This window comes from Bradyrhizobium sp. SZCCHNGR1005, assembly GCF_032489995.1.
Classification (GTDB): Bacteria; Pseudomonadota; Alphaproteobacteria; order Rhizobiales; family Xanthobacteraceae; genus Bradyrhizobium.
The window spans coordinates 1-115343 of sequence record NZ_JAUEZC010000002.1; the positions used below are offsets into that span (position 1 = coordinate 1).

The 115343-nt window shown below is 63.3% G+C and carries 99 protein-coding genes and 2 pseudogenes; 59 read left to right on the top strand and 42 right to left on the bottom strand.

Annotated elements, in window-relative coordinates:
- Positions 1 to 202: 202 nt before the first annotated feature.
- Both QXZ85_RS06230 and ugpB read right to left on the bottom strand, forming a co-directional pair.
- Positions 203 to 1834: an ABC transporter substrate-binding protein gene (locus QXZ85_RS06230; RefSeq protein ID WP_316173778.1), complete on the bottom strand. Its 1632-nt coding sequence runs from the start codon at positions 1832 to 1834 to the stop codon at positions 203 to 205.
- A gap of 490 nt (positions 1835 to 2324) precedes the next feature.
- Positions 2325 to 3638: a sn-glycerol-3-phosphate ABC transporter substrate-binding protein UgpB gene (gene ugpB, locus QXZ85_RS06235; RefSeq protein WP_409977477.1), complete on the bottom strand. Its 1314-nt coding sequence runs from the start codon at positions 3636 to 3638 to the stop codon at positions 2325 to 2327.
- A 544-nt stretch (positions 3639 to 4182) separates the two neighbouring features.
- On the opposite strand from ugpB, the gene QXZ85_RS06240 reads away from it, so the two are divergent.
- The 10 genes from QXZ85_RS06240 (at position 4183) to QXZ85_RS06285 (ending at position 16626) form a co-directional block, all read left to right on the top strand.
- Complete coding sequence (locus QXZ85_RS06240; protein ID WP_315703170.1) at positions 4183 to 6183, top strand: ATP-binding protein; 2001 nt, start codon at positions 4183 to 4185, stop codon at positions 6181 to 6183.
- A complete protein-coding gene (locus QXZ85_RS06245) occupies positions 6153 to 7898 on the top strand; it encodes a DUF3369 domain-containing protein (RefSeq protein WP_315702711.1) in 1746 nt (581 codons plus the stop codon). Before QXZ85_RS06240 ends, QXZ85_RS06245 begins: the two co-directional genes overlap by 31 nt.
- Positions 7895 to 8632 carry a response regulator gene (locus tag QXZ85_RS06250; RefSeq protein ID WP_315702710.1) on the top strand — a complete coding sequence of 246 codons (738 nt, stop codon included), beginning with the start codon at positions 7895 to 7897 and terminating at the stop codon, positions 8630 to 8632. The genes QXZ85_RS06245 and QXZ85_RS06250 overlap by 4 nt, the downstream gene beginning before the upstream one ends.
- A gap of 222 nt (positions 8633 to 8854) precedes the next feature.
- Positions 8855 to 9466, top strand: coding sequence for a sigma-70 family RNA polymerase sigma factor (locus QXZ85_RS06255; protein WP_315702709.1), 612 nt, complete (start codon positions 8855 to 8857; stop codon positions 9464 to 9466).
- A 462-nt stretch (positions 9467 to 9928) separates the two neighbouring features.
- Positions 9929 to 11335, top strand: a complete 1407-nt coding sequence (locus QXZ85_RS06260; protein ID WP_315768926.1) for a cytochrome ubiquinol oxidase subunit I — start codon at positions 9929 to 9931, stop codon at positions 11333 to 11335.
- Positions 11332 to 12342 (top strand): cytochrome d ubiquinol oxidase subunit II, encoded by a 1011-nt coding sequence (gene cydB / locus QXZ85_RS06265; RefSeq protein ID WP_315702707.1) that lies wholly within the window; start codon positions 11332 to 11334, stop codon positions 12340 to 12342. The genes QXZ85_RS06260 and cydB overlap by 4 nt, the downstream gene beginning before the upstream one ends.
- Positions 12342 to 12470: a DUF2474 domain-containing protein gene (locus QXZ85_RS06270; protein ID WP_315702706.1), complete on the top strand. Its 129-nt coding sequence runs from the start codon at positions 12342 to 12344 to the stop codon at positions 12468 to 12470. Before cydB ends, QXZ85_RS06270 begins: the two co-directional genes overlap by 1 nt.
- A 103-nt stretch (positions 12471 to 12573) precedes the next feature.
- Positions 12574 to 13170, top strand: coding sequence for a L,D-transpeptidase (locus tag QXZ85_RS06275; RefSeq protein ID WP_315702705.1), 597 nt, complete (start codon positions 12574 to 12576; stop codon positions 13168 to 13170).
- Positions 13171 to 13233: 63 nt separating this feature from the next.
- Positions 13234 to 14271, top strand: coding sequence for an amino acid ABC transporter substrate-binding protein (locus QXZ85_RS06280; RefSeq protein ID WP_315703169.1), 1038 nt, complete (start codon positions 13234 to 13236; stop codon positions 14269 to 14271).
- An 870-nt stretch (positions 14272 to 15141) separates the two neighbouring features.
- Entirely contained in the window at positions 15142 to 16626 is a 1485-nt protein-coding gene (locus tag QXZ85_RS06285) for an AMP nucleosidase (RefSeq protein WP_315744225.1), read from the top strand.
- Between the two features lie 230 nt (positions 16627 to 16856).
- Here the strand turns inward: QXZ85_RS06285 and QXZ85_RS06290 are convergent, their stop codons facing one another.
- Together QXZ85_RS06290 and QXZ85_RS06295 are read right to left on the bottom strand one after the other, a co-directional pair.
- Positions 16857 to 17996, bottom strand: coding sequence for an acyl-CoA dehydrogenase family protein (locus QXZ85_RS06290; protein WP_315762498.1), 1140 nt, complete (start codon positions 17994 to 17996; stop codon positions 16857 to 16859).
- 126 nt (positions 17997 to 18122) lie between these two features.
- Positions 18123 to 19307 (bottom strand): acyl-CoA dehydrogenase family protein, encoded by a 1185-nt coding sequence (locus QXZ85_RS06295; RefSeq protein ID WP_315702702.1) that lies wholly within the window; start codon positions 19305 to 19307, stop codon positions 18123 to 18125.
- A 139-nt stretch (positions 19308 to 19446) separates the two neighbouring features.
- Here QXZ85_RS06295 and QXZ85_RS06300 point away from each other — a divergent pair, with 139 nt between their 5' ends.
- Positions 19447 to 19992, top strand: coding sequence for a carboxymuconolactone decarboxylase family protein (locus QXZ85_RS06300; RefSeq protein ID WP_315768972.1), 546 nt, complete (start codon positions 19447 to 19449; stop codon positions 19990 to 19992).
- 92 nt (positions 19993 to 20084) lie between these two features.
- Here QXZ85_RS06300 and QXZ85_RS06305 read toward each other — a convergent pair whose 3' ends face one another.
- On the bottom strand, positions 20085 to 21332 hold the full coding sequence (locus tag QXZ85_RS06305; protein WP_315807190.1) for an MFS transporter: 1248 nt from the start codon (positions 21330 to 21332) through the stop codon (positions 20085 to 20087).
- 173 nt (positions 21333 to 21505) lie between these two features.
- Positions 21506 to 22201, bottom strand: a complete 696-nt coding sequence (locus QXZ85_RS06310) for a DUF938 domain-containing protein (protein ID WP_315703167.1) — start codon at positions 22199 to 22201, stop codon at positions 21506 to 21508.
- A gap of 140 nt (positions 22202 to 22341) precedes the next feature.
- On the opposite strand from QXZ85_RS06310, the gene soxX reads away from it, so the two are divergent.
- From soxX to QXZ85_RS06350, 8 genes are all read left to right on the top strand, one after another.
- A complete protein-coding gene (gene soxX / locus QXZ85_RS06315; protein WP_315702700.1) occupies positions 22342 to 22689 on the top strand; it encodes a sulfur oxidation c-type cytochrome SoxX in 348 nt (115 codons plus the stop codon).
- A 25-nt stretch (positions 22690 to 22714) separates the two neighbouring features.
- Positions 22715 to 23230, top strand: coding sequence for a thiosulfate oxidation carrier protein SoxY (soxY, locus tag QXZ85_RS06320; protein ID WP_315702699.1), 516 nt, complete (start codon positions 22715 to 22717; stop codon positions 23228 to 23230).
- Positions 23231 to 23245: 15 nt separating this feature from the next.
- A complete protein-coding gene (gene soxZ, locus QXZ85_RS06325; protein ID WP_315702698.1) occupies positions 23246 to 23557 on the top strand; it encodes a thiosulfate oxidation carrier complex protein SoxZ in 312 nt (103 codons plus the stop codon).
- A gap of 15 nt (positions 23558 to 23572) precedes the next feature.
- Positions 23573 to 24427, top strand: a complete 855-nt coding sequence (soxA, locus tag QXZ85_RS06330; RefSeq protein ID WP_315702697.1) for a sulfur oxidation c-type cytochrome SoxA — start codon at positions 23573 to 23575, stop codon at positions 24425 to 24427.
- The gene (locus tag QXZ85_RS06335) at positions 24424 to 24738 is read left to right on the top strand and encodes a hypothetical protein (RefSeq protein WP_409977460.1); all 315 of its coding nucleotides are present in this window, start codon (positions 24424 to 24426) and stop codon (positions 24736 to 24738) included. Before soxA ends, QXZ85_RS06335 begins: the two co-directional genes overlap by 4 nt.
- Before the next feature lie 17 nt (positions 24739 to 24755).
- On the top strand, positions 24756 to 26504 hold the full coding sequence (soxB, locus tag QXZ85_RS06340) for a thiosulfohydrolase SoxB (RefSeq protein ID WP_315744217.1): 1749 nt from the start codon (positions 24756 to 24758) through the stop codon (positions 26502 to 26504).
- Positions 26505 to 26659: 155 nt separating this feature from the next.
- Positions 26660 to 27889 (top strand): MFS transporter, encoded by a 1230-nt coding sequence (locus tag QXZ85_RS06345; protein WP_315744216.1) that lies wholly within the window; start codon positions 26660 to 26662, stop codon positions 27887 to 27889.
- A 249-nt stretch (positions 27890 to 28138) separates the two neighbouring features.
- Entirely contained in the window at positions 28139 to 29857 is a 1719-nt protein-coding gene (locus QXZ85_RS06350; protein WP_316173781.1) for an N-acyl-D-amino-acid deacylase family protein, read from the top strand.
- A gap of 59 nt (positions 29858 to 29916) precedes the next feature.
- Here QXZ85_RS06350 and QXZ85_RS06355 read toward each other — a convergent pair whose 3' ends face one another.
- Entirely contained in the window at positions 29917 to 31230 is a 1314-nt protein-coding gene (locus QXZ85_RS06355; RefSeq protein ID WP_409977771.1) for an MFS transporter, read from the bottom strand.
- A gap of 185 nt (positions 31231 to 31415) precedes the next feature.
- On the opposite strand from QXZ85_RS06355, the gene QXZ85_RS06360 reads away from it, so the two are divergent.
- The 4 genes from QXZ85_RS06360 to QXZ85_RS06375 are packed head-to-tail and all read left to right on the top strand — an operon-like array spanning position 31416 to position 36020.
- Entirely contained in the window at positions 31416 to 32069 is a 654-nt protein-coding gene (locus QXZ85_RS06360; RefSeq protein WP_315702692.1) for an ABC transporter ATP-binding protein, read from the top strand.
- Positions 32066 to 34528, top strand: a complete 2463-nt coding sequence (locus QXZ85_RS06365; RefSeq protein ID WP_315807194.1) for an ABC transporter permease — start codon at positions 32066 to 32068, stop codon at positions 34526 to 34528. The genes QXZ85_RS06360 and QXZ85_RS06365 overlap by 4 nt, the downstream gene beginning before the upstream one ends.
- Positions 34518 to 35600 (top strand): lipocalin-like domain-containing protein, encoded by a 1083-nt coding sequence (locus QXZ85_RS06370; RefSeq protein ID WP_316173785.1) that lies wholly within the window; start codon positions 34518 to 34520, stop codon positions 35598 to 35600. The genes QXZ85_RS06365 and QXZ85_RS06370 overlap by 11 nt, the downstream gene beginning before the upstream one ends.
- A 27-nt stretch (positions 35601 to 35627) precedes the next feature.
- Positions 35628 to 36020: an MAPEG family protein gene (locus QXZ85_RS06375; RefSeq protein WP_315703165.1), complete on the top strand. Its 393-nt coding sequence runs from the start codon at positions 35628 to 35630 to the stop codon at positions 36018 to 36020.
- A 60-nt stretch (positions 36021 to 36080) separates the two neighbouring features.
- On the opposite strand, the gene QXZ85_RS06380 is transcribed toward QXZ85_RS06375, so the two are convergent.
- Positions 36081 to 37268, bottom strand: a complete 1188-nt coding sequence (locus tag QXZ85_RS06380) for an ABC transporter substrate-binding protein (protein ID WP_315762489.1) — start codon at positions 37266 to 37268, stop codon at positions 36081 to 36083.
- Between the two features lie 178 nt (positions 37269 to 37446).
- On the opposite strand from QXZ85_RS06380, the gene QXZ85_RS06385 reads away from it, so the two are divergent.
- From QXZ85_RS06385 to QXZ85_RS06400, 4 genes are all read left to right on the top strand, one after another.
- On the top strand, positions 37447 to 38196 hold the full coding sequence (locus QXZ85_RS06385) for a CBS domain-containing protein (protein WP_315728195.1): 750 nt from the start codon (positions 37447 to 37449) through the stop codon (positions 38194 to 38196).
- 10 nt (positions 38197 to 38206) lie between these two features.
- Entirely contained in the window at positions 38207 to 38509 is a 303-nt protein-coding gene (locus tag QXZ85_RS06390) for a cytochrome c (RefSeq protein ID WP_315702687.1), read from the top strand.
- 464 nt (positions 38510 to 38973) lie between these two features.
- Positions 38974 to 40356: a PAS domain S-box protein gene (locus QXZ85_RS06395; RefSeq protein WP_315702686.1), complete on the top strand. Its 1383-nt coding sequence runs from the start codon at positions 38974 to 38976 to the stop codon at positions 40354 to 40356.
- A complete protein-coding gene (locus QXZ85_RS06400) occupies positions 40343 to 40711 on the top strand; it encodes a response regulator (RefSeq protein ID WP_315702685.1) in 369 nt (122 codons plus the stop codon). The genes QXZ85_RS06395 and QXZ85_RS06400 overlap by 14 nt, the downstream gene beginning before the upstream one ends.
- 7 nt (positions 40712 to 40718) lie before the next feature.
- On the opposite strand, the gene QXZ85_RS06405 is transcribed toward QXZ85_RS06400, so the two are convergent.
- The 7 genes from QXZ85_RS06405 to QXZ85_RS06435 form a co-directional block, all read right to left on the bottom strand.
- Positions 40719 to 42680, bottom strand: a complete 1962-nt coding sequence (locus QXZ85_RS06405) for an acetyl-CoA carboxylase biotin carboxylase subunit (protein WP_315768970.1) — start codon at positions 42678 to 42680, stop codon at positions 40719 to 40721.
- A 14-nt stretch (positions 42681 to 42694) separates the two neighbouring features.
- Positions 42695 to 44311 (bottom strand): acyl-CoA carboxylase subunit beta, encoded by a 1617-nt coding sequence (locus QXZ85_RS06410; protein WP_316173787.1) that lies wholly within the window; start codon positions 44309 to 44311, stop codon positions 42695 to 42697.
- A 156-nt stretch (positions 44312 to 44467) separates the two neighbouring features.
- Entirely contained in the window at positions 44468 to 45334 is an 867-nt protein-coding gene (locus tag QXZ85_RS06415) for a 3-keto-5-aminohexanoate cleavage protein (RefSeq protein WP_315744211.1), read from the bottom strand.
- Between the two features lie 113 nt (positions 45335 to 45447).
- Positions 45448 to 46251 carry a helix-turn-helix domain-containing protein gene (locus tag QXZ85_RS06420; protein WP_315702682.1) on the bottom strand — a complete coding sequence of 268 codons (804 nt, stop codon included), beginning with the start codon at positions 46249 to 46251 and terminating at the stop codon, positions 45448 to 45450.
- Between the two features lie 163 nt (positions 46252 to 46414).
- Positions 46415 to 47071, bottom strand: a complete 657-nt coding sequence (locus QXZ85_RS06425) for a glutathione S-transferase family protein (RefSeq protein WP_316173789.1) — start codon at positions 47069 to 47071, stop codon at positions 46415 to 46417.
- Positions 47071 to 48240 carry an acyl-CoA dehydrogenase family protein gene (locus QXZ85_RS06430; protein WP_316173791.1) on the bottom strand — a complete coding sequence of 390 codons (1170 nt, stop codon included), beginning with the start codon at positions 48238 to 48240 and terminating at the stop codon, positions 47071 to 47073. The genes QXZ85_RS06425 and QXZ85_RS06430 overlap by 1 nt, the downstream gene beginning before the upstream one ends.
- 123 nt (positions 48241 to 48363) lie before the next feature.
- Positions 48364 to 49500, bottom strand: a complete 1137-nt coding sequence (locus QXZ85_RS06435) for an acyl-CoA dehydrogenase family protein (RefSeq protein WP_315702679.1) — start codon at positions 49498 to 49500, stop codon at positions 48364 to 48366.
- A 297-nt stretch (positions 49501 to 49797) separates the two neighbouring features.
- On the opposite strand from QXZ85_RS06435, the gene QXZ85_RS06440 reads away from it, so the two are divergent.
- Both QXZ85_RS06440 and QXZ85_RS06445 read left to right on the top strand, forming a co-directional pair.
- The gene (locus tag QXZ85_RS06440) at positions 49798 to 51348 is read left to right on the top strand and encodes a long-chain fatty acid--CoA ligase (RefSeq protein WP_315744207.1); all 1551 of its coding nucleotides are present in this window, start codon (positions 49798 to 49800) and stop codon (positions 51346 to 51348) included.
- 69 nt (positions 51349 to 51417) lie between these two features.
- A complete protein-coding gene (locus QXZ85_RS06445) occupies positions 51418 to 52644 on the top strand; it encodes an ABC transporter substrate-binding protein (RefSeq protein WP_316173793.1) in 1227 nt (408 codons plus the stop codon).
- Positions 52645 to 52722: 78 nt separating this feature from the next.
- On the opposite strand, the gene QXZ85_RS06450 is transcribed toward QXZ85_RS06445, so the two are convergent.
- Positions 52723 to 53490 carry a helix-turn-helix transcriptional regulator gene (locus tag QXZ85_RS06450; protein ID WP_315702676.1) on the bottom strand — a complete coding sequence of 256 codons (768 nt, stop codon included), beginning with the start codon at positions 53488 to 53490 and terminating at the stop codon, positions 52723 to 52725.
- Positions 53491 to 53691: 201 nt separating this feature from the next.
- Here QXZ85_RS06450 and QXZ85_RS06455 point away from each other — a divergent pair, with 201 nt between their 5' ends.
- From QXZ85_RS06455 to QXZ85_RS06470, 4 genes are all read left to right on the top strand, one after another.
- Positions 53692 to 55971, top strand: a complete 2280-nt coding sequence (locus QXZ85_RS06455; protein WP_316173795.1) for a marine proteobacterial sortase target protein — start codon at positions 53692 to 53694, stop codon at positions 55969 to 55971.
- Between the two features lie 127 nt (positions 55972 to 56098).
- Positions 56099 to 56665, top strand: a complete 567-nt coding sequence (locus QXZ85_RS06460; RefSeq protein ID WP_315762483.1) for a class GN sortase — start codon at positions 56099 to 56101, stop codon at positions 56663 to 56665.
- A gap of 117 nt (positions 56666 to 56782) precedes the next feature.
- Positions 56783 to 57499, top strand: a complete 717-nt coding sequence (locus QXZ85_RS06465; RefSeq protein ID WP_315762482.1) for a DUF1614 domain-containing protein — start codon at positions 56783 to 56785, stop codon at positions 57497 to 57499.
- Positions 57500 to 57590: 91 nt separating this feature from the next.
- A complete protein-coding gene (locus QXZ85_RS06470) occupies positions 57591 to 58427 on the top strand; it encodes an MlaD family protein (protein ID WP_315702672.1) in 837 nt (278 codons plus the stop codon).
- A 241-nt stretch (positions 58428 to 58668) separates the two neighbouring features.
- On the opposite strand, the gene QXZ85_RS06475 is transcribed toward QXZ85_RS06470, so the two are convergent.
- The 7 genes from QXZ85_RS06475 to urtA form a co-directional block, all read right to left on the bottom strand.
- Positions 58669 to 59010 (bottom strand): zinc ribbon domain-containing protein, encoded by a 342-nt coding sequence (locus QXZ85_RS06475; protein ID WP_315702671.1) that lies wholly within the window; start codon positions 59008 to 59010, stop codon positions 58669 to 58671.
- A gap of 104 nt (positions 59011 to 59114) precedes the next feature.
- Positions 59115 to 60344 (bottom strand): formamidase, encoded by a 1230-nt coding sequence (gene fmdA, locus QXZ85_RS06480; protein ID WP_315744203.1) that lies wholly within the window; start codon positions 60342 to 60344, stop codon positions 59115 to 59117.
- Positions 60345 to 60393: 49 nt separating this feature from the next.
- Positions 60394 to 61083, bottom strand: a complete 690-nt coding sequence (gene urtE / locus QXZ85_RS06485) for an urea ABC transporter ATP-binding subunit UrtE (protein ID WP_315702669.1) — start codon at positions 61081 to 61083, stop codon at positions 60394 to 60396.
- A 190-nt stretch (positions 61084 to 61273) separates the two neighbouring features.
- The gene (urtD, locus tag QXZ85_RS06490; protein ID WP_315702668.1) at positions 61274 to 62029 is read right to left on the bottom strand and encodes an urea ABC transporter ATP-binding protein UrtD; all 756 of its coding nucleotides are present in this window, start codon (positions 62027 to 62029) and stop codon (positions 61274 to 61276) included.
- Positions 62030 to 62040: 11 nt separating this feature from the next.
- Positions 62041 to 63177 (bottom strand): urea ABC transporter permease subunit UrtC, encoded by a 1137-nt coding sequence (gene urtC, locus QXZ85_RS06495; RefSeq protein WP_315702667.1) that lies wholly within the window; start codon positions 63175 to 63177, stop codon positions 62041 to 62043.
- A 37-nt stretch (positions 63178 to 63214) separates the two neighbouring features.
- A complete protein-coding gene (gene urtB, locus QXZ85_RS06500; protein ID WP_315728192.1) occupies positions 63215 to 64141 on the bottom strand; it encodes an urea ABC transporter permease subunit UrtB in 927 nt (308 codons plus the stop codon).
- A 218-nt stretch (positions 64142 to 64359) separates the two neighbouring features.
- Entirely contained in the window at positions 64360 to 65622 is a 1263-nt protein-coding gene (gene urtA / locus QXZ85_RS06505; RefSeq protein WP_315702665.1) for an urea ABC transporter substrate-binding protein, read from the bottom strand.
- Between the two features lie 183 nt (positions 65623 to 65805).
- Between urtA and QXZ85_RS06510 the strand changes: the two genes are divergently transcribed.
- Both QXZ85_RS06510 and QXZ85_RS06515 read left to right on the top strand, forming a co-directional pair.
- Positions 65806 to 69177: an ATP-binding protein gene (locus QXZ85_RS06510; protein WP_315702664.1), complete on the top strand. Its 3372-nt coding sequence runs from the start codon at positions 65806 to 65808 to the stop codon at positions 69175 to 69177.
- Positions 69167 to 70081 (top strand): response regulator transcription factor, encoded by a 915-nt coding sequence (locus QXZ85_RS06515; protein WP_315702663.1) that lies wholly within the window; start codon positions 69167 to 69169, stop codon positions 70079 to 70081. Before QXZ85_RS06510 ends, QXZ85_RS06515 begins: the two co-directional genes overlap by 11 nt.
- Positions 70082 to 70290: 209 nt before the next feature.
- Here QXZ85_RS06515 and QXZ85_RS06520 read toward each other — a convergent pair whose 3' ends face one another.
- Complete coding sequence (locus tag QXZ85_RS06520; RefSeq protein ID WP_315702662.1) at positions 70291 to 71793, bottom strand: NAD(P)/FAD-dependent oxidoreductase; 1503 nt, start codon at positions 71791 to 71793, stop codon at positions 70291 to 70293.
- Positions 71794 to 71905: 112 nt separating this feature from the next.
- On the bottom strand, positions 71906 to 72673 hold the full coding sequence (locus QXZ85_RS06525; protein ID WP_315702661.1) for a S1 family peptidase: 768 nt from the start codon (positions 72671 to 72673) through the stop codon (positions 71906 to 71908).
- An 86-nt stretch (positions 72674 to 72759) separates the two neighbouring features.
- Here QXZ85_RS06525 and QXZ85_RS06530 point away from each other — a divergent pair, with 86 nt between their 5' ends.
- A complete protein-coding gene (locus tag QXZ85_RS06530; protein WP_315702660.1) occupies positions 72760 to 73398 on the top strand; it encodes an HAD-IA family hydrolase in 639 nt (212 codons plus the stop codon).
- Between the two features lie 92 nt (positions 73399 to 73490).
- Here the strand turns inward: QXZ85_RS06530 and mtnA are convergent, their stop codons facing one another.
- From mtnA to QXZ85_RS06545, 3 genes are all read right to left on the bottom strand, one after another.
- Positions 73491 to 74597, bottom strand: coding sequence for an S-methyl-5-thioribose-1-phosphate isomerase (gene mtnA / locus QXZ85_RS06535; protein ID WP_315702659.1), 1107 nt, complete (start codon positions 74595 to 74597; stop codon positions 73491 to 73493).
- Positions 74598 to 74612: 15 nt separating this feature from the next.
- Positions 74613 to 75494, bottom strand: coding sequence for an S-methyl-5'-thioadenosine phosphorylase (locus tag QXZ85_RS06540; RefSeq protein ID WP_315702658.1), 882 nt, complete (start codon positions 75492 to 75494; stop codon positions 74613 to 74615).
- Positions 75495 to 75596: 102 nt separating this feature from the next.
- Complete coding sequence (locus QXZ85_RS06545) at positions 75597 to 75869, bottom strand: phosphopantetheine-binding protein (RefSeq protein WP_315769370.1); 273 nt, start codon at positions 75867 to 75869, stop codon at positions 75597 to 75599.
- Positions 75870 to 76204: 335 nt separating this feature from the next.
- On the opposite strand from QXZ85_RS06545, the gene QXZ85_RS06550 reads away from it, so the two are divergent.
- The 3 genes from QXZ85_RS06550 to QXZ85_RS06560 are packed head-to-tail and all read left to right on the top strand — an operon-like array spanning position 76205 to position 79368.
- Complete coding sequence (locus QXZ85_RS06550) at positions 76205 to 77431, top strand: acyl-CoA dehydrogenase family protein (RefSeq protein WP_409998245.1); 1227 nt, start codon at positions 76205 to 76207, stop codon at positions 77429 to 77431.
- Between the two features lie 44 nt (positions 77432 to 77475).
- Positions 77476 to 78438: an amino acid--[acyl-carrier-protein] ligase gene (locus tag QXZ85_RS06555; RefSeq protein WP_315744201.1), complete on the top strand. Its 963-nt coding sequence runs from the start codon at positions 77476 to 77478 to the stop codon at positions 78436 to 78438.
- Positions 78439 to 78486: 48 nt separating this feature from the next.
- Complete coding sequence (locus tag QXZ85_RS06560; RefSeq protein WP_315744200.1) at positions 78487 to 79368, top strand: acyl-CoA acyltransferase; 882 nt, start codon at positions 78487 to 78489, stop codon at positions 79366 to 79368.
- A 2-nt stretch (positions 79369 to 79370) separates the two neighbouring features.
- Here QXZ85_RS06560 and QXZ85_RS06565 read toward each other — a convergent pair whose 3' ends face one another.
- The gene (locus QXZ85_RS06565; RefSeq protein WP_315769371.1) at positions 79371 to 80258 is read right to left on the bottom strand and encodes a branched-chain amino acid aminotransferase; all 888 of its coding nucleotides are present in this window, start codon (positions 80256 to 80258) and stop codon (positions 79371 to 79373) included.
- A gap of 147 nt (positions 80259 to 80405) precedes the next feature.
- On the opposite strand from QXZ85_RS06565, the gene QXZ85_RS06570 reads away from it, so the two are divergent.
- The 3 genes from QXZ85_RS06570 to QXZ85_RS06580 all read left to right on the top strand — a co-directional run bounded on the left by QXZ85_RS06570 (position 80406) and on the right by QXZ85_RS06580 (position 83844).
- A complete protein-coding gene (locus QXZ85_RS06570) occupies positions 80406 to 81356 on the top strand; it encodes an alpha/beta hydrolase (protein ID WP_315769372.1) in 951 nt (316 codons plus the stop codon).
- 172 nt (positions 81357 to 81528) lie between these two features.
- Complete coding sequence (locus QXZ85_RS06575; RefSeq protein ID WP_315744196.1) at positions 81529 to 82833, top strand: O-acetylhomoserine aminocarboxypropyltransferase/cysteine synthase family protein; 1305 nt, start codon at positions 81529 to 81531, stop codon at positions 82831 to 82833.
- Between the two features lie 9 nt (positions 82834 to 82842).
- Positions 82843 to 83844 (top strand): homoserine O-succinyltransferase, encoded by a 1002-nt coding sequence (locus QXZ85_RS06580; RefSeq protein ID WP_315702651.1) that lies wholly within the window; start codon positions 82843 to 82845, stop codon positions 83842 to 83844.
- A gap of 47 nt (positions 83845 to 83891) precedes the next feature.
- Here the strand turns inward: QXZ85_RS06580 and putA are convergent, their stop codons facing one another.
- Positions 83892 to 86984, bottom strand: coding sequence for a bifunctional proline dehydrogenase/L-glutamate gamma-semialdehyde dehydrogenase PutA (gene putA / locus QXZ85_RS06585; RefSeq protein WP_316165106.1), 3093 nt, complete (start codon positions 86982 to 86984; stop codon positions 83892 to 83894).
- A gap of 80 nt (positions 86985 to 87064) precedes the next feature.
- Here putA and QXZ85_RS06590 point away from each other — a divergent pair, with 80 nt between their 5' ends.
- The 3 genes from QXZ85_RS06590 (at position 87065) to QXZ85_RS06600 (ending at position 89499) form a co-directional block, all read left to right on the top strand.
- Complete coding sequence (locus QXZ85_RS06590; RefSeq protein ID WP_316173798.1) at positions 87065 to 88312, top strand: DUF763 domain-containing protein; 1248 nt, start codon at positions 87065 to 87067, stop codon at positions 88310 to 88312.
- Positions 88313 to 88315: 3 nt separating this feature from the next.
- Entirely contained in the window at positions 88316 to 88777 is a 462-nt protein-coding gene (locus QXZ85_RS06595) for an NUDIX domain-containing protein (RefSeq protein WP_315702648.1), read from the top strand.
- A 245-nt stretch (positions 88778 to 89022) separates the two neighbouring features.
- A complete protein-coding gene (locus tag QXZ85_RS06600) occupies positions 89023 to 89499 on the top strand; it encodes a hypothetical protein (RefSeq protein ID WP_315769376.1) in 477 nt (158 codons plus the stop codon).
- Between the two features lie 51 nt (positions 89500 to 89550).
- On the opposite strand, the gene QXZ85_RS06605 is transcribed toward QXZ85_RS06600, so the two are convergent.
- The 4 genes from QXZ85_RS06605 to QXZ85_RS06620 all read right to left on the bottom strand — a co-directional run bounded on the left by QXZ85_RS06605 (position 89551) and on the right by QXZ85_RS06620 (position 95154).
- Entirely contained in the window at positions 89551 to 91248 is a 1698-nt protein-coding gene (locus QXZ85_RS06605) for a methyl-accepting chemotaxis protein (RefSeq protein ID WP_315702646.1), read from the bottom strand.
- Positions 91249 to 92173: 925 nt separating this feature from the next.
- Positions 92174 to 92992, bottom strand: coding sequence for a CPBP family intramembrane glutamic endopeptidase (locus QXZ85_RS06610; protein WP_315744189.1), 819 nt, complete (start codon positions 92990 to 92992; stop codon positions 92174 to 92176).
- 138 nt (positions 92993 to 93130) lie between these two features.
- Entirely contained in the window at positions 93131 to 93778 is a 648-nt protein-coding gene (locus tag QXZ85_RS06615; protein ID WP_315744187.1) for a flavin reductase family protein, read from the bottom strand.
- A 173-nt stretch (positions 93779 to 93951) separates the two neighbouring features.
- Positions 93952 to 95154 (bottom strand): MFS transporter, encoded by a 1203-nt coding sequence (locus tag QXZ85_RS06620; protein WP_315702643.1) that lies wholly within the window; start codon positions 95152 to 95154, stop codon positions 93952 to 93954.
- A gap of 218 nt (positions 95155 to 95372) precedes the next feature.
- Between QXZ85_RS06620 and QXZ85_RS06625 the strand changes: the two genes are divergently transcribed.
- On the top strand, positions 95373 to 96416 hold the full coding sequence (locus tag QXZ85_RS06625) for an SDR family NAD(P)-dependent oxidoreductase (RefSeq protein WP_316173800.1): 1044 nt from the start codon (positions 95373 to 95375) through the stop codon (positions 96414 to 96416).
- A 409-nt stretch (positions 96417 to 96825) separates the two neighbouring features.
- Entirely contained in the window at positions 96826 to 97140 is a 315-nt protein-coding gene (locus QXZ85_RS06630) for a hypothetical protein (RefSeq protein WP_315702641.1), read from the top strand.
- 284 nt (positions 97141 to 97424) lie between these two features.
- Here the strand turns inward: QXZ85_RS06630 and QXZ85_RS06635 are convergent, their stop codons facing one another.
- Positions 97425 to 97685, bottom strand: coding sequence for a DUF1488 domain-containing protein (locus QXZ85_RS06635; RefSeq protein WP_315702640.1), 261 nt, complete (start codon positions 97683 to 97685; stop codon positions 97425 to 97427).
- A gap of 378 nt (positions 97686 to 98063) precedes the next feature.
- On the opposite strand from QXZ85_RS06635, the gene QXZ85_RS06640 reads away from it, so the two are divergent.
- The 6 genes from QXZ85_RS06640 to QXZ85_RS06665 all read left to right on the top strand — a co-directional run bounded on the left by QXZ85_RS06640 (position 98064) and on the right by QXZ85_RS06665 (position 103150).
- On the top strand, positions 98064 to 98264 hold the full coding sequence (locus QXZ85_RS06640) for a hypothetical protein (RefSeq protein ID WP_315702639.1): 201 nt from the start codon (positions 98064 to 98066) through the stop codon (positions 98262 to 98264).
- 160 nt (positions 98265 to 98424) lie between these two features.
- Entirely contained in the window at positions 98425 to 98808 is a 384-nt protein-coding gene (locus QXZ85_RS06645; protein ID WP_315703162.1) for a response regulator, read from the top strand.
- Between the two features lie 98 nt (positions 98809 to 98906).
- Positions 98907 to 99683: a sensor histidine kinase gene (locus tag QXZ85_RS06650; RefSeq protein WP_315703161.1), complete on the top strand. Its 777-nt coding sequence runs from the start codon at positions 98907 to 98909 to the stop codon at positions 99681 to 99683.
- A gap of 372 nt (positions 99684 to 100055) precedes the next feature.
- Entirely contained in the window at positions 100056 to 101093 is a 1038-nt protein-coding gene (locus QXZ85_RS06655) for a fatty acid desaturase (RefSeq protein ID WP_316173802.1), read from the top strand.
- A 246-nt stretch (positions 101094 to 101339) separates the two neighbouring features.
- Positions 101340 to 101858, top strand: a complete 519-nt coding sequence (locus QXZ85_RS06660; protein ID WP_315702637.1) for a hypothetical protein — start codon at positions 101340 to 101342, stop codon at positions 101856 to 101858.
- A gap of 1043 nt (positions 101859 to 102901) precedes the next feature.
- Complete coding sequence (locus QXZ85_RS06665; protein WP_315702636.1) at positions 102902 to 103150, top strand: hypothetical protein; 249 nt, start codon at positions 102902 to 102904, stop codon at positions 103148 to 103150.
- Between the two features lie 195 nt (positions 103151 to 103345).
- Here the strand turns inward: QXZ85_RS06665 and QXZ85_RS06670 are convergent, their stop codons facing one another.
- Both QXZ85_RS06670 and QXZ85_RS06675 read right to left on the bottom strand, forming a co-directional pair.
- On the bottom strand, positions 103346 to 104122 hold the full coding sequence (locus tag QXZ85_RS06670) for a sensor histidine kinase (protein WP_316165110.1): 777 nt from the start codon (positions 104120 to 104122) through the stop codon (positions 103346 to 103348).
- 922 nt (positions 104123 to 105044) lie between these two features.
- Entirely contained in the window at positions 105045 to 105908 is an 864-nt protein-coding gene (locus tag QXZ85_RS06675) for a transglutaminase family protein (protein ID WP_315769379.1), read from the bottom strand.
- Positions 105909 to 106245: 337 nt separating this feature from the next.
- On the opposite strand from QXZ85_RS06675, the gene ppk2 reads away from it, so the two are divergent.
- Positions 106246 to 107034: a polyphosphate kinase 2 gene (gene ppk2 / locus QXZ85_RS06680; protein WP_315744176.1), complete on the top strand. Its 789-nt coding sequence runs from the start codon at positions 106246 to 106248 to the stop codon at positions 107032 to 107034.
- Positions 107035 to 107175: 141 nt separating this feature from the next.
- On the opposite strand, the gene QXZ85_RS06685 is transcribed toward ppk2, so the two are convergent.
- The 3 genes and pseudogenes from QXZ85_RS06685 to QXZ85_RS06695 all read right to left on the bottom strand — a co-directional run.
- Positions 107176 to 108177, bottom strand: coding sequence for a sensor histidine kinase (locus tag QXZ85_RS06685; protein ID WP_315702631.1), 1002 nt, complete (start codon positions 108175 to 108177; stop codon positions 107176 to 107178).
- Positions 108178 to 109368: 1191 nt separating this feature from the next.
- Positions 109369 to 109662 (bottom strand): hypothetical protein, encoded by a 294-nt coding sequence (locus QXZ85_RS06690; RefSeq protein WP_315769380.1) that lies wholly within the window; start codon positions 109660 to 109662, stop codon positions 109369 to 109371.
- A gap of 298 nt (positions 109663 to 109960) precedes the next feature.
- Positions 109961 to 110065, bottom strand: a pseudogene (locus QXZ85_RS06695) (Crp/Fnr family transcriptional regulator); the annotation flags it as partial.
- A gap of 540 nt (positions 110066 to 110605) precedes the next feature.
- On the opposite strand from QXZ85_RS06695, the pseudogene QXZ85_RS06700 reads away from it, so the two are divergent.
- Positions 110606 to 110812: pseudogene (locus QXZ85_RS06700) on the top strand (AI-2E family transporter); the annotation flags it as partial.
- Between the two features lie 92 nt (positions 110813 to 110904).
- Here QXZ85_RS06700 and QXZ85_RS06705 read toward each other — a convergent pair.
- On the bottom strand, positions 110905 to 111270 hold the full coding sequence (locus QXZ85_RS06705) for a response regulator (protein ID WP_315702628.1): 366 nt from the start codon (positions 111268 to 111270) through the stop codon (positions 110905 to 110907).
- A 727-nt stretch (positions 111271 to 111997) separates the two neighbouring features.
- On the opposite strand from QXZ85_RS06705, the gene QXZ85_RS06710 reads away from it, so the two are divergent.
- Entirely contained in the window at positions 111998 to 112675 is a 678-nt protein-coding gene (locus tag QXZ85_RS06710) for a Crp/Fnr family transcriptional regulator (RefSeq protein ID WP_315769382.1), read from the top strand.
- 219 nt (positions 112676 to 112894) lie between these two features.
- Here the strand turns inward: QXZ85_RS06710 and QXZ85_RS06715 are convergent, their stop codons facing one another.
- Positions 112895 to 113704 carry a transglutaminase family protein gene (locus QXZ85_RS06715; protein WP_315744171.1) on the bottom strand — a complete coding sequence of 270 codons (810 nt, stop codon included), beginning with the start codon at positions 113702 to 113704 and terminating at the stop codon, positions 112895 to 112897.
- A gap of 674 nt (positions 113705 to 114378) precedes the next feature.
- Between QXZ85_RS06715 and QXZ85_RS06720 the strand changes: the two genes are divergently transcribed.
- From QXZ85_RS06720 to QXZ85_RS06730, 3 genes are all read left to right on the top strand, one after another.
- Positions 114379 to 114639 carry a hypothetical protein gene (locus QXZ85_RS06720; protein ID WP_315769383.1) on the top strand — a complete coding sequence of 87 codons (261 nt, stop codon included), beginning with the start codon at positions 114379 to 114381 and terminating at the stop codon, positions 114637 to 114639.
- A 170-nt stretch (positions 114640 to 114809) separates the two neighbouring features.
- The gene (locus QXZ85_RS06725; RefSeq protein ID WP_315702624.1) at positions 114810 to 114974 is read left to right on the top strand and encodes a DUF3309 family protein; all 165 of its coding nucleotides are present in this window, start codon (positions 114810 to 114812) and stop codon (positions 114972 to 114974) included.
- Between the two features lie 201 nt (positions 114975 to 115175).
- A complete protein-coding gene (locus QXZ85_RS06730; protein WP_316173805.1) occupies positions 115176 to 115322 on the top strand; it encodes a hypothetical protein in 147 nt (48 codons plus the stop codon).
- The last annotated feature ends 21 nt before the right edge of the window (positions 115323 to 115343 follow it).

Consider the following 115343-nt stretch of genomic DNA (forward strand, 5'->3'; position numbering starts at 1 on the left):
TAAAGACCTATGTCCACTAAGGAATCAGTCCTCAACGAGCCGCGCAACCCAAAAAAGATGTGTGCATTCAATAGCCCCCTGTGGGGGAGGGCTGGGGTGGGGGGTGAGCCGCGACGGCGGTGCGTGTGGCTACCCCCCTCCCTGCCCCGCCCCCACAAGGGGGAAGGGAATGAGAGAACCCGACTCTGAGCCTCAAGGCAGCTCACATCACTCCCCCCTTCACCAGGGCGCGATAGTCGAGCCGGCGGTGGAACCAATACTGATAACCCGACACGTTCTTCTGCATCGCGACGTTGACATAGGGCTGATAGAGCGGGATGCGCGGAATGTCGGCGAAGGCGAGATCGACAAAGCCTTTCACGTCGGCATCGTACTTGGCCTTGTCGCCGATCGCGGCGGCGGCGCGGGCGCCGTCGATCAGGCCATCCATTGCCGCCGACTTGTAGCTCATCGTGTTGAACACGGAATTGTTGCCGTGATAGCACCAATAGAAGAAGTATTCAGGGTAATCGAGCCAGCCCGAGAAGATATTGGTGAAGAGCGGCATCTCCTTCTTGTTCAATTCGGTGCGCCAATTGGCACCGGGCACCTTGTTGATCGTGGTCTTGATGCCGAGCTGAGCAAGGCTCTCCTGCACCAGCACACAGAGCGGCTCATTGACCTGGGCAAAGTTGAGATCGAACGACAGCGTGGTCTCGAAGCCGTTGGCATATCCAGCCTCCGCGAGCAGCGCCTTGGCCTTTTCCATGTCGGTGACGTATTTGGTGGCCTGCGGCCAGGCGACCTCGGTCGGCTTGTCGGCTGCCGCGCCGAACATCGGATTGGCGAGACCGAACATCACGGCGTCCATGATCTTCTGATACGGCATCGCATAGGCGAGCGCCTGCCGCACCTTCGGATTGTCGAACGGCGGCTTGGTCACGTTCATGCCGATATATTGGATGCCGTTGGAGATCGGCAGCGACACCACGTTGAGCTTGCCGTTCGCCTTCATCTCCTGGAAGTCCTTGTTGGGCAGCTCATAGGAGATGTCCGCGTCGCCGCGTTCCAGCAGCGCGCGGCGGTTGCCCGCCTGCGGCACCATGCGCCAGATCACGCGCTTGATCTTCGGCAGCGGCCCTGAGGCCCATTCGTCGTTCCGCTCCATGACGACTTCGGTGCCCGCAGTCCATTTGGTCACCTTGTAGGCGCCGGAGCCTGCAGTCTGCTGCTTGGTAAATTCGAGGCCCCAGGGGTCCTTTTCGGAGGCGTTCTTCTTCACGAGCTCCGAATTGACGATGCAGGGCACGATCACGGCGAGATCGGGAATCGTCAGCCGATCCTTCTTGAGGAAATCGATGCGCACCGTGTGGTCGTCGACGACGACAAACTGCTCCGGCTTGGTCAGCGAGCCCGCGCTCATCTGGAAGGTCGGAAAGCCGCCAACGCTCACCGCCCGGTCGAGCGACCATTTGACGTCCTTGGCCGTCACCGGTGCGCCGTCGTGAAACTTGGCATTCTTGCGCAGCTTGAACGTCACCGACATGTCGCCGAGGTTCATGTCCTCCGCGAGCTCGGGCTTGAACTTGTCGCGGTCATAGTAAGGCACACCGCCCGGACCGCTTTTCATCTCGTGGCTGAGCAGTCGGTCGTAGCAATTCCATGACACCTCATAGCCTGGGACGTTGGTCCCGACTCCGTGGATGTCGAGATTGTTCGGCCCGCCCTCGGACACGATCAGAAGCGTCTCGGACCGGGCATCGGCCTTCGCCGATGAGATCACACTGGGTGCAACGGGCAGCACCGCCCCTGCGGCCAGTCCGGAAACCGATTTCAAGAAATCGCGACGCTTCATGCAAATGATCCGTCAGAAACGAGTCTTGAGGGAACGTTCGCAAGCTTCGTGCCAGCGGCGCTCACCGGCACAACCATTTGGAATTATTAGATAATGGGCGAATTGTCGCAGCCGTCGAGTCGGCGATTGCATACAATCATGCTATTTTGCTCATTCCTTGAGCGAAGATGTTGGGCGATCGCAATTGAGCACCCGGATCCGGCCAGAGCTCCTGAACCTCGTCCAGACTGCTCACCCCTAAAGGCCAGCCGTCGATACGCGACGCATCGATGGGAAGAGTTTCAGGATCAGCTGGTCCCTATCCGGACCAGCCGATTGGTTTCACCCACAAACGGCGCCGGCTCGAAGCTTGAACAGCCATGGTTGCTCGCGGTGTCCCGCGCCAAACGCAGCCAGAACTGCAGAAACGCGCGAAAGCTGCGAAATGACTTCGCGCTCGTCAGTTCGGATGTCGGGATCATCTTGCCGCCATTCTGCGGCGGCGAATTAGCTAGCGGTCTGGGCTTGCGCGCTCGAACTGCCGGAGCAGCTTATTGCCCCGCTCCACTGCGGCATCAAGGGCCGCCTCAGGTGATTTCCGTCCGCTCACGGCCTGTTCCAGCTCGTCCTCGATCGCATCGCGGATCAGCACGAAAGAGCCGAGCCGCAAGCCGCGTGAGTTTTCCGTTGGCGGATGCAGAGTGACCTGCTCGATCGAAATCGCGGTGCCCGGGTTGCGGTCGTAGAATCCTTGCGCCCTGGTGAGGTCGAAGGCGGCCTGGGTGATCGGAAGATAACCGGTGTTCTGATGCCAGGACGCCTGGACCTCGGGCTTTGACAGGAAGCTGAAGAATTTGGCTACCCCCTTGTACTCGGCGCTTGGGCGACCGCGGAGCACCCAGAGCGTCGCACCTCCGATAATCGAATTCTGCGGCGCCCCGGCAACATCCGGCCAGTACGGCATCATGCCGTAGCCGACCTCGAATTTGGAGTTGGCCCTGATGTCGGCCCGCGTCGCCGACGATCCGATGAAGATGCCGCACTCCCCCTTCTGAAAGCGCGGCTCGGCGGCCTGGCCGCGACCGCTATAATCGAACACTTTCATGGACTGCCACTTCGCCATTTGAGCGACGTGGCGGATCAAGACCGGATTGTTGAAGGTCAGGACGGCGTCGAGTCCGCCGAAACCGTTGCGGCGCGTCGCAAGCGGCAGGTTGTGAAAGGCGGAGAGATTCTCAACATGGATCCAGGAGGGCCACGACGTCGTGAAGCCGCAGAGGGCTCCATTGTCGCGCAGGCGCTTCGCGGCCAGGCCGAGCTCAGGCCAAGTCCTAGGCGCAGCATCCGGATTGAGCCCAGCGCGGCGGAACATGTCCTTGTTGTAGTACAAGATCGGGGTCGATGCGTTGAACGGAAACGACAGCAGATTGCCGTCGATATCGGCGTAATAGCCGGTCACCGCAGGCAGGTAGGCCGAGGACGAGAAACTCTCCTGTTCATCGCGCATCAGTTCGAAGACGGGGTAGATTGCGCCTTTGGCTGCCGTCATGGTCGCGGTGGCGATCTCGTTGACCTGCACGATCGCAGGCTGGCTGCGCGAGCGGAATGCGAAAATCGCCGCCGTCACCGTCTCCGTGTAGTTGCCCTTATAGCTCGGCACGATGCGGTAGTCGGTTTGCGAGGCATTGAACTCCGCGGCGAGCTTCTCGACCTGCTTACCGAGTTGGCCCGACATCGCGTGCCACCACATGATATCGGTTGCGGCAAAAGCGGGGGCACCCCAGCAACTCGCAGCGGCGACGAGGCCGATCCAGAAAGGACGCAAACTGAGGGGCACGATACGCTTCCCAATTCAAACTGATGAAATATTGCTCGGCGGAAATGGCGCCCTCACGAAGAGGGAGAGAAGCAACTTCAGGATGAGACAACCATCGAACAAAACGTTGACGGACATCGCGATCTCGGCAGAATCGTCTTATAGCACCCGTCAATAAAATACATTGAACCTTTTCGCGCCGGGCTCGACCTCATCTTCAAGGGGACCATGTTGGCTGTGTACCGCGCCTATCATTCGCGGACTTCGACTGTGGGTGCCGCGCCGATACGAGACGGACTCTCGGCCTTGCCACGGCCGGTCCGCGTCCGTCATCTTGACGGACACCTCAGCATAGTTGCGATGCACAATGTCGGCGATTGCATATCGCGGCGTGAGGTGCCGCTGGGCCAAAATACAACTAGAGCGAGTTATTCGCTCAGGTACGAGGCTAGGTAGCCCCCTCGTGACGAGCACCGACCAGCGAGGTGCCCCGGCCCGGCAAGTCAGCCTGGCAGCCCTCGGTCGCGCCCGGACGGTGCGCCTGCTGCGCGCGGTGCCGATCCGCTGGCGGATCTTGTCCATCGCAGCATTGAATTCTGCTGTCGTCATCGTGCTCGCGGCCCTGATCTGGAACGGCGCATCGGTGCTGGGCTCGGCCTGGGAAGATGTGCGGCAGGTACGGGAATCCGACAAGATCCTCGCGCTTCTTGAGAGCGAAACCAGCCGGCTGCAGAACCTGATTCACCGCTATATCAATCAGCCGAGCCCGGAACTGTTTGCCGAGATCCTGCTGTTGCGCGAGGCCGTTCTCGGCACCCTGACCACGCGCGCATCCACCGATCCGATGCTGTCCGGATCGGTCGAGGAACTGGAACACGTCACGGTCCGCTTCCTTGACGGATTCGGCGAGTTGCGCAGCCTGCAGGCGACCATCTCGAAGACCTATGAAGACGAGGTGCTCGGACCCGCCCGCGAAATGGCCGGGCTCTATTCTGTGATCGAGGGCGCCACCGGCCACCGCGATGCGCAGATCTGGCCGGCGCTCGGCCGGTCGCGCGAAGCCTTTACCGGGATGCTGGTCGCGGCCAACTCCTATTACTTGTCGCTCGCGCCGGCCTCGGCCGAGGACGCCCGCCGCAACACCGAGACGATCGAGAAGACGATCCCGGTGATGTCGAGCCTTGCCGACAACGACCTGCAGCGGATGGCGCTGGAGCGGCTTGCGGCGCGCACCGCCGCACTGCGCGCCGGCTTCTCGAAGCTCTCCGAGCAGCTCACCAACCGGACCGACCTGTTACGCAACACGATCGATGCGAGCCAGGCCGAGACCATCGGCGCCATCGACGATCTGTCGGTGAAGATGCGCCAACGCGAGCAAAAGGCGCAGACCACCTTCGACCACACGCTGGCCGACATTTCGCGCCGGGTGCTCTCGATCGCCGTGATCTTCCTTGGAATCATCCTGTCCGCAGGGGTGCTGATCGCGCTCTCGATCCGGCTTCCGCTGCAGCAGATCATGACCGCCATGCGAGCGATCGCCTCCGGCGATTATGGCCGCGAGGTCCAGGGCACCGAGGCGCGGGACGAGATCGGCGCCATGGCGCGGGCGGTCGAGATCTTCCGCGAAAACGCGATCGCCAAACGCAAGACCGAGGACGAGCTGCGCACATCCAAGGAAAAGGCGGAGAGCGCCCTGCTCGAGCTCAATGCCGCGCAGCGCAACCTGATCGACGCCGAGCGGCTCGCGGCCTTAGGCGGTCTGGTGGCCGGTGTCGCGCACGAGGTGAACAATCCGATCGGCATCAGCCTCACGGTCGCATCGAGCTTTGCGCGCCGCGCCGAGATCTTCGAAGCGGAGCTGAAATCGTCCAATGGGCTGCGTCGCTCGCAGCTGGAGGAGTTCGTGCGCTCCTCGCGCGATGCTTCGCAGCAGCTGGTCGCGAATCTGCTGCGCGCCGGCGAATTGATCCAGTCCTTCAAACAGGTCGCAGTCGACCGCTCGCATGCGGAGCGACGACAGTTCATCCTCGGCGAGGCGACGGACCAGATCATCACCAGCCTGCGGCCAGTGCTGAAACGGGCGCCGATCGAGCTGACCGCGGACGTGCCCGAAGGACTCCTGGTCGACGGCTATCCGGGCTCCTATGGGCAGATTTTGACCAATCTGTTCCTCAATGCGGTCAATCATGCGTTTGCCGACGGCCGCGCTGGCACGATCTCGATCACGGCGCGGCCGCGCGGGCCCGACGACATCGAGATCATCTTCTCCGATAGCGGTGCCGGCATGACACCCGAAGTGCAGCGCCAAGCCTTCGATCCGTTCTTCACGACCCGCCGCAATGAAGGTGGTACCGGACTCGGATTGCATATCGTCTATAATCTTGTAACCCAGCAGCTCGGCGGCCGCATGATGCTGGAGTCGAGGCTGGGACAAGGCACCACTTTTCGCATTATCATGCCACGGGTCGCCCGAGGTTCTAAAGAATTGGGCGGCTCTGAAACCGCAGGGGACGGAACGACGCAATGGCCGAACAGGACGATGTCCTCCACCTGATCGACGACACCGGCATCGTCGAACACGATCATTCGGCGCGAAAATGGAAGATCGCGGTCATCGACGACGACCGTGCGGTGCATGAGGGCACGCGCTTTGCGCTCTCCGACTACAGTCTCAACGGCCAAGGCCTTGAGATCCTGTCGGCCTATTCGGCGGCCGAAGGCCGCGCCCTGATGCGCGAGCACCCCGACGTCGCAGCGGTCCTGCTCGACGTCATCATGGAGACGGATGTCGCCGGCCTCGAGCTCGTGGAGTATATCCGCAACGAGATCAAGAACGAGACCGTGCGCATCATCCTGCGCACCGGACAGCCTGGCCAAGCGCCGGAGCGGCGGGTCATCGTTCAGTACGATATCAACGACTACAAGGCGAAGACCGAGCTCACCGCCGACAAATTGTTCACCTCGCTGACCGCCGCGCTGCGCAGCTATCAGCAGCTCGAGCGCATGGTGCAGACCCGGCGCGGCCTCGAGATCATCATCGATGCCGCCTCGACGCTCTACGATTTCAAGTCGATGCAGCGGCTCGCCGAAGGCGTGCTGACCCAGATCGCCTCGCTGCTCAATGTCGACTGCGCCGGAATTCTGGTGTTGCGGGACGACGGCAGCCAAACGGAAGATTTTTCCGTGCTGGCGGGCTCCGGATGTTACAGCCGCTTCACGGGCACGCCCAGCTCGAAATCGCTCGACCCGGACCTGCGCGACATGGTGGAGGCCGCCTTCAAGCAGCGCGTGAACGAATTCGCTGACCAGCGCACCGTGCTCTATGTTCGCACCGGAAGCGGCCGCGAGGTGGTCGTGCTGCTGCAGGCCGAACGGCCGCTCTCCGAGACCGACCGCTCGCTGGTCGAGATCTTCTCCAGCCGATTGTCCATCGCCTTCGACAACGTGATCCTGTACCAGCAGCTGCAAGAGGCCAACACCCAGCTCGAAGACCGCGTGGCGCAGCGGACCCGCGCGCTGATGCAGGCGAACCGCAGGCTGTCGGCGCAATGGCTTCGCCTGCAGCGCGCCAACGGATTCAAGAACGAGATTCTCGGCACCGTCGCTCACGATTTGAAGAATCCGCTCAGCGTGATCCTGGGCCGCACCGAAATGCTCACGGAGTTGATCGCGACCGGTGCATCCAGGGACGGCATCACCTCGCAGGTCGAGCACATCCGCGACGCCGCCAGGCGACTGACTTCGATGGTCGATCATCTGATTTCCGATGCCATGGCGGACGCCTTCGACATCACGATCCGTCGCGAGCCGGTCGATATCGCCGCCCTTGTCCACGAGGTCGTCGAGGCAAACCAGCCGCTGGCGCACAACAAGCAGCAGATCATCTCGGTATCGGCGCCGCCGCATCTGGTGACGATGTGCGACGCGGATCGCATCCGCGAGGCGATCGACAATCTGCTCAGCAACGCCATCAAATACAGCCCGATCGGCGGCCGGATTGCGGTCGAGGTCGCCGGCGACGAGGACAATGTGACGCTCGGCGTGAGCGACCAAGGCGCGGGTCTGTCGCCTGAGGACCTCGGGCGACTATTCGGCCGGTTCCAGCGGCTGTCGGCCAAGCCCACCGCCGGAGAGAGCTCGACCGGGCTCGGCCTCTCGATTGTCAAGCGTATCATCGATATGCATGGCGGCGAGGTGACTGCTAAAAGCGATGGTCCCGGCCAGGGATCGACCTTCACCATCAGCCTCCCGACCACCGAACCGTCATGAGCCAGAACCAGCACATCATCATCGTCGACGACGAGGCACCGGCCCGCGAAATGGTCGGCGATTATCTCAAGATGCACGGCTTCACCGTGACCTTGTGCGACGGCGGCAAAAGCCTGCGCAGCGCGATCGATTCCGGCCCTGCCGACCTCGTCGTGCTCGACCTCAATATGCCCGAGGAGGATGGGCTTTCGATCATCCGCGACCTCAAGAACCGGACCAACATCCCGGTCATCATGCTGACGGCGACTGCAAGCCCGATCGATCGCGTCGTCGGTCTCGAGCTCGGCGCGGATGACTATGTCGCCAAGCCCTGCGAGCTGCGCGAACTGATGGCCCGGATCCGCTCCGTGCTGCGGCGGAGCACGCCGGCGAAAGCGGCGCCGGCCGCACCCGCCCCCGTGGCCGCAAAGCAGGACCAATTGATCCGTTTCGGCACGAAATGGCTCGATCTCGACGCGCAGGCGTTGCGCGACGACGAAGGCAACGAGCATCCGCTGACCGCGTCCGAGTTCGGTCTCCTCAAGGTGTTTGCGGCCAATCCGAAACGGGTGCTGTCGCGGGAACGGCTGCTGGAGCTTGCCAACGCCCGCGATGCCGAGGCGTTCGATCGCGCGGTCGATCTGCGCATCATGCGAATCCGCCGTAAGATCGAGCCGGATCCGGCCAAACCGGCCGTCATCCGCACCGTCCGTGGGGGCGGGTACCTGTTCTCCCCCGCCGGAGAGAAGGCCTGACATCTGCCCTCCCAGCGGTACCGCGGGGTAACGGAATATTCCTTCCTGCGGAAATATCCACAATTTCGCCACAAGTATTTCGCTGCGTTTCTTCCGACGAAACAATTCCGCTGACCCACGAAACCATTTTCCCGGTTCCGTGCAGACGTCCCGAAACCGGAGTTCATTAACAATCCGCTCCGACGAAACGCCGCAAAGGGGGCGGCGGAACGGGAGAGCGTCATGCAAAACGTCGTTGCCATCAATTCCGCAGCCAGTCAGGGCATCATCGCCGCCCAGACGACCTCGGACGAAATGCTCCTGCAGAGCATTGCCGATGGCGGCCGCACCGCGATGCAGATTCTGTATTCGCGGCATAATGTGCGGGTCTATCGCTTCATCCTGCGGATCGTGCGCGACACCACGATTGCGGAAGACCTTGTCAGCCAGGTGTTCCTGGACGTTTGGCGGACCGCCAAGCAGTTCGAAGGCCGCTCGCAGGTCTCGACCTGGCTGTTGTCGATCGCACGCTTCAAGGCGCTGACCGCGCTGCGCCAGCGCCGTTTCGAGGATATCGATCAGGAAGAGGTGCTGGAGATCGCCGACGGATCCGACACGCCGGAAACGTCGTTGGATCGCGCCACAACCAACGCCATCTTGCGCGCCTGTGTCGCAAAATTGTCGCCCGCTCACCGCGAGATCATCAATCTCGTCTACTATCATGAGAAGTCGGTTGAGGAGGTCGGACAGATCATCGGCATTCCGCAAAGCACGGTGAAGACCCGGATGTTCTATGCGCGCAAGCAGCTCGCCGGTTTGTTGCGAGGCGCGGGCGTGAACAGCCTCGCGGCTTGACTGACGGACAAATAGTAAAAAGTCTTCGTATCCAAGAGTTTGTCGGGACGATGCCCCGGCGAGGTTTGCCGGAATGGCGCCGAATGAAACAATTGAAACGATCGGCGAAATCACCCGGAAAAGGTCTGTTGCTAGACATTCGATCGCCGACCGGAGCTCAGTCCCCCAGCTGGCTTCGGTCCTGAGACGAGCAAGTTCTTCATCTGACGAACTGAAGCTTCCAAGTTGCCCGACGGCCCGGAGGATGCCCCCCTCCGGGCCGTAGTCTTTTGCAAGGCCGGCGCGGACACAGCGCCATTTGGGGGCGAAATGCCACCGCGCTCCAGGCTTTTGATCGGGCGCGGTCTTTCCCGGACCACGCCGTGAGGCAATTTGGCATTTGATCTTTCCGAGTAACCAGTGCGATTTCTCCGTCACGTGGCGCGTGCTAAAGCAGCTGCGCAGGGCTGACGGACGGTGCGCATGTTCGGTTTGGACGCAGTTGATCTGGCACGGGCGCAATTCGCATTCACGATGACCTTCCACATCGTGTTTCCGGCGTTCTCGATAGGCTTGGCCTCCTACCTCGCCGTGCTCGAAGCGCTGTGGCTCTGGACCGGGCGCGAGGTCTTCATCAACCTCTTCCATTATTGGCTGAAGATCTTCGCGGTCGCCTTCGGCATGGGCGTGGTGTCGGGCATCGTGATGTCCTACCAATTCGGCACCAACTGGTCGGTGTTCTCCGACAAGGTCGGTCCGGTGATCGGCCCCTTGATGGCCTATGAGGTGCTGACCGCCTTCTTCCTCGAGGCCGGCTTCCTCGGCGTCATGCTGTTCGGCCTGAAGCGCGTCGGTCCCCGCCTGCATTTCTTTGCGACGTTGATGGTCGCGGTCGGCACCCTGATCTCCGCATTCTGGATTCTCTCGGCCAATTCCTGGATGCAGACGCCCGCCGGCTACGCCGTCAATGCCGAGGGCCAATTCGTCTCCGTTGATTGGCCGAAGGTGATCTTCAATCCCTCGTTCCCCTATCGCCTGGTCCATATGGTGCTGGCGGCCTATCTGACTACGGCCCTCCTGGTCGGCGCGGTCGGCGCCTTCCATCTGCTGCGCAACGCGCACCTTCCCGGACCGCGCGTGATGTTCTCGATGGCGATGTGGATGGCGACCCTGGTCGCACCCATCCAGATCCTCGCCGGCGACCAGCACGGCCTCAACACGCTTGAGCACCAGCCGGCAAAGATCATGGCGATGGAAGGTCATTTCGAGAGCCACAAGGACGGCGCGCCTCTGTATCTGTTCGGCTGGCCGGATGAAACCGCCGGGAAGCTGGAATACGCCGTCGGCATCCCGAAACTGGGCTCGCTGATCCTGAAACACGCCCCGGACGCGCCCCTCGCCGGCCTGGATACCGTGCCGCGAGAGAATTGGCCGCCGGTCGCGATTCCGTTCTGGACCTTCCGCATCATGGTCGGGCTCGGACTGCTGATGTTCGCGCTCGGCCTCTTCAGCCTGTGGGAGCGCTGGCGCGGCCGGCTGTACCAATCGCCGCTGCTGCATCGCTTCGCGATCGCGATGGGGCCGGCCGGATTCATCGCTGTCATCGCGGGCTGGATGACGACCGAGACCGGCCGCCAGCCCTTCACCGTGTACGGGCTGCTCCGCACCGTCGATGCAGCTTCACCGCTTGCGGCACCTGCGGTGGGCTCGTCCTTGCTCGCCTTCGTCATCGTCTATTTCATCGTCTATGCCGCCGGCATTCTCTATCTGCTGCGCCTGATGGCCGAACCGCCGCATCCCGGCGAGCAAGGACCAAGCAGCGAGAGCCCGATCCGCACCGCGGGCATCACGCCGGCGCCCAGCGTGCCGACAGGAGCTGGCGCAAGATGACTGCATCGATCGATCTCGCCACGCTCTGGGCCTTCATCATCGCCTTCGCCGTTTTCGTCTATGTCGTGATGGACGGTTTCGATCTCGGGCTCGGCATCCTGTTTCCGCTGTTTCCGGCGAAACAGGATCGCGATGTCATCACCAACAGCGTCGCACCCGTTTGGGATGGCAACGAGACCTGGCTCGTGCTCGGCGGCGGCGGGCTGATGGCGGCGTTTCCGCTCGCCTACGCCATCCTGCTGCCGGCGCTCTACACGCCCCTGATCGCGATGCTGGTCGGCCTGATCTTCCGCGGGGTCGCCTTCGAATTCCGCTGGCGCACCCGCAACAGCCGCCATCTCTGGGATCTCGCCTTCGCGGGGGGCTCCTGGATCGCGGCCCTGGCGCAGGGCATCGCGCTTGGCGCGATCCTGCAAGGCGTGCATGTCGAACACAGGCAATATGCCGGCGGCTGGTGGGATTGGCTCAGCCCCTTCAGCATCCTGACCGGCGTCTCCCTGGTGATCGGCTATGCGCTGCTCGGTGCCACCTGGCTGATCCTGAAGACCGAGGGCGAGTTGCGCGACAGGGCCTACCGGCTGAGCTGGTATCTGTTGTTTGCGATGCTGATCGCCATCGGTGTGGTCAGCCTCGCCACGCCGCTGCTCACCATTCAATATGCGCAGCGCTGGTTCTCCTGGCCCGCGATCGTGCTCACCGCGCCGGTGCCGCTCGCCGTGATCGCAGTGACAGTGCTGCTGATGAAGAACCTCGCCGAAAAGCGCGATGGCTGGCCGTTCGCGTTGTCGCTGCTGCTCTTCCTGCTGTCCTATGCCGGGCTCGGCATCAGCATGTATCCCTACATCGTGCCGCAAAGCGTCACGATCTGGCAGGCGGCGGCGCCCGAGCGCAGCCAATTGTTCATGCTCGTCGGCGTCGCCGTGCTGATCCCGCTGATTCTCGCCTATACCGGCTGGGCCTATTGGGTGTTTCGCGGCAAGGTCAGGCCCGAGAGCGGCTATCACTGATGCGCTCCTTAAACGGAGAGCCGCCGCTTGCGAAGCGCCTGCTGTGGTTCGCGGCGTTGTGGCTCGCCGGCGTCGGCACTGTCGCAGCCGTCGCATTCGTGCTGCGGCTCTGGCTGAAGCACGCCTGACACGCAGTTCCCCTGGCTTGACTTCCCACCGAATTCGCCGCTTTGATCTGGCGGGTGGTATGGACGGGGCAAGCTTGGCAGGAGCCGTTAGGGAGAGCTTGGAATGGCGGGGTTGCGTCACCTCATCTGCATCACTACGACCGCGATCGCTTTGGCGTTGTCCGCCGCGCAGGCTTGCGCGCAGCAGCCCGAGGATCCCGGCGATCAGCCCGGCCTCGTCGCCGATGACGGCTACGAGCTCGATCCGGAATGGCGCAAGCAGATCGTCTATTACCGCACCACCGAGCCGCCCGGCACCATCATCATCTCCACCACCGAACGTCACCTCTATCTGGTGCAGCCCGGCGGCCGTGCGATCCGCTATGGCATCGGCGTCGGCCGCGACGGCTTTCAGTGGCAAGGCCTTCTGAACGTCACCAAGAAGGCCGAGTGGCCGGACTGGACGCCGCCGCCGGAGATGATCGCGCGCCAACCCTATCTGCCGCGCTTCATGGCCGGCGGCCCCGGCAACCCGCTCGGGGCACGGGCCATGTATCTCGGCACCACGGTCTATCGCATCCACGGCACCAACCAGCCCTGGACCATCGGCACCAAGATTTCCTCCGGCTGCTTCCGCCTCGTCAATACCGACGTCGCCGATCTCTATGATCGCGTGCCGGTCGGCACCAAGGTCGTCGTGCGACAGAAGCCGGAATTGTGACGGCACTGTCGCGCTCTTCATTTCGATCCATCGGTTTCTTCTGACTTTTGCGAGACACGCATGATGCGCACTTTCTGGGGCGGCCTCTTGATCGGGCTCGCTGTCGCTGTTCTCGTCGCGATCTCCGGCATCATTTATGAGTTCTACGACACCCGCACCTTGAAGCGGACCGTGCGTCGCGGCGAGGTGCTGTGCGGCGTCAACGCCGGCCTGCCGGGCTTCTCGATCCCCGACGACAAGGGCAATTGGACCGGGTTCGACGTCGACTTCTGCCGCGCGGTCGCGGCTGCGATCTTCGACGATCCGAACAAGGCGACGTTCGTGCCGCTCGACGCCAATGAGCGCTTCAAGGAGCTGCAGAGCCGCAAGGTCGACATCCTTTCGCGCAACTCGACCTGGAGCATGTCGCGCGAGCAGAACTACGACCTCTATTTCCCTGCGGTCGCCTATTACGACGGCCAGGGCTTCATGGTGCCGCGCTCGCGCAAGATCGAGAATGCGCTGGACCTCTCCGGCAGCAAGGTCTGCGTCCAGGACGCGACCAGCAATGCGCTCAACCTCGCCGACTACTTCCGGACCAACAACATGAAGTACGAGGAGGTAAAGCTCGCCAAGCTCGACGACGTGGTCCAGGCCTATGACAGCGGCAAGTGCGACACCTTCACCGCCGATGTCTCGCAGCTTTATGCGCTGCGGCTGAAACTGTCGAAGCCGAACGACCACGACATCCTGCCGGACGTGATCTCCAAGGAGCCGCTCGCACCCGTGGTGCGCCAGCGCGACGACGACTGGATGATGATCGTCAAGTGGACGCTCTATGCGATGATCAACGCCGAGGAGCTCGGCGTCACTTCCAAGAACATCGACGAGGCCTTGAAGTCGAAGAAGCCGGACGTGATGCGGCTGGTCGGCAACGAAGGCTCGTTCGGCGAGGATCTCGGCCTCACCAAGGACTGGGCGGTGCGCATCATCCGGCATGTCGGCAATTATGGCGAGGTCTATGAGCGCAACATCGGCAGCCGATCCAGCCTGAAGATTCCGCGTGGCATGAACGAGCTCTGGAACGCCGGCGGCATTCAATATGCGCCGCCGATCCGGTGAGGCGAAGGACGGCGCGGACACAATCCCTCCACCGTCATTCCGGGGCGCCCGAAGGGCGAGCCCGGAATCCATACTCCGGATCGTGGTTATGGATTCCGGGTTCGCGACTTCGTCGCGCCCCGGAATGACAAGCTGAGGGTTCGTAGCCTCTCTCACGACTTCAACGCTGGAACAACGAGATATGCGTCCGCGTTCTCGCGGCGCATAGCGTCCGAGCTGTGCAAATTCATCGCCCTTTCGAGATAGAGAGGGCGCAGGGAAGGCCGGACCTCGACTGAGGCCCGTGGCCCGCCTGCTCAAAAAAATGCAGGCGGCAGGTACCACAGGATCAGCCGGACGACCCGGCCTTCCCTGCGCAATGGTTTTAACGGCTGCTTCGCGATCTCCCCGGTGCGCCGGGCTTTCTGGCCACCGTTTGCGCATGATGCTGTCGCATCAGCGCGACCTCAGCGTCGGGAGGTCAGGACCACGCGACTTGACCGTCCGCATCGAAGTCGTTCGTCAGCTTCGCAAACGCAAAGCCCGACACCGATGCGTCCACCGCTCCCCGCTGCTACGCTTCGTGACGATCGGCCGAAACGCCCCTCTTCATCGCGAACGGGATGGCCGAGATCATCCTTGTGATTTGCCCGACACGGCAAGGCCGCATGCCTGCGGCAGATTGGCACGACAGGCAATTTGCGCATGACGGCGCTGCGCGAAATGCCCGTCGGACATCTGACGAGCACGTCATTCCGTGGCGCTCGGAGGGCGACCAGATCCTTGAAGCTGCGGTTCGGGCCGAGCAAATGCTTCGTAGATGTGCTATGCTGTCTCGATGACCAGGCAGATCGCTTCAGGCGATCCGCGTTCCACAAGCGTGTTTCCGCGATGACCATACAGACACCGCAGCCGATCGCGACCGAAGCGTTCACCGACGCCGATGCGGCCGTTGCCCGGCTCGAAGAGATCTACGCGCGCCACACCGAGTTCCTGCGCGACCGTTTCGAAGCCTATGCCAACGGCCAGGTGTTCGCCACGCGCGTCCGCGCCCATTATCCGTTCGTGCGCATCACCACCACTACGCATGCACGGCTGGATTCGCGGCTGTCCTACGGGTTCGTCGCCCGCCCGGGCGTGCACGAAACCAGCATCACCCGCCCCGACGTCTTCCGGCTGTATCTCACAGAGCAGATCCGGCTATTGATCGAGAATCACGGACTGCCGGTCGAGGTCGGCGTCTCCAACGAGCCGATCCCGCTTCACTTCGCCTACCGGCGCGACATCAATGTCGAGGGGACGCTGGCGAGCGCCGACAGTCCTCTGCTGATGCGGTCGCTACGCGACGTGTTCGATACGCCCAATCTCGCCGCGATGGACGATGCCATCGCCGACGGCACGCTGGAGCTGAGGCCCGGCGACCCCGAGCCGCTGTCGCTGTTCCGGGCGGCGCGCGTCGATTACTCGCTGCGGCGGCTTTATCACTACACCGGGACCGATCCGGAGCACTTCCAGAATTTCGTGATCTTCACCAACTACCAGTTCTATGTCGATGCGTTCGCGCAGGCCTGCCAGCAGCGTCTTGCCGCGGGCGAAGCTGGCCCCGACAGCTTCGTCGCACCGGGCAATGTGATCACGCGCAACCAGCGCCTGGGCGGCGGCACGACCGGCACGGCGCCCGAGCGCATGCCGCAGATGCCGGCCTACCATCTGGTCGAGCCGGGCTATCGAGGCATCACCCTGATCAATATCGGCACCGGTCCGTCGAACGCGCGCAACGTGACCGACCATGTCGCCGTGCTGCGACCGCATGCCTGGCTGATGCTCGGGCATTGCGCCGGCCTGCGCAACTCGCAGCGGCTCGGCGACTATGTGCTCGCGCACGGCTACGTTCGCGAGGACCATGTGCTCGATCACGAACTGCCGACATCCGTGCCGATCCCCGCGCTCGCCGAGATGCAGGTCGCGCTGGAGGCGGCCGTCGCCGACATCACGGGACTGTCGGGTTTCGAGCTCAAGCGGGTGATGCGCACCGGCACCGTTGCCTCTGTCGACAACCGGAACTGGGAGATCAGTGGCCCCGAGGTGATTCGCCGGCTGTCGCAATCGCGCGCCGTCGCGCTCGACATGGAATCAGCGGCGATCGCGGCCAATGGCTATCGCTTCCGCGTGCCCTATGGCACGCTGCTATGCGTGTCCGACAAGCCGCTGCATGGCGAGATCAAGCTCGCCGGCATGGCCAATGAGTTCTATCGCCAGCGCGTCGGCCAGCATCTGCAGATCGGGCTGAAGGCGCTCGACACGCTCAAGCAGGAGGAATCCGAGCGGCTGCATTCGCGCAAATTGCGCAGCTTCGCGGAAGTGGCGTTTCAATAGGTTGATGTTGGAACAAGATTCGTGGCCGACGGTGGCACAGGGTGCCGCTGTGATGATCCGTCTGGCTCCGCAAACTCGCGGTCGTCCCTGCGAACGCAGGGATAACCACCGTAATCAGCGGTAGGACGAGATGTGGCCCCAGCCCTGCACAATACCGGTAACGGTGGATATGGGTCCCGGGTCTGCGCTTCGCTTGCCCGGGACGACAGCTGTGGGTCGAATTCTATGGCCTAATACCCGCGCAGGCACGCCAGCTGGTCGGCGTGGTAGTTCGAATCCCCGAACAGCTCCTCGCAGACGCGGGCGCGCTTCATGAAGAAGCCGATGTCGAACTGGTCGGTCATGCCCATGCCGCCATGCATCTGCACGCCTTCCTGCACCGCACGGGTTGCGGTGGCTCCTGCCCGCGCCTTGGCGACTGCCACCAGCGCAGCGGCATCGGCCGGGTCGGAATCGAGCGTCTGCAGCGCCTTCAGCACCGCGGCGCGGGTGATCTCGATCTCGATGTAGAGCTGGGCGGCGCGGTGCTGCAGCGCCTGGAATTCGCCGATCAGCTTGCCGAACTGCTTGCGCTCCTTGAGGTAGGCCACGGTGCGGCCGAACACCTCTTCGCTGAGGCCGACCATCTCGGAGGCGACCGCGCCGCGCCCGAGACCGAGCACGCCATCGAGAATTGCAGAGGCGCCATCGATCTCGCCGAGCACATGGTCGGCATCCACCTCGACATGATCGAATGTGATCCGCGCCGCATTGTGCGCGTCCACCATCACCGTGCGCTCGATCGCGACGCCCTTGGCCTTGGGATCGACCAGGAACAGGCTCAGCCCATCGCGCTCGCCGGGCGCGCCGGCGCTGCGCGCCGCGACGATCAGGAGGTCGGCGACGTGACCATCGACCACCATCGCCTTGGCGCCAGTGAGCCTGAAGCCGTTGCCGGATCGCGCGGCCTGCATCGCGGTATGCAGCGGCCGATGCTTGGCGCCTTCGTCGAGCGCTAGCGCTGCGAGCAAAGAGCCGTCCGCGATCTTCGGCAGATACTCCGCCTTCTGCGCAGCGCTGCCGGCACGCGTCAGCGCGGAGGCCGCGAGCACCGCTGTCGACAAGAAGGGCGAGGGCATCAAGGTGCGGCCGATCTCTTCCATGACAACGCCGGCCTCGACCGCATTCAGGCCGCTGCCACCGTGCTCCTCCGGCACCAGCAGGCCGGCAAAGCCCATTTCGGCGAAGCTCGCCCAGAGCTCGCGCGAGAAGCCGGTCTCGTCGCGGCTGTCGCGCAAGTGCCGCAGATGCGCCACCGGCGCCTTGTCGCTGATCAGCCCGCGCGCACTGTCGCGCAGCATGGATTGTTCTTCGGTGAGGAGGAGGGGCATGGGTAATCCGTTCGAAAAATCGCTGTCAGTGTTAGAGGCGTCATTCCGGGGCGTCTCGCAGAGACGAACCCGGAATCTCGAGGTTCCGGGTTCAGGCTTCGCCTGCCCCGGAACGACGGTGCGGCGCTACGCCCCCGGCAGATCCAGGATGCGCTTGGCGACGATGCCGAGCATGACTTCGGACGTGCCGCCTTCGATCGAATTGGCCTTGGTGCGCAGCCAGGCGCGCGGGCGGGCGCCCTCGCGCGAGCGGTCGCTTTCCCATTCCAGCGCATCGATGCCGCCGGCCGACATCAAAAGCTCGTAGCGGCGCTTGTTGAGCTCGGTGCCGTAATATTTCATTGCCGACGAGAAAGCCGGATGGCCCTGCCCCGCTTTGGCGAGATCGGTCATCCGTTCGGCCGCCGCCGCAAGCGCGGCCTCATCGACCTCGAAGGTCGCGATTTGCCCGCGCAGCACCGCATCATCGAGCCTGCCCTGGCCATCGCTGCCGATCGAGTCGGCGGCGATCTGGCCGAGCGGCCGGCCGGCGCTGCGCTCGCCCATGCCTGATATCATCGCGCGCTCGTGCTGCAGCAGATATTTGGCGACGTCCCAACCGCGGTTGATCTGGCCGACCACATTGGCCTTGGGCACGCGGACATTGTCGAAGAAGGTTTCGCAGAATGGCGAGCGGCCGGAGATCAACAGGATCGGCTTGGTGGAGACGCCCTTCGACGTCATGTCGAACAGGATGAAGCTGATGCCGTCGTGCTTCTTGGCCGCAGGATCGGTGCGCACCAGGCAGAAGATCCAGTCGGCGTAGTTGGCGTAGGACGTCCAGATCTTCTGGCCGTTGATGATGAAGTCCTCGCCATCGCTTGTCGCGCGGGTCTGCAGCGAAGCGAGATCGGAGCCGGCGTTCGGCTCCGAATAGCCCTGGCACCAGCGGATCAGGCCGGCCGTGATCTTTGGCAGATGTTCGCGCTTCTGCGCCTCGGTGCCGTATTTCAACAGCGCCGGGCCGAGCATCGAGATGCCGAACGACGTCAGCGGCGGCCGCGCGCCGATCTCAGTCATCTCCTGGCGCAGGATCTTGGCCTCCTCGCCGTCGAGCCCGCCACCGCCATATTCCTTGGGCCAGTGCGGCACGGTCCACCCTTTGTCGCGCATGCGCTCGAACCAGATGCGCTGCGGCTCGGAGGTGAATTTCGCGTTGCGGCCGCCCCAGAACGTGTCCTCTTCCGAGGTCATCGGCGTGCGCATCTCCGGCGGGCAATTGGCCTCCAGCCAGGCGCGCGTTTCGCGGCGGAATGTTTCGAGATCGGCCATCGGGCGTCCTCACGCGTTTCCATTGTCAAGATCGTTGGCCGAGACCTAAGCCCAAGGACCGGTTAAATTCAATATCGATGTTGCAGCGCGTGCGATGCTATCTGCAATGCTGACGATCGACATGATGGAGGAAACGGACGTGCGGCTGAAACTTCTTTCGCCAGGCGAAATGAGCGCGGAGCAACGGGCTATCTACGACGAGTCGATCGCGAGCAAGCGCGGCGCGCCACCGCCGCCGATGATGGCCTGGCTCAACAGTCCGGACATGGCGCGGCATGCGACCCGGCTCGGCGCCTTCCTGCGCTACGACACGGTATTTCCCGCAGCGCTCTCGGAGATCGCGATCCTGGTCACCGCACGGCATTGGACCGCGCATTACGAATGGTACGCGCATAAGCGGCTCGCGCTGCAGGGCGGGCTGGACATCAAGATCATCGACGATATCCGCGATCGCCGCACGCCTGCGTTCAGCGATCCCAAGGCGAAGATGATCTACGACGTCGCGAAATCACTGCACGAGGGTCACGGCCTGACGGATGCGCTCTACGCTGAGGCGAGCGCGCTGCTCGGCGAGCGCGGGCTGGTCGAGATCATCGGGCTGTGCGGCTACTATACGATGGTGTCGATGACGCTCAATGCGTTCGAGTTCGATCTGCCAGAGGGAGAAGTGTCGGAATTGAAGTGAAGTGCGGATAGCACCTCACCGAGGCGAAGGTGAACTCCCCTCCCCCCTTGCGGGGAGGAGAGCACGGCGGCACTGCTATGAGAGGTCGAACTTCACGGCCGAAAATCTGTGGAGACATCCACCGCCGCGAGCCGCGTGCGGCGTTTCGACGACCAGACCAGCGCCAGCACGCACAGCCCGAGCAGCACCGGCGGAAACACCACGAGGTTCACCGCCGACCAGCCGAAATTGGCGAGCAACTGACCGGAGGAAAACGAGCCCAGCGCCATCAACCCGAAGATCAGGAAATCGTTGAAGGCCTGCACCTTGTTGCGCTCGGACGGCGTATGCGTTTCCAGCACCAGCGCGGAGGCGCCGACGAAGCCGAAATTCCAGCCCACCCCGAGCATCACCAGCGTCGCCCAGAAATGCATGGCGGTGAGGCCCGACAACCCGATCATGGCGGCGACCGCCTCGCAGGCCAGGCCGACCGCGACGATGACAGGGGCGCCGAAGCGCGCGATCAGCGAGCCCGTAAAGAAGCTCGGGCCGTACATCGCCACAATGTGCCACTGCAGGCCGAAATTGGAATCGGACACGGTGAGCCCGCACATCTGCATGGCGAGCGGCGCCGAGGTCATCACCAGGTTCATCACGGGATAAGCGATGGTGCCACACAGCGCGGCGGCGATGAAGCGTGGCTGGCGCACGATCTCGAGCAGCGGCCGTCCGCCATGCAGATCGGCCGGCGCAGGCTTGGGCATATCGACCCCGGCGACGATGGCCATCGCGACCAGCGCGATCGCGGCCTGCGCCAGATAGCTGAAGGCGAACAGATAAGGCTGCCAGACGTCCATGGTCCATTGCACGAGCTGTGGACCGAGCAGGCCCGCGAAGATGCCGCCCGCCATCACCCACGACACCGCCTTGGGCCGAAACGCCTCGCTGGCGCCATCGGCGGCGGCGAAGCGATAGGACTGCGCCACCGCGCCGTAGAGGCCGCCGAGAAAAGTCGCAACGCAGAACAGCGCGAACGAGCCGCGCAGGATCGCAAGCGAGCCGAGGACGCCGGTGATGGCGCCGAATCCGGTGCCGATGACGAACGCGGCCCGGCGGCCGAAGCGCCGCGCAATCGCGCCGGTCGGGAGCGTGCCGACGGCGAGGCCGACCACATACATCGAGATCGGCACCGTGGCGAAGGCGACGCTAGGCGCGATGGTGGCACCGACGATGGCGCCGGTTGCGAAGATCACCGCCGAATTGGCGCCGGTCAGCGCTTGTGCCGCGGCGAGCCGCGCCACATTGCGCCGCGCGCGTGCGTCATCCGTGATCTCGTCGCCGTCTGCGATCAACTCGGTCATTCATCAGTCCACGCCAGGGGCCATTCGCCCGGTTTGCTTCCTTCCAGTAGCAGAAGGCTGGGTCCGAGCAACCGACCCGGACGGGCGCGGGCCATGCCGCGGCCTGCGAGCTCATCCGGCTATCGGTATTTCACCCGAAGGCGCCGCCGCGTTTGAGCCATGTCAATCGGATGTCAATCGGGGGTCGCAGCACCATCGCTTCGCCCGAACACCAGGATCATGTTGTTGGCGGGCATGTCGACCGTCTCGCGCAGGGCAAGGCCACAGCGCGAGGCAAGCGCCTCGAGATCGACGATGTCGCGCACGCCCCATTCCGGATTGCCCTCGCGCAACGACGTATCGAACACTGCATTGCTGAGCGCGCTGTGCTTACCGGCGCGCTTGAACGGACCATAGAGAAACAACAGGCCGTCCGGCTGCAGCGCCTGCGCGCTGCCGGCGAACAGCCCTTCGGCCACCGACCATGGCGCGATGTGGATCACGTTGGCACAGAACACGGCGCGTAGCCCGGACGGGCCGCCATCGGCCTGCAGCCTGGCCCACCAGACGGGATCGGACAGATCGATCTGGCGCGGCGGCCGGATGTTCGGCAGGCCCGCATGCGCGCGCCAGGCCGCGATGCTCTTCAGGTGCTGCTCTTTGTAGTCGCTCGGCCACCAGATGATACCGGGGCTCTGCCCGGCGAAATAGACCACGTGCTGGCCGGTGCCGCTGCCGGCCTCGAGCACGTCGCCGGTCTGCTGGCCGAGGAAACGCGCCAGCACCGCCCAGATCGGCTGATGATTGCGGTGGAACGCCGCCGCATCCAGACGCCCGTCCGGTTCCACCCGCCGCCCGTCCTTGCCGAACTCGACCACATACTCCGCCACGGCCATCTCCTTTGGCGATCTCCTTTGTCCTTCAGCTTAACCGAACCGGCGGCGCAGGACAGGCAGCATTGCCAGCCGGTGGCCTTTATGCTTGTCAATCCCTATAGTATTGCGGTTCACCGAACGGGCTGGAACACACCTTGCTTTCACACGCGATCTCGACCACCGCCCTGGCGCTGGGCCTCTCCGTGCTTGCCGCCTCGGTCGCACAGGCCCAATCGGCGGTCAGCGAAGGCCAGAAGCTCGCCTTCGATCGCGGCAAAGGCAATTGCCTGACCTGTCACGAGATCAAGGGCGGCGATCTGCCCGGCTCGATCGGACCGAAGCTCGAGAACCTGAAGCTACGCTACGACCACAACGAGCTGGTTGCGATCCTCAAAGACGAGACCGCACGCAATCCGCAGACGGTAATGCCGCCGTTCGGCCGCAATCGCATCCTGACCGAGCAGGAGATCAACGCGATCGTCGATTTCCTGCAGACCCTCTGATCCCGAGAATTTGGAGAGATTTGAAATGACCGCCAGTTTGGGCTGCTCCGCCGAGCCGTTGGCGACGCGCCGCCTGATCCTCAAGGGCGCCGGCGCAGTGGCGCTGCTCGGCGTGGGCCAAACCCTGGGCCAAACCGCGTTCGGCTTTGCGCCCGCGTTTGCCGCGGCCAACGACGCCTATCCGGAAGACGCCTTCAAGCAGAAGAGCGCGAGCGAGGCCATCAAGCTGCTTTACGGCCGGGACCACGAGCCCTCCGACAAGATCAAGCTGGACGCGCCCGAAATCGCCGAGAATGGCGGCGTGGTGCCGATCGCGGTGACCACGACGCTTCCCGACGTCAGCTCGATCGCCTTCGTCGTCAGCGAGAACCCGTTTGCGCTGGCGGCCTCGTACAAGATCCCGGAAGGCACCATTCCGGCGGTATCGAACCGGCTGAAGATGGCCAAGACGAGCAATGTGATCGCGCTGGTCGAATCCGGCGGCAAGCTCTACAGCGTGACCAAAGAGGTCAAGGTCACCGTCGGCGGCTGCGGCGGATAGCTCAGGAGTTCAACGATGGCATCGAGCATCCGCGTGCGCGCGATCCAGAACGGCGAGGTCACGGACGTGCAGACCCTGATCCAGCACCCTATGGATACGGGCCTGGTCAAGGACCCCAAGGGCGAGCTGATCCCGGCGCATTTCATCCAGCGGCTCACCTTCGAGCACAATGGCAAGACGGTGTTCCTCGCCGACTGGGGCACTGCGGTCTCCAAAGACCCTTACGTGAAATTCGCCTTCAAGGGCGGCGCCAAGGGCGACGAGATCAAGGTGAGCTGGGTCGACAACAAAGGCGCAACCGACAGCCTGACCGCGAAGATCCAGTAGAGAAAACGGGTAGACATGCGTAGCCGCCTCGCTCTTCTCCTCCTGGCTGCCGCCTCGGCGCTCGTTGCGCTCGGCGCCAATGCGCCCGCCGCCGACCAGGTCGATCCCGCGGCGGATGCGAAGGCGTTCCAGGATTTCTTCCGCAAGAAATTTCCGAAGGTGAAGTTCGAGGACTTCGTCAACGGCCCGTACTCGATGAACGAGGACATGCGGAAGCAGTGGGAGGAGAAGGAGGAGTTCCCGCCCTACGAGTTCGCGCTGGAGGCCGGCAGGGAGAGGTTCGAAAAGCCGTTCAAGAACGGCAAGACCTACGCTGACTGCTTCCCGAACGGCGGCATCGGCATCCGCCAGAATTATCCCTATTTCGACGCCAACGAAGGCCAGGTCGTCACGCTCGAGCTCGCGCTCAACCGCTGCCGCGAGGCCAATGGCGAGGCGCCCTATTCCTACGTCAAGGACGAGATGGCCTCGCTCGCCGCCTACATGGCGTTCACCTCGCGCGGCAAGCCGTTCGACATCAAGATCCCCGACGATCCGCGCGCGCTCGAGGCTTATGAGAAGGGCAAGGAATATTTCTACACCCGACGCGGTCAGCTCAATTTCTCCTGTGCGAGCTGCCATGTGCAGAATCCCGGCGAGCGCATCCGCGCCGAGATCCTGGCACCAGCGCTGGGCATCCTGAATGCGATGCCGATCTACCGCTCGGAATGGAGCGGCATGGGCACGATCAGCCGCCGCTTCACCACCTGCAACAGCCAGGTCCGCGGTGTGCCGCTGGAGCCGCAATCCGAGGAATATCGCGACCTCGAATATTATCTCTCCTACGTGTCGAACGGCCTGCCGATCTCGGGACCGGGAGCAAGACCATGAGCCGGGCCATGAAGTGCATCGCCTTCGCCGCGATCATGCTGACGGCCGCTGTCATGCCGGCCCGCGCGGCGACGGAAGCTGATTTCAAGGCGGCGCTAGCCGCGGCCGATGCCGCCGAGCAGGAAGCGGGCCGCTTGCGCAATCAATGGACCACGACGGAAGCCGCGCTTGCCGCCGCAAAAAAGGCAGCCGAGACTGGCAATTTCGATCAGGCCGTGAAATCGGCCGCGGAGGCCGAAGCGCTGGCCAGGGCCTCGATCTTCCAGGCGACCTCCGAAAAGCAGCGCTGGAAGGCGATGGAGATCCGCTAGGCGGCGGATGCAAGGCGATGACAGTTCGGCGCCGGGATGTTCTGAAACTTACTGCTGCCGCAGCCCTGGCCGGGCCAGCGCTGCTGCGCAGTGCGCGGAGCGGCGAGACGGTCAGCCTCTACGACCTCGAACGCTTCGGCAATGCGCGCATCCTGCACCTCACCGATACCCATGCGCAGCTGAGGCCGGTCTATTTCCGCGAGCCCAGCGTCAATATCGGGATCGGCGCGATGTGGGGCCAGCCGCCGCATCTGGTCGAGCGCGCCTTCCTCGAGCGCTACGGCATCCGGCCTGACAGCGCCGAAGCCTACGCCTTCACCTCGTTCGAGTTCGAGAAGTCCGCGCCGCGCTTCGGCCGGCTCGGCGGCTTTGCGCATCTGAAAACGCTGGTCGACAAATTGCGCGGCGATGTCGGCGACCATCGCTCGTTGCTCGTCGACGGCGGCGACCTCTGGCAAGGCAGCGGGCTCGCCAACAGCATGCGCGGCGCCGACATGGTCGATGCCGCCAACCTGCTCGGCATCGAGGCGATGACCGGGCATTGGGAGTTCACTTATGGCGAGGCCAGCTTGCGCGCCAATCTCGCCCGCTTCAAGGGCGAGTTCCTGGCGCAGAACGTATTCCTGACCGAAGAGGCGGCCTTCAACGACGCCAAGGCATTCGATCCGGCGACGCATCGCGTGTTCAAGCCCGCCATCGTCAAAGAGATCGGCGGTGCCCGCATCGCGGTGATCGGCCAGGCCTTTCCCTATGTTCCGGTCGCGCACCCGCGGCGCTTCACGCCGGACTGGACGTTCGGCATCCGCGAGGCGGAGCTGCAGACGCTGGTCGACGATCTCCGCGCCAAGGAAAAGGCCGACGTCGTGATCCTGCTGTCGCACAACGGCATGGATGTCGATCTCAAGCTCGCAAGCCGCGTCACCGGCATCGACGTCATCCTCGGCGGCCACACCCATGATGCGGTCCCGCAGCCGGTCGAGGTGAAGAATGCCGGCGGCGCGACGCTGGTGACCAATGCGGGCTCGAACGGCAAATTTCTGGGCGTGCTCGATCTCGAGATTGCCAAGGGCCATATCACCGACGTGCGCTACAGGCTGCTGCCGGTCTATTCGGAACTATTGAAGCCGGATGCGGCGATGCAGGCGCTGATCGATCAGCTGCAGCAGCCGCAGGTGGCAGCCTGGTCCGACCGGCTCACCACCACCGACCGCCTGTTGTATCGCCGCGGCAATTTCGAAGGCTCGATGGACGAATTGATCTGCGATGCGCTGCGCAGCGAACTCGACGCCGAGATCGCGTTCTCGCCGGGGTTCCGCTGGGGCCCCACGCTCCTGGCCGGCCAGCCCGTGACGACGGAGGATGTGCTGGCGCAGACCGCGATCACCTATGCCGAGACCTATCTCCAGGAGATGACGGGCGCTCAGATCAAGGACGTGATGGAAGACGTCTGCGACAACCTGTTCAATGCCGATCCCTATCTGCAGCAGGGCGGCGACATGGTGCGGGTCGGCGGGCTCACCTATCGCTGCACCCCGACCGAGGCGATCGGCCGGCGCATCTCCGATCTCAAACGGAGCAATGGCCATGCGCTCCAACCGAACCGTCACTACAAGGTTGCAGGCTGGGCCTCGATGAACGAGCAAACCGGGAAACCGGTTTGGGACGTCGTCACGAGCTATCTCCGGTCCGGCGCGGTGTCGATCAGCGCACCTCAGGTCATGCTGAGCGGCGTTGACGGCAATCCAGGGCTGGCGAACGCCCAATAGGCAACCTCGCGCACGTGCCATGCACCCGCGTTCGTGGACAATGGGCCGCGATCGCCGATAGTGTGACGCATTGTCGCGCATGGCATGCAGGACCTGCCCGCTTGGACTTGCTGGCTCGCGTTCCGTGATGCGCCGGGAAGGAAACGGAAGAGTTCATGGCTGACGTTCTCGCCGCATCGCAACAGACCGAGGGCCTGCCGAAGGCAGCATCCTCGCTGCGGACGCTGGTGCTGGTCTCGCTCGCTCACTGGGTCAGCCACCTGCATATGCTCGTCCTGCCGATGCTGTTTCCGTTCCTGAAAGAGCGGCTCGGCGTCGGCTATGTCGAGCTCGGCTTTCCCTTGACGTTGTTCGCGGTGGTGTCAGCGCTGACGCAAGCGCCGGTCGGCTACCTGGTCGACCGTGCCGGGGCGCGGCGGATCCTGCTGCTCGGCCTCACCGTCGGCGGCCTGTCGCTCGCCATGCTCGGCGTCCATCTGAGCTATGCGAGCCTGATCGTCTCCGCCGTGCTGCTCGGGCTCGCCAACGCCGTCTATCACCCGTCCGACTACGCGCTGCTCGCGGCCCATATCGAAGAAAAGCGGATGGGCCGCGCCTTCGGCGTCCACACCTTCGCCGGCTATCTCGGCGGCGCGGTCGCGCCGGCGATCATGGCGGCGCTGGTGACTACGGTCGGCGGGTTCGGCGCCCTGATCGTGGCTGGCCTCGTCGGTCCCGTTGCGGCGCTGTTGCTCCTCCTCGGCAACGTGCCCGAAGTTCCGCCGCATCCGCATCATGTCGACGGAGTGAAGGTCGCGCAGCCGAACCTGCTGACGCCGCTGCTGATGCTCCTGACGATCTTCTTCATGCTGCTCAGCCTGTCCAATTCCGGCATCGCCAGCTTCGGCGTGGTGGCGCTGATGAACGGCTATGGCATCTCGTTCTCCAGCGCCAACATCGCGCTCACCGCCTTCCTCGGCGCCAGCGCCGTCGGCGTGCTCGCGGGTGGACATCTTGCCGACCGCATCCGTCATCACAATCTGGTCGCAGCCGTCGCCTACGCGATCAATACGGTGCTGGTGCTCGCGATCACCTTCCTGACCTTGCCGACAGTCCTGCTCACCGCTGTCATGCTGGTCGCCGGTTTCCTCAGCGGCGTGATCGCGCCTTCGCGCGACATGCTGGTGCGCAACGCGGCGCCCGCCGGCGCGGCGGGCCGCGCCTTCGGCATCGTCTCCACCGGCTTCAATTTCGCCGGCGTCGTCAGCCCGCTGCTGTTCGGCTGGATCATGGACATGAATGCGCCGCGCTGGGTGTTCGGCGCCTCCGTCGTCTTCATGCTGCTGACGATCGTGCTGGCGTTCTTCACCGAGCGCCCGGCGAAGGCGAAGACCGTCGAGGCGTAGCCCATCATTGCGCCCCCGGTTCCGCGCGAACGGGTGGCAGGCTCCCCCAAGCAATTCAGACGTAGGGTGGGCAAAGGCGCAAAGCGCCGTGCCCACCGCTCGACGCATCCCAGACTCAGCGGTGGGCACGCTTCGCTTTGCCCACCCTACGCACTGCGTGACACCGCAGCTCATCATTTCCCGCGTGTTGACATCCCCGGCAGTCGATCGATGATGTCAGACCAAGAACAACAACCGGGGAAGAACGCCATGACTCAGCAGCCGGATCTCGTCATTCGTGGCGGCACGATCGCGGATGGAACGGGCGGCGCGCTCTACGAGGCGGACGTCGCCATTGCCGCCGGCCGCATCAGCGAAGTCGGCAAGGTACAAGCCAAGGGCCGTGACGAGATCGATGCCAAAGGCAAGCTGGTCACGCCCGGCTTCGTCGACGTGCACACGCATTACGACGGCCAGGTGACCTGGACCGACGAGATCTCGCCCTCGTCGCAGAATGGCGTGACCACGGCGATCATGGGCAATTGCGGTGTCGGCTTCGCACCCTGCCGGCCGGCCGACCATCAGCGCCTGATCCAATTGATGGAAGGCGTCGAGGATATTCCCGAGCCGGTGTTGTCGGCCGGCATTCCCTGGGAATGGGAAAGCTTTCCCGACTACATGGATTGGCTGTCGAAGCGCAACTTCGACATGGATGTCGGTGCGCAGCTGCCGCATGCGGCGCTGCGCGTCTATGTGATGGGCGAACGCGGCGCGCGGCGCGATCCCGCAACGGCGGATGACAACCGGGCAATGGCCGCGCTGGCAGGCGAGGCCGTGCACGCAGGCGCGCTGGGATTTTCGACCTCGCGCACGCTCAACCACCGCACCTCGACCGGGGACTACACGCCGACGCTCAAGGCAGGCGAGGACGAACTGACGGCAATCGCCGGCGCGATGCAGACGGCAGGCCGCAGCGTGCTGCAATTCGTGCTCGACATCTCCACCATCCATGAAGATCTGCCGATGATGCTCCGCGTTGCGGAGACGACGCGCTGCCCGATCTCGTTCTCGGTGACGCAGAACGATCGCGCGCCGGAGCGGTGGCGGCAAACGCTCGCCGAGATCAATGCCGCCGCCACGCGAGGCCTCTCGGTGACGACGCAGATCGCAGCGCGCCCGGTCGGCCTGCTGCTCGGGCTCGAACTGTCGCGCAATCCGCTGCAGACCCATCCGAGCTACCAGGCGATCGCGCATCTGCCTCTTGCCGAGCGCGTCGCGCGGATGCGGCAGAGCGAGGTACGCGCCGCGATCCTGAGCGAACAGGCGCGCGCGACTGACGATCCGCTGTTCTTCAGGCCGAATTACGACAAGATGTATCGGCTCGGCGATCCGCCGGACTACGAGCAGCCGCCGGAGAATGCGCTCGGTGCGAAGGCGCAGCGCTTGGGCCGCAGACCGGAAGAACTGGCCTATGATGCCATGCTGTCGGACAACGGCCGCGGCATGCTCTACGTGCCGTTCCTCAATTACGCCGATGGGAATCTCGATGCGACATTCGAGATGCTGCGCGATCCCAGCGCGGTGCCTGGCCTCAGCGACGGCGGTGCGCATTGCGGCATCATCTGCGATGCGAGCTTCCCGACCTATCTGCTTACGCATTGGACGCGCGACCGCAAGCGCGGCGAAAAGCTTTCAATCCCCTTCGTCGTGACCGCGCAATCCCGCAAGACGGCCCTGTCGGTCGGACTCAGCGATCGCGGCCTGATTGCCCCCGGCTACAAGGCCGACGTCAATGTGATCGACTATGACCGGCTGCATCTGCATCCGCCGAAGGTGCATTACGACCTTCCCGTCGGCGGCCGCCGGCTGATGCAGCAGGTGGATGGTTACGAGGCCACGATCGTTTCCGGCGTGGTGACGAGGAGAAATGGAGAGGCGACCGGCGCCCATCCGGGCCGATTGATCAGGGGGGCGCAGGCGTTGAATTGAGGCGGGCGGCCTCAACAAGCTCGCTGTCGTTCCTGCGTTCGCAGGGACGACGGCAGTGATCACGCAAACTCCGGCGTAGTCTGCTGGGCCGTCTGCAACCGGGCGCGCTCGGTATTCGGCCAGAGCAGCGCCAGGCCAAGCAGGCCTGAAATCACTAGGATCACTGCATTGATGAGGTATCCCAGCAGGTAGCCATCGAGAAGGCTGGCGGCGTTCTGCACCACCTTGCCGACCACGTTCGGCGCGATGATGCCGGCCAGCGTATAGACCGCGCCATAGATCGCGATCGCGGCACCACGCTGGGTCACGGGGCTGAATTCGGCGATCATCAATGGACAGACCACGTAGATCGATCCGCTCAGCCCCGCTCCGACCACGAGCAGTGCGATCTGCGTGGCGGCACCGCTGCTGTAAGGCATCAGCGACATGATCAGGCCGCCGACGACCAACGGCGCGGCTCCGAGCACGCCCCGCGCGATGCGGGTGGAATGGCCGCGCGCCATCAGCACCTGCGACAGCCAGCCCGTCGCGAGAACGATGGTCGCACCGAAGAGCCACGGCAGCACCGAGATGAGGCCGGCTTTTTCCTGGCTGAAGCCGAGACCCTTGATCAGGAACGGCGTGAACCAGGTGAGTCCGATCGACAGCGCCCAATAGGCACCGAAGCTCGAAGCCACGCAGCCGATGAAGGTGCGCGACAGCAGCAACTGCGCATAGGGAACGCGCGCATCCGACGCCGCGACCACCTCGCTTTCGCCGAGCGGCCCTTCCTTGCCGACCACGAACCAGGCACCGGCCCACAGCAGCCCGACCAGTCCAAGTGCACCGAACGCGTAGTGCCAGCCGTAGCGAACGATGACAAAATTCAAGGCCGGCACCGCGATGATCACGCCGAAGGCCGAGCCTTGGGTCAGGATCGCGGTCGGCAGCGCGCGCTTCTCGTCGGGGAACCACTTGTAGATCGCATGCATGGCGACCGATGCGGCCGGACCTTCGCCCGCGCCAAGGACGATGCGGCAGACGAGCAGAGTCGCGAGCCCGACCTCGCCGACCATCGGAAGCTGGGCCAGCGCCCAGATCAGTGCCAGAACCAGCAAGACCCAGCGTGTGGCAATGCGGTTTACGGCAAAGCCGACGACGATGGCCGACAGCGAAAACAGGAAGAAGAACGAGGAGCCCAACAGGCCGAACTGTTCGGCATCGAGCTTGAGATCCGTCATGATCGGCACGCCAGCCAATCCCACCACGATCTTGTCGGCGAAGTTCACGACCATGAACAGAAACAGGAGCCATGTGATCGTCCAGGCACCTTTCGGAGTCTGCTTGGGCGTCCCCATCCGTGTGGCTGCGGTCATGTTCCCTCCCCGGCTCATCTCTTGTTCGCCCTGTCGGTCGGGCGTTCGTATGCTACGCACGGGACGATCAGGCTTGCAATGTCGCTGCTCGCAACCATGACTCACGGGAATACCGACAAGCAGACAAATTTGACTGCCGGGGCCGTGATCTTGCACTGCGGCCTTGCTATATGCCGTGACGCAAAAAAATCGGCGAATGGATCGTGCTAAGCGTTCGAAACCTGTTCAAGACCTATCGCTCGGCCGGCGAGCCGATCAGCGTTCTCCGCGGCGTCGATCTCGACGTTGGACGTGGCGAACGCGTCGCACTCACCGGCGAATCCGGCTCCGGCAAGAGCACGCTTTTGCACCTCATCGCGGGGCTCGACGCAGCCGATAGCGGCGAGATCATGCTGGAGGGTGTCTCGATCGGTGCGTGCGATGATGCCGAGCGTGCGGCGCTGCGGCGCGAACGACTGGGATTGGTGTTCCAGCAGTTCAACCTGGTGCCGAGCCTGTCGGTGGCCGATAATCTCAGCTTCCAGGCGCGCTTGGCCGGGCGACACGATGCGGCATGGCACACCGAACTGGTGGAACGGCTCGGACTCACCGCCGTCTTGAAGCGTTATCCCGAGCAGCTCTCCGGCGGCCAGCAGCAGCGCGTCGCGATCGGCCGCGCACTCGCGGTGAAGCCGCAGTTGCTGCTTGCCGATGAGCCGACCGGCAATCTCGACGAGGCCACCGCCGACGAGGTGATGACGTTGACGCGAGACCTGGTGGCGCGCACCGGCTGCGGCTTTCTGATGGTGACGCACAGCACGCGGCTGGCCGCAATGCTCGACCGCAACGTCAATCTCCACGCTGGGCGCGTCGTATGACGCGCGCGCTCTGGATCCTGGCCGTGCTGCTCAGCCATTGGCGGCGGCATCCGATGCAGCTCGCCACCCTGCTGATCGGGTTGATTTCGGCGACCGCACTGTGGAGCGGCGTGCAGGCGCTGAACCTGGAGGCGCGCCAGTCCTATGACCGGGCGGCCGCGATCTTCGGCGGCGCGCGCACGCCGATGCTGGTCAGCGGCGACGGCAGAACCTTCCCGCAGAGCTTGTTCGCCGCGCTGCGCCGCGCCGGCTGGCCGGTGTCGCCGGTGGTGGAAGGGCGCGTGCAGATCGAGGGCCGTTCGGTACGGCTGCTCGGCATCGAGCCGATCTCGCTTCCAAGCGAGGTGGGCAATGCACCGACCCTCGGCCGCAGCGATCTGGAGACCTTCCTCACTCCGCCGGGACAGACCCTGATCGCACCGGAGACGCTGGCCGATCTCGGGCTCAAGGATGGCACCACGCCGCGCCTGAGCAATGATGCGACACTGCCGCCACTCAAGCTGCAGCCGCAGCTTGCGCCCGGCGTGCTGGTGCTCGACATCGCCGCCGCCCAGAAGCTGCTCGAGAAGCCGGATCAACTCTCGCGACTCCTGGTCGGCAGCAGCACAAGCCCACGGCAACCGCTGCAGCAGGTCGTCGGCGACCGGCTGCAGCTGGTGCAGCCCGATGCCGAGACCGATCTCGAACGGCTCACCGACAGCTTCCACCTCAACCTCACCGCCTTCGGCCTGCTCTCGTTCGTCGTCGGCCTCTTCATCGTCAATTCCGCGACCGGCCTTGCCTTCGAGCAGCGGCTGCCGATGTTGCGAACCCTGCGCGCCTGCGGCGTGTCGGCGCGGCAGCTCAATGCGGTATTGATCACCGAGTTGATCGTCCTCGCGCTCGCGGCTGGCCTCATCGGCCTTGTCTGCGGCTATGTCATCGCCGCCGCGTTGCTGCCGAACGTCGCCGCTTCGCTTCGCGGCCTTTATGGCGCGCAGGTCCCGGGCGAATTGAGCCTGCAGCCGCAATGGTGGTTCGCAGGACTAGCCATCAGCATCATCGGAGCGATCGCGGCCGCGGCAACCAGCCTGGTCAAGGTGCTGCGGCTGCCGATTCTCAGCTCAGCCCAGGCCCATGCGTGGCAGGAGGCGCAACGGCGCTGGCTCAGGCTGCAGAGCGCGGTGGCGCTCGTCATCTTCGCAATCGCGGCCCTGCTGCTCTGGCTCGGCCAGTCGCTGCTCGCCGGCTTCGGCGTGCTCGCCGCCTTGATGCTGGGCGCCGCGCTGCTGCTGCCATCCATCCTGGAATTGGTCTTGCGGCTCGGCGAGCGCGGCGCACGCCAGGCGCTGGCGCAATGGTTCTGGGCCGACAGCCGGCAGCAGATCTCCGGCCTGTCGCTGGCGCTGATGGCCTTGCTGCTCGCGCTCGCGGTCAATGTGGGCGTCTCGACCATGGTGGAGACCTTCAGCCGGACCTTCCTGGTCTGGCTCGACGGCCGGCTCGCGGCGGACATCTACATCAGCCCGGCGGATGAAACGCAGGCACGCGCGATCCAGAGCTGGCTGCGCGCGCGCCCCGAGGTCAAGGCCGTGCTGCTCGGCGGCCGCGCCGAGACGCAGATCGCCGGCGCGCCGGTCGATGTCCTCGGCCTGCCGGATCATGCGACCTATCGCGATCACTGGCCGCTGCTGCAATCGGCTGCCGGTGCCTGGAAGCGGCTGGTGCCGGGCGATGCCGGCTTCGTCAGCGAGCAATTGTCGCGCCGTCTCAATCTGTCGATCGGAGATCACATCGAGATAGCAGCGCCGGGCGGCGAATGGGCTATCGAGATAGCCGGCATCTATGCCGACTATGGCAATCCCAAGGGCCAGATCGCCGTGAATGTCGCGGCCTTGAGCCGCCGCTTTCCGGCGGCGCCGCTGACGCGGATGGCGGTGCGCGCCGATCCCGCCGATGTCCCGACGCTGATCGCCGCGCTCTCGAGCCAGTTCGGCCTCGACGGCCGCAATTTGTTGGACCAGGCGAGCGTGAAGCAGGAATCGAAGCAGATCTTCAACCGCACCTTCGCGGTGACCGGTGCGCTGAATGCATTCACCCTCGGCGTTGCCGGAGTGGCGCTATTGACGAGCCTGTTGACGCTCGCCAACGCCCGTCTGCCGCAGCTCGCGCCGCTGTGGGCGATCGGGCTGACGCGGCGGCGGCTGGCGCTGATCGAGCTGCTCAAGACGTTGTCGGTCGCGACGATCACGGCGCTACTGGCGCTGCCGCTCGGCCTCGTGGTGGCATGGTGCCTGATCGCGATCGTCAATGTGAAGGCGTTCGGCTGGCGCCTGCCGTTCGACGTCTTCCCGCTGCAACTGATCCGGCTGCTGATCGTGGCGTTGCTGGCAGCCGTCGCCGCATCCTTGCTGCCGGTGCTGCGACTGGCGCGCATGCAGCCGGCCGATCTCGTGAGGGTCTTCACCATTGAGCGCTGATCTCATGCTCACTCGTCGTGCCTTCACCGGCGGCGCCGCGCTGCTCGGCCTCGTGGGGACTGCCCGCGCACAAGGCTTCGCCGGCCTGAGCGAGAGCGCCAAAGGCTTTGCGCAAGTGCTGCCCGGCAAGGCATTCAGCTTTCCCATCGATCACGGGCCACACCCCGACTTCCGCATCGAATGGTGGTACGTGACCGCGAACCTGACGGATGCTGCCGGCAAGGCTTACGGCGTGCAGTGGACCTTGTTCCGCCAAGCGGCGCGCCCGGGGCCGCAAGGCGAGGGCTGGGAAAACCAGCAGCTCTGGATGGCGCATGCGGCGGCGACGCGCGCTGACAGTCACCGCACGGCGGAGAAATTCGCGCGCGGCGGCGTCGGCCAGGCCGGCGTCATCGCCAAGCCGTTTCAGGCCTGGATCGACGATTGGCAGATGGGCGGCACCGAGCGCACCGACGCAGCCTCACTCGCGCCGCTCGACCTGTCAGCGACGACGGCGGGTTTTTCCTACGCGCTGCATCTAGAAGCGGATCGGCCCGTCGTGCTGCAGGGCGATCACGGCTACAGCAAGAAATCCGAGCGTGGCCAGGCCTCCTATTACTACAGCCAGCCGTTCTATCGCGCCCGCGGGAATCTCAGCTTCGACAACCAGGCGGTTGAAGTCTCAGGCGTCGCCTGGCTCGACCGCGAATGGAGCAGCCAGCCGCTCGCGCCCGACCAGAGCGGCTGGGACTGGTTTGCGCTGCATTTTGCCTCCGGCGAGAAGCTGATGCTGTACCGGATGCGGCAGAACGATGGCAACTACACGTCGGGCACCTGGATCGGCACGGATGGCCAGACGCAGCCGCTCGGCCCCGACGGCATCGTCATGACGCCGAAGGACACCGTCGAGATCGCCGGCCGCAAGCTTCCCGTGCGCTGGCGCATCGAGATCGCCTCGCTCTCGATCGGCATCGACAGCGTCCCGCTCAATCCGAACGCCTGGATGGCCACCAGCGTGCCCTATTGGGAAGGCCCGATCAGCTTCACCGGCAGTCACCAGGGGGTAGGCTATCTCGAGCTGACCGGATATTGAGAGCGCGCATCAATGGGGATCGACACGATGTATCACTTCACCGCACTCGTCACCGTGCTGGCCGTCCTGCTCTATTTCTACACCGGCATCCGCGTCGCGAAGGCGCGCCGCACCTTCGGCATCAAGGCACCGGCGACCGCAGGTAACCCGGATTTCGAGCGCGTCTTCCGCGTGCAGATGAACATGCTGGAATGGATGCCGATCTTCCTGCCCGCCCTTTGGCTGTTTGCGATCTATGTCAGCGACGGCTTTGCCGCGCTGATCGGGCTGGTGTGGATCGTCGGCCGGGCAATGTACATGCGCGGCTATGCGGAAGCGGCAGAAAAGCGGCGGCCGGGCTTCGCGACCCAGGCGCTGGCGACCTTCGCACTGCTGCTCGGTGCGCTGGTGGCAATCGTCGGGCAGATCGCGCACGGCTGACCGCGCAGCCCAGCTGTCGTCCTGGCTTTCGCCGGGGCGACAGCTGTTTGTGTTACGACGTCACTTCGTCAGCGGACAGCCACTTTCCTTGGCCGAGAAGAACGCCTTGTCGCCGGGAACGGTCGCGATCAGCTTGTAGTAGTCCCACGGCTTCTTCGACTCCGACGGCGACTTGACCTCGAACAGATACATGTCGTGCACCATGCGGCCGTTCTCCTGCACCTTGCCTTGCGCGAAGGCGTCATCGACCGGAAGCTCCTTGAGCTTCTTGGCCACGGCGTCGGAGTCCTTGGTGCCGGCGGCCTTGACCGCCTTCAGATAGGACAGCGTCGCCGAATAGGTGCCAGCATGGATCATGCTCGGCATCCGCCCGGTGCGCTTGAAGAAGCGCTCCGAGAAGGCACGTGCCTTGTCGTCATGATCCCAATAGAAGCCTTCGGTCAGGACCAGCCCCTGAGCTGCTTCGAGCCCGAGACCATTCACCTCGGCGAGCGTCATCAACAGCCCTGCGAGCTTCTGGCCGCCCTTGACGATGCCGAATTCGGCCGCCTGCTTGATCGAATTGGTGGTGTCGAGCCCGGCATTCGCCAGCCCGATGATCTTGGCCTTCGAGCTCTGCGCCTGCAGCAGGAAGGACGAGAAGTCGGACGAATTGAGCGGGATGCGCACCGAGCCGAGCACCTTGCCGCCCTTGGCCTTGACGATGTCGCTGGTGTCCTTCTCCAGCGCGTAGCCGAAGGCATAATCCGCGGTCAGGAAGAACCAGCTGTCGCCGCCTGCCTCCACCAGCGCGCCGCCCGTGCCCACTGCGAGTGCATGGGTATCGAAGGCCCAGTGGAAACCGTACGGCGTGCAGGCATCGCCGGTGATGCGCGACGTCGCAGCACCGACCACGATGTCGATCTTTTTCTTCTCCGCCGACAATTCCTGCACCGCGAGCGCGACCGATGACGTCGTCAGCTCCGTGATCATGTCGACGCCTTCGGTGTCATACCAGCGCCGCGCGATCGAGGTGGCGAGATCGGGCTTGTTCTGGTGATCGGCGGTGACCAGCTCGACTTTCTGCCCCAGGACTTCGCCGCCGAAATCCTCGATCGCCATCTTGGCGGCCTCGACCGAATATTTGCCGCCGTAATCGGCATAGACGCCGGACTGATCGTTGAGGATGCCGATCCTGACCTGAGCCGATGCTGGCGCGGCCATCAAAAGGGCTCCGACCGCGGCAAAAGCCAACAAGCTCGATTTCATCAGTTTTTCTCCCAGCCATTTTGTTCTGAAATGCCGTTCCCTTGAGAACGCGATCCCGATGTTACGGCATAATGCCGGCGCCGCACACCCCTTCCCGCTTGATCCCGGTCAAGCCGGGGGGCCTGACATTCGGTATTGATCGCACCGTGACGGAATCGGAATACGCGGAAGAGCGAAGATGCGCGCCCATCAGATCATGAGTCGATCGGTGATAACGGTCACGCCGGGTACGCCGATCGTGGATGCGGCCAAGGTCATGCTGCGCAATCACGTCGGGAGCCTGCCGGTGGTCGACGCGGCCGGAAAGCTGGTCGGCATCGTCACCGACGGCGACTTCATCCGCCGCGCCGAAATCGGCACCGACCGCAAGCCCGGCCGCTGGCTCGGCCTGCTGGTTGGGCGTGGGCGACTGAACGCCGATTTCGTCCGCTCCCACGGCCGGACCGTCGGCGAAATCATGACGCCGGACCCGGTCACGGTCGACGAGAATGCCACGCTGCCCGACATCGTCCGGACCATCGAGGCCAAGCACATCAGGCGGTTGCCGGTGGTCCGCGGTGGCCGGCTGGTCGGCATCGTGAGCTATCGCGACTTCGTCCAGCCCATCGCGGATATCGCGTCCGAGCTTCCGGGCCCGACGCCCGACGACGACCTGCTGCGTAGCCAGATCCTGGATGCGCTGGGTCAAGCGGCCTGCAAGGCTTGTCGTCTCAACGTCCTGGTCCGCGACGGCGTCGCCTATCTCAACGGCGCAGTCCGCGATGCCAGGGAGCGGCAGGCCGCCATCGCGGCGACGAAGAGCGTGCCTGGCGTCAAGGATGTCCGCGACTCCATGTGGATCTACCCGCCGGCAGAAGAGGATCTTGGCGGCGGCGATATCGTCTCGCTGCAGGAGGAGCCGCCGACCGAGGACGATCAGCCGCTGTGAGGAGGTGCCTATGCGACTTGCTTCCCTCGGCCTCGTCATCGCGCTTGCTGCAGCCGGATCGGCAACGGCAGAGGACCTCGACCACGGGCGGCGGCTCGCCGAGCGCTGGTGCGCCGAGTGTCACGCGGTCGCCGACAAGCCGACTAGGTTCCGACGCTCCCTGCCGTTCGCCGCGATCGCGGCCAAGGACGGCGTGACCCTGGAGACACTCACCGCATTCCTGTTGCTGCCGCATGCAACGATGTCGAATGCGCCGCTTAGCCGGCAGGACGCCGCTGACCTTGCCGCCTACATCATGGCATTGAAGAAATAAGTCATCACAACCTGAAATAAGGTCGCAGCCCATCAGCTCGCGTGAAGGTCGCGCAGCCGATTCATTTCCCGTTGTAAGGAACAAACCGGCGCTTAACGCGTTTGGTGTCAGTTCGCGGAAGGTGGCCCGAAGGCTCCCATCAGTTCCGTGCCAGCAAATGACCGCCTGGTGCGGCGAATTTGCAGTTCCGATCAGTTGGGCCGCACCCCCGCCATCGGAACTGCAAATTCAAAGCCGTACTGGATTCAAGGATTTGCTCGTGCTCTCCGATTCCAAGTTCGCCGACGAGAGTACCGCGACATTCGTGCGAACTTCGGAAGCGGAGCACTGGGCAATGCTCGCTGCTGAAAATTAACGATCAACGATCCGGACGGGACGCAGCGCCTTGCATTTGAGTACAAATGAGTTGTTACTGTCGATTGCGGGATCCGCTTCGTTCCGCCGTCCATCAAGGAGCCTGCGACGTGCTCGGTAAGCCCGGCGCCCCGTCCGCATTGTTCGTTCCCGACGAGGTTGCCGCCTATCTGGCCGCCATTGTGAACTCGTCGGCCGAGGCCATTATCGGCGCTACGCTCGACGGCAAGATCAGAACCTGGAACCTGGCCTGCGAACGGCTGTTCGGCCGCTCCGCAGCCGACATGATCGGGCGGCCTGCGTCCGATATCGTACCGCAAGAATTGCTAGCCGAAGACAAGGCGATCCGTGCCCGCGTCGAGAACGGCGAGTCGATCGAGGGTTTCGAGACCGTTCGGCTGACCAAGGATGGCCGCCCGATCGAAGTCGCGATCACGCTCTCGCCGATTCGCGAGGCGACCGGCGCGATCATTGGGATATCCAGCATCATCCGCGACATCAGTCGCGCCAAGCAGGCCGAGCGCGGCGCTGCAATGCTGGCGGCCATCGTTGCCTCCTCCTCGGACGGCGTCGTCAGCAAGACGCTGGAAGGCGTCGTGACCAGCTGGAACAAAAGCGCCGAACGCATTTTCGGTTATCCGGAAGCCGAGATGCTGAATCAGTCGATCCGCCGCATCATTCCGCCGGAGCGCCAGGCCGAGGAAGACCGCATTCTGGCCACCATCGTCGCCGGCGAGGTGATCGACAGTTTCGAGACCGTCCGCTTGCGGAAAGATGGGTCCCCGATCGAGGTCTCGGTGACCGTATCCCCGGTGCGCGATCCGACCGGGCGTATCATCGGCGCGTCAAAGATCGTTCGCGACATCAGCGAAAGGCGGCAGACGCAGCGGCAGCTTCAGATTCTGCTCGCCGAGGTCAACCATCGCAGCAAGAACCTGCTGTCGCTGGTGCAGGCGATTGCAAGGCAGATGACGCGCCATGGCCAGCAGCTCGATCTCGAACGCTTCCTCGAACGTCTGCAGGCGATCGCGAGCAACCAGGATCTCCTGATCCAGAACGATTGGCGTTTCATTCCGTTGAACGACCTGATCCGCTCGCAGCTTCGTACCTTCAGCGACGTCATCGGAAGCCGCATTTCGGTCAAAGGTCCGCATGTCGAGCTGACTCCGGAAGCCGCGCAATCGATTGGCATGGCCGTCCACGAACTTGCCACCAATGCCGCCAAATATGGTGCTCTCTCCAATGATGAGGGCTGCATCGACGTGAGCTGGAGCTGCAACGACGCAACCTTCCGCATGAGCTGGAACGAGACGGGAGGCCCAACCGTGTCGCCGCCGGCGCGCGCAGGGTTCGGCAGCAGGGTCATTTCCGACATGGTGAGGCTGAGCCTGGACGGCACCGTCGATGTGCTATTCCCGCCCGCAGGGCTGCAGTGGCGGCTCACCTGTCAACTGGAGCGCGTCAGCTGTGGCGAGCCAGATGCACCTCGATGACCGCCCCCGTATCCTGATCGTCGAGGACGATCCGCTGATCGGCTTCGATCTTGCGGTCGAGTTGGAGCATGCCGGATACACCATCGTCGGCGTGGCGCCGACCGTCGCCAAGGCGCTGACGTTGTTCGAGCAGCATGGCTGCGACGTCGCCATCCTCGATGTCAATCTCGGGCGCGAAACCTCGGCGCCGTTCGCGAGCACGCTGGCAGCCGCGCATGTGCCGTTCATCGGGGTGACCGGTTATCTGGTCGATCAATGCCCGCCTGAATTCTCCAGCGTACCGCTGCTTTCAAAGCCGTTTCAGACCAAGCGCCTGGTAGCAGAGCTCAGACGGCAGCTGTCTGCGCAGGGGTGATCAGGCTTCACGACAGCGCCGCGATTTCGACCAGGATCCGCCCTGTCGTCACCTGCTCGCCCTCGGCAACTTCGATCGCGCCAACCGTGCCGCCGATTCCGGACGCGTGGACATGCTCCATCTTCATGGCCTCGAGCGTCAGCACCGGCTGGCCGGCGGCGACGCGCTCGCCGGGCCGGACCAAGACGGCGACGACCCGGCCGTTCATCGCAGCGCGCACCTTGCCGTCGCCGCTCGCGCCTGCGGCTGATCGCGGCGCTGCAAGGCTGACATCGCGGACCGTCATCACGGCCGTGCGGTGGTGCAGATACAGCCGCTCGTCCTCGCGAATGAAGATTGCACTCTCCATCACGCCACCGCTACGGAAGCGAATGAGATCGCGGTTGAGCTCCTTGAGCTCGAAGCGATGCGCCTCGCCGTCGCACGTGACCACATAGCCGCCGTCGCGGTCGCGCAGGAGCTCGCAATCCTGCATCCTGCCATCGAGCTCGAAACGCAGCGGCGTCGGAAAAGGCGCGGCCAGCGAACGGCCGGTGCGCCACGCGCGCGCGCAAGCATGGCTCAAATGGAGCAGCAGCGCGGCCAAGGCGAGATCGGCGGACCGTGCTGCGCGCGCCAGCAACTCGGTCCGGTGCGTGCCGATGAAGGCGGTGGTGGCAGCTCCGCGCGCGAAAACCGGATGACGCAGGCAGGCCATCAGGAATGAGCGGTTGGTGGTGATACCTAACGCGGTCGCCTGCTCCAGGCCGCAGATCAGCTTCGCTCGTGCCTCATCGCGCGTTGCACCGTGGCTGATCAATTTGGCGATCATCGAGTCGTAATAAGGCGAAATCTCCGTGCCCGATTGCAGCGCGTGCTCCACGCGAACGTTCTCAGGCATTCGCCACAGCGCCATCCGGCCCGACTGCGGCATGAAATCGCGATCGGCATCTTCGGCGCAGAGCCGGACCTCGATGGCGTGTCCGGAAAAGCGCACATCCTCCTGGCGCAGCGGCAGCGGCTCGCCCGCCGCAACGCGCAGCTGCAATTCAACCAGGTCGAGCCCGGTGATCGCCTCGGTCACGGGATGCTCGACTTGCAGGCGCGTGTTCATCTCCATGAAATAGAACTGGCCGTCCGAATCCAGCAGGAATTCGAGCGTGCCAGCGCCCTCGTAGCCGAGCGCCTTTACCGCTTGAACCGCGACCTCGCCCATCCGCACTCGCAATTCGGGACTAACCGCCGGCGAAGGCGCCTCCTCGATCAGCTTCTGATGCCGCCGCTGCACCGAGCAATCGCGCTCACCGAGATGGATCGCATTGCCATAGCGATCGCCGAACACCTGGATCTCGATGTGGCGCGGATTGTCGATGGCCTTTTCCAGAATCACGGTGCCATCGCCGAAGGCGGCTGCCGCTTCCGAACGCGCGTTGCGCAACATGTCGGGGAATGCCGCAGCATCCGCAACGAGCCGCATGCCGCGGCCGCCGCCGCCGGCCACCGCCTTGATCATGACGGGGAAGCCGATCCGCTTCGCTTCCGCCAACATGGTGCCGTCGCTCTGGTCCTCGCCCTGATAGCCCGCCACGCAAGGCACGCCGGCCGCCTGCATGATCGCCTTCGCACCGGCCTTGTTGCCCATCGATCTGATCGCGTCGGCCGACGGGCCGATCAACACGAGGCCCGCCTGCCTGCAGGCGTCCGCGAAGACCGCATTCTCGGCGAGAAAGCCATAGCCGGGATGCACAGCATCGGCACCGGTTGCTTTCGCTGCGGCGATGATGGCGCCGATATTCAGGTAGGACTGCGCCGGCGGCGCTTCGCCGATGCGCACCGCCTGATCGGCCTCGCGCACATGCAGCGCGTCGCGATCCGCATCCGAATAGACCGCGACTACGCCGAGCCCATGCCGCCGTGCGCTACGCATGATGCGCAGGGCGATCTCGCCACGATTGGCGATCAGGACCTTATGAAACGGTGTGCGCGACATCGTCTTCTCTTCGCTCATGGCCGTGCCACCGAAAACTGCATGGCTTGCGGGCTGCGCGCATCACCTTCACGGCAGGTCGCGAGAACCTCGGCGAGCACGGCGCGGGTGTCGCGCGGATCGATCACGCCATCGTCGAGCACGCGCGCCGATGTCGCGAACACGTCCATCTGGCTGTCGAACACGCCGACGATCTGCGCCTTCAACGCATCCAGCTTCTCCTTCTCGACCGGCTTGCCGCGCCGCGCCGCCGCCGCTTCCGTGACGATCGCCATCGTCTCCGCCGCCTGCTCCCCGCCCATCACAGCCGTCCTCGCATTTGGCCAGGAGAAGCAGAAACGCGGATGAAAGCCCCAGCCGCACATGCCGTAATTGCCGGCGCCGAACGAGGCGCCGCAATAGACGGTGATCTGCGGCACGGTCGCGGAGGTCACCGTCTGGATCATCTTGGAGCCGTGCTTGATCATGCCGGCTTCCTCATAGGCGCGGCCGACGATGTAGCCGGTGGTGTTGTTGAGATAGAGAATGGGCGTGCGGCTCTGGCAGCAGGCCTGGATGAAATGGGTGGCCTTGTTGGCGCCGGCGGGATCGAGCGGACCATTATTGGTGATGATCCCGATCGCCTGGCCTTCGATGCGGGCGTGGCCGCACACGGTCGCGGGACCATAGTTCGGCGCCATCTCGACGAAATCGGAATCGTCGACGATGCGCGCGATCACCTGGCGCATGTCGACCGGGCGCTTGTGATCCATCGGCATGATGCCGAGCAGTTCCTCCTGGTCGTAGCGTGGTGGCCTGACCTGCGCTGCCTCGCGCGGGGGCAGCTCCCATGGCAAAGCGGCCATGATCTCGCGCGCGATGCGCAGCGCGTCGCGATCGTCTTCGGCCAGGTAATCACCAAGGCCCGAAATCGAGGTGTGCATCTCGGCGCCGCCGAGCTCCTCCTCGGTCGCGATCTCGCCGGTGGCGGCTTTCAGCAGCGGCGGCCCTGCGAGGAACGCGCGGGTGCGGCCGCGCACCATGACGATGTAGTCGGACAGGCCGGTCTGATAGGCGCCGCCGGCCGTCGAGGAGCCGTGCGTGACCGTGACGACGGGAAGCCCCGCCGCAGACAGCCGCGCGAGGTTTCGAAAGATATTGCCGCCGCGGATGAAGTCCTCGACGCGATAGCGCAACAGATTGGCGCCGGCGCTTTCGACCAGCTGCACATAGGGCAATTTGTTCTCGAGCGCGAGCTCCTGCACCCGCAAGGTCTTGTCGAGGCCAAAGGGCTGCAGCGCGCCGGCATCGATGCCGGAATCATTGGCCGAGACCATGCAGCGCACACCCGAGACGAAGCCGATGCCCGCGATCACGCCGCCGCCGGGCACGCTCTTGGCCGCATCCGGCACGTCGAACATGTAGCCGGCAAGGGTCGACAATTCCAGGAACGGCGCGCCGGGATCGAGCACCAGCGCGACACGCTCGCGCGGCAGAAGCTGGCCGCGCCGATGGAAGCGCTCCTTCGCGGCGGCAGAAGCCTGGCGCGTGCGTTCTTCCAGCGAACGCAGCCGCGCGAGCAGCGCCAGCATGCCGTCGCGATTGGCCTGGAACGCGGCGCCGGTGGGCGAAATGGTGTTTTCGATGGTGGCCATACCTGGTCGCAAATGCCCTATGAGTAACGACGTCATTGCGAGGAGCGAAGCGACGAAGCAATCCAGCCTTTTCTTAGCCCTGGATTGCTTCGCGGAGCCTGTCACCGGCCGCGCTTCGCGCGGACCGGGTGGCTCGCAATGACGACGCACGGATTGTCAATTCACCGTCCCAAAAATCTGCCGCGCTTCGGCCGGGGTTGCGATCTCGCGGCCCGCACGGCGGGCCAGAGCCGCGATTGCCTCGATCAGCTGGCCATTCGACGTCACCTTGCTGCCGTCGGCGAGATAGAACGCGTCCTCAAGTCCGGTGCGCAGGTGGCCGCCGAGCTCGGCGCAGCGCTGATGCAAGGGCCATATCTCGGCGCGGCCGATCGCGGTGACCTGCCAATGCGCCTCCGGCCGCTTCAGCTTGAGCAGGATCGGCAACAGCTCGGGATCGGCCGGCATGCCGGAGGCCACGCCCATGACGAAGTTATATTCGAGCGGTCCCGAATACATACCGGTCTGGTAGTACATGCCGACACAGCGCACGATGCCGACGTCGAAGCACTCGAATTCGGGGATCGTGTTCGCGTCTTTCATCGCGTCGAGATAATCCTGAATCTTCTCGACCGAATTGTCGAACATCATCGGCGGCCAGGCCCAACTGTCGTCGGCCTTCACCTTCAGATAGTTCAGCGAGCCGGCATTGCAGGCCGCGATCTCGGGCCGCGTTTCGCGGATGCAGGCGAGCGCGCCCTGATAATGCGGCCCCGAAACTCCCGATGTATGGTTGATGATGACGCCGGGACAGGCCTCGCGGATCGCCTGCTGGATGTCGCGCGAGACGCTGACCTCCCAGGACGGCAGATGGCCTTTGCCCGGCGCCTGCTGGCGCAGATGGATGTGCATGATGCTGGCGCCGGCCTCGAACGCGCGCCTGGCCTCGGCCGCCATCTCTTCCGGCGTGACCGGCACATGATGCTGCTTGGGATCAGTGAGCACGCCGTTCAGCGCGCAGGTGATAACGGCTTTGTCGCTCATGCCATGCCTTGAATGATGCTCGACGGCCGCAATCCGCGACCGCCCGCATCATGCGAAGGCGGCTACATTGCTGCTTGCGTCAACGCGCTAGCATCCAGCTTCCGAAGTTGGCCTCATATCGCGGCCAGATCGGCTGCGACCTCGCCGCTGCGGTAGATCGCAAGATCACGCGAGCCGGAAAAGATCGCGCGCGGCTTCAAGCCGTAGAAGCGCCGGATCGAATGGCTGAAATGGGTGGAATCGGGATAGCCGATCTCCTGCGCGAGATGGGCGAGGTTCAGATCCTGATTGGCAAAATTGAGCAGATGCCGCGCGCGCTTCCAGGCACGGAACGCGCGGAAGGAGATGTCAGTCTCCTCCTTGAACAAATGCAGGAAACGCGAGGTCGACAGGCCAACCGCCGCGGCGCAGCTTTCGGCGGTGGCGGCCTCACCCGAGAAACGATTGATCAGCGCGATCGCCTTCACCACACGCGGATCGAGCGTCCGCTGCGGCAGAGCTTCACCGAAAAAGAGACGATCGAACGCGGCGCTGGACACATCACCGCTCAGCGGACGCGCCACCAATTCTTCATAGGCGGTGCGGATGCGACCGGCATACGCCGCGGCATCCTTCGCAATCCAGTTCGCCAACCGATCGAGCGTGCCGACCGGGACGCTCTCCGGCTCGATCGTGACGATGATGACGGTGCGGTAGTCACTCTCCATCGTGTGCTGCTGGTTCGGCGGCACCACCAGAAGCTCGCCCTGCCGCGGCTCGGCACCCTCGGGGATCAGCCGCAAACTGCCGCTGAGCGCGACATAAACGTGAAAGGCCCCGGAGCAGCGCTGGCGCGGGCGGCCGAGCAGCCCGGCATAAAAGACGCGCTCCGGCGTGATCAGCATCAAATGGCCGGACTCCCGGCGGGTCAAATCCATGGCATTCCTCCTGAGGCACGGCTCTCCGGCCGCTTCGGTTGGAAAGACCATAGCGCAAATCACGCGGTAGTCACCGGCACGACACCTCAAATTTCGCGGCGGTTAATCGTCCCGGTCGACGGTTGCTCAACGCACGCGGTCCCGGAATTACGAACCCCGGCATTCATAGCCTGATCCGCGGCGGCACGCCTTGCGCGATCCCGGCGCGCCGCTCGGCCTCGCGGGCCCGCTGGTAGCCCTCGCGTGTCTGCAGCCGCGCCCAGTAGGCAGCGACATTCGAGCCAAAATCCCTGGCAAGACCGATGCTCTCGGCGAGGCGCAAAGCGTAGCCGATCACGATATCGGCGGCGGTAAAGCGGTCCGCGCACAAGGTTTCGGCATTGCCCGTGGCTGCCTCGACCGCGCGCAGGCGGCCCAGGAACCATTTGGCATAATCGGCCGCGACCTGCGGAGAGCGCCGCTCCTCCGGCTCGAGTTGGCTGTAACGCAGCACCAGCGTCTGAGGAAAGGTGAGCGTCGCGTCGGAAAAATACATCCAGTTCAGGAACGCGCCGTAGGCCGGCTCGTCGGGGGCGACCATCAGCGGTGTCGGTCCATATTTCACCCCGAGATAATGGCAGATGCCGGAGGACTCGGTCATCCTGGTCTCGCCGTCGATCATCAGGGGAATGGTGCCGAGCGGGTTGAGCGCCAGATAATCCTTGGCCAGCACCCGCGGCGGGAACGGCAGCATCTTCAACTCGTAAGGGAGACCGAGCTCTTCCAGCATCCACAGCGGGCGAAAGGAGCGTGCGCCCTCGCAATGATAGAGCGCGATCATCAGGCGACTCCCTTTTTCGTAAGGCCCGGCAGCGTGCCCATCATCTTGCAGAGGATGGTCAGCATCACCTCGTCGGCGCCGCCGCCGATCGACGTGAGCCGCGTATCGCGATAGGCGCGGCTGACCGGCGTCTCGTTCATGAAGCCCATGCCACCCCAATATTGCAGGCAGGCGTCGGTGAGCTCGCGCCCGAGCCGGCCGGCCTTCAGCTTCGCCATGGTGGCGAGCCGCGTTACGTCCTCACCCGCGATCAGCGCCTCCGCGGCCCGATAGGTCAGCGCGCGCAACAGTTCCACCTCGGTCTGCATCTCCGCGAGCTTGAAGTGAACGACCTGGTTGTCGAGGATGCTGCGGCCGAAGGCCTTGCGGTTGCGTGTGTAGTCGATGGTCTCGTTGATGATGAACTCGTGCGCCTTGAGGCAGGCCGCTGCCGCCCACAGCCGCTCCTCCTGGAACTGCAGCATCTGATAGGTGAAGCCCTCGCCCTCTTCGCCAACTCGGTTGCGCTTCGGCACGCGCACGTCGTCGAAGAAGATCTGCGCGGTGTCGGATGAGCGCATGCCCATCTTGTCGAGCTTGCGCGCGACCTGCACGCCCTTGCTCTTCATCGGCACGCAGATCAGCGACTTGTTGCGATGGGGCGGGCCATCACTCGTGTTGGCGAGCAGACAGATGAAATCCGCCTGCGCGCCGTTGGTGATCCACATCTTGCCGCCGTTGATGACGTAGTCGTCGCCATCCGAGCGCGCGGCCGTCTTGATCGAGGCCACATCCGAACCTGCGCCCGGCTCGGAGACACCGATGCAGGCGACATAGTCGCCTGCGATTGCCGGCGCCAGGAATTCCTTCCGCACCTCATCGGAGCCGAACCGCGCCAGCGCCGGCGTCGCCATGTCGGTCTGCACCCCGATCGCCATCGGGATCGCGCCGCATTTGATGGTGCCGAGCTCCTCGGCCATCATCAGCGCATAGGAATAATCGAGCCCCTGGCCGCCATATTCGACCGGCTTATTGAGCCCGAGAAAGCCGAGCGCGCCGAGCTTCTTGAACAGCTCATGCGCCGGAAAGATGCCGGCCTCTTCCCATGCATCGACGTGCGGATTGATCTCGGCGGCGATGAATTTCTGCAAGGCTCGGCGCGGTTCGTCGTGATCGGTGGTGAAGAGCATTCTGTTTCCTCTCGTCATTCCGGGGCGCTCGCGACAGCGAGCGAACCCGGAATCTCGATGTGGTGGACTCATCTCTGGATTCCGGGTTCGCGTCTACGACGCGCCCCGGAATGACGGCTGACATCACAGTCCCATCTGGCGGCTGGCCAGATCCTTCATGATCTCCTCGGTGCCGCCGCCGATCGCGTTGACCTTGACCTCGCGATAGATGCGCTCGACCTTGACGCCGCGCATGTAGCCGGCGCCGCCGAAGATCTGGACCGCTTCCGAAGCGCAATAGGCCATGGTCTGGGTGGCCTGGTTCTTCATCATGCAGATCTCGGCCACCGGATTGTCGCCCTGTTCCAGCCGCCACGCCAGCAGTTCCAGCATCGCCTGCGATGCCGCCACGCGCTGCGCCATGTCGACCAGCTTGTGTCTGACCACCTGATGCTGGGTCAGCGGCTTGCCGAAGGTCTGCCGCTCTTTGGCATAAGCGATCGCCTCGTCCAGGCAGACGCGGGCAAACGCCGTGCAGCTCGCCGCCATGCCCATGCGCTCGCTGTTGAAGTTCTGCATGATCAGCTTGAAGCCCTGCCCCTCTTCGCCGATCAGGTTCTCAACCGGCACGCGGCACGCGTCGAAATGCAAGGTCGCGGTGTCCGACGCCCACCAGCCCATCTTGTCGAGCTTGGTGCGCGCGAGCCCAGGCGTGTCGCCTTCGATCAGGAGCAGGCTCACGCCGGCAGCGCCGGGACCGCCCGTACGCACGGCAACCGTCAGCACATCGGCCCGCATGCCCGACGTGATGAAGGTCTTCTCGCCACTGACGATGTAGTGGTCGCCCTCGCGCCTCGCCTTGGTGCGAAGATTGGCGACGTCGGATCCGCCGCTCGGCTCGGTGATGGCCAGCGCCGAAATCTTCCGCCCGGACAGGATTTCGGGCAGCACGCGGGCCTTGATGTCCGGGCGCGCCGCACGCGCGATCGGTGGCGCTCCGATCGTATGGCTCATCAGGCTGGCGCTGATGCCGCCAGCGCCGGCGCGCGCCAGTTCCTGTGAGGCCACGATCTTCATGAACTGATCGGCCGCGACGCCGCCGAACTCCTCGGGGAAGCCCAGGCCCAACAGGCCGATCTCGGATGCCTTCGCGTAGAGCGAGCGCGGAAATTCGCCGGCCTCGTCCCAAGCGTTGGCGAACGGCGCGATCTCTTTCTCGACAAAGCGCCGCATCACATCGCGAAACGCGTCGTGCTCGGCCGTGTAAAACGGGCTTGTCATGCGGGGCCTATCCGAAACGTCTGCTTCGCCTACGGCCAAGATGCGCCGGAACTGCCGGTATCCACTTGCGTCAAGTGGCTGATCTGGCAGGTCACCGCCGGGCCGTCATGGATTGGCGCTATTGCGCTGCAACCAGCAACTTGACGCAAGACAGATCGCAGCCCTGATCGGCCCACTCCGTCAAAAGCGCGCGCCGCGTGGCAGGCATTCGGTAACACACGAGGCTTGGTCGAGGCGCAGCGTTGAAAAACATCAGGGCGAGGCGGCGCCAGACCGCACGACGGAGGAGGGAATCCCGTGCCAGTACGATATTACGACTGGATTGCACATCATGCGCGGCGCACCCCGTCCAAGACGGCCATGGTCGATCTCGGCAGCAACAGGCGCTTCACCTTCGCCGAGGCCGATGCGCGGATCGCGCGACTGGCCAATCAGCTGGGAAGCCAACTCGGCGTCGGCACGGGCGATCGCGTCGCAGTTCTCGCGCTGAATTCGACCGACACGCTCGAAGTCCAATTCGCCTGCTTCCGATTGGGAGCGATCTTCGTGCCGCTCAACACGCGCCTCACGGTGCCGGAGCTGCAATTCATCGTCGGCGATGCCGCACCCAAAGTCATGATCCACGACGACGATCTCGCCGCGACCGCGCTCGCCGTCAGCGAGCTCTGCAACGTCGCTGGCACCTTGCGCTACGGCGCCGGCCATTCCTATGAGCAGGCAATTGCCTCCGCGCAGCCGCTCACGAGCTCCGAGCCGGTCACGCTCGACGACGTCTCGACCATCATGTACACGTCGGGCACCACGGGCCAGCCGAAGGGGGCAATGATCACCCACGGCATGACGTTCTACAACTGCGTCAATCTCGGCGGCATCGCCCGTATCATGCCATCGTCCGTGTTGCTGACCGTGCTGCCCCTGTTTCACACCGGCGGCCTGAACTGCTACACCAATATCGTGCTGCATGCCGGCGGCACCGTCATGATCATGCGCGCCTTCGATCCCGGATTGGCGCTGCAATTGATCAGCGATCCGGCTGTTGGCATCAACGTCTTCTTCGGCGTGCCCTCGATCTATCAATTCATGGCGCAGCACCCGGCATTCGAGACCGCCGATTTCAGCCGACTCGTGATCGGCGGCGTCGGAGGCGCGCCGATGCCGGTCCCCTTGCTGAACACCTGGGAGGGCCGCGGCGTGGCGCTACAGCAGGGCTACGGCATGACGGAGACGTCGCCGGCCGTGCTCGCCCTCGACCGCGAGGACGCCGCGCGGAAGGCCGGCTCCGCAGGCAAGCCGGTGCTGCACACGGAGGTCCGCATCGTGCGGCCCGACGGCAGCGATGCCGAGATCGGCGAGCTCGGAGAATTGTGGGTGCGCGGCCCGAATGTCACGCCCGGCTATTGGAACAGGCCGGACGCCAACCGATCATCCTTCACCGATGGCTGGCTGCACACCGGCGATGCGACGCGGATCGACGAGGACGGCTTCTACTACATCGTCGACCGCTGGAAGGACATGTACATCTCCGGCGGCGAGAACGTGTATCCGGCGGAAGTGGAAAACGTGTTGCATCAACTGAACGCCGTCGCCGAGGCTGCCGTGATCGGCATTGCCGACCCGCAATGGGGCGAAACGGGAATGGCGATCATCGCGGTGAAGCCAGGCCGCACGTTGAGCGAAGCCGAGGTCCACGCGCATTGTCAGGCCAATCTTGCCCGCTTCAAATGTCCGCGTACCGTTCGCTTCGTCGAAGCGCTGCCGCGCAACGCCACCGGCAAGATCCACAAGCCGACATTGCGCCAGACCTTCTCGACGGCCTCGGCGGTCGACCTCGTCCAGGAAGCATCGTAAGTTTGCTTCTGAAGCCCATACGCTCCGGAATGCCCAATATAAGAATCATCACAAGAGGAAGCCCAGGGAATGCCGTCCATTACCGCCAGGACTCTGCTCTCGTTTGCGGCCGCAGCTGCGTTCACGGTACTCGCGAGCCAGGCTGCGCTCGCACAGAAGAAATACGATCCGGGGGTCACCGACACTGAGATCAAGATCGGCAATGTCGAAGCCTATAGCGGCCCGGCGTCGGCCTATGGCGCGATCGGCAAGACCGAAGAAGCCTATTTCAAGATGATCAACGATCAAGGCGGCATCAACGGCCGCAAGATCAACTTCATCTCCTATGACGACGGCTACAGCCCGCCGAAGACGGTCGAACAGGTCCGCAAGCTGATCGAGAGCGACGAAGTGTTCCTGGTTTTCAACGCGCTGGGCACACCGACGCAGAGCGCCGTGCAGAAGTATCACAACGCCAAGAAGGTCCCGCAGCTGTTCGTGGCGACCGGCGCCAGCAAGTGGAACGACCCGAAGGACTTCCCCTGGACGATGGGCTTCCAGCCGAGCTACCGGGTCGAGGCGCGGATCTTCGCCAAATATATCCTGAAGGCCAAGCCCGATGCGAAGGTGGCGATCTTCTATGCCAATGACGATTTCGGCAAGGACTACGTCGCCGGCATCAAGGACGTGTTCGGCGACAGGGCCAAGAGCCTGATCGTGGCCGAAGAGAGCTACGAGACCACCGAGCCTTCGATCGACTCCCACATCGTCAAGCTCAAGGGCGCCGACGTCTTCGTCAACATCGCCACCCCGAAATTCGCGGCGCAGGCGATCAAGAAGATCGCCGAGCTCGAGTGGAAGCCGATGCAGATCATGACCGACGTGTCGATCTCGATCGGCGCGGTGATGAAGCCGGCCGGGCTGGAGGCTTCCGAAGGCGTGCTGTCGGCGCAATACATGAAAGACGCCTCGGATCCGCAGTGGAAGGACGATGAGGGCATGAAGAAATTCATGACCTTCGTCGACAAATACATGCCGGGCGCCAACATTTCCGATTCGAACCTCGTCTATGGCTATTCGGCTGCGCAGACCATGGTGCAGGTGCTGAAGCAGTGCGGCGACAATCTCACCCGCGAAAACGTGATGAAGCAGGCCGCGAGCCTGAAGGATTTCGCGCCTGATACGTTGATCCCGGGTATCACGATCAACACCAGTGCAACCGACTTTGCCCCGATCGAGCAGCTCAAGATGATGCAGTTCAAGGGCGGCAAGTGGGACTTCTTCGGCGACATCATCAGCGCCGATCTGGAGCGATAGGTCCGCCGCCACATTGGTGATCACCCCCTGCCCTTGCCGGAGAGGGTGATCACCCGCGGTGTGTCGACAGCGCTCTGCTCAGGATACTCCCGGCGCGAACAGCGCAAACGGCTCCTCGATCGTCTTGCGCAAGTGCTCGCGATAAAGCGCATAGTTCGGATCGGCGGGGGCGATGCGGCCCAGATTCGGCTCCGGCACCGACCTGACCGGCAACAGCGCGATCGGCGCCGCGATCGGGGTCAACAGCGAACCTCGGCCCGCGAGCAAGGTCGTGATGATGCCGTACATCTCGCCGGTGATGGTCGGACGCGACACCGTGATCAGCCGGTGCTGGCCGTGCCGATTCGTGACCAGATAGATGAAGCCGGACTGGTTGGGCACTGCGACCTCGCCGAACTGGGTGAACGCCGCATCCAGCCGCGCGCCTTCACGAAACACCAGTGACGAGGCCGCCTCGTCCCAGGCGATGTCGGTGCGATAGGCGTAGATCGCCTCCTTGTCGCCGAAGGACGGGCGCAAGGTCACGTAAGTGCCTTCGATCCATTCGACCGCACGGCGCGAATAGGAGCCGAGGCCATCCGGCGCAATCCCGCTTGCGATCGGCGCAGCCACCGGCGCGCTTGGCACCTTACGCAAGGGAACGCCGAGCGCCTGTTCCAGCCGCACGATTGTGGCCAGCGTGAACGGCCGGCGGCCGCCCAGCGCCTTCTCCAAGGTCGAGAGGCTGATCTTGGCCTGCTCGGCCAGCGTCTGGCGCGACACGCGCCGGCGTGCGATCTCCTCGCGGATCAAGTCCGCGACCTGGCGGCTCTGCTCGTCGGATAATTCGCTCTCCGGTATCGACATCCTGCCCCCTGCTCCGCGGCGCCGTCCTTTGTAGCAGACGGACATTGCCGGACAAACCCGCACAAAGCCGCCAACGACCCGGTCCGCACGGGACCGGCGAGACGGACCGCGGCCGAACAAGGCCGATCATTCTGCTCGCGACGTCAGGCGCTTGCCCACAGTCTCGCACGCACGGATTTGTTTCGTACGGGGAGCGACGAGATGACGATCGACGACAGAATTGATGGCGACACGATCTGCAGGTCTCACCCGGTCCTGCGGCGGATCGGAGCGGTGCTGCTGTTCCTGCTGGTGCAGGCCGCAGCCGTGCTGCTGGTCGGACTGACGGCGCTGCTTCTGAGTTTCGAACCCGGCTGGTCAGCCGAAGGGCCGATGGCGCCGCAGTCCAAGCCCGGCGAGGCCCGATCCGGCTCGCTCCTGTTCAAAACCGATGACGGCTACAGCGACGCGCCCCGGCTCGGCATCGATGTCGACATCACGGTGTCCGGGCCGACCGCACGTGCTCGCGTCACCCAGCTCTTCCGCAATCCGACCGACCATTGGATAGAGGCGGTCTATGTCTACCCGCTGCCGGCGGGCAGCGCGGTCGACACGCTGAAGATGGTGGTCGGCGACCGCGTCGTGATCGGCGACATCAAGGAACGCGAGCAGGCCAAGGTGATCTACGAGCAAGCCAAGCGCGACGGCAAGACCGCCGCGCTCACCGAACAGGAGCGACCGAACATCTTCACCAACTCACTCGCCAATATCGGACCGGGCGAGACGGTGCTGGTGCAGATCGAATATCAGGAGCCGGTCGCGCAGAACGGCACCGAGTTCTCGTTGCGCGTGCCGCTCGTGGTCGGACCGCGCTACAATCCGGCGCCGATCGTGCAGAGCGTCGAACTGCGCCCGGGCGGCAATGGCTGGGGCGCGGCGAGCAACGATCCGGTGCCGGATCGCGACTGCATCACGCCGCCGGTGCTCGATCCCGCCGAGAACGCGCCGGTGAATCCGACCCGCATCACCGTTCGCCTGCAAGCCGGCTTTCCGCTCGGCGACGTCAAGAGCCAGCATCATCAGGTCAGGATCGAGAGTCCGGATGCGAACACGCGCCTCATCACGCTGGCCGACGGCGTGGTGCCGGCGGACCGCGATTTCGAGCTGACCTGGAAGCCTGCGGCAGAGACGGCTCCGTCCGTCGGGCTGTTCCGCGAGCATGTCGGCGATGCCGACTATCTGCTCGCCTTCGTCACCCCGCCGGCAGTCGCCTCGACATCGCAACAACCGCTGCCGCGTGAGGTGATCTTCGTGATCGACAATTCCGGTTCGATGGGCGGCACATCGATCCAGCAGGCCAAGGCCAGCCTGCTCTATGCGCTCGGGCGGCTGCAGCCCACCGACCGCTTCAACGTGATCCGCTTCGACGACACGATGACCGTGCTGTTTCCGGCGTCGGTGCCGGCCGATCCTGAGCATGTCGGCCGCGCCGCAAGTTTCGTGAGCGGGCTCGATGCGCGCGGCGGCACCGAGATGGTGCCGGCGATGCGGGCCGCGCTGACCGACGACGGCAGCGAGACCGATCATGTACGTCAGGTCATCTTCCTCACCGATGGCGCCATCGGCAACGAGCAGCAATTGTTCGAGACCATCAGCGCGATGCGCGGCCGCTCCCGCATCTTCATGGTCGGCATCGGCTCAGCACCGAACACGTATCTGATGACCCGCGCCGCCGAACTCGGGCGCGGCGCCTTCACCCATATCGGCTCGGTCGATCAGGTCGAGGAGCGCATGCGCGGCCTGTTCGCGAAGCTGGAAAATCCCGCGGTGATCGGTCTTGTCGCCAGCTTCTCGAACGCATCTGCCGACCTTACGCCCGCGATCATTCCCGACCTCTATCGTGACGAGCCGCTGGTGCTGGCCGCCAAGCTCGACAAGCTCGAGGGCTCGCTGCAGATCAAGGGCCGAATCGGCGATCGTCCCTGGACGGTGACCCTGCCGCTGGCCGATACAGCCGAAGGCAAGGGCCTTTCCAAGCTGTGGGCGCGGCGCAAGATCAGCGACGCGGAGGTGGCGCGCACCACGCGGCAGATCACGCCTGACGAGGCCGACAAGACCATCCTGAAGCTCGCGCTGGAGCATCAGCTGGTGACGCGCTTGACCAGCCTCGTCGCCGTCGACCGGACGCCGCGTCGTCCTGCCGGTGAACCGCTGAAGCTGAGCGGGCTGCCGATCAACCTTCCCGCCGGCTGGGATTTCGACAAGGTGTTTGGCGAGCGCATGCGCGCGCCAGCCGCGCCGGCCGAACGTCGCGCCCAGGCCGATGGCAATGTGCAGGTCGCGGCATTGAAGCGGCCGACCGTGCCGCCCCCGGCGCCGAACACGATCACGCTGCCGAAGACGGCGACGGATGCGGAGCTCAGCATGATGCTCGGCGCGGGGCTGTTAATGCTGAGCCTGGCAATGTGGGGCTTTGCCCGGCGACGCGCAGCTATCACCTGAAGCGACTGTCTGGCCCCACCTCACGTTCAGTCGTCATTGCGAGGAGCGAAGCGACGAAACAATCCAGAGTCGCGCACGAAGCTCTGGATTGCTTCGCTTCGCTCGCAATGACGCAAAGGGACCTCGTATGCTCCGCCTCGTTCCCTTGTTCTTCGCCGTGATCGGCATCGCCCTTTTTGGCCATGGCGCTTACATCCATGCCAAGGCGCTTTTCGCCCAGGTGTTGCTGGAACGCGCCTTTGCCGAGACCGTGACGACGGGCCGGCCGATCAAGCCGTGGTCCTGGGCTGATACCTATCCGGTGGCCCGCATCGACGTGAAACGAATTCATGCCAGCGCGCTCGCGCTCGCGGGTTCAAGCGGTCAGGCACTCGCCTTCGGCCCAGGGCATGTGGAGCTGACTGCCGAGCCCGGCGAGCGCGGTGTGGCCGTCTATGCCGCGCATCGCGATACGCATTTCCGTTTCCTTCGCGATGTGCGAATCGGCGATGAGATCGATGTGACCCGGAGCGACGGCAAGATGTTTCGCTATCGTGCCGATTCGACAGATGTCGTGCGATTCGATGCGAGCGGCATCGATCCTGCAAGCAGCGGTCACGCGTTGATGCTATCGACCTGCTGGCCGTTCGACGCCGTTCGCTCGGGACCGGAGCGGTATGTCCTGCATGCGACCATGATCGCCCCGGGCGAGTGACCGCGCCCCTCCGCCACGCGTTGGGAAAGAAGGCGGATATTGGCATTTGTCATCCGGCCGGCGCCGTGAGATGCTGGTTCCATATGCGGCGCATCGCGACGACAGTCTTCAGAGCTCATGCATTCGGAAGCCCAATATCTGCCGATCACGCCCAGACTGTTCGCCGTCCTGGTGCTGGTGTTCGGCATCCTCATCATCCTGATCCAGCTCCGTATCCTGCGCTATGCCTATATGAAGCTCGGGATCAGCTCAGGCGCGGCGATGCTGCTCTTGTTCGGCTCGCTGATCGGCAGCTATTTCAACATCCCGCTCACTGTGCTGCCGACCCAAGAAGTGCGGTCCGGCGAGATCATCGATTTCTTCGGTATGCAATATGTCGTGCCGCTGGTGCATCAGTGGCCGGGCACGGTGCTCGCAGTGAACGTCGGCGGCGCGGTGATTCCGACCATCATGTCGACCTATCTCGTGCTGCGCTATCAGCTCTGGCTGCGCGCGGCGATCGCCGTGATCGCGATCGCCATCATCATCCATGCCATGGCAACGCCGGTCCGTGGCGTCGGCATCGCTGTGCCGGTATTCGCCCCCGTCGTGGTCACCGCGATCCTCGCCTTCCTGCTGTCGCGCGACTATGCCGCGCCGCTTGCCTATATCGGCGGCTCGATGGGGACGCTGATCGGCGCCGACCTGATGAATCTCGACAGGATCGGCAGCCTGGGCGCCCCGGTGGCCTCGATCGGCGGTGCGGGAACTTTCGACGGCATCTTCCTGACCGGCATTCTTGCCGTGCTGCTCGCCGGCATCGCCGCTCCATCGCGCCCGGGGCTGGCACGATGAGGCGCTGCGGCGCCAAGCTTTCCAGCAGCCCGCTTCGTCGCTAAAGTCACCGCCGGATCATCGGCGTTCGTCCGCCGCCACGATGGGCATCATGCGCGCAACCAACCTCATCATCGGCACCCTGACGCTTGCGGCCGTCGCCGCAGGCATCGGCGGCACGTTGATCACGCAGAAGCTGCGCATGGCCCAGCAGCGCAGCCCGTTGCGTGTGGTGTTCGACGGCGGCTCGGCCTCCGGCCTGCGCAAGGGTGGCCCGGTCAATTTCGACGGCGTTCAGGCCGGGCAGATCGTGTCGGTGACGCTGGAGAGCCCGCGCAAGGTCGTGGCTCTGGTGCTGCTCGACAAGAGCGCGCCGATCCGCAAGGACACCACCGCCGGCATCGAATTCCAGGGACTGACCGGGATCGCGGCCGTCTCCCTGGTTGGCGGCGCGCCGACCGCGCCTCCGGTGCCTCTGGACAAGGATGGCATCCCGGTCCTCACGGCCGACTTGAAAGACCAGGAAACGATGGTCGAGACGGTGCATAACGTCGACAAATTCATCGTCAGCAATGAGCCGGCCGTGAAGGACGCGCTGCAGACGTTCGAGTCGGAGACCGCCTCGTTGAAGGAGAAGAGTGACGCGATCGACGCTGCCATCGACAAGGCCGAGGATGCCTTCAGGGGCTTCGACAAGCTCGTGACCCGGATCGATGATGCGATCCCAGGCTTCGGCCATGGCGATGCGCATGACCTGACCGAGCGGCTGAAATCCGTCCGCGAGTTGGCCGACGACTTCAGGCAGAAATCAGCAAGGCTGATGGAAGACAGCAGAAAGTCCCTGTCTGACGTCAGCGAGAGCGCCAATGCGATGAGCGCCAAGCTCGGCGCAGCGTCGCCCACGGCGCCAGCGCCTGGACCGCGGCGGATGCCTGCGAGGCGGCACTAGGCACAATCGCCCAGCCTCATTCCACTGTCGTCCCGGGCAAGCCTGGCAACGCGCAGCGTTGTCGGGCGCCGACCCGGGACCCATAGAGACCATCATGTGGCAGCACGCTGGAGCACAGCCCGCCCCGCAACACCCGCCTGTGGTTATGGATCCCCGCTTTCGTGGGGACGACACCGCAGTTGTGGCTGTGATCGTGGATCTTGCCAACCGAGGACCACAGCCGAGTTTCTCTTCACCGATCTCAATGGCTGATCATCCACGGCCGCGCGGTCGGAAACCCCTTGGCGCCGCTCCTGGACTTCGTCATTAGCCGGGCCGGCTTCTTCGGCGAGCAGCAGCCGCAGCCTGCGCCGTGCTTGGCCTTGTATTCGGCAACCGTCTGCGGCGCGTGCCGGCTGCGCTCGTTGGTCGCATGCGCCGTACGCCGCTCCGCCGGCATGCAGGCAAAGGCCGGCGCGGTGAGGATCACGCGCGGCGCCATGTCGGAACATTGCGGACAGGCCTGCGGATCATCGCATTCCGCCATCGGACGCATGTCAGTGAACGGACCGCAGGCATCACAGAGATATTCGTAGACCGGCATCGTCGTCTCGTCCCGTTCTATTGATGTTCGATTCAAGGACATTCGAAGTGGATGCGGGGCAGCCAAAGGGACTGTCCCGCATCCTTGTCGCCCAGGGAGGAGATTTATTTGTCCGGCGAGATCGGCATCTGGATGTCGCCAGTGATGTGCTTCACGGGGCCTGCGGCTGACGGCATCACGTCGAAGTCGAAGATCTCGGTCGGCAGCCACAGCGTGGCGCAGGCGTTGGGCACATCGACCACGCCCGAGATGTGGCCCTGCACCGGCGCCGTACCGAGGATCGAATAGGCCTGGGCGCCGGAGTAGCCGAACTTCTTCAGATACTCGATCGCGTTGAGGCAGGCCTGGCGGTAGGCGATGTGTACATCGAGATAGTGCTGCTGGCCGGCCTCATCGACCGAGATGCCCTCGAAGATCAGGTAATCGCGGTAGTTCGGCGTGATCGGCGACGGCTTGAAGATCGGGTTCTTGATGCCGTATTTCGACACACCGTCCTTGATGACGTCGACCTTGATGTGCAGCCAGCCGGCCATCTCGATGGCGCCGCAGAAGGTGATCTCGCCGTCACCCTGGCTGAAGTGCAGATCGCCCATCGAGAGGCCGCCGCCCGGCACATAGACCGGAAAGTAGATCTTCGAGCCGCGCGACAGGTCCTTGATGTCGCAATTGCCGCCATGCTCGCGCGGCGGCACGGTGCGGGCGCCTTCTGCGCCGATCTTAGCCTTGACGTCACCGGTGGCCTTTCCGGCATGGGCCGTCGGCGCGAACGGCGGATTGGCGAGACCCGGTACGCGGGTCGGGTTGGTCGCGATCAGTGCGGTCTCGCGCTCGTTCCAGGTCGACAGTAGTTTCGGATCGGGCAGGCAGCCGATCAGGCCGGGATGAATCAGGCCGGCGAAATTCACGCCCGGCACGTGCCGCGACGACGTGAACATGCCCTTGATGTCCCAGATCGACTTCTGCGCCAGCGGGAAATGATCGGTCAGGAAGCCGCCGCCATTTTGCTTCGAGAAGAAGCCATTGAAGCCCCACAGGCTTTCCTTCAAGGGCCCGACGTCGAGCAGGTCGACGACCAGCAAATCTCCGGGCTCGGCGCCCTTGACGCCGATCGGCCCCGAGAGGAAGTGCACGATCGACAGATCGATGTCGCGGACGTCGTCGGCAGAATCGTTGTTCTTGATGAAGCCGCCGGTCCAGTCATAGGTCTCGATGATGAAGTCATCGCCGGGCTTGACCCACGCCACCATCGGAATGTCCGGGTGCCAGCGGTTGTGCACCATGTCGTTCTCGTAGGCCGATTTGGTGAGATCGACCTTGATCAGTGTCTCTGGCATCAAATGCTCCCCTTCTTACTCGCCTTGGCTGCTTGCTTGGACGGACTGGTTAGACGGACAAATATTTGGAGACCTGCGCGGCATCGACGGAGTCGCGCGGATCGTCGCGCACGATCTCGCCGTTCTCGATCACCAGCACACGGTCGGCGATGTCGAGCGCGAAGCTCAGGACCTGCTCGGAGACGACGATCGACAGTCCCTTCTGATCGCGGATGCGCTTCAAGGTGCGCGCCATCTCCTTGATGATCGACGGCTGAATGCCCTCGGTGGGCTCGTCGAGCAGCAGCACTTTCGGCTTGGTCGCGAGCGCGCGGGCAATCGCGAGCTGCTGCTGCTGGCCGCCGGAGAGATTGCCGCCGCGGCGGCCTTTCATCTCGAGCAGGACGGGAAACAGCTCATAGATGTCGCCGGGGACTTCCGACTCGCCGGAGACGACAAGGCCGGTCTCGATGTTCTCCTTCACCGTCATGGTGGAGAAGATCATGCGGCCCTGCGGCACATAGGCGAGGCCCTTGGCCACGCGCTCATAGCTCTTCAGGCCCGACAGCTCGGTGCCGTCCATGTCGATCGAGCCGCTCTTCGCGGGCAGGATGCCCATCAGCGACTTCATCAGCGTGGTCTTGCCCATGCCGTTGCGGCCCATGATCGCGACGATCTCGTTCGGCGCGACCTTGACGTTGAGGCCATGCAGCACCTCGCTCTGGCCATAGGCGACATGGAGATCGGAGATTGCGAGCATCACGCCTGCTCCTTGTTCGTTGCCAGGACGAGTTGTTTCTTCTCCCCTCCCCCTTGCGGGGAGGGGTCGGGGGTGGGGGTACCCCCCACGACGTATGCGCGCTTGGGTACCCCCCTCCCCAACCCTCCCCCGCAAGGGGGGAGGGAGCACACTGCCGCTGCCGCGCTCACGTGCCTCGATGCGTACATGCTCAATGCCCCAGATAGACTTCGACGACCTTGGGATCGTTCTTGACCTTCTCCATCGTGCCCTCGGAGAGGATCTGCCCCTGGTGCAGCACGGTGACCTTGTGCGCGATGTCCTCGACGAACTTCATGTCGTGCTCGATCACCAGCACCGAACGGTCCTTGATGATGCGGTTGAGCAACTCGGCAGTCTTGGCGCGCTCGCTGACGCTCATGCCGGCGACCGGCTCGTCCAGCATCAACAGATCCGGATTCTGGATCAGCAGCATGCCGATCTCGAGCCACTGCTTCTGGCCGTGGCTCAGCTCGTCAGCATAGGTGTCGAGACGATCCTTCAGGAAGATCATCTCGGCGACCTCCTCGACGCGTTCCTTGACCGCCGCATCGCGCTGAAAGGTCAGCGACCCGAACACGGTGCGGCCGCGCGGATAGGAGATCTCCAAATTCTCGAACACGGTGAGATCCTCGAACACCGACGGGGTCTGGAATTTCCGGCCCACCCCGGCCTGGACGATCTCGTTCTCCCGCAACCTCGTCAGCTCCTTGCCGCGGAACTGGATCGAGCCCGACGTCGCTTTGGTCTTGCCGCAGATCAGGTCGAGCACAGTGGTCTTGCCGGCACCGTTCGGGCCGATGATGACGCGGATCTCGTTCTCCTCGACGTACAAGGAGAGGTTGTTGACCGCCTTGAATCCGTCGAAGGAGACGGTGAGCGCTTCGACCGCGAGCAGGAAATCCTTGGGCTGATGACCGATGAGCATATCGTCTCTCCTCACTCTGCCGGTGCGCCGTTGGCCACCAGGCCATTGCCGGATTTCTTGGTGCGCGAAGCCAGCAGGCGATCGATGCGCGGCTGCACATGGTCGCCCCAGATGCCCGCAAGGCCATTGGGGAAGGCGAGCACGACGGCGATGAACAGCGCGCCCAGGCCGAACAGCCACAGCTGCGGAAAAGATTCCGAAAGGCTGGTCTTGGCGAAATTGACCAGGATGGTGCCGTAGATGGCGCCGAAGATCGACATGCGACCGCCGACTGCGGTGTAGATCACCATCTCGATCGAGGGCACGATGCCGACGAAGGAGGGCGACATGAACCCGACTTCGAGCGTGAACAGCGCGCCGCCGATCGCCGCGAAAATTGCAGCAGCACAGAAAGCGAAGATCTTGAAATTGGCGACGCTGTAGCCGGAGAAGCGGACACGATCCTCCTGCTCGCGCATCGCCACCAGGATGCGCCCGAGCTTGGTCAGGCGGATGAACTGCGCCGCCATGATGCAGGCGAACAGCAGGACCACCTCGACAAAGTAGAGAATATATTTGGCGTGGTCAGTGCGGATATCCCAGCCGAGCAGCGTGCGCAGATCGGTGATGCCGTTGACGCCGCCGGTATAGCCCTGCTGGCCGATGATCAGGATGCCGAGGATCGCGGCGATCGCCTGGGTGATGATGGCGAAGTAGACGCCGCCGACCCGGCGCTTGAACATCGCCGCGCCGATGATGAAGGCGAAGAGGCCGGGCACCAGGATGATCGCGGCCAGCGTGAAAGGGAAGCTGTGAAACGGCTTCCAGAAGAACGGCAATGCAGTGAGCTGATTCCAGTCCATGAAATCGGGAATCCCCGGCGTGGACTGGATCTTGGTGTTCTCGACGCTGGATGCCTCGAGTTTGAGGAACATCGCCATGCAGTAGCCGCCGAGGCCGAAGAACACCCCCTGCCCGAGACTCAGGATGCCGCCATAGCCCCAGCACATCACGAGCCCAATCGCGACAAAGGCATAAGTGAGATATTTGGCGACCAGATTGAGCCGGAACACATCCAACGTCAGCGGCAGGATGACCACGAGCAGAAGCAGCAGCGAGACGAAGCCGATAAGTTCGGAGCGGTTGAAGAAGCGCGCGTTGATGATCATGACCGTGCTTTCTTGTTGAGGCTCGACCCTGCGCGGCCTATTTGCGGACCTTGAGAGCGAACAGGCCCTGCGGGCGCAGCATCAGGATCGCGACGATCGCGAGCAGCGTGATGACCTTGGCCATCGATCCCGACATGAAGAACTCGAGCGTCGAGTCGGTCTGCGAGATGGTGAAGGCAGATGCGATGGTGCCGAGCAGGCTGGCGGCGCCGCCGAACACGACAACGAGGAAAGTGTCGACGATATAGAGCTGGCCAGCGGTCGGCCCGGTCGAGCCGATCATGGTGAAGGCGCTTCCGGCGACGCCCGCGATGCCGCAGCCGAGACCGAAGGTGTAACGATCGACCCTTTCGGTGTTGATGCCGACGGCGCCGGCCATCACGCGGTTCTGCACGACCGCGCGCACCTGCTTACCCCAGCGCGACCAGAACAGCACATAGGCCACCACCAGCGTGATCAGGATGGTGAGTGCCATCACGAACATGCCGTTGATCGGGATCTGGATGGAGTCGGTCGCCTGCCAGGAGCCCATCATCCACTCCGGCAGCTCGACACCGACCTCGCGGGCGCCGAACACCGAACGGTAGGCCTGCTGCAGGATCAGGCTGAGACCCCAGGTCGCGAGCAGCGTATCGAGCGGGCGCTTGTAGAGGGTGCGGATCAGAGCCCACTCGACCAGCATGCCGAGCGCACCGGATGCGATGAAGGCCAATATCATCGCGACGAAGAAATAGCCGGGAAACAATGAGGGCAGGAATTGCTGGAAGGCGTTCGACGTCATCCAGGTGACGTAGGCGCCGAGGATCATGAACTCGCCATGCGCCATGTTGATGACGCCCATCTGGCCGAAGATGATAGCGAGCCCCAGCGCCATCAGCACATAGACCGAAAACAGGATGAGTCCCGCAAAGCCCTGCATCGCGAAGATGGCCCCGAGATCACCGAGTGAGTAGTCGCCGAACATGGTCTGTCCTCTCAGGCGAAGTGCCCCGTGCTTGGAGATCGATCTCTCTGAGGATTAGCTCTACTCCCCTCCCCCTTGCGGGGAGGGGTCGGGGGTGGGGGTCCCCAATCACAGTCTTTGCTGGGTACCCCTCTCCCCAACCCTCCCCCGCAAGGGGGAGGGAGCGCAGCTGTGTCGGCGCAACAACGTCGCGTTACCGTGCGCCGTTTGAGAGCGCCTTACTGATAGCCCTTCGGGAACGGATCGGGCTCGACCAGATCGGCGGTCTCGTAGATCAGCTCGTATTGACCGTCCGCCTTGGCGCGGCCGACACGGGTCTTCGACCACAGATGGTGGTTCTCGTGGATCCGGACATAGCCCTCTGGCGCGCCCTTGAATTCGACGCCGGGCGAGGCGGCCGCGATCTTGTCGATATCGAAGCTGCCGGCCTTCTCCACCGTCAACTTCCACAGCCACGGTCCGAGATAGGCGGCCTGGGTCACGTCGCCGATCACGGTCTTTTCGCCCCACATCTTCTTGAACGCGGCAACGAACGCCTTGTTGTTCGGATTGTCGAGCGACTGGAAGTACTTCATGCAGGCATAGGCGCCCGCGATGTTCTCGCCGCCGATACCGTCGATCTCGTCCTCAGTGACGGAGATGGTCAGCAAGGTCTGCTTCGACATGTCGATGCCGGCCGCCTTGAGCTGCTTGTAGAAGGCGACGTTGGAACCACCGACGATGATCGCATAGATCACGTCCGGCTTGGTCAGCTTGATCTTGTTGATGACCGAGTTGAATTGCGTGTGGCCGAGCGGGAAATATTCCTCGCCGACGACCTTGCAACCCTGCAGATGGTTCTCGATGTGCTTGCGCGCGATCTTGTTCGAGGTGCGCGGCCAGATGTAGTCGGAGCCCAGCAGATAGAACGTCTTGGCGCCCTTGGTCTTGTTGACCCAATCGAGGCCGGCGATGATCTGCTGCGTCGCTTCCTGGCCGGTGTAGATGACGTTCTTGGACTGCTCGAGGCCTTCGTAGAAGGTCGGGTAATAGAGCATGCCGTTATACTGCTCGAATACCGGCAGCACCGCCTTGCGCGACGCCGAGGTCCAGCAGCCGAACACGGACGCGCATTTGTCGTTCACGAGCAGCTTCTTGGCTTTCTCGGCGAAGGTCGGCCAGTCGCTGGCGCCGTCCTCCTGGATGAACTTGATCTTGCGGCCGAGCACGCCGCCTTGCGCGTTGATCTGCTCGATCGCGAGCTTCTCGGCTTCCACCGAACCGGTCTCGGAGATCGCCATCGTGCCCGTAACCGAATGGAGGATGCCGACGGTCACCTCGCTATCAGTGACTGCGAGCCCGGTCGTATTCACCGCGGAAGTTGCAGGCACGTCGGCCAATGACGGCCGCGGCAGCATGGTAAGGGCCGGGATTGCCGCCATTCCCATCAGCAATTGGCGCCGCAGCGGCGATTTCAGGCCTCGTTCGATATCGTCTGACATGACCACCCCATTTTTCGGTTCGATGACTCTCGGGTCGGACGAAGAATGGCGCGGTTCGTGCACTGCACGGATACGCAAGATTGCGTATACTGCACCGCAAAAGCGCGACGTAGGCTCTGCGCAGCGATCACGAGGGGCGGGACGGACTTGGGCAAGGACCGCTACGGTTCAGGAGTTTAGGGAGTGGCAGGGCGGCAGCGGATAGACCGCGTCAGGCGCCAATATAATCAGTGGGTCGCCAACCAGACGTTGGAGGATTACGCGCTTCGGTTCACGGCCAAGAGCGCGCGGCGTTGGTCCGCCGCTCGCGTCGCCAACACGGCGCTGGGCGCGATCTCGTTTCTGGCACTGGAGGCGATCGGCGGCACGATCACGTTGAACTACGGCGTGACCAATGCGACCGCGGCGATCCTGGTGGCGAGCATCATCATCTTCTGTTGCGGGCTGCCGATCGCGTACCAAGCCGCCAAATGCGGCATCGACATCGACCTGCTGACCCGCGGCGCCGGCTTCGGCTATATCGGCTCGACGGTCACCTCGCTGATCTACGCGAGCTTCACCTTCATCTTCTTCGCGATCGAGGCGGTGATCCTGGCTTCGGCGCTGGACATGTGCTTCGGCATTCCGCGGCCGATCGGCTATCTGATCAGCGCCGTCGTGATCATCCCGCTGGTAACATATGGAATCACGCTGATCAGCCGCTTCCAGCTCTGGACGCAGCCGCTCTGGGTGGTGCTGCACATCCTGCCCTTTGCCGCCATCGCCTATGCGAGCCCGCATTCGTTCGCCGACTGGCAACAGTTCCCGGGCGAGCACGGCGATCCCGCCGGTCATCTCGATCTGGCGTTGTTCGGCACCGCAGCCGCCGTGGTGTTCTCGCTGGTCGCGCAGATCGGCGAGCAGGTCGACTTCCTGCGCTTCCTGCCGCGCGACCAGCGCACATCGAAGCGGTCGTGGTGGATCGCCCTGCTGTCGGCCGGCCCTGGCTGGATCGTGCTTGGTGCTCTCAAGCTGCTGGCTGGATCGTTCCTGGCGTTCTTTGCACTCAGTCACGGCGTGCCGGCCGAGCGGGCCGCCGAGCCGGCTCATATGTATCTCGAAGCCTTTCGCTACGTGCTGGCTCAGCCTGACCTCGCGCTGGCCTTGACCGGCACCTTCGTGATTCTGTCCCAGATCAAGATCAACGTCACCAACGCCTATGCCGGTTCGATCGCCTGGTCGAACTTCTTCTCGCGCCTGACCCACAGCCATCCCGGTCGCGTCGTGTGGCTGGTGTTCAATGTCGTGGTGGCGCTGCTCCTGATGGAGATCGGCGTCTACAAGGCGCTCGAACAGACGCTGGCGCTCTACTCCAACATCGCGATCTCCTGGGTCGGCGCACTGGTGGCCGATCTCGTCATCAACCGCCCGCTCGGCTTGCGACCGCAGCATATGGAATTCAAGCGCGCGCACCTCTACGATATCAATCCGGTCGGTGTCGGGGCGATGACGATCGCAACCATCGTCTCGATCTGCGCCTTCTACGGCCTGTTCGGTCCGACCGCAAAGGCGCTGTCGACCTTCGTTGCGCTTGGGGTTGCGCTGATAACGGCTCCCGCGATCGCCTATCTCACCGACGGCAAGTATTATCTGGCCCGCAAGCCGAAACGAAGCTGGCAGACCATCGAGCGGATCCAGTGCTGCATCTGCGAGCACCATTTCGAGCCGGAGGACACCACCTCCTGCCCCGCCTATGCCGGCCCGATCTGTTCGCTATGCTGCTCGCTCGATGCGCGCTGCCACGACCTGTGCAAGCCGCACGCGCGCGTGCAGGCTCAGCTCGCGGCCGCACTCGGCGGCATGCTGCCGGAACGGATCCTGGTGCGGATCAATTCGCAGCTCGGCCATTATCTCGGCGTGTTCGTGACTTCGGCCGGCCTCGTCGCGCTCACGCTCGGCATGATCTATCTGGAGACCTCCGCCGCGCAGCCGGCAGACAGGCAGGTCATCTCGGACGTCCTGTGGAAGGTCTTCTTCGCGCTCTCCATCATCATCGGCGTCGTCACGTGGCTGTTCGTGCTGGCACAGCAAAGCCGCCGTGCCGCGGAAGCCGAGACGCGACGGCAGACCCAGCTCCTGATCGCGGAGATCGAGGCCCATAAGCGCACCGATGCCGAGCTGCAGCGCGCCAAGGAGGTGGCCGAATCCGCCAATCTCGCCAAGAGCCGCTACGTGGTCGGGCTGAGCCACGAGCTGCGCTCGCCGCTCAATGCGATCTCCGGCTACGCGCAGCTTCTCGAGCAAGACGCCAGCCTGCCGCCCAAGCCCCGCGATCAGGTGCGCGTGGTCAGGCGTAGCGCCGACCATCTTTCCGGCCTGATCGACGGCATTCTCGATATCTCCAAGATCGAGGCCGGCCGGCTTTACCTCTCGCGAGACGAGGTGCGCCTGAGCGAATTCCTCGACCAGCTGGTCGGCATGTTCCGGCTGCAGGCCTCCGCCAAGGGCATCGATTTCGTGTTCAAGCGACCTGCCGTGCTGCCTGTCGTGGTCTATGCCGACGAAAAGCGGCTGCGGCAGATCCTGATCAACCTGCTGTCGAACGCGATCAAATTCACGCAAACCGGCAGCGTGCAGTTCGTCGTTCACTATCGCAGTCCCGTCGCGGAATTCGAGGTGATCGACACCGGCCCCGGCATCCAGCCGGACGACCTCGAGCGAATCTTTGCGCCGTTCGAGCGCGGTGCGCTCGGCGCCTCCCAGCCGCATACCGGCACCGGACTCGGGCTCACGATCAGCCGACTCCTGGCCGGCGTGATGGGCGGCGACATCAAAGTCACGAGCCAAGTGGGCATCGGCAGCACCTTCCGGGTCAAGATCCTGCTGTCGGAAGTCACCAACCCGACGCGGCACGCGCCGGTCAAGGCGCCCGTCTCCGGCTATCAGGGACCTCGGAAAACCATCCTCGTGACCGACGACGATCCCGTGCATCGCGATCTCCTGCGCGAGGTGCTGACGCCGCTCGGCTTCATCCTGCTCAGCGCGCCCGATGGCCCGGCGTGTCTTGCGCTTGCCCAGCACTGCCAGCCCGATCTCTTCATCCTCGACATCTCGATGCCCGGCATGGACGGCTGGACCGTCGCCGAGACCCTGCGCAACAGCGGCCATCATCATGCCCGCATCCTGATGACCTCGGCGAGCGCGCTGGAGGCGCACGGCCGGCCGCTGGCGCAGCCGTTCCACGACAGCTATCTGATGAAACCGATCGATATCCCGCGCCTGTTGGAAACGGTCCGGCAGTTGCTCAAGCTCGAATGGAGCTATGAGACCGACGCAATTGCCGTCCCGCATTGGCGGCCCGAAACGGGATCGCGGCCACCGCTGAAATATCTCGAAGAGCTGATCGGGCTCGGCCAGATCGGCTATATCCGGGCCATCCAGATCAAGCTCGACGAGATCGGCACCGAGCACCCGGAGCACGCCGATTTCGTGATGCAGATGCGCGCCCTGGTCGACCGTTTCGACCTCGATCAGTATATGGCAACCCTGAAGACCCTGCACGCCTATGAGCATTGACAGAAAACGCGACGTCGCGCTCGTGGTCGACGACTCGCCGGAGACCCTGCGGTTGTTGACCGACGCGCTCGACGGCATGGGCATGACCGTGATGGTGGCGCTCGACGGCGCGGGGGCGATGCGCATCGTCGACCAGATCACGCCCGACATCATCCTGCTCGACGCCGTCATGCCGGGCATGGACGGGTTCGAGACCTGCCGCAAGCTCAAGCGCGACGCAGGCTTGAGCAACGTGCCAGTGATCTTCATGACGGGGCTCGCCGACACCGAGCATATCGTGAAGGGACTTGACGCCGGCGGCGTCGACTACGTCACCAAGCCGATCGTGGTCCAGGAGATGCTGGCGCGCATCCGCGTGCACCTCGCGAATGCGCGCATGACACAGAGCGCGCGCGCCGCGCTCGACGTCTCCGGACGATTCCTGCTCGCCGTCGACCGAGACGGCCGGCTGATGTGGTCGACCCCTCAGGCGCAGAAGCTTCTGAACGACAGTTTTGGCACGAATGATACGCTGGTGTTGCCGGACTCATTGCGCCAATGGCTCGATCAGGCGCAAAAGGGCAAGGCCGTGGGCAAGGCTGCGGCTTCGATTCCGGATCGCCCGGAACTCAAACTCCATTACATGGGCAGCGCCGGCGCCAACGAGTTCCTGCTCAGGCTCTCCAAGGAATCGACCAGCGCGATGCCGGCCGAGTTCTCTAGCGAGTTCGGCCTGACCACCCGCGAGGGCGAGGTCTTGTCCTGGCTGTCCAAGGGCAAGACCAACCGCGACATCGCGCAAATCCTGGGACTTAGTCCGCGCACGGTCGACAAGCACCTTGAGCAGATCTACGCCAAGCTCGGTGTCGAGAACCGCACCGCGGCGGCAGCGATCGCGACCAGCGTGGCACGGCGGGAGACCTGAAGTTGTTATGTATGGGCGGCACGACAAGCGACGCTGTCGTCCCGGGCAAGCGAAGCGCAGACCCGGGACCCATACCGCGTGACGCAGCTGTAAGCTAAGATCGGTCGTTGCAGTCTTCGCGCAACAACATTCGCCGGTGGTAATGGATCCCCGCTTTCGCGGGGATGACGGCGGCATTTGGCGCAGCTGAAGAATGCCACTCGACGAGATTAACCATACACGAACGCCTTGTCGTCGAGATCGATCGCAGGAATCTCGTCCTTCTCGGCCCAGTAATCCTGGCTGTGCTGCCATTCCGGCTTGTCGCCACGCTTGGGCAACAGATGCATGTTGCGCATCATGTAGCCAGGGTTGAAGTTCTCCGGATCGATCCAGGGCAAGAGCGGCATGTTGTGGTCCTCGGAGCGCAGCGCCGGCACCACCTTGCGAACGCCCATCCCCTTCATGTGCTTGAGCAGCCGGCAGACGAAGTCCGCCACCAGGTCCGTGCGCAAGGTCCAGCTGGCCCGGAAATAGCCGAACACCCAGGCCATGTTCGGCACGCCCGTGAACATCATGCCGCGATAGGTCACGGTATCCGCAAAATCGAGCGGCTTGCCGTCGATAGTGAAGGCAATGTCGCCGAGCATGCACAGGTTGAATCCGGTCGCGGTGATGACGATGTCGGCGTGCAGCTCGTCGCCGGACTTGAGCTTGATGCCGCTCTCGGTGAAACGTTCGATCTCGTCGGTCACGACAGAGGCCTTGCCGCTCTTGATGCCTTCGAACAGGTCGGCATCGGGAACGAAGGCAATGCGCTGCCGCCACGGCCGGTAGCTCGGCGTGAAATGCTTGGCCGCGTATTCGGGACCGAGGATCGCTGCGATCTGACCGACCAGCTCCTTCTTCACCTGCTCCGGCTCGGCGATGCAGCGCTTGGTGAACCAGTCCTGCTCGAACAGGATCTTGCGCCGCACGATCTCGTGGATCCATTCCTCCTTGACCTGGAGCCGGCGCAGCTCCTCGGCGAGCTCGATCGCATTGCGGCCGATCCGGAAATAGGTCGGCGATCGCTGCAGCATGGTGACGTGGGCGCATTGGCCGGCGATGGCCGGCAGGATCGTTGCCGCGGTCGCGCCGGAGCCGATCACGACCACCCGCTTGCCTTCGAGTTCGATGTCTTCAGGCCATCGCTGCGGATGCACGATGCGGCCCTTGAACTTGGCCATGTCAGGCCATTCCGGCGTGTAGCCTTCCGAATGGCGGTAATAGCCTTGGCACATCCAGAGGAAATTGGCGGTGAAGCGCACCGGCGTTTCGTCAGTCCCCTTCACCGCTTCGATCGTCCATAGATTGCTCGCGCTCGACCAACTCGCCGAGACGATCCTGTGCCCGTATCGGATGTGCGGGCCGAGATCGTTCTCCTGGATGACCTCGCCCATGTAGTTCATGATTTCCTGGGCCGTCGCGATCGGCGGCCCTACCCACGGCTTGAAGCTGTAGCCGAAGGTGTGCAGATCGCTGTCCGAGCGAATGCCGGGATAGCGATGCGTGCGCCAAGTTCCGCCGAAACTCTCCTGGCTCTCGAGAATGACGAAGCTGGTCTCAGGCAACTGCCTGGTCAGGTGATAGGCGCTGCCGATACCGGAGATACCAGCTCCGACGATCAGCACCTCGAAATGTTCGGTGGCGTGAGACGCCGACGCCTCCCGCATGGGCGCGATGACATTCATTCTTATTCGCCTTGAGCTTGATTTTTGGCTTGGTTTCCTCAGCCTTCAGGCTGGACCCGATTGCGCGTTCGGTCAACTGATCACCGCGCACGGTCCGACTATTCGATCCGCATCAATTTCCGTCGAGCGGCATGCCCCATTGCCGCGCGGTCTGCATGATCCAGTCCCGGTATAATGTCAGCGGCGTCACGCCGGTCAGTCCGCCACAGCCGTCGGTAACGTTTGGGCCGGTGGACCAGGAAATGACGCCGATCACGGCAGGCCCCGCTTGCTGCTGCTCGAACGCGGGTCCGCCGGAATCTCCGGTGCAAGCACCGAGTCCGGGCTTCGTACCTTGTGTCACCGGATCGACCAGCCTGATCTGCAAGCTACCGGGTTTGCCCGTGGCGACGAGGGACGCCGTTCGAACCACGCCGCCACTCTTGCCGTCGCCTCTGATCGTGACGCCGATGCCTGCGATGGCAAAGGCATTGCCGGCATCGAGCGGAAGCTGCGGGACGCCGAGCATCGCGGGCGAGCGATCCCTGGCCGGTGCATCCAGTTCCAACAGCGCGACATCGGCGGTCGCACGATGCGCCTGGATCGATTGGATGTTGAAGGCGGGATGAACCGCGACGCGTCGGACCGTCTTGAGCTGCGGCTTGCGCTCGCGATCATATTCCACGATGCGGTAGTCGGCACCGGGCTGTACGCAATGCCCGGCCGTCAGCACCAGCTTCGGCGCGATCAGTGCTCCGCTACAGAAATTACCGCGCGAGCCGACGATGGTCACGACTGAACGGCCGACGGCATCGTTCGAAGACGGTGCGCCGCCGACGATGGCGGCGGCCGGAGAGATGCCGAGCAGCAAGACGGCTGCGGTTCTGAGGACGAGCTTCATCGTATTCAGCCATAGCGTCTGGCGCCGATATCGCCAAGCAGTACGCTGCGTGCTAGCGATGTCGCTGCAGGACAATCGGCGAGGAAATGATGGTCGAGGCGGTGATTTTTGATTTTGGCGGGGTGCTGACGACTTCGCCCTTTGAGGCGTTCGCCCGGTTCGAACAGGAATGCGGCTATCCTGCCGACATCATCCGCAACACCAACGCCGCCAATCACCTGGAAAACGCCTGGGCGAAATTCGAACGCGCCGAGATCGATCTCGACGCCTTCGACCGCCTGTTCGCGGAGGAATCGCTCGCGCTCGGCGGCGCCGCGGTGCGCGGCAGGGAGGTGCTGCCGCTGCTTGCGGGCGACCTGCGCCCGGACATGGTCGAGGCGCTGATGCGCATCGGCGAGCAGTTCAAGACCGGCTGTATCACCAACAATCTGCCGGCCAATGCGATCGGCAGCCAGGCCGGGCGCTCGCTCTATGTCGCCGAGGTGATGGCGCTGTTCGACCATGTGATCGAGTCCGCCAAGATCGGGCTGCGCAAACCGGATCCGCGCATCTACCAGATGATGACCGAGGCGCTCGGGGTTCGTCCCGAACGCTGCGTCTATCTCGACGATCTCGGCGTCAATCTGAAGCCCGCTCGCGAGATGGGGATGACCACGATCAAGGTTACGAACGCGGCTCAGGCGATCGCAGAGCTCGAGACCGCAACGGGGATGAAGCTGAGCTAGTCCTGCGTTATTGTGAGCGAACCAAAGCAATCCAGCGTCACACAAAGAGGCTGGATTGCGTCGGCGCATGCGCGCCTCGCAACGACGAAGGGTTAATAGTTGCTCTGCTTCGCCCGCTCCGGAAACGCGGCCGCGAGCGAGGCGCTATCCGCATTCAGCACGCCGCGCTCGGTGATGAGGCCGGTCACCAGCCGCGCCGGCGTCACGTCGAAACCGTAATTCGCCACGGGCGATCCCGGCGGCACGATGCGCACGGTCTCGATCCGCCCGTCGGCGGTTCGGCCGGTCATATCGGTCACCTCGCTGGCGCTGCGCTGCTCGATCGGGATCTGCCGGCCGTCGGCCACCGCGAAGTCGATGGTCGGCGACGGCAGCGCGACATAGAACGGCACGCCGTTGTCGTGCGCCGCCAGCGCTTTCAGATAAGTGCCGATCTTGTTGCAGACGTCGCCATTGGCGGCAACGCGGTCGGTGCCGACGATCACAAGATCGACCATGCCGTGCTGCATCAGGTGCCCGCCGGTATTATCCGGAATGACGGTGTGCGCGACGCCATGATGGCCGAGCTCCCACGCGGTCAGCGAGGCGCCCTGGTTACGTGGCCTGGTCTCGTCGACCCAGACATGGATCGGAATGCCACGATCAGCAGCGAGGTAGATGGGGGCGGTCGCCGTACCCCAGTCCACGGTCGCGAGCCAGCCGGCATTGCAGTGGGTCAGTACATTGACCGGCTCGCCCGGCTTCTTTTGCGCGGCAATCGCCTCGATCACCTCCAAGCCGTGCTGCGCGATGCCCTGATTGATGACGACATCCTCGCCGGCGATATCGACAGCACGGGAATAGGCGGCGCCTTGCCGCTCCGACGGCGCCAGCCGGCGCAGCATCGCGGCCATGGTGTCGAGCGCCCATTTCAGGTTGATCGCGGTCGGCCGCGTCGCCAGCAGCATCTGGTAGGCACGGTCGATCGCCTGGTCGGAGCGGTCGTCACGCATGGCGAGCGCCATGCCGAAGGCGGCCGTAGCGCCGATCAGCGGCGCCCCACGCACCAGCATCGTGCGGATCGCCTCCGCGGCTTCCTCGCAGGTGGTCAGCTTAGCAACGACGAATTCATGCGGCAGCCGGCGCTGGTCGATGGCGGCGACCGACCAGCCGTCGGCGTCGAGCCAGATACTGCGGTAATGCCTGCCGTCGACCTTCATCCGCGCGTCCTCCTCTCAGGGCTGGCTCCGCAACACCCGTCCTGCCACTGCATCGAGCTTCTTGAGCAGTTCAGGATCGCGGGCCTCCGGCGCCGTGATCAGCGCCGCATCGAGCGCCCGGTCCGAGCCGATCGGACAGGCCTCATGTTCGCGCGGGAATTCCTGCGCGAGCCGGGCAACGAGAGCCTTGGCCTTCTCCGCATTCGTCGTCAACACGCGGATGATGTCCTGCACGGTCACTGCGTCGTGGTCCGGATGCCAGCAGTCGAAATCCGTGACCATCGCCACGGTCGCGTAGCAGATCTCGGCTTCGCGCGCGAGCTTCGCCTCCGGCATGTTGGTCATGCCGATCACGGAATAGCCAAGCTCCTTGTAGGTCATGCTCTCGGCATAGGTCGAGAATTGTGGACCTTCCATGCAGACATAGGTGCCGCCGCGCCCGATCGGAATGCCTTCCGCTTCCGCCGCTGCGGCCAGATGGATGCGCAATCGCGGCGACACCGGATGCGCCATCGACACATGGGCGACGCAGCCCTTGCCGAAGAAGGAGCTCTCGCGCTTGTAGGTCCGATCGACGAACTGATCCACCAGCACGAATGTGCCGGGCGGCAGATCCTCCTTGAACGATCCGCACGCCGACAGCGACACCAGATCGGTCACGCCGGCCCGCTTCAGGACGTCGATGTTGGCCCGATAATTAATGTCCGAGGGCGAGAGCCGATGGCCCTTGTCATGGCGCGGCAGGAAGACGATCGGCAGGCCGGCGATCACGCCTCGGCGCAACGGCGCAGAGGGCTCGCCCCAAGGGCTGGCGATCACCTCGTCACGTGCATTCTCAAGTCCCGGGAGATCATAAATCCCGGACCCGCCGATAATGCCGAGAACTGACTTTGTCATGCTCACCCCATCTCACGTCCGGGGATAAGCTATGCCAGCTTTGATCGGATTTGAGAACCGGCGGCGAGAGGTCCACCCGAAGATGTGACCCTCGTGAGCGCATCAGGCAGCGGTGGCGGCCTGCAACTGGCCTGAGACCAGCCGCTCCAAAGTTGCGATCGACTGGAAGTTCTCCGGCGTGATCTGCTCTTGCGGAATGGTGAAGTCGAACTCGGCCTCGACCGCAAGCATCAGGTTGACCATGTCCATCGAGGTGAGCCCGGCGTCGACCAGCAGCACTTCGGGGGAGAGTTCGGCCGAAATGGAGTTCTGCGCGAGAATCCCGCGCACCAACGCCACGATCCTGCTGCGAACATCGGTTTCCGCCCCTTGCATATACGCCCTCTCAACTCTCACAATTTCCGAAAATCCATCGCGGTATGCCCACCCGAAAATAACGCGACCATGTTGTAAAATCAGCCGCGCGCGTGGCGGCTTTCTCTCGCATTTGATCTTAAGGCTAACATCTTGGTGACAATTTGCCGAATCGAAAGAACCGGAAGTTAACCGCCGCGCCCGGATTAGATCGTGTTTACCCTGAATTTCGTCGACGTATTTGAATCAAATCCATACGCTGACGAGCAACAATGAGCGGTCCGAGTATCGGCTTGGCGTCCCCGCGGATGCCGGCGCTGAGCTCCAGTGCCGGCAATCGGAGGCCAGATCGGGTCATGAACGTCCAGGATACCGCACTTCATCACCCCACGCCGAGTGACGGCGGACATCTGCTGCACGATCGCGGCTCGTTGTTCCTGCAACGGATGTCGGCGGTTGCCGCACAGGCCGCGGCGGAAGCGGACGAGGTCGATCGGCAGGGGCGCTTTCCCAAGGCTGCGATCGATGCCGCGCGCCAGCAGAAGCTCCTGGGAATGCAGATCCCGGTCGAGTTCGGCGGCTTCGGCGCTTCGGTGCAGGATATCGCCGAGGTCTGCTACACGCTCGGCCGCGCCTGCGCTTCCACCGCAATGATCTTCGCGATGCATCAGACCAAGGTGGCGTGCCTGGTTCGGCACGGCCGTGGCAGCCCTTACATGGAAGCCCTGATGCGGCGTGTCGCCTCCGAACAGCTCCTGCTGGCGTCCTCGACCACCGAGGGCCAGAATGGCGGCAACATCCGCGCCAGCGCCGCTGCGATCAGCCGCAGCGGCGACGAGATTAGCCTGCTCCGCGACGCCACGGTAATCTCCTACGGCGCGGAAGCCGACGGACTGGTCACGATTGCGCGGCGCGCCGATGATGCTGCCGCATCCGACCAGGTGCTGCTGGCCCTGACCCGGGACGATTATTCGCTGAAGTCGACACTCGGCTGGGAAACGCTCGGCATGCGCGGCACCTGCTCGACCGGCTTCGAACTGAAGGTGCATTGCCCCGCGGATCGCATGTTCGCCGAACCTTATGACCGCATTCACACCCAGACCATGACGCCGTTCGCGCATTTGACCTGGTCTTCGGCCTGGGCCGGAGTCGCGGCCGCTGCCGTCCAGCGCGCCCAACGCTTCATCCGCAAGGCGGCACGCAGCGGCGGCGGCCAGACGCCGCCCGCCGTAGCGCATTTCACCGCCGCCAGGATGTCGCTTGCCAAGCTGCGCGCGTTGATCGCGACCAATATGGATGCCTTCATGGCCCGCGAACATGACGAGCGCGCACTGACCTCACTGGACTTCCAGTCCTCGATCACCCTGCTCAAGGTCGAGACCTCCGAACTCGCGGTCGAGACCGTGATGCGGGCAATGCGCGCCTGCGGCCTGTCCGGCTATCGCAATGACGGCGAATTCACGATCGGGCGCCACCTGCGTGACGTGCTGTCTGCACCGATTATGATCAACAACGACCGCATCCTCGCCAACGTCGCGACATCGAGCCTGATGAGCGCCATTCCCACCTCGCTGCACGACTGACGATTCCCATTTCAAGCCCGATCTTTGCATTAGGACCTTTTAAGATGACCATCCCTGTCCTGCGGCAATCGCCAGAAGTTACGCCGCAGCCGGCTGATCCGTTGGATCACCTCGCCGATAAGCTGTTCCACCGGATGGGCGCTGATGGCGTCTATGCGCGGACTGCGCTCTATGAGGATGTGGTCGAACGTCTGGCCGCACTGATCACACGCCACCGCGAACCCGGCACCGAGGTGATGCGCTTCCCGCCGGTGATGAGCCGCGCGCAATTGGAGAAATCCGGCTACCTCAAGAGCTTTCCCAATCTGCTCGGTTGCGTCTGCGGCCTGCACGGCACCGAGCGCGACATCAATGCCGCCGTCAGCCGCTTCGAGGCAGGCGGCGACTGGACCACGTCGTTGTCGCCGGCCGACCTCGTGCTCTCGCCGGCCGCTTGCTATCCGGTCTATCCGATCGCTGCGAGCCGCGGCCCGCTCCCCGAGAACGGCCTTCGCTTCGATGTCGCAGCCGACTGCTTCCGCCGCGAGCCGTCGCGGCACCTCGACCGGCTGCAGTCGTTCCGAATGCGCGAATATGTCTGCATCGGCACTCCCGACGATGTCTCCGGCTTCCGCGAGCGCTGGATGGTCCGCGCGCAGGCGATCGCCCGCGATCTCGGCCTGCCCTTCCAAGTCGATCAGGCCAGCGACCCCTTCTTCGGCCGTGTCGGCCAGATGAAGGCGGTGAGCCAGAAGCAGCAATCGCTGAAATTCGAACTACTGGTGCCGCTGCGCTCCGAAGCGCAGCCGACCGCCTGTATGAGCTTCAACTACCATCGTGATCATTTCGGCACGACCTGGGGTATTTCGGATGCAAACGGCGAGCCTGCGCATACAGGCTGTGTGGCGTTCGGAATGGACCGTCTGGCGGTTGCGATGTTCCACATTCACGGCACCGACCTCAGCCGGTGGCCGTCTGACATCCGCGAGATGTTAGGTCTGGCGCCGCAGACGGCGAGTACGGACTGACATTCGCCGACGCAATGCTCGAAATACAGATGTTGGCACGGCCGCCAGATGAGTTCGCTGAAATCCACGATCCGCTGCCGGGAGATCACGCCGGCCGATCTCGAAGCGGTCGCGGATCTGCTCACGCGGGGCTTCTCCGGACGACGGCGCGGCTACTGGCTTGAGGGCCTTCGTCGCCAGGCTGCGCGTGAGTTCCCGGCGGGCTATCCCCGGCTCGGCTATATGCTGGACCACGACGGCACGCCCGTCGGCGCGCTGCTCTTGATCTACTCCGAACGCAAATCCCAGGCGCAGCCGCAAATCTGGTGCAACCTGTCGAGCTGGTACGTCGCGCCTGCGTTCCGCAACTATGCGCCGATGCTGACCAAGATCGCACAGCGGCTTGGTCACGTCAGCTACGTCAATATCAGCGCTGCGCGCACGACCTGGCCGATCATCGAGGCGCAGGGCTTTCGCGCCTATTGCAAAGGGCTTTTCCTTTCGGTCCCGGCTCTGTCGCACACGGAGCGGAGGGCGCGCGTCGAGATCGTAAGCGGCGATTCCGCCATGATTGACGGCCTGCCCGCCGATGAGGCGGCACTTCTGCTCCGGCACGCGCGATACCGGTGCCTGAGCATAGTGGTTCGCTCCGAGCGCGGCGCTATCCCGTTCGTGCTGCAGCCGGCCAGGATGCGCCGCGGCTTGATTCCTCTGCCGGCCATGCAGCTGGTTTATTGTCGCGACGTCGCCGACTACGCGGCTTGTGCCGGTGCCATCGGCTGGTTCCTGGCCAAGCGCGCAAAGATCGCGGTCCTGATCGATGCCAACGGTCCCCTGCCCGGATTGGTCGGCCTCTACACCGAGCGGCGCGGCCGGAAATATTTCAAGGGACCACGTCGCCCGCGGTTGGGCGACCTCAGCGATACCGAACTGGTCGTGTATGGGCCGTGACCCTACGCAGCAAGCTTCGTTCCATGCGCGTGGTCCCAGTACAGCTTGCGCGCCCGGCTGTAGATCGGCCCGATCGAAAGGCTCCGGTCGTCGATCCGGGTCACAGGAGCCACCTTGGCGAAATTGCCGGCCGAGAAGATCTCATCGGCCTGGAGAAAGTCCTCATAGCGCAGCGTCGTCTCGACCACAGCCACACCATCGCTGCGCAACAGCTCGATGATCCGCTGGCGGGTGATGCCGTTGAGGAACGTGCCGTTTGGCGCAGGCGTATACACCACGCCGTCCTTGACCATGAACACGTTGGCGTTGCCGAACTCCGCGACGTTGCCGAGCAGATCCAGCATCAGACAATTGTTGAAGCCCCGAGAGGCGGCATCTAGCAGCGCCCGTGAATTGTTCGGATACAGGCACGCCGCCTTGGCGTCAACCGGCGCGCATTCGGACGTCGGGCGGCGGAAAGGTGAGAGCGTGATGGCGTTACCGGTCGGCTGCGGCATCGGCGCCTCATAGATGCAGAGACACCAATTGGTGGTCTCGGGATCGAACAGCACACCACCGCCGGCGCCGTGCTGTGCCCAATACATCGGCCTGATATACAGTTCGGCATTGGGGCTGAACCGGGCGATACCTTCGCGCGCGAGCCCGATCCAGCTTTCGACATCGACCACCGGCTTGAGCCGGAAATTGGTTGCGGACTGATTGACCCGGGCGCAATGGCGATCGATATCCGGCGTCACGCCTTCGAAGGCCCGCGCACCGTCGAACACGGTGGAGGCAAGCCACGTCGCGTGCGTCCGCACGCCCATGATCGGGGCATTGCCCTCGTGCCATTCTCCTTCAAAGAAGGTCCAGGTTTGCGAATAGCTGACCGGCTTGACGATGTGGCTCATGATGGCTCCTCGCAAAGAGGTTTGACGCGCTTTCCATCACTTCTCGCGCGAATGTTTTAACGATTTGCTTGTCTAGCCTGCGTGGCTCACGATCGATTCACGGTTGACCGGCAGAATGGATGCGGACTCTTCTTCACCGGATCCGCCATGCCTCTCGATCCCCGTGCTCAGCGCCTGCTCACAATGATGGCTGCTGGCTCCCCCGCCACGCGGCAGCGGACATCGGCTGACGAGCGCAGGCAGTCGCTGGCCAAGCTGATGCAGTTCGCACGCGCCGATCTCGACCGCGTGACCACGGTAGACGGCACACTGCCAGGTCCCGTCAGCCAGCTTTGCTATCGGCTCTATACGCCGGCCGATCGGGTGGATGAGCCCCTTCCCGGCTTCGTCTTCTTTCATGGCGGCGGCATGGTGGCAGGCAGCATCGAGACCCATCACCGGTTCTCTGCGGCGCTCGCGCTTGCAATCGGCTGCCGGTTGATTTCGATCGACTATCGCCTGGCTCCCGAACACAAATTCCCTGCGGCCATCGAGGATGCGATCGCCGCCACCGCGTTCATCTGGCGCAACGCTGCTTCGCTCGGAATCGATGCCCGCCGCTTGGTGGTCGGGGGCGATTCCGCTGGCGCCGCGCTTGCCGCTGTCGTCTGCCAACAGGCGCGACAAACCGCGGATGTCTCCATTGCGGCGCAGTGTCTGATCTGCCCTGTGCTCGACTTCGCCGACGCGTCAGCCTCGCGCGCCGCCTTCGCCGAAGGCTATCTGATCGACCGGACAACCCTGCAATCCGATCTTTCGGATTACCTGCCGGCTGGCGCAGATCTTGCCGATCCCAGGATATCGCCGCTGCGCGCCGCTGACGTTGCCGGCCTGCCGCCGGCGATCATCCACACCGCCGAGTTCGACCCGATGCGCGACGAAGGCAATGCCTATGCGCAGCGGCTGACGTCTGCGGGCGTTGCCGTCGCGCATGTGTGCCATGACGGTATGGTCCACAATTTCCATGCGATGGGCGCACTGCTGCCGCAGGCACAGGCTGCGCTGACCCAACTCGGAGAGCAGGTCAGGCAGCTGCAGGGAATACCGCCAATGAATTGATTAGGTTTCGGCGGGAGTCCCTCGGCGAACGTGGCGCCGCGCTGGAGTTTGTTAGGGTTATTTTGTCGTTGTTGTCGCGAATTATTGTCCGCTTCACTCCTCGCCTCTACCAAGGCAAGAAGCGCGGATTGCATCTCGGCGGCCTATGCAACGCGCGAAGCGGAGTTCGACGATGCGCAGCGAGACCATTGCCATTCACGCCGGCTACGAGGCCGACCCGACCACCAAGGCGGTTGCCGTTCCGATCTACCAGACCGCGGCCTACGCCTTCGATAGCGCCGACCATGGCGCCGCGCTGTTCAATCTCGAAGCCGAGGGGTATCGCTACAGCCGGATCTCCAATCCGACCACGGCGGTGCTCGAGAAGCGCGTCAGCGAACTGGAAGGCGGCGTCGGCGCACTCGCCGTCGGGACCGGCCAGGCGGCGCTGCATTTTGCCTTCGTCAACCTTGCCGACCATGGTGGCAACATCGTCTCCGTGCCTCAGCTCTATGGCACCACGCACACGCTGCTGGGCCACATTCTGCCGCGCCAGGGCATCGTCGGACGTTTCGCGGAAAGCGATCAGCCCGACGCGATCGAACGGCTGATCGATGAGAATACCAAGGCCGTGTTTGCGGAGACGATCGGCAATCCGGCCGGCAATGTCTGCGACATCGAGGCCCTCGCCAGGGTCGCTCACCGCAACGGCGTGCCGTTCATCGTCGACAACACCGTGGCGACGCCGATCCTTCTCAAGCCGTTCGATTACGGCGCCGATATTGCCGTCCATTCATTGACCAAATTTCTGGGCGGCCATGGCACCACCCTCGGCGGCATGCTCGTCGACAGCGGCAACTTCCCCTGGAAGCAGCACGCCGACCGCTTTCCCGCCTTCAGCCAACCCGACGCGTCCTATCATGGGCTGGTTTACACCGATCATTTCGGCAGAAGCGCCTTCATCCAGCGGGCGCGCAGCGTCTATCAGCGCACGATGGGCGCGGTGCTGTCGCCGTTCAACGCCTTCCTGCTGCTGCAGGGCATCGAGACTGTGGCGCTGCGGATGGAGCGCCATGTCGAGAACGCGCAGAAAGTCGCCGAATTCCTGCGGGACGATCCGCGCGTCGCGTGGGTAAACTACGCGGGATTCCCGGATAGTCCCTATTATCCGCTCGTGCAGAAATATCTCGGCGGCAGGGCATCGTCGCTGTTCACCTTCGGCATCAAGGGCGGCCTCGAAGCGGGCAAGGTCTTCTACGACTCGTTGAAACTGATTACACGCCTCGTCAATATCGGCGATGCCAAGTCGCTGGCGTGCCACCCGGCGTCGACCACGCACCGGCAGATGTCGGCTGAGGAGCAGCGCAAAGCCGGCGTGTTGCCGGAAACCATCCGGCTGTCGATCGGCATCGAGCACATCAGCGACATCATCGAGGACCTCGACCAGGCGCTGGGCCAAGCGGCTTCACAACAGGCCCGACCGGCGGCGGCTGAATAGCGCAAGGCCATGACGCTGCTGTTCGACCGGCACCGCTCGATCGCAGGCTCCACAGCTGCGCCTGCCAGCGCCGATGGCGACGGGCGTTCAGGCGAGCCGGTCGAACTGACGATCGGGCTGATCAACAACATGCCGGACGGCGCGTTGAAGGCGACCGAGCGGCAGTTTGTGCGGCTGCTCGAGACCGCCGCCCCGCCACGCGTGCGAATCCGGTTCCGCTGCTTCGCCTTGCCCTCGATTGCCCGCTCCCCGGCCGCGCAGACGCATATCGCAGGCACCTATGCCGACATCGCCGATCTCGATGGAGCGCAGATGGATGGGCTCATCGTGACCGGCGCGGAACCGATCGCGGACGACCTGCGTGAGGAGCCTTATTGGCAGGAGCTTGCGGCGGTCGTCGATTGGGCGAAGACAAATACGCGCTCGACCATCTGGTCCTGCCTCGCCGCCCATGCCGCCGTGCTGCATCTCGACGGCATCGCGCGGCGGCCGCTCGGCGCCAAGTGTTCGGGCGTCTATGACTGCGCCAAGGTGGCCGAAGACCAGATGACGCAGAATATACGGTCGGCGCTCAAGGTCTCGCATTCTCGCCTCAACGCGGTGGACGAGCAGGATCTCGTGCATTGCGGCTATCGGGTCCTGACGCGATCGGACCAGGTCGGCGTCGACGTTTTCGTGCGCGACATGCCGAGCCGCTTCATTTTCTTCCAAGGCCATCCTGAATACGATGCGCTGTCGCTGCAGCGGGAATATATGCGCGACATCGCGCGCTATCTTTCGGGGGAGCGCGACGACTACCCGAACATTCCCGCATCCTATTTCGATACGGCGACGGAGGAGGTGCTGAGGCGCTTCGAATTCCGGGCACGGGCGAGGCGCGACCCCACCCTCGCCGCAGAGCTGCCGGGGCTGAAGCTGCGCACTGACCTTGCCGCCGGAACGGCCGCGACACTGCTCCTGAAGAACTGGATCGATCTCCTCGTCCAGTCCGCATCGACAGCGGGGCCGTGAGGCAGTCCGCCTCTCAGGAACACTCCACACCTGCTCGGACATCCACATCAGCGATCACCGAGCGAGGCCAGCGCCGCATTGCCGCCCGCCGCCGCCGTGTTGATGGTCAGTGTCTGCTCAGTGGCAAAGCGCGCCAGATAATGCGGGCCGCCGGCCTTCGGCCCGGTGCCCGACAGGCCACAGCCCCCGAACGGCTGTACGCCGACCACAGCACCGATCATGTTGCGATTGACGTAGACGTTGCCGATCGGTAGCTGCGACACTTTCTCGATCATCTCGCCGATGCGCGAATGCAAGCCGAAAGTCAGGCCATAGCCCGACCGCTTGATCGCTTCCAGCACCTGATCCAGTTGGTCGGCGCGATAGCGGACGACGTGCAGCACCGGCCCGAACACTTCCTTGCCCAGGTCCTCGACACGACGCAGCTCGAACACATGCGGCGCGACGAACGAGCCGCGCGACGGCGCCACGCCTGCATAATGCACCCGCGCCGTCGCCTTCATGCGCGCGATGTGCTCCTCGAGCCGCGCCTTGGCCTCGGCATCGATCACCGGGCCGATGTGGGTCGCGACATCGCGGGGATCGCCGATCGCAAGCTCGCGCGCCGCGCCTATGATCATCTCGATAACGACATCGGCGACGTCATCCTGCAGGCAGAGCAGCCGCAGCGCCGAGCAGCGCTGCCCGGCAGAACGAAACGCCGAGGTCAGCACGTCATCGGCGACCTGCTCGGGCAGCGCGGTGGAATCGACCAGCATCGCATTGATGCCGCCGGTCTCCGCGATCAGCGGCAGGATCGGTCCCTCACGATAAGCGAGGGCGATATTGATCGCACGCGCGGTTTCATAGGAGCCGGTGAACACGACGCCCGCTATCGCCGGATGCGCGACCAGCTGCGCGCCGATCGTGCCATCGCCCGGAACCAGTTGCAGCGCGGTGGGCGCGATGCCGGCCGCGTGCATGATCTGCACGGCTTCGGCTGCGATCAGCGGTGTCTGCTCGGCCGGCTTGGCAACGATTGTATTGGCCGCCATCAGCGCCGCAGCGATCTGGCCGATGAAGATCGCGAGCGGAAAATTCCACGGCGAGATCGCAACGAACACGCCGCGGGGGCGCAGCGACAGCCTATTCGCCTCGCCGGTCGGCCCCGGCAGATCGAGCTCCACGCTGAACAGCTTCTCGCCTTCGGCCGCATAGTAGCGGCAGAAATCGGCCGCCTCGCGGACCTCCGCAATTGCATCATCGAGGGTCTTACCGGCTTCGACCGCAAGCAAATGAATCAGCCGCGCGCGCCGCGCTTCGATCAGATCCGCGGCTTGCCGCAACGCTTGAGCGCGCTGCCCAGCGGGAATCCGACTCCATGCATCAAAGCCGACCACGGCCGCAGCGACAGCGCGATCGGTAGCCGCGGCGTCAGCCTCCGCGACCGTCCCGGCGACCACCGCCGGATCGAACGGGCTCCCGACCGTGCGCGGTGCACCAGTCTCGCTCTGCCCATTGATGATTGCCGCCGCGCTCGCGGGCGAGGTGCCAGCCCGCGCGATCTCGCTGCGCAAGGCAATGAGCGATGCATGATGGCCGAGCTCGATGCCTTGCGAATTCCGCCGGGTCGGCCCGTAGAGATCGCGTGGCCGCGGGATGGTCGGGTGCCGCGCAGCCTCTGCATGACCGATGATCTCGGCCTCGCCGGTCACGAGCTGGTCGATCGGAATGTTCGGGTCGGCGGCAACCGAGACGAACGACGAGTTGGCGCCGTTCTCGAGCAGCCGACGCACCAGATAGGCCAGGAGATCGCGATGCTTGCCGACCGGCGCGTAGGTGCGGCAGGCGATGGCCGGGTGCAGCTCGCGCAGCGTCGCATAGAGTGCCTCGCCCATGCCGTGCAGCCGCTGGAATTCATAGCCAGCGCCGTCGCCCGCGGCGTGAACAATATGCGCGACCGTCATCGCGTTGTGGGTGGCGAATTGCGGAAAGATGCGCGCACGCATGGCAAGCATCTGGCGCGCGCAGGCGAGATAGTTCAGGTCGGTCATCGCCTTGCGGGTGAACACCGGAAAGTCGTCCAGCCCGCGCTCCTGCGCGCGCTTGATCTCGGTGTCCCAATAAGCGCCCTTGACCAGCCGTACCATGAAGCGCCGCCTCTGCCCTTCGGCGAGGCCGGCGATGAAGCCGATCACCTTCTCGGCACGCTTCTGATAGGCCTGGATGGCAAGCCCAAAGCCATCCCAGCCGACGAGCGACGGATCGGCGACAACGCGCGCGATCACCGCCATGGATAGATCCAGCCGGTCCGCCTCCTCGGCATCGACGGTGAAATTCAGGTCGTATGCCTTGGCCCCTCGTGCGAGCTCGATCACGACAGGCACGATCTCGCGCAAGACGCGCTCGCGCGACATCTCCTCATAACGCGGATGCAGTGCGGACAGCTTCACCGAGATGCCCGGCCGATCCGGCAGTTTCGCATTGCCGGCCGCCTGCCCGATGGCCGCGATCGCCGCCGCATAAGAATGCCGATAACGCTCGGCATCGGCGGCGGTGCGGGCGCCCTCGCCCAGCATGTCGAAAGAATAGCGGAAAAGGCGGCCGCTGCTTGAATTGGCGCGATCGAGCGCCTGCTCGATGGTCTCGCCGAGCACGAAATGGCTGCCGAGCAGCCGCATCGCCTGGCGCGCGGCGGTGCGCACGGTCGGCAATCCCAATCGCCGCGCCAGATTGGCCACCACGCTTTCCGGCGTGTCGCCCGGTGCGATCACGCGGGCCGCAAGGCCCAGCGCCCAGGCGGAGGCTGCAACCAGCGGCGTGTGCGACTTCACCTCGTGATGCAGGAAGTCGCCGTGCCCGAGCTTGTCCTCGATCAGCCGATCGGCGGTCGCATCGCCCGGCACCCGCAACAGCGCCTCGGCGAGCACCATCAGCGCCAGGCCCTCATCGGTCGAGAGCGCGTATTCCTGCAGGAAATCGTCGATGCCGCCGAACCGCGATGCCTTGGTGCGGATGCCCTCGATCAGGCGGCGGGCGGTGGCTTTCACCCGCGGCAGGTCCGACCGATCCTGGGTGCGCAGGAGGCGCTCGGCGATGGCGACATCCTCCTCCGCATAAGGCGGCGAAAAGACCGGTTCGGCTATCGGCGCTGGGTCCATTCCATCGGCTCAAATCTTGTCGCGAACGCGCGCGTCTGTTCTGATACATTGAGACGACGGGAACCTTTTGCAAGGACACGATGGCCAAACGCACCGGCAGCGCCGACCTTCCGCTCCACTCCGGGCGCGTCCCCGCCTGGCTTGGCGTAAGGATGGCCTCACTCGGCGCCATCATCACTCAGGCGATCGCGCATCATTACGGACGCGACGACTTCCTGGCCCGGCTGTCGCATCCGTTCTGGTTCCAGTCGTTCGGCGCCGTGATGGGCATGGATTGGCACTCATCGGGCATCACCACCAGCGTGATCGGCGCGTTGAAGCGCGGGCTGAAGCCGCTGCAAGGCGAGCTCGGCATTTACGTGTGCGGCGGCCGGGGCGAGCATTCGCGCAAGACGCCGGACGAGCTGACGGGCTGGAGCGAACAGCTCGGCCTCGATGGTGAGGATCTGGTCCGCACCAGCCGGCTGGTCGCCAAGGTCGACAGCGCCGCGGTGCAGGACGGCTTCGATCTCTATCTGCACGGCTTCTTCTTGGCCGCCGACGGCAAATGGTGCGTCGTGCAGCAGGGCATGAACGGCGACAAGCGCCAGGCCCGCCGCTACCATTGGCATTCGGAGGCGCTGAGAAGCTTCGTCGATGCCCCGCATAGCGCCATCGATGGGCCGAGCCAGGGCGAGATCGTCAACCTGACCGATCACCGCGCCGAACCGTCACGCATCGCCCAGCTCGATCTGCTGGCCGAGCTCGGCCCCGACCGCATCGTCGGCGAATTCGAGCGGATGAACGCAGCGCCGCCGGCGCAAGGCGTGCTGCCGCATCTGGTGATGCCCGCCCATGACGACGTCCGCCCCAAGGACGTATTCGCGCGGCGCCTCCACGGCACGCTGGTCGCCGCCGCCGAGCGCGGGCCGGCGGATTTCCCCGAACTGCTGCTGACGCCCGGGGTCGGCGCCCGCACCGTGCGTTCGCTCGCCATGGTCGCCGAAGTCGTGCACGGCGCGCCCTATCGCTTCACCGATCCGGCGCGCTTCTCGCTCGCCCATGGCGGCAAGGACCGCCATCCCTATCCGGTGCCGATCAAGGTCTATGACGAAACCATCCGGGTGCTGAAGTCGGCGGTCACGAACGCCAAGCTCGGCCGCGACGAGACGCTGGGTGCGCTGAAGCGGCTCGACGATCAGGCGCGCCGGCTGGAGCGCACCGCGACCGGCCCAAGCCTCGACGCCTTCATCGCCACCGAGCGCGCCGCCTCGCCCCAACTGGACGGCCGCTCGGTATTCGGCTGGGAGCGCGACCTTGTCGCCGCCGCCAAGCAGAAGCTGCGTTAAGCGATGCCGGCGCGCAGCGCGGGCGTACTTGCCTATCGTATGACCTCCGGGGCGCTCGAGGTGCTCCTGGTGCATCCCGGCGGGCCGTTCTGGCACTACAAGGATCTTGGCGCCTGGTCGATTCCGAAGGGCGAATATGCCGCCGATGAACCGGCCGAGGCCGCCGCACGGCGGGAGTTCGCCGAAGAGCTCGGGACTGAGCTCAGCGTCCCGCTGCTCCCGCTCGGCGAGATCAAGCAGCGCGGCGGCAAGATCGTCGTGGCCTTCGCTGCCCAGACCGACCTCGATACCACTGCGATCAGCAGCAACCAGTTCGAGATGGAGTGGCCGCCGCGAAGCGGCCGCATGCAGAGCTTTCCGGAAGTCGATCGTGCGACGTGGTTCGACCTCGCGGAGGCCCGCGAGCGCATCAATCCTGCGCAAGCTGCATTGCTGGACCGGCTGATCGAGATGACAACGATGTGACACGGTACTCATTGCGCTGCAGGCAGCGCGCGGCAGTTCCGAATTGCGAAACCAAGGCGAACTACACGCAGTAACACTGCGCTGCCCTGTGTCTTTTCCGCGCAGTCACGCGACATTGTCCGATTTCATCGCGCGCCGAAATTCACTTTGCTCGCGAATGCGACTATATCGGCGCAGTCGCTTGCGCGGAGGCTTTCGGGCCGTCGCGACCGAACCAGGCGATCGCAGTCAGGATCGTGTTGCAAGTGAAACTCGAGAGGATAGATCAGATCGATCGCATCGATCTGACGATCGTGCCGGCCAGTCTCAACAGACAATGCAGGTCGCTGATCGAGAGCTACCATCGCATTCACGGCTACGCCGCGCTGGCTGATCTGTTGTGGAAGTCCGGCCTTGGTCCTTTCATAGAGAGCCAGAGCGAGCTGCGGCAGCTGCTGAAGCAGGCCTCGATGTCGCGGAGCGCCAAACGCGCCAATGACGGTTTCGTCCAGATCGCGACCACCATCCTCGCGCTCGAGATCCTGGCTTCGGGCTTCGCCGGCTGGGCCGGCCTCTATCCTGAAGCCGCGCTGATCGCGCACATGCTGCTGAAGCCGTTGCCGAGCAATCAACAGCTGCCGCTGATGGCGTTCTACCTTTATCAGAAGCAGCCTACCGTGCCGAACGCGATCACGATGCTGGCGCCGTCGCTCGATCCGAACGCCGACAGCAGCGCGCTCTGACGGGCTCGCACCCGGCTCCGTCTGATTGACGTATCAAACAACGCAACGCGGCTAGGCCGCGCGAACGTTGCCGAGGAAGCGTCCAGTCTCGTTCTTCAGCTGCGCGGATTGCGTCCCGAGCTGGCCGGCAGCACTGAGCACCTGCGCGGCCGCCGCCCCGACCTGGCTCGAGGCCTCGCGCACACCGACGATGTGCTTCATGACGCCCTGCGTGCCCTCGGCGGCTTGCTGGACGCTGCGCGCGATCTCCTTGGTCGCCGCGCCCTGCTCCTCGACCGCCGCGGCGATGGCTTCGGTGATCTCGTTCATCTGCCCGATCGTGGCGCCGATGTCCCGGATCGCATTCACCGTGGCGCCGGTCGCGTCGCGGATGGCCTCGATCTGGCTGGTGATCTCTTCGGTAGCCTTCGCGGTCTGAGCCGACAGCGCCTTGACCTCGTTGGCGACGACCGCGAAGCCCTTGCCGGCCTCGCCCGCGCGCGCCGATTCGATGGTTGCGTTCAGCGCCAGCAGGTTGGTCTGGCCGGCAATGGTCTGGATCAGCGCCATCACCTCGCCGATCTTCTGGGTGGCGTGCACCAGTTTCTCGACCATCGATTCCGTGCGGGTGGCCTGGCCGACCGCATTCTGCGCGATGGTGGAAGACTGCGTGACCTGCCGCGCGATCTCCTGGATCGATGACGACAGCTGCTCGGCCGAGGCCGAGACGGTCTGCACATTCTTCGCAGTCTGTTCCGCAGCCGAGGCGACGTTGGCGCTCTGCGCCGTGGTGCCTTCGACGATGCTCGACATCGAGGATGCCGAGCTCTGCAACTCGCCGGCAGCGGCTGCGGTGCCCTGGATGACGCCACCGATCGAGCGCTCGAACTCGTCGGCGATGCGCGCCAGCACCGCGCGCCGCTCCTCGGCAGCCTGGGTCTTGCTCTGTTCCTGCTGGGCACGCAGCCGCTCGCTTTCGGCGAGATGGTCCTTGAAGACCTGCAGGCTTCGCGCCATCCGCCCGATCTCGTTCTTGCGATCGACGAACGGAACCTCGAAGTCGAGGTTGCCTTTGCAGAGTTCGTCCATCACCTCACAGGTCGTATCGAGCGGGCCGACGATGCCGCGTCCCAGCCAGAAGGCGATGATGCCGGCAATCACCAACCCGGCCAAGCCGCCGAGCCCGGCCCACAGCGCGCGTTCATAGACGACCGCATCGACGTCGTTGATGTAGACGCCGGCCTGCAGCGCCAGCATCTTGTCGCCGCTGCCGTAGGCGCCGACATAGGAAAGCTTGGGCAGTTCGCCGCCGCCGCCGGAGCGCGGTGCCATATATTCGACGAAGCCGCCGCCGGCGCGTGCGGTGCGCACGATGTCCTGAATCAGGAGCTTGCCGGTGTTATCCTTGAAGTCCCAGCGATTGACGTTGATGTATTTCGGATTGGCGTGAACATAGGTCACGCCGGCGTCGGACGGGCCGGTGCCGTAGACGCCAAGATAATCGGCATATTGTCCCCAGCGCATGGCGCCGATCGCTGCGAAGGCCAACTGGCGCGCGCGATCCGGTTCCATCCGGCCCGACTTGGCTTCGGTATCATAGTAACTCAAAACCTTGGCCGCGGAGTCCACGAGATTGCGCACCATGGTCCGCCGCTCCTCCAGCACGGAATCGCGGAGCAGCAGGATCTGCATGGCGGAAACGGCAAAGAGGGCAATTGAAAGGACCGCAATAATGGTCGCAAGGCGCTGATAGATGGTGAGGTGTCGCATTATCTTGTCCAGCTTCCCATGTCGTGCAGGCCGCGACCGTATCAACTTCAACTTAATAGATTGCTATACGTAGCTACCGGAGGTTTGATTATTAAAATCCGTCGTAGTTCGGTGCACCAAGTGCACCTAAGGCTTTGCCGCACACACCGGTTCGTTACACGAGCCGTTCGGCGCAAGCGCAACTCATCTCGCGACGCGATCAACGCCCGAGTCTTGCTCATCTTTTGCCCCTCTCGATAGCAGAGGGTGCAGGGAAGGCCGGGCCTCGACTGAGGCCCGTGGCCCGCCTGCGAAAAAAATGCAGGCGGCAGGTACCACAGGTCCAGCCGGACGACCCGGCCCTCCCTGCGCGACGGTTTTCACGCTTATACGCAGTCTCCCTGGTGCGCCGGGCTTGTTGGCCACCTCCGCGCGAGGCGAAGCCTCGTCGCGTGTACGACAACGCGTTACGCGCGTTGCGCGGTGATACCAGCGTCGGGGTATCGGGACGCTGCGACTTCACGTCCGCGCACTACCGTTCGTCCGCACGCAAGGAGCGTGCTGCGGCAGCAGCGCGGCCATCGCATCCCGCCTCCAACGTTTCGTGACGATCGCGATACGTCCCTCTTGATCGAGGCCGGACAAGACTATGGAAGCACGAATTCTGCAAAAACGAAATAAGAATATTCTCGCAATGCCGACCGGACGAGGCGACCGGTTTGAAAGACCTCGCGAAATCGGTTTTTCGAGAACGTGAATTCGATCTGCTTTTCGGACTTCGAGACCCCCGCTCGACCGGCAAATCGCACAAGTGATTTGCCCGCCAGGCAGTCCGCTCCCCACCGTAGCCGGACCCGTATCCCAGACGCGCCAGTCGTCAGCGAGCTATCGAGGCGGTTCGCGCGACGACGCGGCCGGGTCGATCGCTCGACGGCATGGATGATTTTTATCGGCGTGCCGGCGCACTGAACCACACCACTGTGGTGGCTGCAAGAATCCACAACACCGTCGCATAAAGGTTCGTCCGATCCGTCTTGTTGGCCAATTCGGCCGTCAGATTCGCCATGAAATGAAAAAGGATCGCGCCCAGCGTACTACGAGACGTATTGTTGAAGATCCACGTGAATATGACCGTGACCGGTATCGTCTGCAGGACGAAAAGCCAAAACCACTGCGACTGTATGCCGACGTCGTGTTTCATGCCTTCGAAATAAAACAGCGGAAGATGCCATATCGTCCAGACCACGCCGAGAATGATACTCGCCGCCAAGGCGTTCCAGCGTGTCTGCAGCTGGTCCAGGGCATATCCGCGCCATCCCAACTCCTCGGGGATCGGACCGTTGATCAGCGTGACAAGCAAGAAAGGAACGATCGTCGACGGGGCGGATAAAAGCGATGCCAATGTCTCGCCGATTTGTGCGATGACATCGCTGCCGCCGGAGGCAAGATCCAGCAGCACGGCGACCGTAAACAACAACGGCGCAAACAGAAGAATTATCACATACCATCTTGCCGGGATGCGGCCGACGTCGAACACACGCGCCCAGTAGTCATGCCAATCGACGTCAGTTTGGGTAAAATATGTGAATCCGATGCCGCCCAGCGTCGGCCCGAGCAACCCCAGCATGAGAAGCAGCCGACCCACGTTCGTCTGCACACTGACACCCGATGCCGCGGCCGGTATCCAGAACGCCCAGGTCCAGCAAAACACCAGGACGAAGAACGACCCGGGGCCGGCGAAACGTCTAGGGAGTATTTCCTGCATCCAGACAGCTCCGAGGAGTCATGCGGGCGTCGCGTTGGCGCAGCATCCGCCTCCACGTGTACGGCGCATGGTCATGCAATCATGCACGCTGGGGTCATGCCTGTTCAAGGGCACTCGGGGTCGTCGTCCCCTGCCTGCTCAGGCCTCCGCCCTGAAATTGCGGCCCAGATCGCGCGCATCGCCGAAGTAGTGGCGAAACACGTAGTACAGCGGATTCCATCGCCGCGTATCGATGTGGTTCGTGCCCGGCACCACGATGCGATGATGGGCGTGGACGCGCACAACCTCGCATTCGATGATCAAGGCCTGCTGCGACGCCGGGCTAGGGTCGGCCTCCTCGCCATGAATCGTGACGAGGCTGGCTTCGAACTGCAACGGACATTCTGCGATACGCGGCGTTCGTAGCCGCTGCGACGGGACCTGCGTGAATCCACCCGCGTCGAACTTGTCGGCCATGTAGCCGAAGCCCATGGCCTGCTTGAAGGCAGGCACCGGGTCTTTCCCCGTGCCGCGCGCGATCTTCTCGACCTTTGACCACAAATCCGCCGAGGCGAAATTGAGCGTGCATTCGCGCTCGCGCCGCAGATTGGCGGCGCCTTGGCTTGCCGAAGACAAGCCGAGCACCACGCGCGAGCCCAACGCCCAGGCCGACGACATCGGCGTGATATTGGGCGAGCCGTCCTCGTTGCGAGTGACGACCAGAACGACGGGCGTTCCGAAATAGAGCACGGAGGGCGAGATCGACAGGTGCTCATTCTGCAGATCTGCAACGGTCGAGGCGGTCACGACATATCTCCCATTGTGGTTGGCGGGAGACGAGATAGCCGAGCTCGACGCATTCAGGCTTCGATATGGACCGAAGTATCGTTGTGTGGTCACGGCGCGCGGGAGGGGAGCGCAGGCAGATGCCGGGGAGGCCGGCCCACACGCATTCCGCCGCCGTCAGGGCCAGTGCGCAATCACGTCATGACGGCATCAGCGCTGCGGCCCGGTCGCCGCCGCCGCAACAACAGCAGAATCCCGAGCAAGGCGCAGGAACAGGCGAGCACCAGCGCAAGCAGCGCGTTGCTGCCATGGCGCGTAAGCAACCCGACCAGGATCGGCGCGGATATGGCGGAGAGCAGATTGAGCGGCAGGGCGATGCGCGCACTGGCCTTGGCGAACTCGGCCTTGTCGTAGAACACCAGCGGCATGGTGGCCCGCGCCACCGCCAGCGCACCGCTGCCAAGACCATAGAGCAGGATGAACGTCGCGGCAGCAAGATAGGAGCCGCCGCTGACCATCAGGAGCAGCATCGCCACCGGCAGCGCGAGCCCGGCCACCAGAGCGGTGGTGATACCGTCCCAGCGGCCGCCGCCGAGGAAATCCAACGCGCGAGCACTGACCTGGATCACGCCGAGCATCGCACCGAAGCTGATCGCCTCCGACGCCGTCAGCCCCTCCGCCTTGAGCAACTCGATCAGCACGGCGCTGAGGCCGAACGCCACGAAGGCATTGAGGCCGATCGCGGCGACCAGCAGATAGAACGTGCTCCGCGCCGGCGCAGCCGCGGCGGTTGCGGTCGCCTCCCCTGCGCCCGATGCAGGCTGCTCCTTGCGCCGCCGCGGCAGCGCGAACGCATAGAGCGGAAGCGAGACCACGAGCAGCAAGGCTGCGTAAACGAGAGACGTGCTGCGCCAGCCGAGCAGGCCGGCCAGATACGCGGTGGTCGGCCAGAAGATGCTGCCGGACAGGCCCGTGACCAGCATCAACGCGCCGATCGCGCCTCTGGCCTTCTGACCTGCGATCTCGTTCAGGACGATATAGGCGGCCGTCGACAGAGTGGCGCTGCCGCCGAGGCCGAGCAGCAGCCAGGCCGCATAATAGGCGACGGGCCCTTGCGCTGCCGACAGCAGGACAAAACCGGGCGCCGCGACCACCGTACCCGCCATCATCACCAGCCGGGCGCCGTAATGGACGAACGGCCGCGCCAACAGCGGCGAGCACAGTCCCATCGCGAGATAGAGCACGGACGTGCTGGCAAATATCGCCGTCAAATCCATGTGCAGATCGGCCGCCATTTCGCGGCCGAGCACGGCGGGAAGGCCGAGCGTACCCCAACCGATGAGCTGGGTGATGGCGAGCACGATGAGCGCGGCGAGAATTCGACGGTCGGCGAACAAGATGCATTCCAGATCGACGCAAGCGGCGCAATGACATTCCGCCGGTCGCGGAACCATGTTTGCCGCGGATGCCTGGCTCATTCAACGCACAGATGGGCAAACGCCGTCCGCGCGTGCCGCATGAGTGCGACAGCCCGAGGCGGCAGGGACGGAGGCGGCAGGAACATCGCTTGCCGCGGCTGGTTGAGGCCCTTTCGCATCAGCACGGGAGCACCACCATGCCCGCCTACAACATCTTCCGCCGCGGCATGCTGAAGGGCACGGCCAGGATGACGGCGCTTGCCGTCATGAACCGGGCCAAGGCGCAGGCCCCGGCAGGCCAGCGCTCGGATACCGACCCGCGCGATCTGCGTGGCCAGCCGGTGCCTGAGCCGCCGGACGACAAAAGTGCAGGGCCGATCCGGCCCGGGCGCGGCTCGGTGCTCACCGGCAAGGTCGCGGTCGTCACCGGTGCGGCGCGCGGCATCGGCCGTGCGATCGCGGTGGAGATGGCGGCCAACGGCGCCGACGTGGTCGCGCTGGACATCGCGGGACCCGTGTCGACCGCCTCCAACGCGGCGCCGGCGACCCCTGAGGATCTGGCCGAGACCGTGCGACAGATCATCGCCTATGGCAGGCGCGGCGAAAGCATCCGCGCCGACATCCGCGACATCGCCGCGCTTCGCGCCGCCGCCGATCATGTCGAACAGACCTACGACAAGATCGACATCGTGGTCGCGGACGCCGCGATCCAGCGCTGGAAGCCGCTGCTGGAGATGGACGATTCCGACTGGCTCGACGTGATCGACAACAATCTCAACGGCACCGCCAACACCATCCGCGCCTTCGCGCCGAAGATGGTGGCGCGCAAGCAGGGGCGCATCATCGTGCTGTCGTCGATGCAGGGCAAGCACGGCACCAAAGACGGCTCGAGCTACGCGGCCTCGAAATGGGGCATTCTCGGCCTGATGAAATCGGCGGCGCTGGAGCTCGGCGAATACAACATCACCGTCAACGCGCTGATCCCCGGCCTCGTCGATACGCCGCTGACCCGCTACGAGAAACGGCTCAGCGAATCGATGAGCGAGCAGGGACAGAAGATGCAGAACCCCACGCCGCAGCAGGCCTGGGATGCCCGTGCGCCGACGGCGGCTCTCAAGGTGGGCTGGCTGCAGCCGGACGATATCTCACCCGCCGCCGTATTCCTCGCCTCCGACGCGGCAGCGATGGTGACCGGCGCGGAATATGAGGTGACCGGCGGGGATAGCGCGAAGAGCGCGTGACAGCATATAGATCGAACGACTGAGGCAGCCGGCCACTTACCCACAAGCTGCTTCGTTGAATTTGAGAGTGGGCGCGATCCGGCTATCGTGGGTACTACATTTGCGCAGCGCGCCTCGCCCGGGAAGCCAAACCAACGATAGCCAAATCGTGCCTCGGATGAATGGTTGCATGAATACGCCATCGTTGCCGTTAGGGCTGGCTTGAGGACCCAGATCGCATACGAACCTACGGGCTGGCGGCACAGCCCTGCCGGGCAGGATTTCTCGGCATCGGCGTCAAGCCGTCTTCGGATTAGAGCCCTGCTCCCGGCTTGCATCCTGCGTTTGACGATATTCACCGCCGGGCCCTGGAACGATTCTGTCGCGAGCCGATTGGCTCACTGACACAATCACTTTTGGAGAAAATGCCATGAAGGCTCTCGCAATCGCTCTGGCAGCCGCGGCAAGTACGCTTGTTGTGACCGCTGCTTCAGCTGCCCCGCTTTCCGCCAACGTATCAGTTGCACCGGACAGCAACATTCAAAACGTTCGCATGGTCTGCAATGAAGACGGTCGCTGCTGGCGCCAACGTGATGAACGCCGCGTCATCATCCGCGATGGACGTGATGCTTACGGATATGCTCCTCGCGAGCGTTACATCGAACGCCGCGACTATGAAGACCGTGGCGGCGTCGGCTTCAGCGCTCCCGGCGTGAGCGTCGGAATCGGAACCGACCGCTACTGAGGGACGACAGATAGCTTATGAAAATCGCCGCGGAGTAGTCCGCGGCTTTTTTTACTTGGAATGATCCTCGATGGCACGGGCCGGATGCTTCAGTCGCGCCTGACGTGATCTATCCCGACTTTCCCAGGCGATGAGCGTTCGTCCCCGCAATCGTTCGCAAACCAAAGCGGTCCCGATCGCGACAGGCGCGAGAAGGACAATTCCTCCACAAGGCCGTCGTTTCCTCGTTCGTCGCGCAATTTCGCTCGCTGATCAGCGTCGAGCCCCGCGGAAGCAGGACCGGTTCAAAAATTTGCCGCGACCAGATCGTAAGAGCCCCTGCTGCCGCGGACATACATCTTGGCAGCGGCGGCGCATATCAAGTCGCGATTGGAATCGAACGCGTGCAGAAAACCCGATTCATCGTAGCCGGTATCCGGTTGGATTCGCTTCAGCGCATCCTCCTCTATGAAAAACGATGCCTCGATAGCGCTGTCGTGCCCCCAAAATCGTACGGCACGCCGCGTGCGGTCATATGAACGGCTGTGGTTCGGAAATTCAATCATGTGGTCGGGCCCAATCGGTTGTCGCTGCACGAAACCTCCGTGCCGGCTGCACGCGATGTGCGTCGCGGCATATTCGATGGCGATAGCCGATCCTGTCTCCGACGCACTCGCGTGCAGCCGGTCGATACGCTGACAAGATGTGCAGTCGCCAAAGCTTGGTGCCAGGGGAGGGACGTGAATCGGTCCGGTTGCACCTACCTTCAACTGGCTATGGTGAAAGCGGATTGCAACCCCGCCCGATCCTGTCACAGCAAATGGTCGCGCCAGGCCTCGCTATTCCTCGGATCGGTACTATATCTTGAATATCACCGCGCGCCCCTCGGCTGTTATCGGTGACTGAGAGCATTGTGCTCCCGCCGCGACCTAGAGGCGGTTCCGATGTCAGACATCTCCAAATTCAGCGTCCAATCGTCGTTAGCTTGCAGGCTGAACATCCGGGCGGCAGACGCCCTGGATAGCGCCCGCAAGATGCCGCCGGGAGACGAGCGCGCGGCGGCGATGAAAAAGGCTACGATCCTGGAGAACGCCGCAGAAATGATCGAGCATTTCTGCGGCAAGGTCGGCGTGCCGGTCAAATGACGGTTGAGAGCTATTTTCTTCCCCTGCTCCACCGTCCAGGCGCCAGCTCGGGCATTTAGGAAAAGAGCACCCGGGCATGGATCGTAGGAGCGCCAAGATGCTTGTCCCAGATCGATCGCTCGTTTCGATCAACACTCGTTTTCCAGTGGATGCCCATCCGATGGTGCCCGATCTTTCACGCAGTCCGGCCGTCGTTCTCATCGTCGAGGACGAGATGATGCTCCGCATGCGTGCGGTCGACATGGTGGAAGACGCCGGTTACACGCCGCTCGAAGCTCTGGATACCGATGAAGCCGTCGCAATCCTGGAATCCAGGTCCGACATCGCGCTCATATGCACCGACATTCAATTGCCCGGCAGCATGGACGGCCTGGGTCTTGCCCATACCGTGCATAAGCGCTGGCCGGCGATCAAGATCATCCTGGTATCGGGGAAATTGAACCCATCGAATATCGACCTTCCCCCCTGCAGCAGATTTTTTGGCAAACCAATCCAAGCCTGGCAAATCATTGCCCAGATGCGCAGCATGATCGGCCGTGTGTGAATCTCGTGATTTTTGGCGCCGGATACCGCCAGACCTTTCAATGCGAACGCTCGGCCGAAATCAAGTGCGGTACCCAGTCCAAGGTGATACGGTTGCAAATGCTTGAAGTTGATCTCCGCACAGACAAGCGCCCAGGCGGCGCAGAACTCCACCAGGACTTTCTGGCGGCAGAGAATGTCAGCCTGCGGCTGCTCCTCGCGCAGGCTGAGATCAATACGCGGAGTCTGCTTGCGAAGGCCGGTATCGACGCCAGAGAGCGCGAGGCATCCGACAAGCTGCAGAAGCTGATCCTCGAAGAACTGCACCACCGCATCAAGAACACGCTCGCGACCGTCGCCGCAATCGTCTCCCAGAGCCTACGCACCGTGCAGGGAGTCGAGCACGCGCAGCACGCCATCGAGGGCCGGCTTTTGGCACTGGGCCGGGCCCACGATCTCCTTCTGCAGGCTAAATGGTCCAGCGCCGATCTCGGCACGGTGGTCCGCAGCGCCATCAAAGCCTTCGACAATCCCGACGAGTCGAAATTCTCGATCACCGGACCCGATATCCGGATGACGTCGGGCGCCGTCATCGCCGTTGCGATGACGCTCAACGAGCTCTGCACCAATACCACGAAGTTTGGCGCTCTGTCGGTCCCGGAGGGGCGCGTCGACATCGTCTGGACGATAGACCAAGCGACGCAGCGCTTGCACCTCACCTGGACCGAAAAGAACGGTCCGGTCGTCCAGCCCCCCGCAAGGCGCAGCTTCGGAACACGGCTGATCGAGACGATCGGCACGCAGTTGCGAGGCGACGTGCAACTCAACTATGCGCCGACGGGATTCTCGTACACGTTCGATGTGCCGATAGCTGCGCTGAGTTCCCCGGCAACATAGCCCTTGCGCAAGGCGGCCGCGTGAGCGGAACCAACTTCCCTGCTCCGGCCGTCCCTGTTTTGCGGCGACCTTGGCAAAGGGTGTGCGACAGACCGGACGGCAAAGCAGCAAGATCGCGCGCCGCCTGACCAGCCGCTGATCAATATTGCTCAGCAAGACTTCCAGACGTGGATTAATATTAAACGGTGCGTCGAGCTCTTCAGGCAAGGTTCCAAAAGACCCGATCGCCGCAACGCCCGGCGATAGCGTGCGTCGAGATCGGTGCGGCATCGGCCGTCAGAGGTTACGTCGTGCCGGACCCGGGTTCGTCATGATCAGTCCGGCCGTCGAAGACGTCGCGGCTTTGGCGAGCCAATCCGAAAGCAGCTACACATGGTTCAAGACCCACCAGAAACCCGCGCGTTGGCGCAGCGGATTGCCCGGTATCGCCAACCCAATAACGCGCGCGGCATTTTCGAGTTGGTCATCACGGCAGTCCCCTTTTCTGTCATCTGGGCCCTGATGGCCGTTGGGGTCGTGCGCGGCCATTGGATTGGTCTGCTGCTGGCAGTGCCCGCGGCGGGCCTGCTCGTTCGTCTCTTCATGATCCAACATGACTGCGGCCACGGGTCGTTCTTCCGCGGCTGCTTTGCGAACGATTGGGTCGGCCGAGCCATCGGCGTTGTTACGCTAACTCCCTACGATTACTGGCGGCGCAATCATGCGAGGCATCACGCGAATTCGGGCAATCTCGATCATAGGGGCTCTGGCGACATCGACACATTGACCGTGAGCGAGTTTGCCGCGCAGCCTCGATGGCGAAAGATCCTTTATCGTCTGTATCGGCATCCGATTGTGATGTTTGGCGTGGGCCCCACGTATCTGTTCGTCTTGCGGCATCGATTGCCGATCGGGATGATGCGTAGCGGCTGGCGGCCGTGGCTGAGCACAATGGGTACGAACGTCGTCATCGCGGTTCTGATCGCCGGCATGATTCGGCTGGTCGGCCTTGGGCCCTTCCTGTTGGTGCATCTGCCGATCATGGTTCTGGCGGCGTCGATCGGTGTCTGGCTGTTCTACGTCCAACACCAGTTCGAGAACACCTCATGGTCACGTGATGAGGCCTGGCGCTTTCACGAAGCTGCGCTCCATGGCAGTTCACACTATCAGTTGCCGCGTGTCTTGCGCTGGTTCACCGCGAACATCGGCGTCCACCACGTCCACCATCTATGCAGTCGAATTCCCAGCTATCGGCTGCCGGACGTGCTCCGGGATCATCCGGAACTCGCTGCGGTGGGACGGATCACACTCCTCGAGAGTTTGCGATGTGTGCCGAGGGCCTTGTGGGACGAGAAGGGACGGCGGCTCATTTCCTTCCGTGAGGCACGTAATCACCAAAAGCCGAGTTTGAAAGAGCCTCCATTCGCGTGACCGACCCGCGCGAGATCCTCGGAGCCGGCGAGCGGATTGATGCAGCGTTTGCATCACACAGAGCGGGTCCATCGCCGACCCGGCTGGCGTCTGTGCATATTAATCAGCTTAGCGCAATATGGCGTTGGCGCCCGGTATGGCCGCCCGCCTGGGCGCCGAGCTGAGGTTCCGTTGCGGCCCTATAATTCGTCGCGATATTTCGTGAACCATTGATAGGTTCGCGCCTTGGTTCGCTGGAGAACCAGCTTGGGCCGCATATTCAAACCCTTTGTGTTTCTGATCGCCGCCATCTACTTCCTGGTGGACGCGGTCTTTTTCACGCTCTTGAAACCTGTCTTTCGCTGGCTGGCGGACTGCCGGGCTTTCGAGAGCCTACGCGCATGGATCGTGTCGCTTCGCCCATATCCTACTCTGGCGCTGTTCATCTTACCGGTCATTTTGCTTGAACCTGTGAAGCCTGTTGCCGCCTACCTGACGGCGACAGGTCACGTCGTTGCCGGGCTTATGGCCCTCATCGTAGGCGAGCTACTCAAGCTCTTGCTTGTTGAGCGTCTATTCAGCATCAGCCGCGATAAGCTTATGTCGATTCCTGCATTTGCCTGGTGCTACCACATGTTTCGTCAAGCCCAGGACTGGGTCGTGTCTCAGCAGGCATGGCAGCTCGTGCGCCGTTGGCGCTTCAACGCCAAGCAGGCCATTCGAAGATACGTCCTCGAATTCAACGCTTCGCAGAAGGAAAAGGGTCTTTCTTGGCGATCGCGCTGAACGTCGGCGCATGGCTGAGAAAATGCGCCGCCAGATACGTGAAAGCCTATCGCGACCTCGATGGTGGTCGCGCGACCGGAGACGATCGGCCCGCACCTGAAAGGCTGAAACGAAGTGGAAGGCGGCTGTCCAAAGGGCATGCTGAGATCTAAACCGGCGCTCGCAGCCCGGAATTGATCCACTTCATCGAGTTGGTTTCGCTGACGAACTTATCGACGTGATCGCAATCGATGCCCCGAAACGTGCGGATCTCGAATCCGATCTGAGAGGGCCTTATGTCCATCAGGACCATTGGACCCAGGCATTGAGGGCAGGTGTGGGGCTGAATTGCCATGCGGCTTGCGTCGAACAGGACTGCCAAGGAAGGCATGATGCTCACCTAAACTCAGGCGGGAGCGGTACAGAGCTCCCAGTCACCGGTCGATGCCTTGATGGGACGGTGATGGCATCAGTCTAGAAATCATCGCTGTCACGGCGCTGTTCTTTTCTGCTCATTAGCGAATATTTAATGGATTGGGGCGGCAGCGAGAGTACAGCCCACCGCGTCACATAATGCCTGGTTGGCGTTGGGTAACGGCCGGACCGGCGCTTTCCGCCGGTGATTGCCAGACCAGTAAATAAGTACCGGTAGCCGCTGCCATCTCCTGATTTCCCTCAAGATCCAGACGGTACTGAGCCGTGCGAGGATCGGCCCCGTGCATCGCAATGGTCTTCAGATGCCCATCCTCGTCAGCCCGGTCGAGCGGCGCGGGTGGAATGGTGACAGCTTGAATCACACCACATTTGACGGCTGGCCTTCGGTGCGCGCAGGAACGTCGCCTGATCTGGCCAGTTAGCTCTCCAAGACCTCATCTGAGGGAGTGTTCGCGTGGAGAACCATCGGATCGGCGGCTCGGCGAAGAAGTTCGCCGGTAAGGTCGAGAGCACCGTCGTCCCGGCCTTGCTTTGGCGCAACGGCTGACGCGGCCGCCGCGGCGGGCGCGATAGCTTATGGGATATATCCGGGCAGTTCACGCTTCGACAACGGGTTTGGAGATTGGATCATGAGTGATGATGTGCCGCTGGCCCCTTTCCCCCACGAAGGCTTGGATCCTGCTCAAGAGCCGAAATCCTCCATCGCGGAAGTCTCTGAAGCTCTGAAGGAGACAGCCCATCGGGTTGCCGGCGCGATAGAAGCGGGCCGAAAGCCAGGGATGCCGCTGAGCATCTTGAGCAATATCGCGCGCGAAGCCCCTTTGGGTTCGCTGTTAGTCGCCTTCCTGCTGGGAGTTGCCATCGGCCGCCGGCGATAGCAGCCGGGCCCAGAAGCTCTCCGGTTGTCGAGATGGTTCGATTGAAATCAAACCGAATTCAAAAGACGGCTGACGGACAACTGGCGCACTTAGGGGAGATCTTGCCGAGCCCCGTCACCCTGCTTGGACCGTGCCTTTGATTTGCTTCGCCGATCCGATGGCGCGGTCTTTGTCCAAAGGGGTCTCTTCCAATGCTCAGCCGCTTGAAAACAGCACGGTAAATCGCGCGCCCTGACCATCCGCGCCGCGACCGATCCGTAGCTCACCGCGGATCTGGTCGGTAAAGGATCGAACTATCTTCATTCCCAGCCCTTTGCCGGCGGCGGGGTCGAACCCCTCGGGCAAAGCCGGGCCATCATTGGAAACCGACAGCGCATAGCCATATTTCGGATCCGGCTCCAACTTGATGGCGATCCGGCCTTTGCCATACTTTGCCCCGTTCGTGATCAACTCGTTGGCGATAAAGCCAAGCGGAATAGCGGTGAAGGCAGGCAAATTGATCTCACTACCTTCGACGCGGATTTTCCCCAGAGAGGCGTCCGACGACGACATCGCAGAAAATTCGCGTCCAAGATCCTGAAGGAATTTCTTGAACTCGATTGTTCTCACACCATCGTAGGAATTTAGGCGATGGTGGATACGAGCAATCATGGAAACGCGATTAGCCGCCGCGGCCAATTGTGAGGCCGCTTCGGGATTGGTCGTATTGCGGCTCTGCAGCGCAAGAAGGCTGATGATCATCTGGAGATCGTTCAACAGGCGATGATCGGATTCCGCTTTCAGCAGTTCTTGTCTGTGAATCAACTCGTCCTGTTGAAGAAGTCGCGCCTCGGCTTTCGCAAGCGCCCTTCGCAATTGAACCGCCACAAGCCGGTCGCCCATCGACTCCGCACGGGGCACATGTCGATCCGAGCGCTGAATAATCACCCCCGGAGGTAGATCGGGATCGCCTGACGAACGCTCATTATTCACGACATCGGCTCCCAATGAGCGGGCATTCTTATTGCATTCAACCACAGGGTGAATTTAGGGCCTTGCAAGAACGTCGAATTGATGCAAGTCAATTTCATCCGGCGCCCGGCCTTGCGAGCCCTGATGCTGTTGCGTCCCGTATTTCGCCCGAAACGCGCTTTTTTCAGCCGCCCGCCGATCAGCGCGCCAGCGATGCCTGCACCGATGCCGTACCGCCGCTATAGCCGACGCGCCAAGCCCGACGAGCCACCGCGTGGTGGCAACAACGAGCGCAGAGGCATCGTCTTGGACGATCTGTTCATCACGGCATCTCCGAAACATTTTCGGGTAGCGCGGCCGCCTTCGGTGCAGCCGGCGTCTTCGGAAACGATGCATAAGAATGATCCAGGAAAGATTGCGTCAATTGATTTAGCGCAACGTGAGCGCGTATCAATTGGACAAACTCAGCTTCGACGATCGGAGACGTTCGCGAAGCAGTGTCCTGCGCACGAGCGAGTGCCGATCTTTCTTTTGGTCCGCGGTGGCGCGCGCGTCGCTACCACGGCCGCACGGGGGCTTCCATGCTTTCACTCATAATCGGGATCCTGATCATTTGCGTTGTCGGGGCAATTTGTTTCTGGGCCATCGACAAGTTCGTCAATGAATCCAGGCTGGCAGGTCTTCTCAAATTGTTGGTGGTGCTGATCTGCCTAGCCGCGATCCTTCAACGGCTGTTGCCGTTGGCGGGAATCAATTGGTTATAGCCGGCCCGCAATTCACCGCCGATCTACCGCGTGACGTATGCGGCACCCGTGGCCATCGCCCAGGCTGCGGGGCGCGAGGCGCGTCAGAAAAGTCCAGGCTCGACAGCGACCGTCCTTCATGAGCGCGACCGCCTTGAAGCCGAACGGTTGACCAGAAAGGCCGCTGAAAGCCCGTCGATCTAAGATGTGACAAGAACTTCTACAGACGTCGCGGCGAAAGCGCCGATGCTGCCGACGAAGCTGCCGGACACTGGGATCGTCTGCCGGATGTCGCGCGCGACCGCGACCGGGATCAAGTTGAAGCCGCCGAGGCTACGATTCGTCGGGTCGAATGTGATCCAGCCGGCTCCCGGTACGAAGACCTCCGCCCACGCATGGGTTGATCCCGCGCCGCTCGATCCGACGTTGTCCTGTTCCGGATTGTAAAGGTAGCCGGAGACGATTCTGGCTCCGAACCCGAGCATGCGTGCTGCTTCGGTGAACAGCACCGCGAGATCCCGGCATGACCCCCAGCCACGATTTAGGGATTCTACCGGCGTTTGGGTGCCCTCCTCCTCGCGGCTCTGGTACTGCACAGCTTCAGAAACGCCGACGCTGAGGTCCTTCAGCAGTGATAGCGTATCAGTCCGACTCCCTCGAACGAACATCTGTGCCCAATTTCGCAGGACCCCCGCCGTATCCGAGAACTGGGGGAGAGCCAGGGCGCCGAGATCGGTCCAATCGTCATCGGAATAGCGGAATGGGTAAGACATGGCCGAGACGGCGATATCGAACACCGGCCATGCAACCGCATCGAGCTGAAGCTCTGCGGCGCTGGTGATCACCAGGCTGGAGGCCGTCATCTGAAACGTGGCCGTCGCGATTGCATTGCCGAACACATCGTGCGCCCAGGTCAAAGTCGCAGGCGGCGTCACCGTGATGTTGCTCGAAATCAAACGAAGCTCGCGGCTCTCGCGCGGACGAAGCATCAAACGGTGCGGCAGCAGGCGCACGTTTTCGTTGAATCGATAGGACGTCGTGTGAAGAACCTTCAGGGTAATCAACGAAAGCTCCGATCGGGGCAGCCTTTGGGCCAAGCCCCTCATCCGGTGACGCTCTCGGGAAGTATGGCCGAGTTGAACGTGCCACGCAAATGCCGATCCGGAGTCCGGACAGCCGAAACTGGGTGGGCTTGCGGACGAGGCACCGAGCAAGAACGTCGCGATTCATTCATGCGGCTATGTTGACGGCCGCCGAAGTGCAAGCACAACATCAGCTTCGCAGTGCGATCGCGATCCGACAGGCGTGACCTGACCGCTGGTCGGAGAGCTGCAAATATATGGACCACCTCGTGTCATCGCGCCGACGCTGGATGGTGAGGCGACCAGGAAGGAACGAACCATGAAGAACCGGCCAGCACTTCCGCAACATTTGAGTCGCCACAGATATCACGCGCTGCTGGTCCGGCTGCAGATCGAGCTCGTCAAGCTGCAGCGCTGCGTGATTGAGCGCGGCCAGCGTATCCTTGTCATCGTCGAAGGCCGCGATGCCGCCGGCAAGGATGGCACGATCAAGTCGATTGTCGAACATCTAAGCCCGCGTGATACCCGCGTCGTGGCGCTGGGGCCGCCAAGCAATCGGGAACGGTGTTCATGGTACTTCCAGCGACACGTTTCGCACTTGCCAGCGGCGGGAGAGATCGTGCTGTTCAATCGCAGTTGGTACAACCGGGCCGGAGTCGAGCGTGTCATGGGCTTTTGCAGCAAGAAGGAAACCGAGGAATTCCTCGAGACCGTGCCGGCTTTCGAGGCGATGATCGAGCGTTCGGGTATCACCCTGCTCAAGTACTACCTTGATATTTCGAAACAGGAACAGAAGCGACGGCTTGCCGACCGCCAAAAAGACCCCCTGAAGCAATGGAAGATGAGCCCCGTCGATGCCAAGGCGCAGAAGTATTGGAAAGCCTATTCCGAGGCACGGGACAAGATGCTGGAGCGGACGCACACCGTCAGCTCGCCCTGGACCGTGGTCCGGGCCGGCGACAAGGAACATGCGCGACTTAATGTTATTCGCGATATGCTGTGGCGGCTGAATTATCCGGGAAAGCACCGTCGCCTCCACAGGCCGGATCCGGCGGTGGTTTTTCCCTACGACAAAGCCTGTTATGAGCGTGGCCTGATCGAGGCTTAAGGTGGCGTGGCTTGCCTTGATGCCTCAGTTTGCATCGAGCGAGATCGTGTCGCCTGCATTTTCGAGAGCGGAGCGGACGCTGTTGCGGCGGTCTTGCATTCACATGCACCGGCCGCTACCGGACGAAGGTCTCAAAGTTGCTCACCTTCCGATGCTCTCCTTGCTCATGATCAGCGTAGCGACAAGCCCCTCCTCCGACCAGTCGAATGCGATGGAGCCCCCAAGCTGGGCTGCCATGGTCCGCTGCATCAGGCTGCTTCCAAAGCCGTTGAGCATCGCGGGAGCCTTGAGAGGCGGACCGCCCCGCTCGGTCCAGGTCATGACGACTTCGTCGTCATGGGCATTGCACGACACGTCCAAAGTGCCCCTTGCCAGCGACAGCGAACCGTATTTCGCCGAGTTCGTTGCCAATTCGTGCAACACAAGTGCGAGCGTTGTACTCGACCTCTCGCCGACATTCATCTTCGGCACGGCAACGCGAATGCGGACGCTCGCTCCTCTTTCGTCGTAGGGCGCGAGCAAGACGGAGACGAGGTCGCCAAGAAGCGCTCCTTCGCTCTTCCTGCCCGGTCCCGGGCGAATGAGGTCCTGTGCACGTCCTAGGGCCATCAGCCGGCTTGTTAGCTCATGGGCCATGTCTTCTTTGGTTGCGGCCGAACGCGATGTAAATTGAGTAAGCGCGGTTGCGATGGTCAGAAGGTTCTTCACTCGATGGCTCATCTCCCCCGCCAGCAATTCGTTCGCTTCCTCGGCTTGCTTGCGTTGGGTGACGTCGAGAAAGATGCCAAACATAGTTCGATCGGCAATGTCCGCATCGTCACCTTGCCCGCGCGCGGAGATCCAACGAATGTCGCTGCCAAACAAGATACGAAAATCGATCTCGTAAGCGCCCACTATTGCGCGAGTAGCGGCAAACGCCGACCTGACCCGCTCCAGATCAGCAGGATGGATATTCCTGGACAAGATTTCGAATGTGATGTGTTTTTCGGTCTTCGAAACCGCCCACAGGTCGTAGGCGCGTTCGTCCATGGTAATGGCGTCCGTATCCACGTTCCAGGCCCACAAGGCCACGCCGGCAGCGTGGGTCGCAGCACGCAGGTGCTTTTCGTGCCAAACCGGCATCGACATGTTATCGGACGACATTCGGTTTTGCTTCCCTTGGTTGGACGACTGCTTCTGTCAGCCCAGCGCGGGCCTCCCGTTCACCTGTCCGCCGCAGCTTTGTCGATCGCAGCCGTGACAACGCCGGTCGCAGTCTGATGGACCATGTGGCCGGTTCGGGGAGCGCGGTGAAAGCTCCTCTGAGGAACGTTGCGTTGCAGGCGCGTGGATTGCTCGGCCTCTGCCGCCAGGAAGTCCTGGTGCGCTTCTGAGCCGCCTGAGTGTCGGCTTGTGCGAAGATCGATTTCGAGCATTTGTAACTATATCCCCCTGGAGTGGGTACCGCACCCATATTTCGGCCGAGCGGTCGCATTGGGGGATTCTGGCGGTCGCGGCGCCAAAGCCCAAGCTCGGGCGTGGCCAATCCTGCAGCACGACCTCCGGAACCCTGCTTACAGTTTTGTGCGCGGCAAACCGGCCATCTCGACGCCCTCCTGGCACGCACACGAGGCACTTTCGCAACTTCATGGGGCCTGGAACCTGGCTTGGCGTCCGAAGTTCCGAACACAGTCACTGACGGACGCTATTAGGCATCGGGCGAGGCGGCACCTGGCCTGCTCTTGCGGACAGGTTGAAGTCCTGTCTGGCATCGGTAGGGACGCCGGACTGGGCTGTTGTTCGAGGAAGGGCTCGCTTACGACGGCGCGCGATTGCCGCAAGCCTTGATGCTGACGGTGATGACGGGATGACGACGCAAACGTCTCAATGCCTCGATGCCGGATCGCGGTCACTGAGCCGGCCGATGACGCAGCAGACAACAGCCGCAGGTCATTTCCGGCCGGTAGGGACCGCCGGCTTGGGCGAACAGCGCCAAGATCCCCGAGGCCTTCGATCAGCACACCGGGAGCTGCGGTCATGGATTGCACCCCGATCGCGCCAACGAAAGCCGCGGAATACTGCTTCCCTCGGTCCCCTTGTAAGCGCAAACAACAACGGCCCGAGCTCGGCACTGGTCGCGATCTCGGGCCGCCCGAACGTCGCGGAGCGGCCCGCGACGTTCGCCCTCACCCGATCACATCGAGCTTGCCGTCGCTGTCCAATTTTGCTCACTCCTATTCGAAACCCGACTCGTCTCGCCCCTTGGAGAGCTGCATTTGATCCGCGCATCGCTGCCGGAGCGAAAAGCTGATTTCAGCGGCATGCATCCAATGCAGAGACGGCTGTGTTCCCGACCTACTCGTACGCCTTGACGCCAGGCCGCACGCTGATCTTTGCGAGCTCCCGACGCTCGTCGTCTGTCAGCTGCCAATCCTCGCACTGGCTGCAAAGCTGCCAGAAAACATCGTGCAATCTGCTTCGGGCCACCTTGACGATCTCCGTATCGTCGAACTCGCAAGACTTCAGGAAAATTGGCAAGTCAAAGCTGGTCTGACCGCTTTCGAATCGGAACGTCAGGCGAATGTCCTCGCCGCGTTCATTCGGCGAAATCATCTCGATGCGTGCGATCTTTATCTTGAATACATTCATGCACATCACCTTGCTCTATCGAACTTGAAACGAGTTTCTCCGCAAGCAACGGCATTTGCCACCGTCCAGCACCGCCGGAAGAAGATCAAAGTCCGTCCCGCGATCAATACAATGCGCTTGGCAAGCTGAAACTTGCAGCGATCCAACGGATCGTGAGTGCGGAAGACCGGCGATGAGCCGCGTTCATAATCCGGCAACAGAGACGACAAACCGTTGACGAGCCCAGTTAGCCCTGATCCCTGATCTTCAAATGGATGCCGCGCATTTCCAGCCGTATCGATCTTTGGTCGCGCGTCGGTCAGTCCTTCCGGACTATTTCAGACTTGTCGATCAGAACGGCGCTCAGGAGGGAGCTATGGACCTCTCTATTGTAGCTGATGAACCCGAGCCGGCGGAACTTATTTTATGAAGGCGGCTTGAGGTCCGCACCGATACCGGACGGGTGTTCCCAGGCCGCGCTCATCTTCGACGTGAATGCCAAGCGACAATAGGCCGCAACAGGCGGACTTCACCGGCCTGAGCCCTGCGATACGAGAAACAACCTAATTAGAGAGCGAGCTGTTCAAATCTGCTCAGATTTGGTCCGCCACAGGCGTTAACAAGACCTATCACCGCCCGGCCCGCCGAGCATCCATCGGTGACTGAGAGACCCGCGCGCTCCCGCCCTCACCCTGTCAGGGGAGCCTCATGACCAACCTTCAAAACCAAGTCGAATTTTTCGAACTGCAAGGCAACGACGCAGAACTGCTCTGTCTGCTCACATCGGATCCGGCCTGCGCCTTGTGGCGCAACTCGACTGCGCGCACACGGAAATCGACCCATCGCCCGACGCGCGTCTGACAATGAGCCGTCCCGGGTGGATGGCGCGAGCTGGTGGTCAGGTATCGCACCACAGACCGATATCACAATCTCTCAATTGGACAGTCGTTCCTGTCAGACGTCCGTCGCCGAGGGCGAAACCTTGACTCCCATGCTGCTTGCGCGACGCTTCACCCTGAACCCCGTTCTGATCATCTTGTCGCTGGTGTTCTGGTTCTGGATGTGGGGGGTGCCTGGCGCGATCCTGGCCGTTCCAATGCTAGCCATCCTGAAGATCGTCAGCGATCGCGTGCGCCCGCTAAAAGCTTTGGGGCACGTCCTCGAAGGATAGTCGCAGTATCGCCTCTCGGCGAAGGATTTAGGAACGCGCAGCCAGCGCGGCATGCGAGTTACGGCTGCGATCCCAGGTCGTCTGGCTCTCATCTAATCCGAGGAGGGCCGCCGTTCCTTGTCCATTTGCCTGACGGCCTCGACGAGGCGGTCGGTTTGGTAGGGCTTGTGCAAGGTGAGACTGCCGGGCACCGGACGAGCCTCGACGGGCGAGAAGCCCGTCGCGTAGATCACCTGGAGCTCGGGATCATGCTCCCGACAGCGTTCGGCGATCTGCCATCCGTCGACGCCACCGGGCAGCCTGATGTCGGTGACCAGAACGTCCGCGATCTGCCTCTTGCACCACGCCAGCGCTTGTTCTCCGTTGGCAGCGTGAATTACCTCATACCCTTCTTCGCGCAGAGCTTCGACCACCAATTCGCGGACCAGCGGATCGTCCTCGACCACAAGTATTCGCACTGCCGGTTCCTCACCACTTTGATCTCTGATGCAAGTCAGCAACGGCCCGCCTGTGAGGAGGTTCCGCGGGGACGCTCGCCGAGCCTTCGAGAGTTGTCAGCTCAGAGACGCCGCAGATACACTTATGTCTTCGCAGTTGCCTCGAGCGGCGCTTCGAAGACTATCAGCGACGAGCAGAACGCCGAAGCATTCTCGTGACGCGCATCTCACGCCAGCCAGGGAAACGCCGGCAGCAACGCTTCTCGAACCAGTTCACTTAGATTCAGAGCTCGCCGCTTTCCGAGAAATCAGAGTATAGCCCCTCGACGATAGTCATGACTGGCGCGCACCGAGCGTAACGGGCTGACGCCGCTCCAAGACCATAGGATGTCTCCTCAGTTCGGAATCTCAGATTGACTTCCCGTGTCGATCTCTTCGTTGGGTAGACCCGCACCGGTGGTGGATTGATGGCAAGGACTCAGCCCTCGTCCCGTGAGTGGGACTCGCAGCCCGCACGCAAGCGCGATTGCTGCGCTTGAGCACCAAGCGGCGCCGCCCGGCGCGCAGCGAACCGAGGTCGTCAAAAAGGCGGACCTGCCTCCCTAGAACTGTCGACAATCCGGCGGTAATGTCCGCGAAGCGGGGCAAGCCCCGCAAGCGATCGGCTGGCTGAAGACGCAGTTCGCCGCTCGGTGCGAAACGCTTGGCAGCGGGCCGGAATCAATCGTTCGTTGAGAAGGAGGCTCGCGTGCCGAAGCCGACCAAGGACATGTTCGACCCTAAACAATTTCTCGCCAGGGTGGGCGCGGGCAAGGCGATTCTCACGTTTCGCAAGAACCAGCACGTGTTTCAGCAGGGCGACCCTGCGGACTCAATCTTTTACATTCAAAACGGCAAGATCAAGCTGACCGTCGTGTCGGAGCAGGGAAAGGAAGCAGTCGTCGCAATTTTGGAGCCTGGTCAGTTCTTTGGCGAGGGATGCATGAACGGTCATCCGTTGCGTATCGCGACGACAACAGCGATGGAAGATTGCGTCATCACGTCGATAACCAAAGAAGCGATGATGGCGGCTATTCGTGACGAGCCGAAATTTTCACAGCTATTCATGTCGTACCTCCTGACCCGGAACAGCCGGATCGAGGAGGACCTGATCGACCAGCTATTCAATTCGAGCGAACGGCGACTTGCTCGTCTGCTGTTGCTGCTCGCGAATTTCGGCAAGGAAGGCAGCCCGCAGCCGATCAGCGCGAGTATCAGTCAGGAAACATTGGCCGATATGATCGGAACCACGCGATCGCGGGTCAGCTATTTCATGAACAAGTTTCGAAGGCTGGGCCTCATCAGCTATAATGGGCACATTGAGGTCCACAACTCGTTGCTAAGTGCGGTGCTGCACGAGAAGCCTCTGCTCAGAGAGCGCGACTAGAGGACTTTCCCAAGAAACGGCCCCAGAGCGTGGGGGACGCACTGAGACCGTCATTTCCTCGGATGCTTTGGGGGGCGTTTGCATCCGGTCGCCCCTTACCAAGTTACGCCACCGACATTCGTTCCGGCAGAGGCTCAGCTCGCTTTCGTACAGCTAAATCGTTTCCCAAGTCTGGGAGCATTTCTCTTGAAGGCGCCCTCAGACTCAACTGTATGCTGCTTAGGAAGGGATCTCATCGGTCCACACTTTAAAGCTGACCAGGGTATTGGGTCCAAATGTCTGAGTAATAGGGACGTCAGCAGCGTCACGTCCTTGAGCAATCAGTATACGTCCAATCCGGGGGACGTTGTTACGCGGATCGAACGTGTACCAACGCCCGCCAATGTAGGCCTCGAACCATCCCGCGAAATCTCCTGGGGCATATGGGGGAGGCATGCCGATGTCGCCCAAATAGCCGGTGCAGTATCTGGCCGGAATGTTCATGCAGCGACAGAACGTGATGGCCAGATGCGCAAAGTCCCGGCAAACGCCCTTACCCTCGTTGAACACGTCCCGGGCCGTCTTGGTTGCGCGCGCGTGCTCATAGCCGAACTGAATGTGATTGTGGACGAAATCGCAGATCGCCTGAACGCGTGCCCATCCGGGCGGCTCCTTCTCAAAGAGCTTCCACGCGACATCGGACAGCTGGTCGGTTTCGCAATAGCGACTGCCAAGAAGATACACGATCGTCTCTGCCGGCAAGTCCTCAATCGCGTGCTGGGAAGCCGAGGGCACAATGACGTCCGGCAAGCCCGTGTCGCGAATGATACCATCAGCCGCCAGGCGCATTCGACCGGCCGGAGCAACGATGCGACTGCACCAGTTACCGAAGCCATCGCGGTATGGGATGATCGCAACTGAGGGGTCAGTGGTCAGATAATCGGGCACGATGACATCTGAAGCCCGCGTAAAATGGACGCCCAGGACCATGATCATGGGTGTGGGTTGCGGAAAGTCGTAGACCATCTCATAGCCGACCCGAATCTTCACTCGGCGTCCTCCAAAGTTGACTAGACCGCACTGACCTCGTTTATGTTTACGCTATACTTTGCGCCGCGCAAGCTTTGACGGTCGCCGGACGCCTGTGTTCCGGCCACTTCGTTGAGCAATAACTACAAAGGGACCGACACTGTTTTGACGCTCACCGCCTTCTGAACTATGGCGCCAGGTCAGATCCTGGTTCCGCACCGGCCTATTTCAGCAGTAGCCTGACGCTGGGCGGCCTGATCATGGTGGCGGGCGCGTTCACCCAGGTACAATTGGCGTTGCTATAGCTCGTCGATAATTTCTCACGGCTCGTCGACCGGCGGGCGGCAGTCCGCCCGGCGCAGCTCTCGCGAGGCGCTCGACAATCTCCCTGCGATCGAACAAGGCGCAGAAGAAATCAAACGCGCCCTACACCCGGACGGACATATCGTCATCGATGATGCGACGGTCAGCATCACCCCGGGCGAGCGCGTACTAATTGTCGGCGACACCGAAAAAGGGGGATCGACGCTGTTCCGCGACGCCTTTCCCGAAGCGAATGTTCGCCAGGCGCTCGAGCGCTGCGATCTCGGCAGCCTGATCGCCAAGCTCGATCTGGTGGAGCGCTGGGACAAGGAGCTTTCGCTCGGCGAGCAGGAGCGCCTCGCGTTTGCGCGCCTTCTGCTGCACAAGCCGGGATGGGTCTTTCTCGAGAAGCAACAGCCGCGCTCGACGAAGACAGCCAGCGCCGCGTCATGGCTCTGTTCGATGACGAGCTGAAGCAGACCACGGTGCTGAGCATTGGTCACCGGCCGGACCTTGCCGTCTATCACACCCGAACGCTTCAGCTCGTTCACGGACGCGACGGCGACCGCCTCAAGCTCAAGCCGCCCCCTGCGCCGCCTCCGCCTCGGCGCTGGCTGCAACGGCTGGACGACTGGCTGCTAACTATTCGATGATAATGCGGGGTGCCGTTTCGAACCATTTACATCCTTGATTTGAGTCAACTGGACTTTACTATCTTCGTTACAAGATTGAGTTCCTTCTTGAGAACCCACTTGAGATCCGCTGGCTAAGTAATCTTCGAGACAATGAGGTCGCGACCAAACTGCAAGGGGGAGATACCGAAATGTCGATTTGGACCATCGTTCTGATCATTCTGGTGATCGCGCTGCTGGGCGGCTTTAGCGGCATCGGTGGCGGTCCGTTTTACGGTACTGGCTACTACGGCGGTGGCGGTCTCGGCCTCGTGATCGTCATCCTGCTGATATTGGTCTTGCTTGGCAAACTTTGACCAGGCGGTGGCAGCCGGCAGATGATGAGCCGGCCTGAAATGCCGCTAATTCCACAAGACGCGAATTCCACAAGAATTGTGTTAGGGTTGCTTCCGCCACTTCTGTTCGTCAATGGCGGTGAAGTTCGTTGAACTGGATTGGTCAGACCCAGGCAAGTCGAAGCACACAATTCAAAGCACACAATTCAGGATTCCCGGAAAATGTCTCGCAATATGCTCTACCTGGTCATCGGCGGTCTCGCTGTCGTCGCCATGATCCTAGGCTATCAAGTCTACCGGGAGCGACAGAAAACCACCGGCGTCGAAATCAGCATTGGCGAGCGCGGCATTTCAATCGAGAAGAAGTAGCAGCTCTTTCCCACTGATACG

What these genes read in the sequence shown, in the direction of transcription:
- QXZ85_RS06230 (WP_316173778.1), bottom strand. Translation starts at nt 1,834, where the DNA reads ATGAAGCGTCGCGATTTCTTGAAATCGGTTTCCGGACTGGCCGCAGGG.
- QXZ85_RS06245 (WP_315702711.1), top strand. Translation starts at nt 6,153, where the DNA reads ATGGCCGAACAGGACGATGTCCTCCACCTGATCGACGACACCGGCATC.
- QXZ85_RS06250 (WP_315702710.1), top strand. Translation starts at nt 7,895, where the DNA reads ATGAGCCAGAACCAGCACATCATCATCGTCGACGACGAGGCACCGGCC.
- QXZ85_RS06255 (WP_315702709.1), top strand. Translation starts at nt 8,855, where the DNA reads ATGCAAAACGTCGTTGCCATCAATTCCGCAGCCAGTCAGGGCATCATC.
- QXZ85_RS06260 (WP_315768926.1), top strand. Translation starts at nt 9,929, where the DNA reads ATGTTCGGTTTGGACGCAGTTGATCTGGCACGGGCGCAATTCGCATTC.
- cydB (WP_315702707.1), top strand. Translation starts at nt 11,332, where the DNA reads ATGACTGCATCGATCGATCTCGCCACGCTCTGGGCCTTCATCATCGCC.
- QXZ85_RS06270 (WP_315702706.1), top strand. Translation starts at nt 12,342, where the DNA reads ATGCGCTCCTTAAACGGAGAGCCGCCGCTTGCGAAGCGCCTGCTGTGG.
- QXZ85_RS06275 (WP_315702705.1), top strand. Translation starts at nt 12,574, where the DNA reads ATGGCGGGGTTGCGTCACCTCATCTGCATCACTACGACCGCGATCGCT.
- QXZ85_RS06280 (WP_315703169.1), top strand. Translation starts at nt 13,234, where the DNA reads ATGCGCACTTTCTGGGGCGGCCTCTTGATCGGGCTCGCTGTCGCTGTT.
- QXZ85_RS06285 (WP_315744225.1), top strand. Translation starts at nt 15,142, where the DNA reads ATGACCATACAGACACCGCAGCCGATCGCGACCGAAGCGTTCACCGAC.
- QXZ85_RS06290 (WP_315762498.1), bottom strand. Translation starts at nt 17,996, where the DNA reads ATGCCCCTCCTCCTCACCGAAGAACAATCCATGCTGCGCGACAGTGCG.
- QXZ85_RS06295 (WP_315702702.1), bottom strand. Translation starts at nt 19,307, where the DNA reads ATGGCCGATCTCGAAACATTCCGCCGCGAAACGCGCGCCTGGCTGGAG.
- QXZ85_RS06305 (WP_315807190.1), bottom strand. Translation starts at nt 21,332, where the DNA reads ATGACCGAGTTGATCGCAGACGGCGACGAGATCACGGATGACGCACGC.
- soxY (WP_315702699.1), top strand. Translation starts at nt 22,715, where the DNA reads ATGACCGCCAGTTTGGGCTGCTCCGCCGAGCCGTTGGCGACGCGCCGC.
- soxZ (WP_315702698.1), top strand. Translation starts at nt 23,246, where the DNA reads ATGGCATCGAGCATCCGCGTGCGCGCGATCCAGAACGGCGAGGTCACG.
- soxA (WP_315702697.1), top strand. Translation starts at nt 23,573, where the DNA reads ATGCGTAGCCGCCTCGCTCTTCTCCTCCTGGCTGCCGCCTCGGCGCTC.
- QXZ85_RS06335 (WP_409977460.1), top strand. Translation starts at nt 24,424, where the DNA reads ATGAGCCGGGCCATGAAGTGCATCGCCTTCGCCGCGATCATGCTGACG.
- soxB (WP_315744217.1), top strand. Translation starts at nt 24,756, where the DNA reads ATGACAGTTCGGCGCCGGGATGTTCTGAAACTTACTGCTGCCGCAGCC.
- QXZ85_RS06345 (WP_315744216.1), top strand. Translation starts at nt 26,660, where the DNA reads ATGGCTGACGTTCTCGCCGCATCGCAACAGACCGAGGGCCTGCCGAAG.
- QXZ85_RS06350 (WP_316173781.1), top strand. Translation starts at nt 28,139, where the DNA reads ATGACTCAGCAGCCGGATCTCGTCATTCGTGGCGGCACGATCGCGGAT.
- QXZ85_RS06355 (WP_409977771.1), bottom strand. Translation starts at nt 31,230, where the DNA reads ATGAGCCGGGGAGGGAACATGACCGCAGCCACACGGATGGGGACGCCC.
- QXZ85_RS06365 (WP_315807194.1), top strand. Translation starts at nt 32,066, where the DNA reads ATGACGCGCGCGCTCTGGATCCTGGCCGTGCTGCTCAGCCATTGGCGG.
- QXZ85_RS06375 (WP_315703165.1), top strand. Translation starts at nt 35,628, where the DNA reads ATGTATCACTTCACCGCACTCGTCACCGTGCTGGCCGTCCTGCTCTAT.
- QXZ85_RS06380 (WP_315762489.1), bottom strand. Translation starts at nt 37,268, where the DNA reads ATGAAATCGAGCTTGTTGGCTTTTGCCGCGGTCGGAGCCCTTTTGATG.
- QXZ85_RS06385 (WP_315728195.1), top strand. Translation starts at nt 37,447, where the DNA reads ATGCGCGCCCATCAGATCATGAGTCGATCGGTGATAACGGTCACGCCG.
- QXZ85_RS06390 (WP_315702687.1), top strand. Translation starts at nt 38,207, where the DNA reads ATGCGACTTGCTTCCCTCGGCCTCGTCATCGCGCTTGCTGCAGCCGGA.
- QXZ85_RS06400 (WP_315702685.1), top strand. Translation starts at nt 40,343, where the DNA reads ATGCACCTCGATGACCGCCCCCGTATCCTGATCGTCGAGGACGATCCG.
- QXZ85_RS06405 (WP_315768970.1), bottom strand. Translation starts at nt 42,680, where the DNA reads ATGTCGCGCACACCGTTTCATAAGGTCCTGATCGCCAATCGTGGCGAG.
- QXZ85_RS06410 (WP_316173787.1), bottom strand. Translation starts at nt 44,311, where the DNA reads ATGGCCACCATCGAAAACACCATTTCGCCCACCGGCGCCGCGTTCCAG.
- QXZ85_RS06415 (WP_315744211.1), bottom strand. Translation starts at nt 45,334, where the DNA reads ATGAGCGACAAAGCCGTTATCACCTGCGCGCTGAACGGCGTGCTCACT.
- QXZ85_RS06420 (WP_315702682.1), bottom strand. Translation starts at nt 46,251, where the DNA reads ATGGATTTGACCCGCCGGGAGTCCGGCCATTTGATGCTGATCACGCCG.
- QXZ85_RS06425 (WP_316173789.1), bottom strand. Translation starts at nt 47,071, where the DNA reads ATGATCGCGCTCTATCATTGCGAGGGCGCACGCTCCTTTCGCCCGCTG.
- QXZ85_RS06430 (WP_316173791.1), bottom strand. Translation starts at nt 48,240, where the DNA reads ATGCTCTTCACCACCGATCACGACGAACCGCGCCGAGCCTTGCAGAAA.
- QXZ85_RS06435 (WP_315702679.1), bottom strand. Translation starts at nt 49,500, where the DNA reads ATGACAAGCCCGTTTTACACGGCCGAGCACGACGCGTTTCGCGATGTG.
- QXZ85_RS06445 (WP_316173793.1), top strand. Translation starts at nt 51,418, where the DNA reads ATGCCGTCCATTACCGCCAGGACTCTGCTCTCGTTTGCGGCCGCAGCT.
- QXZ85_RS06450 (WP_315702676.1), bottom strand. Translation starts at nt 53,490, where the DNA reads ATGTCGATACCGGAGAGCGAATTATCCGACGAGCAGAGCCGCCAGGTC.
- QXZ85_RS06455 (WP_316173795.1), top strand. Translation starts at nt 53,692, where the DNA reads ATGACGATCGACGACAGAATTGATGGCGACACGATCTGCAGGTCTCAC.
- QXZ85_RS06460 (WP_315762483.1), top strand. Translation starts at nt 56,099, where the DNA reads ATGCTCCGCCTCGTTCCCTTGTTCTTCGCCGTGATCGGCATCGCCCTT.
- QXZ85_RS06465 (WP_315762482.1), top strand. Translation starts at nt 56,783, where the DNA reads ATGCATTCGGAAGCCCAATATCTGCCGATCACGCCCAGACTGTTCGCC.
- QXZ85_RS06470 (WP_315702672.1), top strand. Translation starts at nt 57,591, where the DNA reads ATGCGCGCAACCAACCTCATCATCGGCACCCTGACGCTTGCGGCCGTC.
- QXZ85_RS06475 (WP_315702671.1), bottom strand. Translation starts at nt 59,010, where the DNA reads ATGCCGGTCTACGAATATCTCTGTGATGCCTGCGGTCCGTTCACTGAC.
- fmdA (WP_315744203.1), bottom strand. Translation starts at nt 60,344, where the DNA reads ATGCCAGAGACACTGATCAAGGTCGATCTCACCAAATCGGCCTACGAG.
- urtE (WP_315702669.1), bottom strand. Translation starts at nt 61,083, where the DNA reads ATGCTCGCAATCTCCGATCTCCATGTCGCCTATGGCCAGAGCGAGGTG.
- urtD (WP_315702668.1), bottom strand. Translation starts at nt 62,029, where the DNA reads ATGCTCATCGGTCATCAGCCCAAGGATTTCCTGCTCGCGGTCGAAGCG.
- urtC (WP_315702667.1), bottom strand. Translation starts at nt 63,177, where the DNA reads ATGATCATCAACGCGCGCTTCTTCAACCGCTCCGAACTTATCGGCTTC.
- urtB (WP_315728192.1), bottom strand. Translation starts at nt 64,141, where the DNA reads ATGTTCGGCGACTACTCACTCGGTGATCTCGGGGCCATCTTCGCGATG.
- urtA (WP_315702665.1), bottom strand. Translation starts at nt 65,622, where the DNA reads ATGTCAGACGATATCGAACGAGGCCTGAAATCGCCGCTGCGGCGCCAA.
- QXZ85_RS06515 (WP_315702663.1), top strand. Translation starts at nt 69,167, where the DNA reads ATGAGCATTGACAGAAAACGCGACGTCGCGCTCGTGGTCGACGACTCG.
- QXZ85_RS06520 (WP_315702662.1), bottom strand. Translation starts at nt 71,793, where the DNA reads ATGAATGTCATCGCGCCCATGCGGGAGGCGTCGGCGTCTCACGCCACC.
- QXZ85_RS06525 (WP_315702661.1), bottom strand. Translation starts at nt 72,673, where the DNA reads ATGAAGCTCGTCCTCAGAACCGCAGCCGTCTTGCTGCTCGGCATCTCT.
- QXZ85_RS06530 (WP_315702660.1), top strand. Translation starts at nt 72,760, where the DNA reads ATGATGGTCGAGGCGGTGATTTTTGATTTTGGCGGGGTGCTGACGACT.
- mtnA (WP_315702659.1), bottom strand. Translation starts at nt 74,597, where the DNA reads ATGAAGGTCGACGGCAGGCATTACCGCAGTATCTGGCTCGACGCCGAC.
- QXZ85_RS06540 (WP_315702658.1), bottom strand. Translation starts at nt 75,494, where the DNA reads ATGACAAAGTCAGTTCTCGGCATTATCGGCGGGTCCGGGATTTATGAT.
- QXZ85_RS06545 (WP_315769370.1), bottom strand. Translation starts at nt 75,869, where the DNA reads ATGCAAGGGGCGGAAACCGATGTTCGCAGCAGGATCGTGGCGTTGGTG.
- QXZ85_RS06550 (WP_409998245.1), top strand. Translation starts at nt 76,205, where the DNA reads ATGAACGTCCAGGATACCGCACTTCATCACCCCACGCCGAGTGACGGC.
- QXZ85_RS06555 (WP_315744201.1), top strand. Translation starts at nt 77,476, where the DNA reads ATGACCATCCCTGTCCTGCGGCAATCGCCAGAAGTTACGCCGCAGCCG.
- QXZ85_RS06560 (WP_315744200.1), top strand. Translation starts at nt 78,487, where the DNA reads ATGAGTTCGCTGAAATCCACGATCCGCTGCCGGGAGATCACGCCGGCC.
- QXZ85_RS06565 (WP_315769371.1), bottom strand. Translation starts at nt 80,258, where the DNA reads ATGAGCCACATCGTCAAGCCGGTCAGCTATTCGCAAACCTGGACCTTC.
- QXZ85_RS06570 (WP_315769372.1), top strand. Translation starts at nt 80,406, where the DNA reads ATGCCTCTCGATCCCCGTGCTCAGCGCCTGCTCACAATGATGGCTGCT.
- QXZ85_RS06575 (WP_315744196.1), top strand. Translation starts at nt 81,529, where the DNA reads ATGCGCAGCGAGACCATTGCCATTCACGCCGGCTACGAGGCCGACCCG.
- QXZ85_RS06580 (WP_315702651.1), top strand. Translation starts at nt 82,843, where the DNA reads ATGACGCTGCTGTTCGACCGGCACCGCTCGATCGCAGGCTCCACAGCT.
- putA (WP_316165106.1), bottom strand. Translation starts at nt 86,984, where the DNA reads ATGGACCCAGCGCCGATAGCCGAACCGGTCTTTTCGCCGCCTTATGCG.
- QXZ85_RS06590 (WP_316173798.1), top strand. Translation starts at nt 87,065, where the DNA reads ATGGCCAAACGCACCGGCAGCGCCGACCTTCCGCTCCACTCCGGGCGC.
- QXZ85_RS06595 (WP_315702648.1), top strand. Translation starts at nt 88,316, where the DNA reads ATGCCGGCGCGCAGCGCGGGCGTACTTGCCTATCGTATGACCTCCGGG.
- QXZ85_RS06605 (WP_315702646.1), bottom strand. Translation starts at nt 91,248, where the DNA reads ATGCGACACCTCACCATCTATCAGCGCCTTGCGACCATTATTGCGGTC.
- QXZ85_RS06610 (WP_315744189.1), bottom strand. Translation starts at nt 92,992, where the DNA reads ATGCAGGAAATACTCCCTAGACGTTTCGCCGGCCCCGGGTCGTTCTTC.
- QXZ85_RS06625 (WP_316173800.1), top strand. Translation starts at nt 95,373, where the DNA reads ATGCCCGCCTACAACATCTTCCGCCGCGGCATGCTGAAGGGCACGGCC.
- QXZ85_RS06630 (WP_315702641.1), top strand. Translation starts at nt 96,826, where the DNA reads ATGAAGGCTCTCGCAATCGCTCTGGCAGCCGCGGCAAGTACGCTTGTT.
- QXZ85_RS06635 (WP_315702640.1), bottom strand. Translation starts at nt 97,685, where the DNA reads ATGATTGAATTTCCGAACCACAGCCGTTCATATGACCGCACGCGGCGT.
- QXZ85_RS06640 (WP_315702639.1), top strand. Translation starts at nt 98,064, where the DNA reads ATGTCAGACATCTCCAAATTCAGCGTCCAATCGTCGTTAGCTTGCAGG.
- QXZ85_RS06645 (WP_315703162.1), top strand. Translation starts at nt 98,425, where the DNA reads ATGGTGCCCGATCTTTCACGCAGTCCGGCCGTCGTTCTCATCGTCGAG.
- QXZ85_RS06650 (WP_315703161.1), top strand. Translation starts at nt 98,907, where the DNA reads ATGCTTGAAGTTGATCTCCGCACAGACAAGCGCCCAGGCGGCGCAGAA.
- QXZ85_RS06655 (WP_316173802.1), top strand. Translation starts at nt 100,056, where the DNA reads ATGGTTCAAGACCCACCAGAAACCCGCGCGTTGGCGCAGCGGATTGCC.
- QXZ85_RS06665 (WP_315702636.1), top strand. Translation starts at nt 102,902, where the DNA reads ATGAGTGATGATGTGCCGCTGGCCCCTTTCCCCCACGAAGGCTTGGAT.
- ppk2 (WP_315744176.1), top strand. Translation starts at nt 106,246, where the DNA reads ATGAAGAACCGGCCAGCACTTCCGCAACATTTGAGTCGCCACAGATAT.
- QXZ85_RS06685 (WP_315702631.1), bottom strand. Translation starts at nt 108,177, where the DNA reads ATGTCGTCCGATAACATGTCGATGCCGGTTTGGCACGAAAAGCACCTG.
- QXZ85_RS06690 (WP_315769380.1), bottom strand. Translation starts at nt 109,662, where the DNA reads ATGAATGTATTCAAGATAAAGATCGCACGCATCGAGATGATTTCGCCG.
- QXZ85_RS06720 (WP_315769383.1), top strand. Translation starts at nt 114,379, where the DNA reads ATGGGTCTTTCTCGAGAAGCAACAGCCGCGCTCGACGAAGACAGCCAG.
- QXZ85_RS06725 (WP_315702624.1), top strand. Translation starts at nt 114,810, where the DNA reads ATGTCGATTTGGACCATCGTTCTGATCATTCTGGTGATCGCGCTGCTG.
- QXZ85_RS06730 (WP_316173805.1), top strand. Translation starts at nt 115,176, where the DNA reads ATGTCTCGCAATATGCTCTACCTGGTCATCGGCGGTCTCGCTGTCGTC.